The 115,343-nt window shown below is 41.8% G+C and carries 105 protein-coding genes, 10 tRNA genes and 1 pseudogene; 23 read left to right on the forward strand and 93 right to left on the reverse strand.

Annotation, left to right across the window (positions count from 1 at the left end; translation table 11 throughout):
* Nucleotides 1-132: 132 nt before the first annotated feature.
* From A7968_RS12285 to A7968_RS12315, 7 genes are all read right to left on the reverse strand, one after another.
* On the reverse strand, nt 133-528 hold the full coding sequence (locus tag A7968_RS12285; RefSeq protein ID WP_064666880.1) for a hypothetical protein: 396 nt from the start codon (nt 526-528) through the stop codon (nt 133-135).
* Nucleotides 529-660: 132 nt separating this feature from the next.
* The gene (locus A7968_RS12290) at nt 661-1,590 is read right to left on the reverse strand and encodes an abortive infection family protein (RefSeq protein WP_064666881.1); all 930 of its coding nucleotides are present in this window, start codon (nt 1,588-1,590) and stop codon (nt 661-663) included.
* A 62-nt stretch (nt 1,591-1,652) separates the two neighbouring features.
* A complete protein-coding gene (locus A7968_RS12295; RefSeq protein WP_064667130.1) occupies nt 1,653-1,988 on the reverse strand; it encodes a DUF2489 domain-containing protein in 336 nt (111 codons plus the stop codon).
* 152 nt (nt 1,989-2,140) lie between these two features.
* Entirely contained in the window at nt 2,141-2,512 is a 372-nt protein-coding gene (locus tag A7968_RS12300; protein WP_064666882.1) for a hypothetical protein, read from the reverse strand.
* A gap of 353 nt (nt 2,513-2,865) precedes the next feature.
* Nucleotides 2,866-4,263 carry a M28 family peptidase gene (locus tag A7968_RS12305; RefSeq protein WP_084448205.1) on the reverse strand — a complete coding sequence of 466 codons (1,398 nt, stop codon included), beginning with the start codon at nt 4,261-4,263 and terminating at the stop codon, nt 2,866-2,868.
* A gap of 207 nt (nt 4,264-4,470) precedes the next feature.
* Nucleotides 4,471-5,823, reverse strand: coding sequence for an NADP-specific glutamate dehydrogenase (gene gdhA / locus A7968_RS12310; protein ID WP_064666883.1), 1,353 nt, complete (start codon nt 5,821-5,823; stop codon nt 4,471-4,473).
* A gap of 349 nt (nt 5,824-6,172) precedes the next feature.
* Entirely contained in the window at nt 6,173-6,646 is a 474-nt protein-coding gene (locus tag A7968_RS12315; protein ID WP_064666884.1) for a YehS family protein, read from the reverse strand.
* A 147-nt stretch (nt 6,647-6,793) separates the two neighbouring features.
* On the opposite strand from A7968_RS12315, the gene A7968_RS12320 reads away from it, so the two are divergent.
* Nucleotides 6,794-7,546 (forward strand): spermidine synthase, encoded by a 753-nt coding sequence (locus A7968_RS12320; protein ID WP_064666885.1) that lies wholly within the window; start codon nt 6,794-6,796, stop codon nt 7,544-7,546.
* Between the two features lie 92 nt (nt 7,547-7,638).
* Here A7968_RS12320 and A7968_RS12325 read toward each other — a convergent pair whose 3' ends face one another.
* From A7968_RS12325 to A7968_RS12340, 4 genes are all read right to left on the reverse strand, one after another.
* Nucleotides 7,639-8,883 (reverse strand): lipoprotein-releasing ABC transporter permease subunit, encoded by a 1,245-nt coding sequence (locus tag A7968_RS12325; RefSeq protein WP_064666886.1) that lies wholly within the window; start codon nt 8,881-8,883, stop codon nt 7,639-7,641.
* On the reverse strand, nt 8,873-9,571 hold the full coding sequence (gene lolD / locus A7968_RS12330; RefSeq protein WP_064666887.1) for a lipoprotein-releasing ABC transporter ATP-binding protein LolD: 699 nt from the start codon (nt 9,569-9,571) through the stop codon (nt 8,873-8,875). The genes A7968_RS12325 and lolD overlap by 11 nt, the downstream gene beginning before the upstream one ends.
* A complete protein-coding gene (locus A7968_RS12335; protein ID WP_064666888.1) occupies nt 9,564-10,781 on the reverse strand; it encodes a lipoprotein-releasing ABC transporter permease subunit in 1,218 nt (405 codons plus the stop codon). The genes lolD and A7968_RS12335 overlap by 8 nt, the downstream gene beginning before the upstream one ends.
* A 140-nt stretch (nt 10,782-10,921) precedes the next feature.
* Complete coding sequence (locus A7968_RS12340) at nt 10,922-11,791, reverse strand: LysR family transcriptional regulator (RefSeq protein WP_064666889.1); 870 nt, start codon at nt 11,789-11,791, stop codon at nt 10,922-10,924.
* A 115-nt stretch (nt 11,792-11,906) separates the two neighbouring features.
* Here A7968_RS12340 and A7968_RS12345 point away from each other — a divergent pair, with 115 nt between their 5' ends.
* Nucleotides 11,907-13,028: an S-(hydroxymethyl)glutathione dehydrogenase/class III alcohol dehydrogenase gene (locus A7968_RS12345; RefSeq protein WP_064666890.1), complete on the forward strand. Its 1,122-nt coding sequence runs from the start codon at nt 11,907-11,909 to the stop codon at nt 13,026-13,028.
* Nucleotides 13,029-13,072: 44 nt separating this feature from the next.
* On the forward strand, nt 13,073-13,918 hold the full coding sequence (fghA, locus tag A7968_RS12350) for an S-formylglutathione hydrolase (protein ID WP_084448179.1): 846 nt from the start codon (nt 13,073-13,075) through the stop codon (nt 13,916-13,918).
* Here fghA and A7968_RS12355 read toward each other — a convergent pair.
* The 9 genes from A7968_RS12355 to A7968_RS12395 form a co-directional block, all read right to left on the reverse strand.
* On the reverse strand, nt 13,869-14,252 hold the full coding sequence (locus tag A7968_RS12355; protein WP_064666891.1) for a hypothetical protein: 384 nt from the start codon (nt 14,250-14,252) through the stop codon (nt 13,869-13,871). The genes fghA and A7968_RS12355 overlap by 50 nt on opposite strands.
* A 140-nt stretch (nt 14,253-14,392) precedes the next feature.
* Nucleotides 14,393-15,904 (reverse strand): BCCT family transporter, encoded by a 1,512-nt coding sequence (locus A7968_RS12360; RefSeq protein ID WP_227008917.1) that lies wholly within the window; start codon nt 15,902-15,904, stop codon nt 14,393-14,395.
* Nucleotides 15,905-16,094: 190 nt separating this feature from the next.
* Nucleotides 16,095-17,708 (reverse strand): ABC-F family ATPase, encoded by a 1,614-nt coding sequence (locus A7968_RS12365; protein WP_084448181.1) that lies wholly within the window; start codon nt 17,706-17,708, stop codon nt 16,095-16,097.
* Nucleotides 17,709-17,860: 152 nt separating this feature from the next.
* The gene (locus tag A7968_RS12370; protein ID WP_064666893.1) at nt 17,861-18,478 is read right to left on the reverse strand and encodes an NUDIX hydrolase; all 618 of its coding nucleotides are present in this window, start codon (nt 18,476-18,478) and stop codon (nt 17,861-17,863) included.
* Between the two features lie 105 nt (nt 18,479-18,583).
* Complete coding sequence (locus A7968_RS12375) at nt 18,584-20,140, reverse strand: SulP family inorganic anion transporter (RefSeq protein WP_064666894.1); 1,557 nt, start codon at nt 20,138-20,140, stop codon at nt 18,584-18,586.
* Between the two features lie 125 nt (nt 20,141-20,265).
* Entirely contained in the window at nt 20,266-20,724 is a 459-nt protein-coding gene (locus A7968_RS12380; protein ID WP_064666895.1) for an Lrp/AsnC family transcriptional regulator, read from the reverse strand.
* Nucleotides 20,725-20,813: 89 nt separating this feature from the next.
* Complete coding sequence (locus A7968_RS12385; RefSeq protein WP_064666896.1) at nt 20,814-21,455, reverse strand: MBL fold metallo-hydrolase; 642 nt, start codon at nt 21,453-21,455, stop codon at nt 20,814-20,816.
* A 3-nt stretch (nt 21,456-21,458) separates the two neighbouring features.
* Complete coding sequence (locus A7968_RS12390) at nt 21,459-23,261, reverse strand: M14 family metallopeptidase (protein ID WP_064666897.1); 1,803 nt, start codon at nt 23,259-23,261, stop codon at nt 21,459-21,461.
* A gap of 185 nt (nt 23,262-23,446) precedes the next feature.
* On the reverse strand, nt 23,447-25,345 hold the full coding sequence (locus A7968_RS12395; RefSeq protein ID WP_064666898.1) for a beta-ketoacyl synthase: 1,899 nt from the start codon (nt 25,343-25,345) through the stop codon (nt 23,447-23,449).
* Between the two features lie 126 nt (nt 25,346-25,471).
* Between A7968_RS12395 and A7968_RS12400 the strand changes: the two genes are divergently transcribed.
* Nucleotides 25,472-26,497, forward strand: coding sequence for a GlxA family transcriptional regulator (locus A7968_RS12400; protein ID WP_064666899.1), 1,026 nt, complete (start codon nt 25,472-25,474; stop codon nt 26,495-26,497).
* 18 nt (nt 26,498-26,515) lie between these two features.
* On the opposite strand, the gene A7968_RS12405 is transcribed toward A7968_RS12400, so the two are convergent.
* The 6 genes from A7968_RS12405 to A7968_RS12430 form a co-directional block, all read right to left on the reverse strand.
* Complete coding sequence (locus tag A7968_RS12405; protein ID WP_064666900.1) at nt 26,516-27,031, reverse strand: MgtC/SapB family protein; 516 nt, start codon at nt 27,029-27,031, stop codon at nt 26,516-26,518.
* A gap of 19 nt (nt 27,032-27,050) precedes the next feature.
* Nucleotides 27,051-28,154: a GNAT family N-acetyltransferase/peptidase C39 family protein gene (locus tag A7968_RS12410; RefSeq protein ID WP_064666901.1), complete on the reverse strand. Its 1,104-nt coding sequence runs from the start codon at nt 28,152-28,154 to the stop codon at nt 27,051-27,053.
* Entirely contained in the window at nt 28,154-29,548 is a 1,395-nt protein-coding gene (locus A7968_RS12415; RefSeq protein WP_064666902.1) for a RimK family ATP-grasp domain-containing protein, read from the reverse strand. The genes A7968_RS12410 and A7968_RS12415 overlap by 1 nt, the downstream gene beginning before the upstream one ends.
* Nucleotides 29,549-29,876: 328 nt before the next feature.
* On the reverse strand, nt 29,877-30,353 hold the full coding sequence (locus tag A7968_RS12420; RefSeq protein ID WP_064667134.1) for a hypothetical protein: 477 nt from the start codon (nt 30,351-30,353) through the stop codon (nt 29,877-29,879).
* 57 nt (nt 30,354-30,410) lie between these two features.
* Nucleotides 30,411-31,079, reverse strand: a complete 669-nt coding sequence (locus A7968_RS12425; protein ID WP_084448182.1) for a DUF2987 domain-containing protein — start codon at nt 31,077-31,079, stop codon at nt 30,411-30,413.
* Nucleotides 31,072-31,878 carry a glucosaminidase domain-containing protein gene (locus A7968_RS12430; protein ID WP_064666903.1) on the reverse strand — a complete coding sequence of 269 codons (807 nt, stop codon included), beginning with the start codon at nt 31,876-31,878 and terminating at the stop codon, nt 31,072-31,074. The genes A7968_RS12425 and A7968_RS12430 overlap by 8 nt, the downstream gene beginning before the upstream one ends.
* A gap of 176 nt (nt 31,879-32,054) precedes the next feature.
* Here A7968_RS12430 and A7968_RS12435 point away from each other — a divergent pair, with 176 nt between their 5' ends.
* The 4 genes from A7968_RS12435 to glsA all read left to right on the forward strand — a co-directional run bounded on the left by A7968_RS12435 (nt 32,055) and on the right by glsA (nt 36,948).
* On the forward strand, nt 32,055-33,344 hold the full coding sequence (locus tag A7968_RS12435; protein ID WP_064666904.1) for an anti-phage deoxyguanosine triphosphatase: 1,290 nt from the start codon (nt 32,055-32,057) through the stop codon (nt 33,342-33,344).
* Nucleotides 33,345-33,434: 90 nt separating this feature from the next.
* Nucleotides 33,435-34,529 (forward strand): DUF481 domain-containing protein, encoded by a 1,095-nt coding sequence (locus A7968_RS12440; protein ID WP_064666905.1) that lies wholly within the window; start codon nt 33,435-33,437, stop codon nt 34,527-34,529.
* 10 nt (nt 34,530-34,539) lie between these two features.
* A complete protein-coding gene (locus A7968_RS12445) occupies nt 34,540-35,937 on the forward strand; it encodes a DcaP family trimeric outer membrane transporter (protein ID WP_064666906.1) in 1,398 nt (465 codons plus the stop codon).
* Between the two features lie 12 nt (nt 35,938-35,949).
* A complete protein-coding gene (gene glsA / locus A7968_RS12450; protein ID WP_064666907.1) occupies nt 35,950-36,948 on the forward strand; it encodes a glutaminase A in 999 nt (332 codons plus the stop codon).
* A gap of 58 nt (nt 36,949-37,006) precedes the next feature.
* Here the strand turns inward: glsA and A7968_RS12455 are convergent, their stop codons facing one another.
* Nucleotides 37,007-39,169 carry a prolyl oligopeptidase family serine peptidase gene (locus tag A7968_RS12455; protein ID WP_064666908.1) on the reverse strand — a complete coding sequence of 721 codons (2,163 nt, stop codon included), beginning with the start codon at nt 39,167-39,169 and terminating at the stop codon, nt 37,007-37,009.
* 150 nt (nt 39,170-39,319) lie between these two features.
* Between A7968_RS12455 and A7968_RS12460 the strand changes: the two genes are divergently transcribed.
* The 7 genes from A7968_RS12460 (at nt 39,320) to A7968_RS12490 (ending at nt 46,809) form a co-directional block, all read left to right on the forward strand.
* Nucleotides 39,320-39,631, forward strand: a complete 312-nt coding sequence (locus tag A7968_RS12460) for an Mpo1-like protein (protein WP_064666909.1) — start codon at nt 39,320-39,322, stop codon at nt 39,629-39,631.
* 127 nt (nt 39,632-39,758) lie between these two features.
* Nucleotides 39,759-41,606 (forward strand): ABC transporter ATP-binding protein, encoded by a 1,848-nt coding sequence (locus A7968_RS12465; protein WP_064666910.1) that lies wholly within the window; start codon nt 39,759-39,761, stop codon nt 41,604-41,606.
* 406 nt (nt 41,607-42,012) lie between these two features.
* Entirely contained in the window at nt 42,013-43,113 is a 1,101-nt protein-coding gene (gene mnmA / locus A7968_RS12470; protein ID WP_064666911.1) for a tRNA 2-thiouridine(34) synthase MnmA, read from the forward strand.
* Entirely contained in the window at nt 43,113-43,715 is a 603-nt protein-coding gene (gene hflD, locus A7968_RS12475; protein WP_064666912.1) for a high frequency lysogenization protein HflD, read from the forward strand. The genes mnmA and hflD overlap by 1 nt, the downstream gene beginning before the upstream one ends.
* Before the next feature lie 32 nt (nt 43,716-43,747).
* Nucleotides 43,748-45,118: an adenylosuccinate lyase gene (gene purB / locus A7968_RS12480; protein ID WP_064666913.1), complete on the forward strand. Its 1,371-nt coding sequence runs from the start codon at nt 43,748-43,750 to the stop codon at nt 45,116-45,118.
* 74 nt (nt 45,119-45,192) lie between these two features.
* The gene (locus A7968_RS12485) at nt 45,193-46,338 is read left to right on the forward strand and encodes a ribosomal protein uL16 3-hydroxylase (RefSeq protein WP_064666914.1); all 1,146 of its coding nucleotides are present in this window, start codon (nt 45,193-45,195) and stop codon (nt 46,336-46,338) included.
* A gap of 12 nt (nt 46,339-46,350) precedes the next feature.
* The gene (locus A7968_RS12490; protein WP_064666915.1) at nt 46,351-46,809 is read left to right on the forward strand and encodes a GNAT family N-acetyltransferase; all 459 of its coding nucleotides are present in this window, start codon (nt 46,351-46,353) and stop codon (nt 46,807-46,809) included.
* Between the two features lie 85 nt (nt 46,810-46,894).
* On the opposite strand, the gene A7968_RS12495 is transcribed toward A7968_RS12490, so the two are convergent.
* The 5 genes from A7968_RS12495 to A7968_RS12515 form a co-directional block, all read right to left on the reverse strand.
* A complete protein-coding gene (locus A7968_RS12495; RefSeq protein ID WP_371850149.1) occupies nt 46,895-47,359 on the reverse strand; it encodes a DUF4826 family protein in 465 nt (154 codons plus the stop codon).
* A 141-nt stretch (nt 47,360-47,500) separates the two neighbouring features.
* Nucleotides 47,501-48,292, reverse strand: coding sequence for an SDR family oxidoreductase (locus A7968_RS12500; RefSeq protein WP_064666916.1), 792 nt, complete (start codon nt 48,290-48,292; stop codon nt 47,501-47,503).
* 26 nt (nt 48,293-48,318) lie between these two features.
* Nucleotides 48,319-48,822, reverse strand: coding sequence for an Mpo1 family 2-hydroxy fatty acid dioxygenase (locus A7968_RS12505; RefSeq protein WP_064666917.1), 504 nt, complete (start codon nt 48,820-48,822; stop codon nt 48,319-48,321).
* A gap of 83 nt (nt 48,823-48,905) precedes the next feature.
* Nucleotides 48,906-49,325, reverse strand: coding sequence for a hypothetical protein (locus A7968_RS12510; RefSeq protein ID WP_064666918.1), 420 nt, complete (start codon nt 49,323-49,325; stop codon nt 48,906-48,908).
* An 81-nt stretch (nt 49,326-49,406) separates the two neighbouring features.
* Entirely contained in the window at nt 49,407-50,081 is a 675-nt protein-coding gene (locus tag A7968_RS12515) for a Crp/Fnr family transcriptional regulator (protein ID WP_064666919.1), read from the reverse strand.
* Between the two features lie 51 nt (nt 50,082-50,132).
* Between A7968_RS12515 and A7968_RS12520 the strand changes: the two genes are divergently transcribed.
* The gene (locus A7968_RS12520; protein WP_064666920.1) at nt 50,133-51,458 is read left to right on the forward strand and encodes an amidohydrolase; all 1,326 of its coding nucleotides are present in this window, start codon (nt 50,133-50,135) and stop codon (nt 51,456-51,458) included.
* Nucleotides 51,459-51,520: 62 nt separating this feature from the next.
* On the opposite strand, the gene A7968_RS12525 is transcribed toward A7968_RS12520, so the two are convergent.
* On the reverse strand, nt 51,521-53,407 hold the full coding sequence (locus A7968_RS12525) for a M61 family metallopeptidase (RefSeq protein ID WP_208855840.1): 1,887 nt from the start codon (nt 53,405-53,407) through the stop codon (nt 51,521-51,523).
* Between the two features lie 290 nt (nt 53,408-53,697).
* Between A7968_RS12525 and A7968_RS12530 the strand changes: the two genes are divergently transcribed.
* Nucleotides 53,698-54,324, forward strand: a complete 627-nt coding sequence (locus tag A7968_RS12530; protein ID WP_064667138.1) for a trimeric intracellular cation channel family protein — start codon at nt 53,698-53,700, stop codon at nt 54,322-54,324.
* A gap of 69 nt (nt 54,325-54,393) precedes the next feature.
* Here the strand turns inward: A7968_RS12530 and A7968_RS23580 are convergent, their stop codons facing one another.
* From A7968_RS23580 to A7968_RS23585, 5 genes and pseudogenes are all read right to left on the reverse strand, one after another.
* Entirely contained in the window at nt 54,394-59,043 is a 4,650-nt protein-coding gene (locus A7968_RS23580) for a di-heme oxidoredictase family protein (protein WP_064666921.1), read from the reverse strand.
* 461 nt (nt 59,044-59,504) lie between these two features.
* Nucleotides 59,505-59,909, reverse strand: a complete 405-nt coding sequence (locus A7968_RS12540) for a GNAT family N-acetyltransferase (protein WP_064666922.1) — start codon at nt 59,907-59,909, stop codon at nt 59,505-59,507.
* A gap of 186 nt (nt 59,910-60,095) precedes the next feature.
* Nucleotides 60,096-60,497, reverse strand: coding sequence for an MAPEG family protein (locus A7968_RS12545; RefSeq protein ID WP_064666923.1), 402 nt, complete (start codon nt 60,495-60,497; stop codon nt 60,096-60,098).
* A gap of 89 nt (nt 60,498-60,586) precedes the next feature.
* Nucleotides 60,587-61,450, reverse strand: coding sequence for a PhzF family phenazine biosynthesis protein (locus tag A7968_RS12550; protein WP_064666924.1), 864 nt, complete (start codon nt 61,448-61,450; stop codon nt 60,587-60,589).
* Nucleotides 61,451-61,583: 133 nt separating this feature from the next.
* A pseudogene (locus A7968_RS23585) lies at nt 61,584-61,814 on the reverse strand (hypothetical protein); the annotation flags it as partial.
* 79 nt (nt 61,815-61,893) lie between these two features.
* Between A7968_RS23585 and A7968_RS12555 the strand changes: the two are divergent.
* Together A7968_RS12555 and A7968_RS12560 are read left to right on the forward strand one after the other, a co-directional pair.
* A complete protein-coding gene (locus A7968_RS12555) occupies nt 61,894-62,166 on the forward strand; it encodes a type II toxin-antitoxin system TacA family antitoxin (RefSeq protein WP_064666925.1) in 273 nt (90 codons plus the stop codon).
* On the forward strand, nt 62,163-62,672 hold the full coding sequence (locus A7968_RS12560; protein ID WP_157586735.1) for a GNAT family N-acetyltransferase: 510 nt from the start codon (nt 62,163-62,165) through the stop codon (nt 62,670-62,672). Before A7968_RS12555 ends, A7968_RS12560 begins: the two co-directional genes overlap by 4 nt.
* A gap of 580 nt (nt 62,673-63,252) precedes the next feature.
* On the opposite strand, the gene recD is transcribed toward A7968_RS12560, so the two are convergent.
* From recD to A7968_RS12605, 9 genes are all read right to left on the reverse strand, one after another.
* Nucleotides 63,253-65,193 (reverse strand): exodeoxyribonuclease V subunit alpha, encoded by a 1,941-nt coding sequence (gene recD, locus A7968_RS12565; RefSeq protein ID WP_064666927.1) that lies wholly within the window; start codon nt 65,191-65,193, stop codon nt 63,253-63,255.
* Entirely contained in the window at nt 65,190-68,765 is a 3,576-nt protein-coding gene (gene recB / locus A7968_RS12570) for an exodeoxyribonuclease V subunit beta (protein ID WP_064666928.1), read from the reverse strand. The genes recD and recB overlap by 4 nt, the downstream gene beginning before the upstream one ends.
* On the reverse strand, nt 68,752-72,036 hold the full coding sequence (recC, locus tag A7968_RS12575) for an exodeoxyribonuclease V subunit gamma (protein WP_064666929.1): 3,285 nt from the start codon (nt 72,034-72,036) through the stop codon (nt 68,752-68,754). Before recC ends, recB begins: the two co-directional genes overlap by 14 nt.
* A gap of 160 nt (nt 72,037-72,196) precedes the next feature.
* Nucleotides 72,197-73,228 (reverse strand): alkaline phosphatase D family protein, encoded by a 1,032-nt coding sequence (locus A7968_RS12580; protein WP_227008926.1) that lies wholly within the window; start codon nt 73,226-73,228, stop codon nt 72,197-72,199.
* A gap of 41 nt (nt 73,229-73,269) precedes the next feature.
* Entirely contained in the window at nt 73,270-74,397 is a 1,128-nt protein-coding gene (locus A7968_RS12585; protein WP_064666930.1) for an alkaline phosphatase family protein, read from the reverse strand.
* Nucleotides 74,398-74,458: 61 nt separating this feature from the next.
* A complete protein-coding gene (locus A7968_RS12590; protein WP_064666931.1) occupies nt 74,459-76,810 on the reverse strand; it encodes a TonB-dependent receptor domain-containing protein in 2,352 nt (783 codons plus the stop codon).
* A 120-nt stretch (nt 76,811-76,930) separates the two neighbouring features.
* Nucleotides 76,931-78,058 carry an EAL domain-containing protein gene (locus tag A7968_RS12595; RefSeq protein ID WP_227008919.1) on the reverse strand — a complete coding sequence of 376 codons (1,128 nt, stop codon included), beginning with the start codon at nt 78,056-78,058 and terminating at the stop codon, nt 76,931-76,933.
* A complete protein-coding gene (locus tag A7968_RS23590) occupies nt 78,043-78,480 on the reverse strand; it encodes a PTS transporter subunit EIIC (protein ID WP_064666933.1) in 438 nt (145 codons plus the stop codon). Before A7968_RS23590 ends, A7968_RS12595 begins: the two co-directional genes overlap by 16 nt.
* 147 nt (nt 78,481-78,627) lie before the next feature.
* Nucleotides 78,628-79,671, reverse strand: coding sequence for an alkene reductase (locus tag A7968_RS12605; RefSeq protein WP_064666934.1), 1,044 nt, complete (start codon nt 79,669-79,671; stop codon nt 78,628-78,630).
* Nucleotides 79,672-79,795: 124 nt separating this feature from the next.
* Here A7968_RS12605 and A7968_RS12610 point away from each other — a divergent pair, with 124 nt between their 5' ends.
* Both A7968_RS12610 and A7968_RS12615 read left to right on the forward strand, forming a co-directional pair.
* Complete coding sequence (locus A7968_RS12610) at nt 79,796-80,377, forward strand: TetR/AcrR family transcriptional regulator (RefSeq protein ID WP_064666935.1); 582 nt, start codon at nt 79,796-79,798, stop codon at nt 80,375-80,377.
* A gap of 72 nt (nt 80,378-80,449) precedes the next feature.
* Nucleotides 80,450-80,845: a DUF2750 domain-containing protein gene (locus A7968_RS12615; protein WP_064666936.1), complete on the forward strand. Its 396-nt coding sequence runs from the start codon at nt 80,450-80,452 to the stop codon at nt 80,843-80,845.
* 58 nt (nt 80,846-80,903) lie between these two features.
* Here the strand turns inward: A7968_RS12615 and A7968_RS12620 are convergent.
* The 21 genes from A7968_RS12620 to A7968_RS12725 form a co-directional block, all read right to left on the reverse strand.
* Nucleotides 80,904-80,993 (reverse strand) — tRNA-Ser (locus A7968_RS12620).
* 148 nt (nt 80,994-81,141) lie between these two features.
* Complete coding sequence (gene nadA / locus A7968_RS12625) at nt 81,142-82,182, reverse strand: quinolinate synthase NadA (protein WP_064666937.1); 1,041 nt, start codon at nt 82,180-82,182, stop codon at nt 81,142-81,144.
* Nucleotides 82,183-82,479: 297 nt separating this feature from the next.
* A tRNA-Lys gene (locus A7968_RS12630) sits at nt 82,480-82,555 on the reverse strand.
* A gap of 67 nt (nt 82,556-82,622) precedes the next feature.
* Nucleotides 82,623-82,698, reverse strand: a tRNA-Lys gene (locus tag A7968_RS12635).
* A 67-nt stretch (nt 82,699-82,765) separates the two neighbouring features.
* A tRNA-Lys gene (locus tag A7968_RS12640) sits at nt 82,766-82,841 on the reverse strand.
* A gap of 66 nt (nt 82,842-82,907) precedes the next feature.
* Nucleotides 82,908-82,983 (reverse strand) — tRNA-Lys (locus A7968_RS12645).
* 66 nt (nt 82,984-83,049) lie between these two features.
* Nucleotides 83,050-83,125, reverse strand: a tRNA-Lys gene (locus A7968_RS12650).
* Nucleotides 83,126-83,191: 66 nt separating this feature from the next.
* Nucleotides 83,192-83,267 (reverse strand) — tRNA-Lys (locus A7968_RS12655).
* A 66-nt stretch (nt 83,268-83,333) separates the two neighbouring features.
* Nucleotides 83,334-83,409: transfer RNA gene (locus A7968_RS12660), tRNA-Lys, on the reverse strand.
* Between the two features lie 78 nt (nt 83,410-83,487).
* A tRNA-Lys gene (locus A7968_RS12665) sits at nt 83,488-83,563 on the reverse strand.
* 168 nt (nt 83,564-83,731) lie between these two features.
* A complete protein-coding gene (ybgF, locus tag A7968_RS12670) occupies nt 83,732-84,484 on the reverse strand; it encodes a tol-pal system protein YbgF (RefSeq protein WP_064666938.1) in 753 nt (250 codons plus the stop codon).
* A 13-nt stretch (nt 84,485-84,497) separates the two neighbouring features.
* Nucleotides 84,498-85,040, reverse strand: coding sequence for a peptidoglycan-associated lipoprotein Pal (gene pal / locus A7968_RS12675; RefSeq protein ID WP_064666939.1), 543 nt, complete (start codon nt 85,038-85,040; stop codon nt 84,498-84,500).
* A 35-nt stretch (nt 85,041-85,075) separates the two neighbouring features.
* Nucleotides 85,076-86,434 carry a Tol-Pal system beta propeller repeat protein TolB gene (tolB, locus tag A7968_RS12680; protein WP_064666940.1) on the reverse strand — a complete coding sequence of 453 codons (1,359 nt, stop codon included), beginning with the start codon at nt 86,432-86,434 and terminating at the stop codon, nt 85,076-85,078.
* Between the two features lie 9 nt (nt 86,435-86,443).
* Nucleotides 86,444-87,370, reverse strand: a complete 927-nt coding sequence (tolA, locus tag A7968_RS12685; protein WP_064666941.1) for a cell envelope integrity protein TolA — start codon at nt 87,368-87,370, stop codon at nt 86,444-86,446.
* Nucleotide 87,371: 1 nt separating this feature from the next.
* Nucleotides 87,372-87,806, reverse strand: a complete 435-nt coding sequence (gene tolR / locus A7968_RS12690) for a protein TolR (protein ID WP_064666942.1) — start codon at nt 87,804-87,806, stop codon at nt 87,372-87,374.
* The gene (gene tolQ / locus A7968_RS12695) at nt 87,793-88,497 is read right to left on the reverse strand and encodes a protein TolQ (protein WP_064666943.1); all 705 of its coding nucleotides are present in this window, start codon (nt 88,495-88,497) and stop codon (nt 87,793-87,795) included. Before tolQ ends, tolR begins: the two co-directional genes overlap by 14 nt.
* 899 nt (nt 88,498-89,396) lie before the next feature.
* Nucleotides 89,397-90,404, reverse strand: a complete 1,008-nt coding sequence (ruvB, locus tag A7968_RS12705; RefSeq protein WP_064666945.1) for a Holliday junction branch migration DNA helicase RuvB — start codon at nt 90,402-90,404, stop codon at nt 89,397-89,399.
* Between the two features lie 7 nt (nt 90,405-90,411).
* Complete coding sequence (gene ruvA, locus A7968_RS12710; RefSeq protein WP_064666946.1) at nt 90,412-91,029, reverse strand: Holliday junction branch migration protein RuvA; 618 nt, start codon at nt 91,027-91,029, stop codon at nt 90,412-90,414.
* A 1-nt stretch (nt 91,030) separates the two neighbouring features.
* The gene (gene ruvC, locus A7968_RS12715) at nt 91,031-91,555 is read right to left on the reverse strand and encodes a crossover junction endodeoxyribonuclease RuvC (protein WP_064666947.1); all 525 of its coding nucleotides are present in this window, start codon (nt 91,553-91,555) and stop codon (nt 91,031-91,033) included.
* 121 nt (nt 91,556-91,676) lie between these two features.
* On the reverse strand, nt 91,677-94,178 hold the full coding sequence (locus tag A7968_RS12720) for an ABC transporter permease (RefSeq protein ID WP_064666948.1): 2,502 nt from the start codon (nt 94,176-94,178) through the stop codon (nt 91,677-91,679).
* Nucleotides 94,168-94,881, reverse strand: a complete 714-nt coding sequence (locus A7968_RS12725; RefSeq protein ID WP_064666949.1) for an ABC transporter ATP-binding protein — start codon at nt 94,879-94,881, stop codon at nt 94,168-94,170. The genes A7968_RS12720 and A7968_RS12725 overlap by 11 nt, the downstream gene beginning before the upstream one ends.
* On the opposite strand from A7968_RS12725, the gene A7968_RS12730 reads away from it, so the two are divergent.
* Both A7968_RS12730 and A7968_RS12735 read left to right on the forward strand, forming a co-directional pair.
* The gene (locus A7968_RS12730; RefSeq protein ID WP_064666950.1) at nt 94,882-95,502 is read left to right on the forward strand and encodes an arylesterase; all 621 of its coding nucleotides are present in this window, start codon (nt 94,882-94,884) and stop codon (nt 95,500-95,502) included.
* Between the two features lie 106 nt (nt 95,503-95,608).
* A tRNA-Pro gene (locus tag A7968_RS12735) sits at nt 95,609-95,685 on the forward strand.
* Between the two features lie 174 nt (nt 95,686-95,859).
* On the opposite strand, the gene A7968_RS12740 is transcribed toward A7968_RS12735, so the two are convergent.
* The 25 genes from A7968_RS12740 to A7968_RS12855 all read right to left on the reverse strand — a co-directional run bounded on the left by A7968_RS12740 (nt 95,860) and on the right by A7968_RS12855 (nt 115,199).
* Nucleotides 95,860-98,355, reverse strand: a complete 2,496-nt coding sequence (locus A7968_RS12740) for a host specificity factor TipJ family phage tail protein (RefSeq protein ID WP_064666951.1) — start codon at nt 98,353-98,355, stop codon at nt 95,860-95,862.
* On the reverse strand, nt 98,339-98,680 hold the full coding sequence (locus A7968_RS12745; RefSeq protein WP_227008920.1) for a hypothetical protein: 342 nt from the start codon (nt 98,678-98,680) through the stop codon (nt 98,339-98,341). Before A7968_RS12745 ends, A7968_RS12740 begins: the two co-directional genes overlap by 17 nt.
* A 56-nt stretch (nt 98,681-98,736) precedes the next feature.
* The gene (locus tag A7968_RS12750) at nt 98,737-99,228 is read right to left on the reverse strand and encodes a DUF1833 family protein (protein WP_064666953.1); all 492 of its coding nucleotides are present in this window, start codon (nt 99,226-99,228) and stop codon (nt 98,737-98,739) included.
* A gap of 11 nt (nt 99,229-99,239) precedes the next feature.
* Nucleotides 99,240-100,022, reverse strand: coding sequence for a hypothetical protein (locus A7968_RS12755; RefSeq protein ID WP_064666954.1), 783 nt, complete (start codon nt 100,020-100,022; stop codon nt 99,240-99,242).
* A gap of 10 nt (nt 100,023-100,032) precedes the next feature.
* Nucleotides 100,033-102,120: a sialate O-acetylesterase gene (locus tag A7968_RS12760; protein ID WP_064666955.1), complete on the reverse strand. Its 2,088-nt coding sequence runs from the start codon at nt 102,118-102,120 to the stop codon at nt 100,033-100,035.
* Nucleotides 102,113-102,589, reverse strand: a complete 477-nt coding sequence (locus A7968_RS12765) for a hypothetical protein (RefSeq protein WP_064666956.1) — start codon at nt 102,587-102,589, stop codon at nt 102,113-102,115. Before A7968_RS12765 ends, A7968_RS12760 begins: the two co-directional genes overlap by 8 nt.
* Before the next feature lie 2 nt (nt 102,590-102,591).
* The gene (locus A7968_RS12770) at nt 102,592-104,715 is read right to left on the reverse strand and encodes a phage tail tape measure protein (RefSeq protein WP_064666957.1); all 2,124 of its coding nucleotides are present in this window, start codon (nt 104,713-104,715) and stop codon (nt 102,592-102,594) included.
* A 1-nt stretch (nt 104,716) separates the two neighbouring features.
* Nucleotides 104,717-104,911 carry a hypothetical protein gene (locus A7968_RS12775; RefSeq protein WP_016899812.1) on the reverse strand — a complete coding sequence of 65 codons (195 nt, stop codon included), beginning with the start codon at nt 104,909-104,911 and terminating at the stop codon, nt 104,717-104,719.
* A gap of 44 nt (nt 104,912-104,955) precedes the next feature.
* Entirely contained in the window at nt 104,956-105,291 is a 336-nt protein-coding gene (locus A7968_RS12780; RefSeq protein WP_064666958.1) for a hypothetical protein, read from the reverse strand.
* A gap of 8 nt (nt 105,292-105,299) precedes the next feature.
* Complete coding sequence (locus tag A7968_RS12785; RefSeq protein ID WP_064666959.1) at nt 105,300-105,758, reverse strand: hypothetical protein; 459 nt, start codon at nt 105,756-105,758, stop codon at nt 105,300-105,302.
* A gap of 1 nt (nt 105,759) precedes the next feature.
* Complete coding sequence (locus A7968_RS12790; protein WP_064666960.1) at nt 105,760-106,158, reverse strand: hypothetical protein; 399 nt, start codon at nt 106,156-106,158, stop codon at nt 105,760-105,762.
* Nucleotides 106,155-106,661: an HK97-gp10 family putative phage morphogenesis protein gene (locus A7968_RS12795; RefSeq protein WP_064666961.1), complete on the reverse strand. Its 507-nt coding sequence runs from the start codon at nt 106,659-106,661 to the stop codon at nt 106,155-106,157. Before A7968_RS12795 ends, A7968_RS12790 begins: the two co-directional genes overlap by 4 nt.
* A complete protein-coding gene (locus A7968_RS12800; protein ID WP_064666962.1) occupies nt 106,654-106,983 on the reverse strand; it encodes a phage head closure protein in 330 nt (109 codons plus the stop codon). Before A7968_RS12800 ends, A7968_RS12795 begins: the two co-directional genes overlap by 8 nt.
* Nucleotides 106,980-107,594, reverse strand: a complete 615-nt coding sequence (locus A7968_RS12805) for a head-tail connector protein (protein WP_064666963.1) — start codon at nt 107,592-107,594, stop codon at nt 106,980-106,982. The genes A7968_RS12800 and A7968_RS12805 overlap by 4 nt, the downstream gene beginning before the upstream one ends.
* A gap of 5 nt (nt 107,595-107,599) precedes the next feature.
* The gene (locus A7968_RS12810) at nt 107,600-107,854 is read right to left on the reverse strand and encodes a hypothetical protein (protein WP_064666964.1); all 255 of its coding nucleotides are present in this window, start codon (nt 107,852-107,854) and stop codon (nt 107,600-107,602) included.
* A 56-nt stretch (nt 107,855-107,910) separates the two neighbouring features.
* Nucleotides 107,911-109,155, reverse strand: coding sequence for a phage major capsid protein (locus tag A7968_RS12815; RefSeq protein WP_064666965.1), 1,245 nt, complete (start codon nt 109,153-109,155; stop codon nt 107,911-107,913).
* A gap of 69 nt (nt 109,156-109,224) precedes the next feature.
* A complete protein-coding gene (locus A7968_RS12820) occupies nt 109,225-109,968 on the reverse strand; it encodes a head maturation protease, ClpP-related (protein WP_064666966.1) in 744 nt (247 codons plus the stop codon).
* Entirely contained in the window at nt 109,965-111,203 is a 1,239-nt protein-coding gene (locus A7968_RS12825; RefSeq protein ID WP_064666967.1) for a phage portal protein, read from the reverse strand. Before A7968_RS12825 ends, A7968_RS12820 begins: the two co-directional genes overlap by 4 nt.
* Nucleotides 111,203-112,918 carry a terminase large subunit gene (locus A7968_RS12830; RefSeq protein ID WP_064666968.1) on the reverse strand — a complete coding sequence of 572 codons (1,716 nt, stop codon included), beginning with the start codon at nt 112,916-112,918 and terminating at the stop codon, nt 111,203-111,205. Before A7968_RS12830 ends, A7968_RS12825 begins: the two co-directional genes overlap by 1 nt.
* 10 nt (nt 112,919-112,928) lie before the next feature.
* The gene (locus tag A7968_RS12835) at nt 112,929-113,390 is read right to left on the reverse strand and encodes a P27 family phage terminase small subunit (protein WP_064666969.1); all 462 of its coding nucleotides are present in this window, start codon (nt 113,388-113,390) and stop codon (nt 112,929-112,931) included.
* A 92-nt stretch (nt 113,391-113,482) separates the two neighbouring features.
* Entirely contained in the window at nt 113,483-113,860 is a 378-nt protein-coding gene (locus A7968_RS12840; RefSeq protein ID WP_084448186.1) for an HNH endonuclease, read from the reverse strand.
* Nucleotides 113,850-114,146 (reverse strand): phage holin family protein, encoded by a 297-nt coding sequence (locus A7968_RS12845; protein ID WP_064666970.1) that lies wholly within the window; start codon nt 114,144-114,146, stop codon nt 113,850-113,852. Before A7968_RS12845 ends, A7968_RS12840 begins: the two co-directional genes overlap by 11 nt.
* Nucleotides 114,130-114,411 carry an Rz1-like lysis system protein LysC gene (lysC, locus tag A7968_RS23900; RefSeq protein WP_443094088.1) on the reverse strand — a complete coding sequence of 94 codons (282 nt, stop codon included), beginning with the start codon at nt 114,409-114,411 and terminating at the stop codon, nt 114,130-114,132. Before lysC ends, A7968_RS12845 begins: the two co-directional genes overlap by 17 nt.
* A complete protein-coding gene (locus A7968_RS12850; protein WP_064666971.1) occupies nt 114,305-114,733 on the reverse strand; it encodes a hypothetical protein in 429 nt (142 codons plus the stop codon). Before A7968_RS12850 ends, lysC begins: the two co-directional genes overlap by 107 nt.
* Entirely contained in the window at nt 114,726-115,199 is a 474-nt protein-coding gene (locus tag A7968_RS12855) for a lysozyme (RefSeq protein ID WP_064666972.1), read from the reverse strand. The genes A7968_RS12850 and A7968_RS12855 overlap by 8 nt, the downstream gene beginning before the upstream one ends.
* Between the last annotated feature and the right edge of the window lie 144 nt (nt 115,200-115,343).

Below are 115,343 nucleotides of genomic sequence, written 5' to 3' on the forward strand. Positions count from 1 at the left end.
CACAAGGTTTAGTGTCATTGAGAGATATTTGGATCAACATTCATTACGGGAGATGAACCGCCCATTGCGGACCCGCATGATGGGTGGTGTGGGGGCTGGAGGTTAGAGACCTCCGGCTACCCGATTAGTGGCTTACGCAACTTGAACCTCTTTAAAATTGGGATTTTTCTCAAACAGCTCTTTGAAGAACAAAAAGCAGCCATCAGATGCACTCATTTTGTTTTTGCCAAATAGCTTTTCTTTGAAACTTCGGTGTTTATCAACTTGAAATACCCACTCCAGATCTTGATTCGGATCATCACCTTCTTCAAAATAGGCGCATGAACCAATTAGGTAGTTATTACCGTCATACGATAGTTCGCAATACCAACCCCAATCTTCTGCATCTGGCTCGGTAATCTCAAGATTCCCCTTGAGTTCTTTTCGTAACCATTCCAATAACGATAGGCCATATATTGGATTGATAGGATTCTCTCTTTCCTTAGAAACATCAAACATTGACGTTTTGAAATGTATTGCCTGATTCATATCTATCCTAAGCCACTAACGCCCGCTTAAGTGGTGAGCAACGCAACACAGAGTTTCCGCGTGCCACCTTACTCACTAAAATCAACGCATAGCGAAAATGCCACGCGTTGCGGATCCGTCTTAAAGCGTTTGTTAGCTGTATTTTTCTTCACAGTTACCTAAAAATAGAAGGTTAGTCGCTGTGAGATGTAAGGTATAGCTGGCTAAGTGCTCTGGAACAGATGTAACTTCTGCACCTTGACCATGCCCACCCTCCTTATTTCTAACAGTAGGAATACCACTTTCGAGTAAAATTCGTACAGATGAAAATTGATTCTGTAGATATTCTGGCACCAGTCCGTTAGCAAGACAGCTATTAATCAGTTTCTTTGCAGTATCATTTTGATTGTAAGGCCATGAGTGCTTTTCATGTATTGCTTTCATCAAACTCTCGAAGGACTTAAGGCAATCATTAAGGCACTCTTTATAGCGCTTATGACGATAGTGCTCATGGGCTGATAAAAACTCGTCGTTTGCTCCTGCATACTTTTTGTCCTTGCCAAGAAGATGAAGAACTGGTTTTACTACTTCAGAATGAACATATTGAGAATCGACCCTAATTAGTTCTCCTGATTCAAACTGATAGCCAACTCCCGCTTCTTTAAACCTAAAATTTAATTCGCTAATAGCATCATCAGGTTTTTGAGAAACACCAATTGCATTACGAAAATCCCACTCGTGCTCTCTAACATAAGTGTCAATTATTCTAAAAGTCAATTCTATTATATCTAGGCACTTTTCGTGGCTTCTCTGACTTAAGAAGTAATCGAAGACTGCTGAAAAATTCGAGTTTGCGTATTCTTTTAAAGTAAAAACACCATACTCTTTGCAAAGCACCTTGTGAATATGTTTGTATATGCTATTGGAGCTTTCATTGTAATCCTGCTCGACACCTATAGTATCCCGTACTATATGAACTACTTGTACGCGGAAATTTTGCTCAATATTTTCATATTGATATACATCAGGGACTTCTCCCCTAAGCTTTTTCTGTCTTTTTGAAAATAGTTCAAATATTGCCATATCTACCTCTGCACTCCCTGACAGCTAACGCCCAGCGCTGGCTGTCGCTCTGCCGCTGCTTGTTAAGCATTGAACCTTGCTACGATAGATTTGCACTCTGACAAAGATACTTCCTTTGCCCATTTGGTACTTTGCTGTATTTCTGGTTCATGCCGTTCGAGAGCTGCTTTTGACCAGTACTGCCTCGCCGCGCCGATTGGCAGGTGGTCAACCTCTGAAGATACACCAGCAAAAGCGAGGAAGTCTTTGTCATCCTCGGGCAGTCCAACTTCAAACCTTAGAGAAGACAATTCAATAGCGCCCTCTAGATAGTCAATAGAACCATCTAGCATTCCGGTTGCAACCTCTACAGCACGCTTTCGTTGCTTTTCGATGTATTCCTCGTGGCTCATTTTCATATGATGCTTAACGCCCGCAACAGGGGCGACCAATGCTATGTATATTTTGTGCGAAACTGGGAGCGCAGCGACCCGCACAAAATGTGCATAGCGTTGGGCGTCCCGCGGAGGCCCGCAGGGCCGGAGCATCCTGCTTGCGTTTGTTAAGTGAATCAGTACGGGGCATTGAAGCGAACCCCACGAACTTGATTATTTTGCGGCTGGTAAACCCCTAGAATATAGCAAGTTCCACCACCTTCTATGGCTGCGCCATTCTGAAACTCTTGTGATTTGCATGCAGCACGCAGTGCAATTACCTTCTCTGAATTAATTAAAATTGCTTTTGAGTAAAATCTATACTCACTGCGAGGCAATATAGGACTTCCTGATTTGCTCGCTTTACGCTCGGCTGCGGTATAAAATTCATCCTCAACTTTATCCCACTCTATACCCATTGGAGTCCATTCATTTTCTTTTGAATGTTGCCAATCATCGGCTAATGCAATGTTACTGATGAGTAAAAGGCTAAAAACTAGGCGATGCATTATTTTCACTTAACAGCTTATTCAAAGGATCTAAACCTGCGAGTTGCAGACAGAAGATCCTTTGAATTTTTCAATTTTTTCAGTCTACCTCTGTATCTAAATGTAAATCAAGGGATTTGTATTTGTCATTTTTTTGTTATTGCAAAATACAAGAAATAACCCCGCGAGTTGTTGAAAAAACTCAAACACAATACTGTTTATCTATGGCTATGTCGTAGTTAAGTGTGGGTAGGCGAGAATTCATTTTATAACGCTTTTTTATCCATGTTTGATCTGAGCATTCCTTGTTATCTTCCATTTTTGCTATAACAGCCTATTTGTAGCGCAAGGCTGGCTTGCGCTACAAATGGATATTACTTTACCGAGTGTTCGAATGCGCCCACATCACCTGGGAATACAACAGGTGAATCAATGCCGTCTTTATTGACTGCGGCGACACCAAAGTAATAGTTGTCGATCACTACATTTGTGAGCGTTGCTTCGTTTACATCACCCACATAACGGCTAAACTGCCATTGTGGCTCGCTGGTATAACGCCAGTAAATTCTGTAACCCACCGTTGTTTTGTCGCTGTTCTTTTGCCATTTTAAGGTGGTGCTCGGTTGCACTGCACCTGATATTTCAACCGCTGTTGGTGGCGCGGGCGCCCACGCCATAGAGGCAAGGCTTACTGCATTAAGTGACGTTAGTTTTGCTGTGTAATCAAAATCAACACCTTCGATGGTGTCACCATAAACAATACCGTCTTCGGTGCGTAAATCTTGGTGTTGATGATTGTAGTTTTCGTTAGTTTCCATCACTCGTACTGCGGCATAGCCCATGTCGTTAAATGGACGGTGATGTCCGCCTCGTCCAAAACGATCGAGCCTGTAAACCAACATAGTATCTAAGTTAGGAATATAACGATCAGCTATGGTATCAATGTATCGGGCTAAGTTACGACTTGCAGAGTCTACCTCACCACCGGTAAAACGTCGTTTATGGGCTTGCTCTTTGGTTTCAATAACCCGTGTGCCTTCAGAAAATATACGCGCTGTAGTATTATCGGTTACACCATTAATGCCAGTGATATTGCCAATCATGTCATTATTGAGCACACCATGAACTTGCCAGCCTTGCTGCTTTGCATAATCCGCTAAAATCTTACCACCAAACAGGCCTTGCTCTTCACCTGAAAGCGCCGCATAGACAATCGAGCCGTTAAACTGATACTTTGACAAGACGCGGGCTGATTCAATAACGCCTGCCACTCCCGAAGCATTATCATTCGCGCCAGGTGAGTCACTGGTAAAATCCATCACATCACTGACCCGAGAATCAATATCGCCCGACATCATTACCATACGATTAGGTTCATCAGTCCCACGTTGAATGGCAATAATATTGACCACTTCAACAGGGTTCGGAATGCGTTTTTCACCTGATATGGTGTCTTTTACTTCTAAAACCTCTAAACAGCCGCCACACTCGGCAGATATTTTTTCAAACTCAGCCTTTATCCAACGCCTTGCAGCACCAATTCCTCGGGTATTTGATTTAGTCTCGGACAAGGTGTGACGGGTACCAAAATCAACTAAAGTTTGAATGTCATTTTCAATTCGCTTAGCCGATACCGACGCGGCAATATCATGAAGTTTGGCTTGATCTTGATAATTTAGTTCTACAGCCAATGTGTTGGTTGCAATAAACAGTGTACTGATAAGTATCGCAGGTTTGCAGGATGTAAAAAGGTGGCTTTTTTGCTCAAACATGGTTGATGCTCTTTTATTGTTGATGAATACCCAAACCACAATACGTGAGTGAATAAATGCTGCAAATAATTTTGAGACTAACAACTGATTAACTCGTTTAATCACTAATTAGTGAGATAAACTGTACAATCATTTAAGCCCACTATGATAGTGGGCTAAGTGAACTGTGTTTAGTTAAATGACAGTTATAGGTAAAGCAGTGGTTAATTACACAACGCCCTGCTCTATCATCGCATCTGCAACTCGGCGAAACGCCGCAATATTAGCGCCTAACACTAAATTGCCTGGCTCACCAAACTCAGCAGCGGTATTGCTTGCGGTATCAAAAATATTTTTCATGATCTGTTGCAGCTTAGTATCCACTTCTGCAAACGTCCACGTTTGCATACTGGCATTTTGCGCCATTTCTAATTGGCTGGTTGCAACACCACCGGCATTGGCGGCTTTACCTGGCCCGTAAGCAATATTAGCATCGAGAAACACATCGATGGCCGCTTTCGTGCTTGGCATATTTGCACCTTCACTCACCAAAATACAGCCATTATTAATTAGCGCCTGTGCATCGGACTCGGTCAACTCGTTTTGTGTCGCACAGGGAAAAGCCGCATCAGCGACAAAACGCCACACCGCATGGCCATCATCGGGATAATCTGCAGCAGGAATATATTGCGCATCGCTGTGTTTATCTACATAACGGGCTAAACTTGCCCGCTCACCTTCTTTGAGCTGTTTAACATGTGCCAGCTCAATACCCGCTTCATGATAAAGCGTGCCCGTTGAATCACTACAAGTGATCGGGGTTGCCCCTAACTGATAGAGTTTTTCCATCGCATAAATTGCGACATTGCCAGCGCCAGACACTAAGCAGCGCTTACCTTGCAAGCTGTCATCGCGTGCTTGCAGCATATAATTTGCAAAATATACCGCACCATAGCCAGTGGCTTCTTTGCGTACTAATGAGCCACCCCACAATAAACTTTTCCCCGTAAATGCACCATCATAACGACCGGTTAAACGTTTATACTGACCAAACATATAGCCTATTTCACGCGCCCCCACGCCAATATCCCCTGCGGGTACATCAGTTGTTGGGCCAATATGGCGATATAATTCGTTCATAAATGATTGGCAAAAACGCATTATTTCAGCATCCGAGCGGCCTTTAGGGTCAAAATTAGCGCCGCCTTTGCCACCACCAATAGGTAACCCGGTTAATGCGTTTTTAAAAATTTGCTCAAACCCCAAAAATTTTATGATGCTGGCATTAACACTCGGGTGAAAACGTAAACCGCCTTTGTATGGCCCTAAGCTTGAGTTAAATTCAATCCGATAACCTTTATTAACCTGAATGTTGCCGTTATCGTCAAGCCAAGGCACTCTAAACATAATTTGTCGTTCAGGCTCGACTAAGCGTTGAATAATGGCGTTTTTTTGGTATTTACTCACGTTTTCGAGTATAGGTTCGAGAGACTCAAGCACTTCTTCAACGGCTTGATAAAATTCGCATTGTGCGGGGCTGGTGTGTTTTAACTGTGCAATAGTATTGTGGATATAATTCATAATTATGCTTCCGTGTTAATTGTTATTGTTTTATCAAATATTGAAATAGACATGATCAAGTTTATGTTTCATACAGTAAGAACCTTAAAGTAATGGCAATTTTCACCACTGTAGCATGCTATTGCAGTCTATTTAACGCCCAACAACGTGAATTATTTTTGAGTTAGCATAAAGCCCACTAAATTATTACCCACTGTAAGTGAATATAAATCTATAAAAAGTAATTAAATTTAGTATTGTGGAGAAAAGTAGCACAGCGCAAAATGAGTCTTGGCGTATTTTAAAAGAGGTTTTATTAAAGGGGATTGATCATATCCGCGCTAAACTCCTGCGAATATGATCTGCTAGATTATTCGCCGCTAATTGTTGGGCGGTTTTGCAACTGAATACCGGTTAAAAAGTTACGTAAGATTTGATCATTACAGACACGATAATGTTTATTCTCCGCTTTACGTGAGAAAGCACTTAGCTCATGTTTGCTTAAATTAAAATCGGTCAAGGCAAGCACCTCAATCACATCTTCTGTTTTCATATTTAGTGCGATACGCAATTTCATTAAAATAATATTATTATTTAGTTTGCTCTCTGGAACAGGTTGATCGCCATCACGCTTGCCGCGTTTTGTATTAATAAAGCCATTTAGAAAAGTCGCAAACTCAGTATCGCTTGGCTCTACATGCCCGGCTTCACTTTCTTTCGTCAGCCAACCTGTCACTTGCAGTGGTGTGACGACATGATCCGCCGCTGCAAAAATTTCAATCATGTTAGTATCAGTTAAATTAAAGGTATAACGCAGACGACGTAAAATATCATTATTAGTCAAAGTAAATTCCAGAGTAAGATAAGACAACCAAGCAAGTATTGCTGGCTTATTTAGAAGCCGTACAGTTTAACAGAGTTAATGAGGCACCCCTATTGATATTTTACGCAACCCCCACGCCACTGTGCCCATATCGACATTACACCACTGATGCTTGATTTAACACAGCCTAGCCATGACAGCACATTAGCAAGTATACGTAGTCAGTACGGGCTTTTACGCATCGTGGAAAACAGCCAGCATCGCTGGTTTACCTTAGGTGATAATCACGTTATACAAGGCGTTATGGATAAATTACAGCCAAATTTACTCTGTGCGCCGGTTAATCAAGCCATGTTTTTGAGTCTATTGCCGCTATCAGCAAATGATCGCGTACTCAATTTAGGTGCTGGCAGTGGTTGTTTTGAACGTGTCTTAAAAAATCAAGCAATTCAACTTACGTCTGTCGAAATCAACGCCGATATTATTGCAGCTGCGCATCACTATTTTTTACTTGACGAGACAACCCCAATTATTAATGATTGCGCCGAAAATTTTATTACTCGGTGTCAGCAGAGTTTTGATGTGATTTTAATTGATATTTTTAGTGCGCAGTCACACCAAGCTCTATTACAAAAACACGGATTTTGGCATGCTTGTTTTAAACGGCTTACTTGTTTGGGAAAGATAGCTATCAACCTCGCTCCTCACAACGAGCAACAAGTGATCAACTTGCTGTTATTACTGCGTCCATTGTTTCGTGAGTTTATTGTCATTGAGTTTAAGCAGTACAAAAATATTGTACTTATCGCCAGTAATGACTGTTTAGCAAACATTACAATAGAAAATATAAAACAGCAGGATGATCCAAATACAGTGGATCTGGCTGAACATATCAACCAGTTACTGTATACGCAAAATTAAAAACGCGAGCCAAACTGGCTTAAAAAACACCCGGTGCTGGTGTTGTGGCTCGGCCTAAAATCTCATTCTGATGAAGGTAATAGACAAATAGATCAGTTACCAAGCACCTTGGCAGGATCAACACGGGTTGCTTGCCATGCGGGGTAAATGGTTGCCAGTACCGCGAGAATAAATGTGACTATCACAGTAACCACTATATCTTGCCAAACCAGTTTGCTGGGTAAAAACTCAATAAAATAAACCCCTTCCAGCGGGTTAGCCCCAAGTAACTGACTTATCAAAGTAAATAACTCACTGATATTCAGCGCTAGCATTACCCCAATAAAACTGCCTAGCACTACACCGATAAATGCTTGGCTAAGTCCTTGTAAAATGAAGGTTGCTAAAATCGTGCTGTCTTTTGCGCCCATGGTTTTTAAAATTGCAATGTTGGCCTGTTTTTCTCGTACTTCCATCACCAGCGACGAAACAATGTTAAAGCTCGCCACAGCAATAATTAAAAAGACCACGATATAAACAATGGTTCTGACCATTTGTATATCTTGATACAAGCTGCCTTGGGTTCTAAACCAGCTAGAGATATACACATAATCTTCGATTGTTTGACCAACGCGCAGCGCAATTTGATGCGCTTGGAATACATCAGTTACCGCCAAGCGTAACCCGGTTACTTGCTGCTGTTCGTAACCAAGCACAGATTGCGCTTTTCTTAAATGAATAAATGCCGCGCTACTATCAATTGGCCCACCCATTTCGATAATACCGGCTAAGGTTAAGCTTACCCTTTTGGGTGCTAATATTTCAGTACTGGTTTGATTGACTTGGGGGATCAATAAAGTCACTAACTCCCCTTGTTTTACACCTAACTGTTTTACAATTTGCTGGCCTAATATTATTTCGTCTTCGCTAATTTGACTTACCAACTTACCATGCGTGAATTGGTTAACCGCAGAGACTTCGCTTTCAAAAGCAGGATCTACACCGCGTACTTCAACTGCTTTAAGTTCACTTTTATACTGCGCCATACCATTTACACTGATAAACGGGGCTGCACCGGTTACACCGGGTTGTTGTTTGAGTTTTGCCACTTTTTCAGGCCAGTTATCAATTGCACGATTTGGTGCAACATACTCAACTTGTGGTACAACACTTAATAAACGATGTACTAGTTGCTGCTCAAATCCATTGATCACTGATAAAGCAACGATGAGCACAGCAACACCGAGTAAAATGCCAATAGTTGATGCCTTTGCTATAAAGCTAACAAAACCATTTTTTTCTTCGCTACTGCCTGAACTTGCTCTGAAACGTTTACTTAAATAAGCACTAAGCAACATAGCTGGCCTCTTTGACTGCCAACTTGCCATCATCAAGGTAAGCGATTTTGCCTAGCTTGTCGGCTAATTCCAGATCATGGGTAACCACCACAAAACTGGTGTTTAAACTACTATTAAGATCTTTGATCAAATCGTAAATTTTAATCGCATTTTGTTTATCTAAATTGCCTGTTGGTTCATCTGCCAATACCAGATCAGGCTCTGTCACTAATGCACGAGCAATCGCCACGCGTTGGCGCTCACCACCCGATAACATTGATGGTTTATGAGTACTACGATGAGATAAGCCTACTTTTTCTAGCATTGCGAGGGCTTTAACATTGGCCTCTTTAGCGCTGAGGCCTTTTATTAATAAAGGCATCGCAACATTTTCAACTGCATTAAACTCCATCAACAAGTGATGAAATTGGTAAATAAACCCTAAATGATCGTTACGAAACTTAGCTTGCTCTGCACGAGATAATTTAGCAACTTGCTGGCCTTTGATTTTAGCCACACCGGCAGTTTGTGAATCTAAGGTGCCTAAAATATGCAACAAGGTGCTTTTACCGGAACCAGAACTACCAACAATTGCCAACATTTCGCCTTGTTGTAAGGTTAAATCTATGCCTTTTAATACCTCAACTTGGCTGGCACCATCTTGATAAACTTTGCTTAACTGTTGACACTGGATAACTAAATCATTCATAACGCAATACCTCTGCGGGGCTAACATTGGCAGCTTTACGCGCCGGATATAAAGTGGCTAAAAAGCTCATGGTAATACTGCCAACGGCAATCAGTGATAAACTCATTACGTCAAACTTAACCGGTAAAGCAATCCCGGTTAATAGGTTTAAACCAATGCCTGCTAACACTTCGTTAATATATGCACTGAGTAATAGGCCAAGCCCTGCGCCAATACTGGTGCCAATCAAACCATTATATAAACCTTGGATCATAAATACTTGCTGCACTTGCGCGGGGGTTAAACCAAGCGTTTGTAAAATAGCGACTTCACTTTGTTTCTCGCTCACCATCATGGTCAACGCTGAAACAATATTAAATACCGCCACTAATACAATAAGTGCGAGCAACATTGACATAATTCGCTTCTCCATCGCCACTGCAGCAAATAAAGTACCTTGCGATTGACGCCAATCGGTCACCGAATACTGACTTAAAATATTACTCGCTGATGCGCTAAAGGTATCTAATTCAAAAGGATCGTTAAGAGATATGCTTAAATTAGGTGCGCTACTTGCTGGTAGCTTTAACATGCGTTGCAACGATTCGCCATTAGTAAATGCCAAACTCATATCAATCTCAGAGCCGGTTTCATAAATGGCAGCAACCGTGAATAAACGTTGGCTCGGTACACGGCCTAAAGGCGTATAGGTTGACGCATTAGGCATAATCACTCGCACTTTATCACCTAAACCAATACCAAGTTTTCGGGTTAAGTAACGGCTAACTGCAATGTTATAGCGCGATGCCATAACCGCTTGCCAATTACCTTGAACAACCTTATCACTAATTTTATACAACGATGCGTTATCATCGTATAAGCCTTGTAATAACACGCCATGCAGATCACGGTTGGTTTGCAAAATTGCTTCGCCGTGGCGATATAAACTGGCATGTTTGACAAATTTTGATGCCAAAATATCATTTTGCAGCTGCGTCATTTGTGCTTGTGTTTTTCCCTCAGCTGCAATTTCAACATGAGGGATAAGGCCAAGCATGTTAGTTTTAAGGTTATTTTCAAATCCATTCATCACAGAGCTTACTGTAAATAATGCCATTAAACCTATAGCGATACCGGCAATGGAGAAAAACGAAATAAACGAGATAAATGCGTTCCCTTTCGAGGAGCGACTGTATCTCAGCCCGATAAACAGGCTAACAGGTTGAAACATAATTATTTATGGTTACATTTTAAGGCCAATTCTGGGCTCATACTAGCATAGATAAAGTGTGATTGGGTATGCGCAAAAATGTAAAAGTTAATGACAAATCAATTGCTGACGCCAATTTACTCGCATACTTTCAATAATCGTTAATTCAATGAAGCAATAAGATGGTCAAGTAATGCACGCACATTGGTTGCCACAAACTGCCGCGGTGGATACACCCCCCAAACGCCCTCAGGTTTTGGCTGATTATTGGTTAAAATAGGCACTAGATCACCCGCCGCTAAGTCTCTTTCAATGTAATAATTGGGCAATTGAATAATACCCAAGCCTTTTTTAGCCGCGTCTGCTAACGCCCAGCCACTGTTACACTGCAAACGCCCTGCTATTTTAATGTGTTTATCACGCCCTTGTTCACAGACACGCCAGTAACTACTGTTACCGACTAAACATTGATGATATTGCAATTCAGCTAAGGTATGAGGCTCACCAAAACGCGCTAAATAGGCTGCTGAGCAGCAAATCACAAAATGACGTTCACTCAAACGGCGTGCTTTTAAGCTAGAATCTTTTAAATGACCCAGACGAATAGCCAGATCAAAGCCCCCTTCAAGCAAGTTTTCTTGCTCATTACTCAATGCCATCTCCACTTCGACGTCGCTGTGCTGTTGCATAAAGGTGTGTACAGCAGGCATTACAAAACTTTCACCATACATTACCGGTGCCGTAAGTTTGATTTTACCTTTTGGTGTACTTTGTTGTTGTGCAAGTACCCCAGTGGCATCGTCTAGTGCATGCTGTAAGTGCTTGGTCTGATGTAAAAACACTTCCCCTTCTTTGGTTAGCACTACTTTTCGGGTTGTGCGGGTCAACAGTTGCGTGTTTAAACGCTGTTCAAGCTGGGTAACATGGCGACTTATATGCGCCACGGATACTCCCAAAACGGTGGCAGCGCGGGTAAAACTGCCTTCTTCTCCCACTGCGATAAACTCATCTATACCTGACCAGCGACTCATTATTACCATACTGTAAAAGTGTTTTATAGAAATGAAGATTATCATTGTTTGAGAAACAAATAAAATAGCGCTATTGTTTTAAACCATCCATGTAATTAATAAAAAGAGAGAGCCCATGTCAGAGTTCATTAAATCAAAAGCGGCAATAGCTTGGGGACCGAATCAACCATTATCTGTTGAAGAAGTGGATGTGATGATGCCTAAAAAAGGCGAAGTCATGGTCAAAATCACTGCAACAGGTGTTTGTCATACCGATGCTTTTACACTTTCTGGTGCAGATCCTGAAGGGATCTTCCCTGCTATTTTAGGCCATGAAGGTGCAGGTGTTGTCTTTGCTGTTGGTGAAGGTGTAACTAGTGTTGAAGTAGGTGATCATGTGATCCCGCTATACACCGCTGAGTGTGGTGTATGTAAAATGTGTACCTCAGGTAAAACAAACCTGTGTTCAGCAGTACGCGAAACCCAAGGTAAAGGGTTAATGCCAGATGGCACCACCCGCTTTTTCAAAGATGGTCAACCAATTTATCACTACATGGGCACGTCAACGTTTTCTGAGTACACAGTGCTGCCAGAAATTTCATTAGCCAAAGTAAATAAAGCAGCCTCTTTAGAAGAAATTTGCTTACTAGGCTGCGGCGTAACAACGGGTATGGGTGCAGTGACCAATACGGCAAAAGTGCAAGCTGGTGATACGGTAGCTATTTTTGGTTTAGGTGGCATCGGGTTATCAGCCATTATTGGCGCAAAAATGGCCGGAGCGTCACGTATTATCGGCATAGATATTAATACCTCTAAGTTCGACCTTGCGACTAAATTAGGCGCTACAGATTTGATCAATCCAAAAGACTTCGACAAGCCAATCCAAGAAGTCATTGTTGAAATGACCGATGGCGGCGTTGATTTCTCATTTGAATGCATCGGTAATGTTGATGTTATGCGTTCAGCCCTTGAGTGCTGCCACAAAGGTTGGGGTGAGTCGGTGATCATTGGTGTTGCCGGAGCAGGCCAAGAAATTTCGACACGCCCGTTTCAACTAGTTACAGGACGCGTTTGGCGCGGCAGTGCTTTTGGTGGCGTGAAAGGCCGTTCACAACTACCAGAAATTGTTGAACGTTACATGGCCGGTGAATTTGCATTAAATGACTTTATCACTCATACCATGGGCCTTGAAGATATTAACGACGCATTTGATCTGATGCATGAAGGTAAAAGTATTCGTACTGTTATCCATTACTGATCAAAGTAGCCACACTTAAGGTGTGGCTTTTTAGCGAGGATATTATGTTAGATAATTTAAGTTCTGCAAAAGTCAGCGGTGGTTGGCATAAACAATATAGTCACATTGCAAGCAGTACTCATTGTACAATGCGTTTTGCGATATTTTTACCGCCAGGTGCAAGCCAAACCAATAAAGTGCCCGTGTTGTATTGGCTATCAGGGTTAACTTGTACCGATGAAAACTTTATGCAAAAAGCAGGTGCCTTCAAAAAAGCTGCTGAGTTAGGCATAGCTATTGTTGCACCAGATACGAGTCCCCGTGGTGACAATGTGCCAGACGAGGACAGTTATGACTTTGGCCAAGGTGCAGGTTTTTATGTTAATGCCACACAAGCGCCCTACAACACTCACTACAATATGTATGAGTATGTAGTAAATGAGCTACCGGCTTTAATTGAGCAACACTTCCCAGTGACCGATAAAAAAGCTATTAGTGGTCATTCTATGGGTGGCCATGGCGCGTTGATGATTGCCCTACGCAATCCACAAAATTACACCAGTGCCTCGGCGTTTAGTCCCATTGTGAACCCAATAAACTGTCCGTGGGGGCAAAAAGCGTTTAGCCACTATTTAGGCGACGATAAATCGACGTGGGCACACTATGATACCTGTGAGTTAATGAGTCAGGCCAATGAAACTGATTACCTACCAATGCGTATTGATCAAGGTGAAGCTGATAACTTTTTAGTTGAACAACTAAAAACTGAACACTTATTTAAGCAAGTAAATGACAAAGGCTACCCTGCAGAAATTAATATGCATGCAGGTTATGACCATAGTTACTTTTTCATCAGTAGCTTTATTGACGAACACCTATTATTTCATCAATCGTATTTGCAGGCTCAGTAGTCTGCTTCTGTGTGAGGTTGTCAGGCGTTACTACCTCACACTCTTTTAGTGTTTTAGTCACTCTTTTACAGATCACTTGCGGCTCTGCTTGCTGTTGTACTAAGCCAACCAAAAACCTATCTACCTCAATACCCAGATCAGTAAATGATAAAGTCTGTTGTTCAGCAACTGGCACAGCCTTTTGCGGCGTAACATGCGCAGGGGAAAGCGCTAAATCTGCATCAGCATTTTCATCTGCTTTTGTATAAATAGTGCTATCAACAAGCACCCCCGCAACCGTGCATGCTGTGAGTAACTGGCTTGCTAATAACGTTAAAACTACCTGCTTATACATAATCTAAAATTCCTTGTCGGTTGTTGCTGTATCCCTGATAGTTACTATAACTAAGAAAATAAAAAACTCTGTAAAAAACTGTAATACCATGGCAACTAATTGAACAAGCAAAACTATCGCAACAATAAATAACGCCGAGCTTACTCTTGCAGCTCACTGATAAATTCTTTCACAAAACCAATTAGCTGCAAAATAAAAATAAACAAAAATGGCACTGCACCAATGACCGCCAAACTGCGGTTTAGCAGTTCATTATTTTGTAGTAACAATACCCAGCCACTCAAAGCGAGTACAAAAGACCAAGTATATAAGCTTAGCCTATGACTACTTTTTGCTCCCGCTAAGTTGCGGATCACTAATATGGCAGAGTCAACTGAGGTGGCGACAAAAATCAGCAATAACAGCAAGCTTGCCCAAATAAGTACGCCACCTTGCCACCCGAGCTGTTTGAAAAATACAAATAAACCTTGGGTATAGTCAATTTTAATGGCGGCCATAATGCCGCTACTATGACCACTGTCCCAGCTAATTGCAGATCCAGAAAAAACACTGAACCATAAGATAGTCACACAGGTTGGCACAACGACCACGCCGACTATGTATTGCCATACCGGTCGTCCTTGGCTTATTTTAGCTAAAAATACGCCAACAAATGGTCCCCACGCTAACCACCAAAAATAATAATTATAGGTCCAGCTATTCGCCCAAGCAGGCTCGTTTAATTGACTAGAAAACTGCCAAGTTCCAGTTACTAATAACTGGATATAATACGTGCTGCCACTTATAGCAACATCGATAATTGGTTGCAGTGGCACCATCATCAGCAGCCAAACAAGGACAAAAAATGCTAAAAACACATTGAATTGGCTCAGTGTCTGCACGCCTTTTTTTAACCCTAAACGCGCAGACAAACTATATAGCAGCGCCAGTAACACGATAATAATTAAACTAATCAACCACGGCGAATGAACATTCAGCTTTAGTTCAATTCCTTTGCGTAGCAATAAGGTAGAATTTGCAATCGTGCCAACCACACCAAAAAAAATAGCTAAAATGGCTAATAATTGGATCACAAATTTGAGCTTTAATTGAGCTATTCTGCTTAAAAATACCCGTGTTAAGCTCAGTACTGGTGCGCTGATATCCCCAGCTTTACCGCTATTGTGACTTAAACCACCGAGCACTAAACCAAACACCGCATACAAGGCCCATGCATGTGCCCCCCAATTCACTAATGTGATAGCCAAGGCTGCAGCTTGGCGATCAGGATATAAACTTTGCTTTAATGGCGGTTGTAATACATGCATCGCAGGCTCTGCCACGCCCCAAAACACTAAACCCGATCCCATTCCTGCGGCAAACAACATCGATAACCAACCAAAGGTTGAAAATTCAACCGTTGCTTGCTCACCGCCTATTTTTCGTTGCCCAAGCGGGCTCATTGCCAACACAATGACACTGATCAATAAAAAATTGACTAATAAAAAAAACGGCCCACCCAATACCGCTAACACATTAATGATCAGTGGCTGGATATTTGCTGTAAGCATGTCAGGGAATAAAAATGCCCACCCTACTGATATAAGGCACAGTATAAGTGCAAATTTTTCAAGATTAGCGGTGAGTTTAAAAAAATGAGGTCGAATTGCCACACTGATACCTTAAAAATTATCAATGCTAAGAGTACGGCGCTTTTAGATTGATATCAAATTAGCATTTATGAAATACCAATTTTATGAAAAACAAGCTGATTTTAACAAGCTAAACAAGCAACTTATTTAATCCACTGAGTACAGTAGACACAAAAAAACCGACCTAAGTCGGTTTTCTCAGCGTGCTAAGTTACTTGGCAGCCAACAGCTTTGCTTGCTCTTGTTGGCTTGCCATAAACTCATTAAAGGTGCCATGGAAGTTAACTACTTCTTTGTCACGAATATCAATAATACGAGTTGCTAGTGATGACACGAATTCACGGTCATGGCTGACAAAAATCAATGTCCCTTCAAAGCCTTTTAAAGCATTGTTTAGCGCTTCAATGGCTTCCATATCCATGTGGTTTGTCGGCTCATCCATAACTAACACATTGACATCTTGCATCATCAACTTGCCAAACAATAGGCGGTTTTTCTCACCACCTGAGCAATTACGGGCTTTTTTATTCGCATCATCGGCAGTAAACAATAAACGCCCTAACATGCCACGCACCATTAAATCGTTATGTTTAGCTGTGCGCCACTGTGACATCCAATCAAATAAAGTTAAATCGTTATCAAAATCTTTGCTGCTATCTTGTGGGCAATAACCAATAGAGGCATTCTCTGACCACTTCACAACACCGTGATTCGCTTCAAGTTCACCCACTAAACAACGAATAAAGGTTGATTTACCAACCCCATTTTCACCAATAATCGCTAGTTTTGAACCGGCTTCTAAAATCAGCTCGCCGCCTTCAAACAATACTTCGCCATCAAAACCATGGCCGAAATCTTCTAAAATCAATGCTTGGCGGTGCATCTTTTTACCTTCATCAAAATACAATGACGGCGCCATACGGCTAGATGATTTCACTTCATCTAAGCTGATTTTATCCATGCGTTTAGCACGTGAACTTGCTTGCTTGGCTTTTGATGCGTTAGCACCAAAGCGATTTACGAAATCTTGTAACTCTTCGATTTCCGACTGCTTCTTGGCATTGCCTGCAAGCAACTGTTCACGTATAAGCGTTGATGCTTCGATGAACTTTTCATAGTTACCTGGGTAAATACGCAGCTCGCCGTAGTCAATATCAGCCATGTGTGTACACACAGCATTTAGGAAATAACGGTCATGAGAAATAATGATCATAGTACATTTACGTTGGTTGAGTTCATGCTCTAACCAGCTAATAGTATGAATATCCAAGTTATTTGTAGGCTCATCCAGTAATAAAATATCTGGATTTGCAAACAAGGCTTGGGCAAGTAGCACGCGCAGTTTCCAACCAGGTGCCACTTGCGACATCAAACCAAAATGGAACTCTTCTTCAATACCCGCTTTTAACAAGATATCGCCAGCACGACTTTCTGCACTGTAGCCGTCCATTTCAGCGAAAATGCTTTCCAGCTCAGCCACTTTCATACCATCTTCTTCACTCATTTCAGGGAGTGAATAAATGCGCTCACGTTCTTGCTTTATTTTCCATAATTCAACATCGCCCATGATCACCGTATCAACTACCGTGTATTGCTCAAAGGCAAATTGATCTTGGCTTAGGTTACCTACTTTTAAGCCAGGCCCGATTGACACATTGCCTGACGTTGGCGCAAGCGAGCCATTGAGGATTTTCATAAAGGTTGACTTACCGCATCCATTTGCGCCAATTAAGCCATAACGGTTACCGTTACTGAATTTAGCTGAGATATTTTCGAACAAAGGTTCGGCACCAAACTGCATGGTGATATTAGCGGTAGAGATCAAGATGAATTTCCTAAGCAATTACTGGCAAGTTAACGATTCATAAGTAAGTAAAAGTTAATACAGACAATAAGACGGTATAAAGAGGACGCGAATTATACAGGCAGCTTGGCGACTAGTCGAGCTTAGTCTCACTTATTGATCAGCAATAACAGTTAATCTATAAATAATGCTTTATCTGGTTGCTTGTAATGTGCAAAGAGCATCTGTATGTCTTCAACAAGCACTCTGCCCGTGGAAAGCTGGGGTAAATTATCTAAAGCAAAAAAACCAATTTCAGACACTTCTAAGTTAAGCGTAGGTGCGCCACCAATCAATTCACATAAGAAGAATAGTTTATAAATATGCTGTGCAGATACAGGTAAATAAGCATGAAGTGCGCGATCTTTTAAAGCAATTAACTTAGGGTTAGTGACCTGATAACCTGACTCCTCTAACACTTCACGTATGATCCCTTCGCGAGGAGCTTCATTAACATCAGCCCAGCCTCCTGGTAACGACCATTTATCGTCAGTTCGTTCTCGCACTAGCAAGATTTTATTATCAACAATTACGCCTGCGCGCAAATCAACTTTAGGGGTTGGATAACCTTGTTCATCAATAAATAGGTTTTCAACCCTACTGACAGGTTGCTCAGCAAGCGAGGCTAACATTTGGTGACTAATATCAGCTAATTGCTCATAACGCTCCAAGTCATAACCATCTTTTGTATAGGTTTTACCTGTTTGACTAATGGCCTGTATTTGTTTCGCCCATGCTAACCACTGCGACATATAACTTTAATCTCGATTTAATCTAGCTACTTTTGATTCTACACAACAAAGCCGTGAATACAAAAAAGCGAAGGCACTGCCTTCGCTTTTACTCAAATAAACCGCTTATGCGAGCTTGTCTGAGGCGACTTTATAAGTTGGATCTTCTATTACATTCACTTCAACTAAATCACGTGCTTTATGCAGTAACAGAGCGCAATCTTTACTTAAGTGGCGAAGGTGCAACTGCTTGCCTGCTTTGGTGTATTTATCAGCTAACGCGTCAATGGCTTCAATAGCACTATGATCGGCGACTCGGCTGTATTTGAATTCGATGATAACGTCTTTCGGATCGTTTTTAACATCAAATAACTCTGCAAATTTTTTCACTGAACCAAAAAATAATGGCCCATGTAGCTCATAAACTTTAGAGCCTTGTTCATCAATGTAATTGGTTGTGAAAATATGTTTTGCATGTTGCCATGCAAAAACTAAGGCTGAAACAATTACACCCACACATACCGCAATAGCTAAATCAGTAATAACAGTCACGCCTGACACTAACACAATAACAAACGCATCTGACTTTGGTACACGCTTCATCATTTTGAAACTCGCCCACTCAAATGTGCCTAATACCACCATAAACATCACGCCAACCAGTGCTGCAAGTGGGATCATTTCAATTAAGCCTGCAGCAAACAAAATAAACGCAAGCAACATCACTGCTGCAGTTATCCCTGATAAACGCGAGCGGCCACCTGAGTTAATATTGATCATCGATTGACCAATCATTGCACAGCCACCCATTGCACCAAAGAAACCACAGGTTACATTTGCAGCACCTTGACCAATGCACTCTTTATTACTTTGACCACGGGTTTCTGTTATTTCGTCAATTAAACTCAATGTTAATAAAGATTCAATTAAACCAATCGCGGCTAAAATAAGCGCATAAGGGAAAATAATTTTAAATGTTTCTAAAGTAAACGGCACCATTGGGATATGGAATTCAGGCAAACCACCAGCAATCGTCGCGGCACTGTCACCTGTCATGTCTTTTAAGAAATCAAGTACTGTACGTGCTTCTAGATCAAAGCCCATCACAATGGCAGTGACTGTTACAATAGCCACTAAGGTGGATGGCACCGCAGTCGTTAACTTTGGTAAAAAATGAATTATAGCCATAGTTAATGCCACAAGTGCCAGCATTATCATCATCGGCGTGCCGGTCATCCATTGCACGCCACCTGAGCCATCAGACACTTTAAACTGGCCAAGTTGGGCGAGGAAAATAACGATCGCGAGCCCGTTTACAAAGCCCAGCATGACAGGATGCGGAACCATACGTATAAACTTACCGAGCTTAAACACCCCGGCTAGTATTTGTAGGATCCCCATCAATAACACGGTCGCAAATAGGTATTCAACACCATGATCCAGCACTAAACTTACCATCACAACTGCAAGTGCACCGGTAGCACCTGAGATCATACCAGGGCGACCACCAAAGATAGCTGTGATCAAACCAACAATAAATGCTGCATATAAACCAACTAAAGGCTCTACATTTGCAACAAACGCAAATGCAACAGCTTCAGGTACGAGCGCAAGCGCAACCGTAATACCTGATAAGATATCGTTTTTAGCAGAGCTTGGCGCCTTGCTTAGTAAGTTAAACATTGAATTCCTCTTGCGGGTATGGGATCAAAAAAGCGCTGAATTCTAACAAATTAAGTTAAGGTTAACAATTGCGGGAAGGGGAACAGGCTAAAGTATACAATTATTCTAGCCTGTTTAAAGCGATATTAAAGTGGTAATGCTGTACTGCGTTTTACACACGTCATGGTTACATTTGAATGTACTTCTTGAACAAACTCAAGGTTTAATAAATTATCTCGCACAAACTGTTCATAGCCTTCTATGCCCTTAGAAATAATTCGCAGCATAAAATCCATAGTGCCTGCCATGCTGTAACATTCCGTTACTTCATCATAACTTAAGATCAGGCGTTCAAACTCAGCTAGATTAGTGCGACCATGATTCGATAAACGAACGTGCGCATAGACTAACATGTCAAAACCGAGTTTCTTTTCATCTAATAAAGCAACTTTGCCTTTGATGTAGCCATCTTGCTCAAGTTTTGCAATACGACGCCAACACGGTGACTGAGATAGGCCTACTTTATCGGCTATGTCTGCGGTCGAAAGACTAGCATCTTGCTGTAACAGTGCCAAAATTTGGCGATCTACGTGATTTAGAGACATTTTATTTCTTTTTTATTTTACTAAATTGATTAAATTATACATGGCTTTAGCAATCGAGTCTTGTGTTTTTATGCATTTTTTATGCTTAACTAACCATATTTACCACTAATAAATGGATTCGATATGCGCTCTGTAACTACTTTAGTGTCAGGTCCATGCCCTGAGAGGATCTTGGTTTCATCTGGCAAAGTAAGAATTTGCTGTTTAATTGAAGCGAGTAGCTGTTGCGCATCACCTTTAGGAAAATCAGTACGCCCTACTGAGCCTTTGAAAATCACATCACCCACAATCACTACCTGGTGCTTAGCTTCATAGAAGACAATATGCCCTGGGGTGTGACCTGGACAATGACGGATCTCAAAGCGCAGCTCACCTAATGGGAAAATATCACCATCACTTAGCCAATGTTGTGGATAAAAAGGCGTGACTGGTGCAAAGCCAAACATTTGCGCTTGCATTGGTAATGCATCAAACCAAAATAACTCGTCTTGTTGTGGACCAACAATATCAACTGCAAAGTGCTCAGCAAGTATTTTTGCCGCGCCAACATGATCAAGATGACCATGAGTGAGTAAAATACATTGCAGATTAAGACTGTGCTTGGCCAATTCGGCAATAATTTTTTCAGCATCACCACCGGGGTCAACGACGGCGGCTTGACGTGTTTGTTTACAGATCACAATCCGACAATTTTGTGCAAAAGCAGTGACCGGTAGAGTAATAATTTCCATATATTAATTCTTTATTTTAGTGTTAGCTGCAAATGTCATTAGCACTGGGTATTTTAAATAAGCTTGATCATAAAATGGTGTATGTTCATAAAGCCAATTTAAACGTGCTTGGGGATCTTTTGCAAACGCGGCATCTTCACGAATTTTTTTATCAAATTCTAATGCTAACGCTGGTTTATCTTTTAACATTTGGCGGGCATACGGCGCTAACGCATAGTTTTCCATATACTCAGTGCGTTGAAAAATAGTATTAAACTCACCCCATGCAAAAAACGAATCAGGTGCCTTTGGATGTAAAAGATGGGTGGCTAATTCACCTAACGGTTGTGCAGTATCTATTTTAGACCAACCAGTCAAATTCTTTTCAGCTACATCAACAAAGTCAAAATCAGCACTGACTCTAAAGCGACCTTCAAACGGTGCTTTATCAAACTCATGGTTTGTCACTACGGCCACTTTTAAATTTGCAGGTAACGCATCTGTCGTAACAATTTGCACCGCAATGCCATGTAACTTAAGTTTTTCGATGATCTGTGGATACGCAGGCGGAATATAAAACGCGCTAGGCACAGTAATGGTTGTTTTGACGTCTTTTTGCCAATAGATTGGCAACGCATCATAATGTTGCTTTTCACCTAAGTATTTCACTTCCATCTGACCACTTAAGGCACTTTGGCTGCGCGTATATTTAATGCCTTCAAATGCCACGGTATCGGGCTGTTTAGCGTAGCTACGCTCTACAATCAGTTTACTTGGGACAAATGCCTGCTCTTTTTTAACTGCATCTGCTAACTGCTGGTGATGCTGTGCTAATGCTGATATAGCCCCATCTAAAAATACATAGGTGCCAAGCACGCGTTGCTTATAGGGTTTAAGCGAATGGTTTTCAACAAGAATAGTAGGTAAAGAACGTAAATCGCCCCAACCGTTGGAATAGCGAGGCGTGGCAACCCACCCTGCTAAGCCCTTTTTAAACTCACGCTTATCCATGACAAATACTAACGGCCCGGGAAGGTGGCCTTGCGCTTGTAATTTTTCGTCAATTACCGGTTTAAAATATTGATTGAGCGCATCTGAAACACTCGGTGACTCACTGGCAAACACTGGATTGTAGCCATAAGTGACGTCGTACTGATAATCTGCGCCGTCGGTGACGTGCACATCAATATATAAATCCGGGTTAAACTGTTTGATAACACTTAATACACCGCGCACTTCTGGGGTATCTAGCTTAGTGTAATCACGGTTTAAATTAAGATTGTTAGCATTGGAGCGAAAACCCATTTCTACTGGGCCACGTTGGTTTATGCGGTTAAACTGGCTACTACGCTCATGGCCATCCACATTCAAAATGGGAATAAATAAGATATTTACTTGGCTTAAAATATCACGGCGCTTACCAGTTGCAATATCACGCAGTAACATGAACATGGCGTCTTTGCCGTCAATTTCACCCGCGTGGATCCCGGCTTGAATAAAAATCGTCGGCTTTGTATTTTGCATTAACTGAGTAGGCGTAAACGCGCCTTCTTCACTGGCAACAACCATTTTAATCGCACGGCCGCTGGCACTATGGGCAATAGTTTGTACTTGAAATTGAGTCGGATTTGCCGCGACAAGGCGGTCAACAAACGCCATTGTTTGCTGATAGTTAGGCGATTTTAGTCCTTCGCTAAGTTCGAAGTCAGTGGTTAATGGGCCTTTTTGTTGTATCAGTGTCAAACTTTGCCCTTGCCATGGTAGTAATGGCGGTAAATGGCTATCTAATGTGGCAGTAGCACTTAACAATAATAAACTGGCGATCATAGGACTCTCAAACGTTGGCCTTTTTAATAGTTTGAAATTATAACAAGGAAAAATGACAGATCGCGTAAACTGCGGTGATTCAACAAAAAAATGCAGCCAATGACAATTCGTAAAGTTTAAAGCAGTAGTATGCGAGCATTAAAAAAGGCGCTATAGAAGCGCCTTGCCAAACAAGAATTATGTGCTTAAAACATATCTTGATAAGGATTCGTTTTAGTAAATGCAATTGCTTTGTCAAAACCTGGGATCTGCATATCGGTTTGTGAAATAACAATGTCATTTTCATCAATCATGCCATCACCAAAGCGATAAATTAGCTCATACTGGCCTAAATCGGCTTGCTGTTGGTAACTGGTTTGTGCAGCCGTGACGGTTTGATTTGTCACTGCGTATGCTTTCATCACATCACTGCCATGGCGTTTTGCTAACATTTCCATGGTTACCTTTGGAGATAACACAGTAGCTGTAGCATTATTACCACCAAAGCCTTTTGAATTGATAAAGGCGATATCCATATCAGCACATTGATAATGCTCAGTACGAATATCTAAATGTTGGTTATACACATCATCAGCCACTTTATCTATAGTGGTAATACCCGGCATAATGTTGTGACTAAATACTCCCAGTGCCATAGCTAGTTGATCGCCACTTGCAGGTGCAATGGTATGCCCTACATACGCTTTAGGCGCGGCAACTTTCCAGTTATCGATTGCAAAGGTTTGCGCTACACGATGATAAATTAGGGATTCAGTTACACGGTTTTGCGGTGTACTTGAGCCATGCGCTAAAATAAAGCTGCGTTGCTGAACAGCTTCCGCACCTAAGATATTAGCCGCTAATGCTACAGATTTTGCCATGGTGATGTAGTTACCAGGCCCAGGTGCTGTGATCGATTTTTTTACGCCATCAGCATTTACAAACACATCAGCTACTGAGCCCATGATATCGGCACCTAGCGATAATGCGAGCGCATCATCCATTAAAATCGCGACTTGCGCGCCTTCACCGATGGTAAAGCCACAGTTTTCACCAAATGGACGACTGGTACGACGATGATCTACCGTCTCAGTGTTATCTAAACGCTTTAGACCTTCTTCGTTAGCCAATGCGCCCATATTACCAAAACCTTCAATGATCTCAGGGGTAATAGCACATTCTGAAGACGCGACAACAGCGACACGAGTTCGCCCAGCTTGAATATCATTCACAGCTGCGCGTAGATTATATAAAAACGTGGCACAAGCCCCTGATGTGGTGAACGTAGTACCCACATTACCGGTAACATAAGCATTGATAAAATCAGTAGACATGGTATTTAAACCAAGTGCTAACTGTTTAGTGCTAACACGCTCGCCTTGCTGGCGCGAACGAATTAAACCACCAAGCCCTTCATCATTCACCTGCCCTACAACAGACGCAGAATAAGTACCAATTTGATCTGGTTCAACACTGTTCATGATCTGTTGCCAATCAAGGCCAGTTGAGCGAATTGCATCCGTTGCCGCAAAAATGGTGGCTTGTAAACCACGCGGTTGGTAACGACTGTTATACATACTGGCAGGATCAAAGCCTGTCGGTAATTGCCCAGCTGCTTTTATTGGGTTGTCACGGGTGCTGTCGTGCTTTATATCAAGCTCAGCACTAATGGTAACTTTTACTTTTTTATCGGCTAAATCTTCAATTAACCAGCTTGACGGAATTGGCTGCGGTAAGTCACGACGTCGTGCTTCAAATACGATAGCTTGCTCATCGCTAAGCGTTAACGTCATTTTTTGCTGCCATGGCGTTGCATCAACATCAAAATGGTTTTCTTCAATTTTACGGATCAACGTACCAGCAATAATTTGTTCGCCAAATTGTGCTTCAATATCGCTTTGCTTTACTAAATTACCTTGTTGGTCTCTTAATTCGCCCTCTTGTAATGATACAAGATTCATTAAAGTCGCTAAACCTAGGAAAGTTTCTTGACGTGCGTCGGCAGTCAAATTATCTAACACGATACGACGATAACCTTGATGAAATGAGGTACGGCCCGCGGCGTTAATTCCGCCCATGCCGACAATAACGGGTAATGCTGTCATAATTTACCTTGAGAAAACGTGTTATAGGAGAAGTAGCTAGTTTAGATGGATTTTACCGCCAACATTGTGCTTAAATAGCCAAATAACAAGCCTAACAGGCCAAAGGTAACTGGTCGGAGCAATTTAATGGACAAAAATCTCAAACATAGCCCGTTACAGATCAGTATTTTGGTCTATCAGCATTTATTGATCACTAGTTTAACGCTACCTATTGAGATGCTCAGAGCGGGAGAAGCCTACGCAAAAGGTCATGCAAAAGGCGATGGAATAATAATGCAGTTTAGGCCACTGCTGATCAATTTGATTGCAGAAGATAACAAGCCGATTCAAAATCGCAGTGGCTTGGCAATTTTACCTGAGTACACCTATGCCGACGCTCCGTATAGTGACTTGATCATTGTTCCTGGTATTTGGCGCAACCCTCGCCCTGTTGTTAGGACAAATCAAGGCTTAGTAAAGTGGCTTACGAGCAGTTGGCAGCAAGGTAGTTCAATTATTGGTGTGGGTACTGGTAACTGTTTAGTCGCTGAGGCCAACCTATTAAATGGTCACCCAGCGACAACCCACTGGCATTACGCAGAGCAATTTAAGCGTGATTATCCACAGGTATTACTCAAACCTGACTTTTTCATCACCCAATCAGAACGTTTATACAGCGTGGCAAGTTTGAATGCGTTAGCGGATGTGATCGTGCATATTATTAGTCAATATTATGGACAAGCAGCTGCTCAGCATGTTGAGCGTAACTTTTCACACGAAATACGCAAACCTTATGAAGATCAGCGCTATCTTGAGGGAGCTGTAGATAGACACCCTGACGAACTGATTGCGCAAATTCAATTTTGGCTAAAAAACAATTTAGCCGCAGAGCAAAGCCTAACCGAGGTGGCGCAATTATTTGGCTTAAGTTATCGTTCGTTTACACGCCGGTTTAGAGTTGCGACCAATCAAAGTCCCATTGAATACTGGCAACAACTTCGGGTGCAAACGGCAAAGGAGTTATTAGCATCATCAAACTTATCAATTCAAGAAGTGGCACTAGAGGTGGGCTATAACGACCAAGGGCATTTAACCCGCGTGTTCAAAAAATTACTCTCGCAAACCCCCAGTGATTACCGTAACGTGGTGAGAAGAAAGTTATTTGGCAATTAATTAAACAAAAAACGCCACTTAATCGTGGCGTTCTTGCTCTTTTTTATTGCCTCTGTAATACCGTTTAGAGTAAATTTTCACATGCCGATGGACACCTTTACTCAAACTTTTAAACTTAGCTTCAAGCACATCCACCCCATATAAAATCCCAACGACCAATATCGACAGTTTAATTGCTGCTAATAAGTTATTAGTCGCGATCACCACCCCTATGGCTGCTAATACCCAGATTGTGGCAGCCGATGTAACTCCTACCACAGCACCATCTTTAGCGAGCATCACTCCAGCACCTAAAAAGCCGATGCCAGTAATAATTTGACCAACCACGCGCGAGTGGTCAATCACATCACCATGCAGCATAAAAGCGGTGGCTAAAAACAAATAAGTGCCCAGAATGATCAGCACAGAAGTACGGATCCCCACAGGTTTACCGCGTAATTGTCGCTCCATGCCTATTAAAGCACCACAAAATGCAGCACTGCCAATAGCTGACCAAGAATAAGGGGCAATATCTAAAAGTTCATATACTGTCACTGTATTTCCTACTACAACATCATATCGCTAGCGCCAAAGCGGTGCTCAAGCGAGAACTGCCAAAACTAGCCATTTTCATAAAATCACTTCTTGCGATTGGTACGTGTTGGCAATCAATCGCTAGTTGTTTGTCGCTTTCACAAAACGGATCGTGAACATATAAACAATGCGCATCCAAGTGAGTCACACACACCCAATGCGGCGATTTTTTACCATCAAAACGATAGGTGCTGATCAACAACACCACGGCCATTTTTTCGCCAAGCCATCGCTCAATCTGTTCAAGCGTTAATTCTTGGTATTTAACATCCAGTTTGTGGTTAATTGCTTCGACTACAAATTGATTGTGGACCGTATGTAAAATCGCCTTTTTGTTGTCGTTTCTTACTCCATCAACAAACAATGTATCGCGGTTATTAATAATAACTTGCGCTTTAAAACCACGTTTATTTGCCGCAAGTGCCAGTCCTAATGGATGACAACCACCGTGACCTGAGGTCATGAATATGGTGGTTGCTTCTCGCCAAATATCAAGTTCACTGACTTGCGTGATAGTGGTTCTTTTTATTGATGACATTGCCATCAATAAAGCCGCAGGGCCACAGGTAAACTCGGTTGTTTGCTGATACCACGGTGTGTCTCGGGTAAACTCAAGCTCATTGGTATTACGAATGTTTTTTTGCATTCGTAACGCATCACTGTGATCGTCGTAATAATCGCTATATTGACCAAATACCCGATAGCCAAGTTTTTTATACAAGGCAATGGCGGCTAAATTATTGACTGCCACTTCAAGGCGCATAAACACCCGCCCACGCTCAGCCGTGGCACGCTCAAGCGCGTTTAGTAATTGCTGAGCAATGCCTTTACCCTGTGCTTGTGGTGTTACTGCTAACGAATATAAACGGGCTAAACGTGTGCCTTTATGACACCACACCAACCCGTACCCAAGTAATTGATTAGCCGATTCAGCGACTAACAAGATACCGTGTTTCGCTATGATCCAACGCTTTAAACTACGTGCGCTTAATCTATCTTGGCTAAAACTTTGTTGCTCTATTGCAAGTAGTGCCTGTAAATCAGCCTCTGTGGCAGCGCGTACTGCCACATTATGATCAGACATTAACCTCGACCTCGGGCTTCAAGCCGCTGTTTAAATTCATCCATGATGATCATATACAGCTCATCGCCCAGGTAGCCATCTTCAACTTTATGATCAATGCTTGGGTTATCGTTTACTTCAAGCACATAAGCACGGCCTTGATGCTCTTTTACATCAACGCCATACAAGCCTTTACCAACCGTTTTACAGGCTTTTAATGCCGCATCGAGCACCGCTTTTGGTAGCTCAAAGGTTGGCAGCGTTTCAAAACCACCAGAGAAAAACCGTTTCGCATCATGGTTGTATATTTGCCAATGATTTCGCGCCATTAAATAACGACATGCATAAATAGCACGACCATTTAGCACCCCTACTCGCCAATCATACTCGGTATACATATACTCTTGAGCTAGCACTAAAGCGCTAAATTCAAACAACTCATTGAGTTTAGCAACCAACTCGGTGCGATCCGCAACTTTATACACCCCCTTAGAAAACGATCCTTCCGGCATTTTTAGCACTAACGGATAGGTGAAGCTATCTTCAAGTTGAGTGATGGTTTCATCACTTTGATCTGCCACCACCAAGGTTTTTAAACTCGGCACTTTTTGGTAATTAAACGCATCGTGTAAATACACTTTATTACAACAACGTAAAATAGACTCTGCGTCATCAATTACTACTAATCCTAAGCTCTGTGCTTTGCTTGCTAAACGATACGTTGGATGATCAATTGCTGTGGTTTGACGAATAAACAACGCATCAAACTGAGCGATATTATCTATCTCATCAAAACTCAGTGCCTGCGCATGAATACCATGTTTACCGGCAGCTTTAATAAAGCGTGCAATCGCATCTTTATCACTTGGTGGTACTTTTTCATTGTGATCGACCAAAATTGCCATATCCCAACGAAAACGTTTTTGGGTGCTACTAATGCGCCACTGCGTTTGCGTAAACTCAGTTAGTTTAGCTACAAAGTCCTGGTGCTGTTGGTCATTCAATGACGCCAATGAACCTTGTTTTAATAGCCCTTGTTGATCAACAAATAAAATGGGTGCTGGGTACTGTTTAAATACGGCTTTGGCTGCTTTACTTTGTAATTCATTAACTGCATGACCAAAGTATAAAGCATCAGTAAGCACGCCAATGTTGAGCATCAAAGTTTGCCCGCTGCGCAACGCATTTATGGTTTTAACACTCGGTAAAACTTGGTGTTTACGTGCTTCTGCAAGTAATGAGCAATAATAGCCTTTACTCAAGTATTGGCTTGAGTCGCATAAATTAATAATGCGCGTTTTTGGCTCATTATGCTTTGGATAATCTCGTAAGTAGGTATTGAAGGTAATTACGTTTTCGAATGAGTGAGCAAGTGACTGCTCGTTGTTATCAACCACAATCAAGGTTTTAAACACGACTTTTCCTAAAATAAGTCAAAATAAAAATATATAAAAATCAATTTAAATAGAAACACCCATACTGCTAAGTAATAGTTGTGCATAACACATGTACTTAACAGGATGGGTGCTTTAGATTTAGCTACTGCTTAATCTACAGGTGATTTATAAAGGGTTTTTATTCGTCTTACCAACGAGTAATTTTTAGCGTTAGGATAAGTAAATTTAATCAATGACGTTACAATTAGAATATCTAAAAAAAACGCCTTTTAGAAAGTATCGAACCTCCATCTAAACCATTGAATATAATTGAATTTAAAAATGTATTGTAGCCGTAACTGATGGATTAAAGTAGGTTAATAATAGTCAATTGTTGGCTTTTCCCGGCAATACTCAATGTCACCTTTTCATCGCATCGCTTATTTAATAGTGCTTTACCTAATGGCGCATGGGGAGTCAGTACTTGAACCTGATATTGCTTATGTTCGACAATTAATCCTCCAGCATTTGGCCCCATATAAAACCATGCCTGCGTCCCTGACTCATACTCAACACAGAGCAAAGCACCAACAGTCACTTGGTCGCTGATAACTTCTTTAAAACTTTGTTCAAATTGTTGAATACTCAGATAACAATCGTTCACCCGTTGCGCCTGGCCTTGTGCTAAATAGGCTGCCTCCAAGCCAAGAGTGTCATATTTGTTTTCTGCGATATTCTCTTCATGAGTTGCTGTATCATGCGCTGTTTTGGCCGCCATTTTGGCCGTTTCTAACTGAGCGCCTAAAGCAAAACGTAAATGCTCTATAAAGTGGGTTTTATTGATCATGTTATCTATTTCATCAGTAATAAAGGCAAAGGAATTAGTTGACGCTATTAGCGCTTATTTAGCAATCCATGGCGTCACTTTTAGCAATGGTGTAGAGATAGCAAATGCGGTTTTATCATCTTGCCATTGCTCATCGACACTGACATGACAAACCGATTCTTGACAGTCAAAAGCTGGATCAGCGATAGTCACAGGTGAAGTAAATGTCAGTACCACTCCTTTTTGCTCAGGTAATAAAAAGCTCATTAATTTACTAACAAAAAATCCAGATAAGTTGGAGAGTAACTCATCAAACTCTTGGTCAAGCTGGTATAACTGATGCTTATTTAGATTACTGTTAGTGAACTCGCGAGCTTCTATTTGCAGTTTTAACTGACAATCATGGTTTTCATTAAGTGGCTCAATCACAACCACAGCTTTGTTTGTATCAAGCTGTTTGTCGTACGGTAATAATAACTGAGCTTGCTCTGTGTAATTGAGTGGAAATTCTTCTCGCTCAGTAATAATGCGGCCATTTTTAATTAAACATTCCTCATTAGTGGCTATATCAGTGATATAAAAATTAACTTGGGCAAATTGAAAATCACCTTTATTAACCACTTTTAATCGGTCGTAAAAACCATCATAAGAAACCACAAATTCTTTTGCTTGAACACTAAAACTTGCCATAAATACAATGGCAACAGCCATCATATTGCTAACACAACGCACTGGATTATTCATCAAAGTAAGCTCTATTTTGGTTGATCATCTGATTTAGTTCTTCAATATACTCTTCACCGCGCTCAGAATATGAAGTCAATCCGTAGCTCAATTGAGTAGCTGTGATCGGTTTCTGTTGCTGACGTAAATCGGCGCGAATATTGCGTAACTGTTTATAAGCTGCATGGGTATTAATGTTTTTGAAATATGAATTAACCGCTGCACGCACAGATTTAAACGCTGCAACTTCATGTTCTGCACCGCTGTTACGCCGATTCGGCACCATACCGCAGCCTTTGCTATAACACCATTGACCAAAAAAGTTTAAACCAATGCGAGCAAAACGTGAGGTTCCCCATGCAGATTCGTTGGCAGCTTGCATCAATGCCAATTCTTTGGGAATGATGTCAACCCGACGCAGCGCTTGCTTTAACGCTAAACTGTCTATGGTCGCTGGTAATTTATAACTATTTAAAATCGTTTTAACTTGTTTAGTTTGCGTACTACTTAGTGGCTCGTCATATTGCACCATCATCAACGCAATTTCTAACGTAGCTCGCTGTTGTAAAATCTTCTTATTTTCAGCTTCAATATGTGGACGAATAAAGTCGAAAAACGCATGTTTTTTTTCTTTTACATCAGTAAAACTATTAAAATCAGGTAGTTTGACATTGTGTAAGGGTTTTTCTGGTTTTTTAATTGCGGGTTTGGTTGCAATTGTTTCATTATCAATTAATGAAGTCGATTTTTCTATGAATGGGTAACTCAACGCCCAGATAAAAAATAGGCTAACAATTAAACGAAAAAGGAACTTTAGCATGTATTCTCTCAAAAAAACTAACATATATGCATGGTCTATCCACATGCATGTGACTGGCCATTATACCTAACCACTCAAATAAAGGCGAATATCCACACCTGAATGATTTATAATCTAAAAAAATCGGCTACAATTAAGCTCATATAAACCTTGAAGAAGTTTTGGATATTCATTTCATGGAATTAGATTGGCAAAGTCGTATTATTGATCAAAAGAAACACCGCCCTAATGATAACCGCTCACCTTGGCAGGTGGATCGCTCCCGTATAATCCATGCAGCCGCATTTCGTCGTTTACAGGCAAAAACTCAAATAATGGGCATTGGCTTAAATGATTTTCATCGCACACGGTTAACCCATTCGTTAGAAGTGTCACAAATTGGCAGTGGCTTACTTCGCCATCTAGAAAAACAACACCCTAATTTTAACCATTTTCCCGATCCCAGTTTACTTGAAACACTGTGCTTAGCTCATGATATAGGTCACCCTCCTTATGGCCATGGTGGCGAAATTGCGCTTAATTATATGATGCGAGATCATGGTGGCTTTGAAGGCAACGCGCAAACACTCCGAATTGTATCAAATCTTGAGCCATACAGTGATGGCCACGGTATGAACTTAACGCGGCGTACTTTGCTTGGGTTTATCAAATACCCTGCTTTTATCGATGATTTATGGCACACCATACCCAATCACGAACCACAACGCGCTTATATCAAAGCGGATGACTGGCGACCAGCGAAAGGCCTTTATAGTGATGATAAAGCGACGTTCGACTGGATCATAGCCCCACTCACTCCCGCTGATAAACAGCGCTTAGGCCACTTTAAAGCAATTGATGAGTTTCGCTCTAAAACCAGCTTTAAATCCCTCGATGCTGCCATTATGGAACTTGCCGATGATATTGCTTATGCAGTGCATGATCTTGAAGATGCCATTGCAACGGAGCAAATCACCCTTAAAGAATGGCAAAATCACGCTTTGCCTGCACTTGCCCACGTTGAGTGTGAATGGTTAATACACAGCAAAATAACCGAGCGGCTATTTTTAGGCAGCGAAGCACAACGAAAAGATGTGATTGGTGAATTAGTAAACTTGTTTATTACTCAATCATCTATTACACATACTGAGTGTGTATTTGATAGTCCAATTTTAAATTTCACTGTGGTATTGCCTGAAAGTTACCAGCAGCTACTCGATGCACTAAAGTCATTCATTTATCAACGACTGATACGCGCATCACATATGCAGCAAATTGAATTTAAAGGGCAAAAATTAATCATTGAATTATTTGAAGCATTTGCCTGTGAGCCCTTACGGCTATTGCCCGAAACAACGGCGAACATATTTCGTCAAGTACAACAACAAAACGGCAATACGCAACGTGTTATTTGTGATTACCTAAGTGGTATGACAGACGAATATGCGTTTAAAACGCATCAACGTCTGTTTTCAAGTAATAATTAAAAACTCACCGTACCTAAAGCTATACATTGTTTTTAGCTTGGTCTAGCATTAGGTCGATATTTAGAAACTGCAATAATCAAGGATTGTATAATGAAACTATTGCCTATAGCGCTAGCTATCGCATCAATAAGCACTTTTACTTGTTTTGCGAAAGAACAAACACCAGACGTTTTTTTGGATGAACAACACGCTGTAGTAAAAGATACCGAAAAATACGACTGGGTAAGATTAACATCTGGAGAGTGGCTAAAAGGCGAGATCACTGCCTATTACGATAAGCAGCTTGAGTTTGAAAGTGATGTACTCGATACCTTAATGATTGATCGTGATGATATCTACATGGTTATTTCTGGTCGTAACCATGCCGTTAGATTCAATGACGGTACCGTACTCGAAGGCCCACTTAATATCTCTGGTGGCTATGTGATGGTCGGCATGGGCCGCCCAGATCAATACAAATACAGTGATTTAGTCTCGGTTGCACCCACTGCTGATTCGGCTTTAAGTGCGTGGAGTATAAAGGTGGGTATAGGTGCAAATATAAGTAAAGGTAACACTGAACAAACCGAATACTCCGCGTCGGTGGATATTAAGCGTAGAACTGCCACAAATCGACTATTAATAAACGCCTTGGCAGATAGAACCACTAACGACAGTGAAATTACCGAAAACAATATGAGAGCCAGCGGCACATTTGACTGGTTTTATACTCAATCACTTTACTTTAGACCGATATCTTTTGACTACTTCCGTGACCCGTTTCAAAATATTGCACACAAATATACAATTGGTGCCGGTATCGGTTATTACATAATTGATACAGATAAAACCGAGTGGGATATTGGTATGGGTCCTTCTTATCAGCACACCGAGTTTGATGCTGTTCAAGAAGGCTCTGATACAGAAAACTCCTCGAATTCATTTTATTTAGAATCGCATTATGAATACGAACTAACCTCAGACATAGACCTTTCGTTTGACTATAAATTTACTTTTGCTGAAACAGCTGCTGGGGGAAATGCTCAGGCAGCTAAAGCCGGTGCTTCATTTGATATAACCGACGACATCGATTTTGACGTTTCATTTGTTTGGGATCATTTAAAATCGCCCATCGCTAATTCGGATGGCACTATCCCAGAAAATGATGACTACAAAATGGTCGTTCAGTTAGGTATAGAACTTTAAGGATATGCCGATGAGAATATTTCGTCGTTCAGTTTGTAGTAGTGCAATCGTAGCCATTTTATACTTACAACCTGCATTGGCCAATGAGACAGATAAACGCCTCGATAGACTAGAAAAACGTTTAGCTGAACTTGAACAGCAAGTCGCGCAAAAAGACCGTAAAATTGAGCAGTTAGAGCGAGAAACCATGGTCTCTGCACGCATTGCAGATAAAGCGGCAGAAGTGGCGATTTCATCGGCATTATCCGCACGCATTTTAGAAAGGCCTAGCTACCAATTTGACGCACCAGATAAAAGTATTCAATTAACTAACTCTGACACAACTTTGCAAATTAGCGGGCAAATTTGGTTAGATGCAATCTACAACAGTGGTGAAATGACCAATAGAGCGGGTTTTCAACCCTCCTCTATTGCCTATGACAAAGGCACAACACAGGATAAAACAACGCTTAGCGCAGGCCAATCCAATTTATCTATTAACAGTTCCACCCCCACTCAATATGGTGCAATGACCACCCGCTTAGGTGTTGACCTGTTTGACTCACAAGGTAATGCTAAATTTAACCTTACCCATTTATGGGGGGAGCTCGGAAATTGGGGAGCTGGACAAACGTTTTCTGGTTTTATGGATATAGATGCGTTCCCAAATATCATGGATTATTGGGGACCAAATTCAGTGGTATTTGCTCGCCAGCCGCAGCTGCGCTATAACCTGTATACCAACGCTGATGATAAGTTCATGTTCACCATTGAAAAGTCAGATGCTGATTTAGCCTTGCCTAATTTTGTAACTGGTAATGACTTTTTATACATAGAACAAAATGACTTACCTGATATTACCGCCAGTTACATCAATGGCTTTGCAAAAGGCTACATAAAATCATCAATTATTTTACGTCAACTTGGCTATGAAACCAGTAGCAGCGATGACAAAGTGGTTGGCTGGGGTATTAACGTCTCGGGTAAATACGCCATAGACCGCAAAAACACACTAAAATATCAGCTTACTCATGGCGAAGGGATCGGCCGCTACGTCAACGATGCGTGCTGCAGTTATTATGCAGATGGCACGGCTGATGGTGTTGCAACAGGTGGCAGTGATGCAGGTATCGATATTAATGGCAAGCTGCAGGCAATCCCAATCACCGTTGGCTACGCCTATTTAGATCACCAATGGAGTGACAAATACACCAGCTCTATCGGCTTTGGCTACGTTGATATTGATAATATTACATCGCAACGCAGCCGTGCACTTAGTAATTCACTCTATTCAAACGTAAATGTTGTTTGGAACCCCACTGTAATGTCGCGAGTCGGTGTTGAGTTACAATACGGTAAAGTTACAAGTTTTGGTAATGAAGATGCTGATAACGTCAGGCTACAAACATCTATTGGTTTTAAATATTAATAAGGAACTACCATGACAAAAACATTGCAAGCCTGTTTGATAGCCCTGTCAGTAGTTTTAGTAACACCTAGTTATGCTAAAACCCCTCCTTCAGAGTCGCAATTTGAACAGGTTCTCAGTACAGCACATGCTTTATATAAAGATGTACAAGAAGGCGCAAATGCAGATTACATTCCTGCTCTAGCTAAGGTCGATTCCAACCTGTTTGGTATTGCCTTAGTAACGGCAAAAGGCAAAGTGTATAGCAAAGGTGATGTTGATACGGAGTTTTCAATTCAGTCAATTTCCAAAGTATTTACGCTCTCATTAGCAATGGAGCAGCAAGGCGCGGATGCTATCCAAGAAAAAATTGGCGTAAATGCAACAGGCCTGCCATTTAATTCAGTGACGGCGATCGAACTTAATCAAGCACGCGCAGTAAACCCTTTAGTTAACGCAGGTGCTATGGCGACTGTCAGCTTACTCGATGGCGATACAGATAAACAAAAATGGGAGTCAATTTCGCATTGGTATAATGATTTTGCAAATCGAAAGTTGACAGTGCTCGATGATATTTATCAGTCAGAATCAGCAAGCAACGGCCACAATCGTGCTATTGCTGAATTATTAAAATCATACGATCGTTTTTATGCTGACGTTGATTTAGCGCTTGATGTATACACTCGCCAGTGCTCTGTGGGAGTCACCACAAAAGATTTAGCAATGATGGCCTCGGTGCTGGCAAATGCAGGCGTACACCCTATCACGGGTAAAAAACTGATGGAGCCAGAGAATGTATCCCGTGTATTAGCGGTAATGACCACCGCGGGACTATATGAAACCAGCGGTGATTGGGCATATCAAGTGGGTCTGCCAGCAAAAAGTGGCGTTGGTGGTGGGATCATCGCAGTCGTACCAGGTAAATTCGCCATTGCGGTATTTTCACCAAAATTAGATAAAGCAGGTAACAGTGTGCGAGCACAACTTGCTATAGATTATATTGCTGAAAAAGCAGACGTAACAATCTTTTAAGCGATACAAACAACAATGCCGCAGTAATTATTGCTGCGGCATTTTTATTTATACTTATTTACAACGATTTAATACCCATGTTGTAAAGGGTAAAACCATAAATATCAGCATATTGATCAATGATTTTACTGGTTGGAGTACCCGCACCGTGACCTGCGTTTGTTTCTACGCGGATAAGGTACGGATTATTGCCTGCCCCTTTAGTTTGCAGTTCTGCAGCAAATTTATATGAGTGTGCTGGCACTACACGGTCATCATGATCACCCGTGGTGATCAAGGTCGCAGGGTATTTAACCCCAGCTTTCACATTATGAACTGGCGAATACCCTTTCAAGTACGCAAACATTTCTTTACTTTGCTCACTCGTACCGTAGTCATAAGCCCAGCCGGCTCCAGCTGTAAATGTATGATAACGCAGCATATCAAGCACACCAACAGCAGGGAGTGCGACTTTAAATAGTTCTGGGCGTTGAGTCATTACAGCACCCACTAATAAGCCACCATTTGAACCCCCTCGCACCGCTAAGTAATCACTTGACGTGTATTTTTCGGCATTTAAGTATTCAGCTGCGGCAATAAAATCATCAAATACATTTTGTTTTTTAAGCTGTGTACCTGCATCGTGCCACTTTTTACCATACTCGCCGCCACCACGAATATTAGCAACCGCATAAACGCCGCCTTGCTCCAACCACGCTGCAATTGTTGAGCTAAAGCTTGGTGTCATGCTGGCATTAAAGCCACCATAACCATATAAGATTGTTGGGTTTTTGCCATCTCGTTTTAAGTCTTTTTTATAAGAGATGATCATCGGCACCTTGGTACCATCTTTAGAGCTATAAAATACTTGCTCAGACGTGTACGCCTCTGAATCAAACTGCGCACCAGATTTACGATACACTTCAGAGTTCCCCGTGTTTACATCAAACGAATAGGTGTTACCCGGTGTGGTGTAATTGGCAAATGAATAATACAAAGTGGTACTTTCTTTTTTACCACTAAAGCCACGCGCAGTGCCCACATCTGGTAGGCTAATTTCACGCACTAACTTACCTGTTTTATCGTATTGTTGCACTTTAGAAATAGCATCGACCATGTACTTAGCAAAAAAGAAATCGCCACCTTTAGACATGCTTAATACATTGTCTGTTTCTGGGATCAAATCCTGCCACTGCGCAGCTGTTGGGTTTGCCGCATCTACCGTCACCACTTTTTTATTCGGTGCATTTAAGTTAGTAACTAAAAATAACGTGCTGCCATCGTTATCTAATAGATATGTGTCTGAGTTGGTATCACCAACAATCGTCACTAACTCACTATCAGGCTTGGTTAGGTCTTTAATAAACAGTTTATTACCTGAGGTAGACACGCTGGCTGATATTAATAAATAACGGTTATCACGGGTTACTGAGGCACCAATGTAACGGTGTTTTTGTTCATCCGTACCGCCAAAGATCAGCGCATCGGTAGATTGTGCTGTGCCTAACTTATGGTAAAACAGTTTATGTTGATCAGTCTTTGCAGAGAGTTCACTGCCTTTAGGCTTATCATAGCTTGAATAGTAAAAGCCATCGTTACCGACCCAAGACAAACCACTGAATTTTACATCAATTAATGCTGATTCAAGTTGCTCTTTAGTCTCGGTATTAATAATGATCACTTTACGCCAATCGCTGCCACCTTCAGAAATCTGATAAGCAGCCAATGAGCCATCTTCAGAGAACGTAAGACCCGACATTGAAGTCGTACCATCTGCACTGAATTTATTTGGGTCGAGGAATACCTCAGCTTCGCCTTCACCTTTTGTACGATAAAGTACATATTGATTTTGTAAGCCATCATTTTTATAGAAGTACGTGTAATCACCTTCAGTAAATGGCGCTGTTACTTTTTCATAGTTCATCAGCTTTTCAAGGCTGGCTTTTAATTTATCGCGATAAGGAATATTCTCAAGGTACGAGAAAGTCAGGTTATTTTGTGTTTTAACCCACTGTGCAGTATCGCTGCTCATGTCATCTTCTAACCAGCGATAAGGATCTGCAACCTGTTCATCAAAATATTGATCAACAACAGTCCCTTGTTTTGTTTCAGGATAAGTAATAGATTGAGTAACAGTCATGGTTGGTTTGGCATCTTTTTCCGCGGGCATTGATACTGATGGTGATTCAGTACAACCCCAAAGCGCAACTAAAACGGCGCAGCTAATGGCTTTTTTTAACATTGTTATGATCTTTGGTTTATTTGTTAGAACTCGCACGGTATAAATTTAACCTAAGCTTGTCTAGTAGTATGAGATCAAAGCGCCTATTATCTGTAAAGAATTGTAAAACCGTGTATTGTTCACCGTAGATGTCATCAAAAGGTAAGTAACATGAAGAGTACGCCTGAATTTACCAGTTTTAAACGCTTTTACCCTTACTACTTAAAAGAGCATAGAAATGTAACCTGTCGTCGCCTGCATTTTGTTGGCAGCTCCTTAGTACTGATAATCATTTTATACGCACTGTTTAACCAACAATTTATGTTATTGTGGTTGCTTCCCATTGTTGGCTATGGCTTTGCCTGGGTTGGCCATTACTTCTTCGAAAAGAACCGCCCCGCGACCTTTAAATACCCGTTTTATAGCTTGTGGGGTGACTGGGTGATGTTTAAAGACATGTTAGTCGGAAAGATTAAGTGGTAGTAAATCTGCTACCCTTTTTACAGCATTGCTTTGAAGTAATTATCGAGCAATAAGTCGATATCTAGTCCTGTTTTTGTCGCGCTTCAGTGATATAGTTAACACCATTTTCGCTATTCAAGATATTAAAATGTATCGATTATTTGAACGGATGATTAAGCCGTTTCCACAGCAACAACCTACTCAGCCTCCAGCAACGTTATTTGCGTTTTGCCGTCATTACACCAAGGGCATGGAAGTCTCGCTGTTCTTTATGTCGCTTAGCGCAGCATTACTAGCAATTTTAGAGGTGTCTTTATTTAGTTATATGGGTCAGCTTGTTGATTGGCTCAGTGCTTATACACCCGAAACATTATTTGTTGAGCAAAAATCTGAACTCATAAAAATGGCGCTTGTGCTGCTTGTTGTATTGCCGACGGTGGTATTTTTTCATTCAGCAGTACTACATCAAGCTTTATTGGGGAATTACCCAATGTCAATTCGCTGGCTTGCACACCGTTACCTGCTACGTCAAAGTGTCAGCTTTTACCAAAACGAATTTGCCGGACGGATTGCTACCAAAGTAATGCAAACCTCCCTTGCTGTTCGCGAAACGGTGATGAAATTACTCGATGTACTTATGTATATTGTGGTGTATTTTGGCGCGATGGTGTTTTTAGTTGCAGAAGCTGACTGGCGGTTAATGATCCCATTACTGGTGTGGTTAGCTTTGTATATTTTGATTCAAATGTACTACGTGCCTAAGCTCAAAAAAGTAGCCAGTTCACAGGCTGATGCCCGCTCTGAAATGACAGGTCGCATAGTTGACAGCTACACTAACATTTCCACTATTAAATTATTTTCTTACACACAACGTGAAGAGCAATACGCAAAAGACAGTATGGATGTGTTTTTACAACCTGTTTATAAGCAAATGCGCTTAGTGACTAGCTTGAATTTTGCTATTCAAACCCTTAACTACTTCTTGGTATTTAGCGTTGCAGCACTGTCATTGTATTTATGGACCCTCAGTGCTATTAGTGCTGGCGCAATCGCGATTGCCGTCAGCTTAGCGCTGCGCTTAAATGGCATGGCACAGTGGATCATGTGGGAAATTAGTGGCCTATTTGAAAACATTGGCACTGTTGCCGATGGTATGAAAACTCTATCAAACCCGATAGAAGTTGATGATCAACCCAATGCCGACACCTTGCAAGTCAGCGCAGGTGCTATTGAGTTTAAACAAGTACACTTCAATTATGGCAAAGCCGCCAATGAAACTCAGCGTGGCGCGGTGATCAATAGCTTAAACTTAAACATTAAAGCCGGTGAAAAAATAGGTTTAGTGGGTCGCTCTGGAGCTGGTAAATCAACGCTGGTTAATTTATTACTGCGTTTTTACGATGTAGATAGCGGCAGTATTAATATTGACGGTCAAGACATCTCAAAAGTGAGCCAAGAAAGCTTACGTAAGTACATTGCGATGGTCACCCAAGATACCTCTTTATTACACCGCTCGGTAAAAGAAAATATCTTATATGGCCGACCCGACGCCAGTGATGAAGAAATGTTGTGCGCGGCCAGACAAGCCAAAGCACTTGAATTTATCGCCGATCTTGAAGACAGTAAAGGTAATAAAGGCTTTGCCGCGCAAGTTGGCGAACGAGGTGTAAAACTCTCCGGCGGACAGCGCCAACGTATCGCCATTGCCCGCGTGCTGCTTAAAAATGCCCCAATCCTGATTTTAGATGAAGCAACCAGCGCGCTTGACTCTGAAGTCGAAGCAGCTATTCAAGCCAGCCTTGATGATTTAATGACAGGAAAAACTGTGATAGCGATTGCCCATCGACTCTCCACTATTGCGCAAATGGATAGGCTTATCGTGCTTGATGACGGTGGTATTGTAGAGCAAGGTAGCCATGACGAACTGCTGGCGAAAAATGGCATTTATGCCGCTTTATGGGCGCATCAAACCGGTGGTTTCATCGGTGTAGAATAACTTTTACCTAACCACAACACCTCGCTAAGTTGCAAAATCGAAACCCAGTATTTTGCAACTTAACCAGCTAAATTTTTCTGCACACTAAAAGCCAGCCAAGCTTCAAGCAGCATTGCAATTAAAATCGATTTAAACCTCTTTAAAACCAAACTGTTGTGCGTTTCTATGGCAATTACTCTCATTGTTGTTGCTTGTTAAAATGGGTTGCTATTGTTGCAAAGTAACGCCTTGATATTAAACCCGTGTTAAACGCTGGGTTCTGCACCTTGAGGTGGTTTGGGTATACTGCTATAATCGCGGCCTTTCATAGCCAGCGTAATTTTTCAGAGTGTTTTTTCTTTAGCTCTGTAATACGCGTAAACGCTAGTAGTTTAAATTACAGCAACCTGTATAAGCGAAATTATCCATGAGCGAAAATAGTCACATTAAAGTCATCGTTGGCATGTCCGGCGGTGTTGATTCTTCTGTATCAGCTTATTTATTAAAACAACAAGGCTATCAAGTTGAAGGCTTGTTTATGAAGAACTGGGAAGAAGACGATAATGATGAATATTGCGCCGCAGCTGATGATTTAAAAGATGCTCAAGCGGTCTGTGACAAGCTTGGTATTGAGCTGCACACAGTAAACTTTGCCGCAGAATATTGGGATAACGTGTTTGAGTATTTCCTTGCTGAGTACAAAGCAGGCCGTACACCGAATCCTGACATCATGTGTAATAAAGAAATTAAATTCAAAGCCTTTTTGGAATTTGCAGCCACCGCCCTTGATGCTGACTTTATTGCCACAGGGCATTATGTGCGTCGTGAATTACGCGATGACAAATATGTCATGTGCCGCGGCCTTGATGATAATAAAGATCAAAGCTACTTCTTGTACACATTAAGCCATGAACATATTGCACAAACACTTTTCCCGGTTGGTGATATAGCCAAACCAGAAGTGCGCCGCATTGCTGAAGAACAAGATTTAATTACTCACGATAAAAAAGACAGCACCGGTATTTGTTTTATCGGCGAGCGTAAATTTAAAGACTTTTTACAAAAATTCTTACCTGCACAACCGGGTGTTATTGAAGACACCGATGGCAATAATGTTGGTGAGCATGAAGGCTTGATGTATCACACATTAGGACAACGTAAAGGTTTACTCATTGGTGGCATGAAAGAAGGCTCTGGCGAACCGTGGTACGTGGTTGATAAAGATCTAGATCGCAACGTATTGGTTGTTGGTCAAGGTAAAGATCACGCCCGCCTATACAGCAATGGCTTAAATGCTAACCAATTACACTGGGTTGACCGTGCTGGGCCAAAAGGCACCACGCGCTGTACAGTAAAAACCCGTTATCGCCAAGAAGACATCAACTGTACCCTACTCGTTGGTGATGATGGTTTCGCAAGAGTGTTATTTGATGAGCCGCAAAAAGCCGTAACGCCTGGTCAATCGGCAGTATTTTATGCCAATGAAGTGTGTTTAGGTGGTGGTATTATTGACTCGGTGATCAAATAATGAATGAAAACCAAGTCATGGCACTTGCAGCCATGTGCCAAGTTGCCAAACAAGTACAAAAAATAGCGCAGTATGGCAGTAGTAATGACTACGAGTTAGAAAAACTGTTAAATAGCATTGTAGAAACATCGCCAGAAACACCAAGTGATGTTTATCAAGGCACTGAAAATCTTAGAGATGGCTACAAAAGTCTGCTTAATCAACTCAGTGCTGGTGAAAAGAAAGATGTTGAAATCGTCAAATACGTTGGCGGTTTAATGCAACTTGAACGCGCTTTAAGCGCCAAAGCAAGTAGCTTAGCAGAGCTTGGTAAAGGCATTGAGGATGTTAAACGACGTCTTGATCACTTTGCCATTACCGATGACACAGTGATAGCTGCCCTTGCCGATATTTATTCAAAGGTGCTTAGCCCCCTTGGGCACCGAATTCAGGTTTATGGCAAACCCGATTTATTAAAACAGCAATTAGTACAACACAAAATACGTGCATTATTATTAGCAGGTATTCGCAGTGCAGTATTATGGCGACAAATGGGCGGTAAACGCCGCCACTTTTTCTTTGCGAAAAGAAAAATCATCGCCATTGCTAAAAACCATATTTAATTATCGTTCAAAACTAAAATTTAGGAGTTATTATGGAGCTTTCAGCGTTAACAGCTATCTCTCCGGTGGATGGTCGCTACGGCAGCAAAACCACTGAACTACGCAGTATTTTCAGCGAATTTGGCTTGATCAAATACCGTGTAACAGTCGAAGTTCGTTGGTTACAAGCCCTTGCTGCAGCGGATGCGATCCAAGAAGTACCGGCATTTAGCGATGAAGCCAATGCTTTACTTAACGCGATTGTTGATAACTTCAGCGAAGCCGATGCGCAACGTGTAAAAGATATCGAACGTACTACTAACCACGACGTAAAAGCGGTTGAATACTTATTAAAAGAAAAAGTAGCAGATAACGCTGAGCTACATGCTATCAATGAGTTTATCCACTTCGCTTGTACATCAGAAGACATCAATAACCTATCTCATGGTTTAATGCTCACTGAAGCGCGCAATGAAGTGTTATTGCCTTACTGTGACCAATTACTTAGTGCAATTAAAGAAAAAGCCATTGAGTACAAAGCAGTACCAATGATGACGCGTACTCACGGTCAACCAGCAACACCATCAACTATGGGTAAAGAATTTGCCAACGTATATATGCGCTTAAAGCGTCAACGTGATCAAATCGCCCAAGTTGAAATGCTAGGTAAAATCAATGGCGCAGTTGGTAACTACAACGCTCACTTAAGCGCATACCCGGATTACGATTGGCATAACCATGCAGAACAATTTGTAACGAGCCTAGGGTTAACATTCAACCCATTCACGACACAAATTGAACCGCATGACTATATTGCAGAGCTATTTGATGCAATTGCACGTTTTAACACGATTTTATTAGATTTCGATCGTGATGCATGGGGCTACATTGCACTAAACCACTTTAAGCAAAAAACCATTGCTGGTGAAATTGGCTCATCAACTATGCCACATAAAGTTAACCCAATTGATTTTGAAAACTCAGAAGGTAACTTAGGCCTAGCGAATGCCATCTTTGGTCATTTAGCACAAAAACTACCTGTTTCTCGCTGGCAGCGCGACCTTACAGATTCAACAGTACTTCGTAACCTAGGTGTAGGCATGGGCTATGCGTTAATTGCATACCAATCAACACTTAAAGGTGTGAGCAAGTTAGAAGTAAATGAGCAACGTTTACTTGAAGAGCTTGATCAAAACTGGGAATTGCTCGCAGAGCCAATCCAAACCGTAATGCGTAAATACGGCATTGAAAAACCATACGAAAAGCTAAAAGATTTAACTCGTGGTAAACGTGTAAATCAAGAGATCATGGCTGACTTTATCGATGGTTTAGATTTACCAGAAGAAGCAAAAGTTGAAATGAAAAAACTAACACCGGCTAACTACATTGGTCGTGCAGTCGAGTTTATCGACAACCTAGTTTAAGCTTTTAGCTAAAATGTTTACAAAGCGAAAGGTAGCCCTTTCGCTTTTTTTATTCCTATCGAGTGGTGATCATCATGTATCAATTAACGATTAACAACCTTACAGAACAAGAATTTCTATCTGAATATTGGCAAAAAAAACCGCTATTGATCAAACAAGGTTTTGTAGATTTTGTCGACCCACTTGATGCAAATGAACTTGCAGGCCTTGCCATGGAAGAGAGTATTGAGTCGCGTATCATTACCAATCAGGATAATGATTGGCAAGCCTACCACGGACCATTTGAAGATTTTGACTTACTCAAAGAGCAGCACTCAACTCTATTAGTACAAGCTGTGGATCATTGGCATCCAGCTGCTGCCCAGCTACTTGAACCATTTCGCTTTATTCCTAACTGGCGAATTGATGATTTAATGATTAGTTTTTCAACTCCCGCAGGTGGTGTCGGCCCACATTTAGACCAATACGATGTGTTTATTATTCAAGGTGAAGGCAAGCGCCATTGGCGTGTCGGTATGCCGGATAGCAATTTAAAACAATTTGCACAAAATAAAAGTCTCTTACAAGTTGAGCAATTCCCTGCTGTTATTGATTGTATCCTTGAACCAGGTGACATTTTATATATCCCGCCAGGCTGTCCACACGAAGGTTACGCAGTAGAAAATGCGCTTAATTATTCAATTGGTTTTCGCGCGCCTAATCAGCGTGATTTACTTTCAAACTTCGCTGATCACATTATCGATAAAGAAGCTGGTAATAGTCGCTATCAAGATCCTGACATTATGCTACGTGAGTCTAAAGGTGAGATCCAAACTAGTGAAGCCGAAAATATTAAGCAATTAATGCAAGCAATGCTAAATGATGATGCTTTATTTAAAACATGGTTAGGTACAACACTCAGTCAGCCAAAACATGAAATGGATTTAATGCCACCTGAAGATTTATTTGATAGTGAACAAGTAGCTGAGCTATTAATGGATGATGAGATTATTTTTGAGCGTTTAGGTGGCACTCGTGCGTTATATCAAGTTTTTGAAAACGAAATACTTTTAAGCGTCAATGGCGAGAACTATCACCTTCTTGTTAGCGATCTTGCAGCGGTTAAATTACTCACCGATCACACCGAAGTGACAGCAGAGCAATTAAATAGTTCAAAAAATAGCTTAGTTTTTGTACAAACCTTTACTACACTTCTTAATGAGGGGATTTGGTTTTGCTAGGAGTGTGTTTTTATGGGCTATCATATCAACAAGGTCGAGTGGGAGTTAGGGAAGGAGTTATTACAACAGATCAGAGAGCGGGTCTTTGTATGTGAACTACATATTCCCAAACATATCGAATTTGATAATCTTGATCAGTGTGCTCATCATATTCTCGTAACTGACGATAGCCAAGTGGCTATCGCTACTGGCAGGCTATGCAGCGACGGCTTAATTGGCCGCATTGCTGTGCTGCCAGAACATCGTAATCGCTCTGTATATCGCTCACTTCTGACATATATTGTTAATCTGGCACAGCAGCAAGGCTGTGAATGTGTCAGCATTAATTGTATTTTAAATGAGGTAGAACGATTTAAACGCAATGGCTTTGAACAACAAGGCCATGTGTTTATGGAAGCAGGTATTCCGCGACTGCGTATGCAATGCCCAATAAATCGATTTAATACTAAACCATTTACGCTGGTGCATTAATTTGATCCATAAAGCGAACTAATTAAGCTGCAAAGTCAGCTAGTTAGTTCGCTTTAGTAAAACTAATTATTTCGAGCTAATAACGTTATTTAGCTTCGTTTTTCCACAACTCTTCTCTTTCGTACATCTCATAAAGACCATGTGCACGATTAATTAAAAGATTAGCAAAATCAACTTGCGTTTTATCACGCGCGCCGCCGCTGTGAATGATTTGATCAGCTTTTAACTGCCATTGCAGAGAAAAATAACGCAATGCATCACGGGCATTTTCAGCAACCGATGCTAGCGCATGATCCGTTGGTAGGCGACCGGTGATCACCCAATAGTTTTTTCCGTCTTGAGCTTTAAACTTCCACAAAGCACATAATGGGGCAATAAATCGGCTTTCTTTTTCTATTAAGCTTTTTGGCATCACGCCTTTTTCAGCTAAGTGCTTTTGCGCGTTTTGAAAACACTCACGCTGCCACATCACACTTTGCTGCTCAGCTTGAGCTTGCTCTTCTGGTGTTAGCGGTTTAGCTTGTTTTGATTCCACTTGTTCTTGTTCCATTACAATAGTTACTCTTTTACAACATTTTTTACACTTTAAGGGCATATAATTTATGGTGCAAGTAATAAAGGACGAAACTTCCTCGTTGGCCGTGTGTTTGTTTGCAATTCAGCCAATACCGACACAATAACCACAATAATTTTACCGATAGTTAGTTCTTGCCGTTAAACGGTTGAATAAACCTGGGAAAAAACGCTTTATCGTGGGTGCCCAGCCACTTAGCCCCTCACCGATTACAACTTCATCTTTTCCTTTGCCAATCGCACTAATCATTTGCTTAACGGCAAGCGTGACATCCATGCCATTTTCAATAGAGTGCTCAGCTTGATTTTGCGCCACACCATGGTCATTTAACGAGTTATGGGCTATGGCTGTTTTAATAGAACCAGGGCATACTGTTAAACAATGAATGTTTTTATCTGCCACTTCTGCGCGCAGGCAATCCATAAAGCCAACGACGGCGTATTTAGAACCTGAATAACCCGTTCTAAACTTAGAACCAACCTTCCCCGCTACACTGCTGATTGACACCACAGAGCCACTGCCTTGTGCAACCATGCTTGGTAATACCGCTTTTGTAAGTGCTATTAAACCAAAGTAATTGACTTCCATTAACTGGCGATACACTGCAAAATCATTTTCCAAAAACAAGCTGCGCTGTGATACACCGCTGTTATTGATTAAAATATCGACTTTACCAATGTCGTTGATGTGCTGAGTGACGTATTCAAGTACCTGCTCTGGTTGTGCTAAATCAAGAGGGATCACTTTATGTTGGCTACCGTTTAGTTCACTACACAACTGCTCAAGCTTAGCAACATTACGGGCTGATAAAATAACCCGCGCGCCCAACTGCGCAAACTGAATTGCTAACTCTTTGCCAATACCTGAGGATGCACCGGTGATCCACACTGTTTTATTATTAAAATTCATTAGTTACCTTTATTGATATTGGTTGTTTAAGGTTTAGTTGGCCCGGCAATTTCAGTCACTTCATGTTCGAGTGTTTTATAGAAGCCCAACATAAAAAGTAGCTCAACAAGCACAAACAAAGGTCCAATCACAAGGCCAACTATATCGTCAACAAACGCCGGTTTTTTGCCTTCATAATAATGGCCGATAAACTGTAATACCCAACCTAATACAAAAAGTCCCACACTTATCAGCAACCAATGACTAAAAGTGAGTTGCGCTATTGGTACTGCGGCAATAGAGAATAACACTAACAGCACGGCCATAATTAATCCCAATGACACACTGAGCATTAAGTAATAAACCACTGACGCGAATACCGCAATCTGCGCGCCATTAAGCGCAAACGCTCCGATTGGTATATAAATACGTGCAAGTAAACAAATAACTGCAAATACAATCAAGGGGATACCAAAAAAATGCGTTAGAACATTACGTTTTGAGCGGTGATATAAACCATAATTACCAAGTTGTTGTTGTAAGGTTTTCATCTTGTATTCTCGTTTTATTGGCTAATAAAACTACTGTAGCAAATAACAATAAAGTAACAATGTCTGATATCCGACATTTAAAGCTAAACTAATGCACTTATAATTTTTCCTTTGTCATGCTCGGGCGCTTTAGCTTGCAGCTCTCGGCCCTTTTGATACTCGTGCTCAAGCATCTTTTGCAAATTTTCCATTTGTTCAGACAGCGCGCTTGTATCACCGTCTTGATCGTGTATTTTCTTTGCTAACTCCTCTATAGCCGCCTTAAGTTCAGCTATTTTTTCTTTATCAACGCCTAATCGTTGATAAATAAGTGCTTCATTTGCCTGTTCGAGGAAATTTTTTTCATAGCTTGGGTTTTTAAGCGCAGTTACTGTATCAACTTGGCTAGTATTTGCCATATCCGGCAATTCAGTTGCCGCTTTTGGTGGCATCACTGTTTGTGTTTGATCAGGCGCACGATATGGCTGCGTACGGTACTGGTTATGAAAAGTAAGTAAGCTCATTGCCTCAATTCCATTGAAAAGATGGGTCACCTCCCATGCTTAGCAATTATGAAGCCAGTTAGGGACAAACGGATAAGAAATTTACTGCGTTAATGCCGCCAGCTTTGCTTTATCAATAATTTCGATGCGTTGATAATGCAAAGATACAATGCTTTTTTCGCTTAGCACTTGTAGAATTTGATTGATTGTTTGCCGAGTTAAGTAGGTCATATCTGCAAGTTGCTGCTGCGATAGCATCACAGTTTCGCGATCACCCGACCGCGAAGTAACAGCCATCACAAGCAGCCGTTTACAGACTTTTTGCTGTGCAGTTAATAGCGCATGATCTTCCAGTGATGTAAATAATAAACGCATTTTATGCGATAGCAGTACACCAAAGTCATGCCAATACACAGGTTTAAGGGTCAGTAATTGCAACAGTGAACGATGTGGTACATGCAGTAATCGGCTCGGTATTTGTGCATGTACATCATGAGTGCGCAGGCCACCATCAAATAAAGCCACTTCGCCAAACCAAATAGCAGAGTCAATAAAACTCAAAACTGCCTCTTTGCCATCGCTATTTGCGCCACTGACTCGCATTACCCCATTAAGTACAACGTATAAACCTGAGTTTTTATCACCACGTAAAAATAACGCTTCACCAGCATCAAGTTGTATAACCTTTGCATGTTGCAATAACGACTGCTGAAATTCATCACAGCGACTACTAAACCAATTTCCTTGGTTAATTATCGCACGGTCCTGTTCATTCATATCGGTTTACTCTACATTGTACTTAGTACTCAAATAATAAAAGGGATTGCTATGTTAAACAAAATTATTTACCGCAGTTTATTACTAAACAGCATCTTGCTAGGCACCTTACCTTCACCAAGTTTTGCAGCAGCTTCTAATGAGCAGCTAAACGTAAATCTTAAAAAAGCTAACCATAGCGTCAGTGAAAAAGTAATTACTTGGCGACGCCATCTGCACCAATACCCAGAGCTTAGTAATCGCGAATTTGAAACCGCTAAATACATTACTAAACATTTAAAAGCACTGGGCCTCGAAGTCCAAACTGGGGTTGCTCATACTGGTGTGGTCGCTAAACTTAAAGGCGGCAAAAAAGGCCCCTTAGTTGCGCTGCGGGCAGATATGGACGCCCTCCCTGTAACCGAACAAGTTGATTTACCGTTTGCTTCTACGCAGACCTCTACCTATCGTGGCAATGAAGTAGGTGTGATGCACGCCTGTGGTCATGATAATCATGTCGCCATTTTGATGGCTGTGGCTGAGTCTTTGGCTAAAGTTCAAGATGACTTAGCGGGTGACGTATTATTTGTCTTTCAACCAGCAGAAGAAGGTGCCCCGGAAGGTGAAGAAGGCGGTGCTGAACTGATGCTCAAAGAAGGTTTATTTAAAGAAAAACCCGTAGCCGTGTTCGGTTTACATGTAACTAGTTCATTAAACACTGGCCAAATTGGTTTTCGTGAAGGGCCGTTGATGGCCAGCTCAGACTCGTTTTCAATCAATGTTCAAGGTCGCCAAACCCATGGTTCAAGGCCTTGGAATGGGGTTGATCCAATCGTTACAGCTTCGCAAATTATAATGGCAACACAAACCATTTCATCACGTCAAGTTGATGTCACTAAAGCCCCTTCTGTTATCTCCTTTGGGGCTATTAATGGCGGTGTACGTTCCAATATCATTCCTGATAGTGTTGAGTTAATTGGTACTATTCGCACCTTTGATCAAACAATGCGTGCAGATATAAAAGAACGCTTGGCGAAAACAGCTGAGTTAGTCGCAGAGTCTGCCGGAGCAAAAGCCGATGTGCATATCGATCATGGCTACCCAGTCACTGTGAATGATGTAAAACTCACCCAAAAAATGACGCCAACACTCGCTAAAGTGGCTGGGACTGAGAATATCATTACCACTGATTTGATCACCGGCGCTGAAGACTTCAGCTATTACGCATTAGAAACTCCGGGTTTGTTTTTCTTCTTAGGTGTTACACCCCGAGGTCAAGATGCAAAAACTGCAGCAAGTAATCACTCGCCACAATTTTTCGCCGACGAGAAAGCATTGCAGCTGGGGGTTGATTCAATGACTCAATTGATTGTGGATTTCTTTGCTAAGGAAAAATAATTTTTAATAAAAATATACCCACATAATGTGGGTATATTCAATTACGGTTAGATTGCTAATATTTATCGCTTAGCAAGTAACTGCGATAAGTAATCTGGCTTGCCTTCAATACGCTCAAGATGAGGGTACTTAAGGCCCTCATGGTAATCAATTTGAATTTCACTGTACTGATCAAAGTTTTTCACCAGTAGCTTAATTGGCGCTGTTGTATCTTTAGCATAAGTGACGGCATCTTTAAGTGCATCACCACTGAACTGCGTATTATTAACCGCAATAATTTGCATACTTGGCGCAAGACCCGCATTAAATGCAGGGCTATCCCATAATACATCGCGCATTTTGCCCTCTTTATTTACTGAAAAGCCCAGAGAATAAAGTAGATCCGTCGCTTTATAGCGGCTTTCAATTGCTTTAATGCCACCAGAGGCTTTGTTGTTATAAATCAATTGCCAACCTTGATCTGCAAGTGAGTTAGACAAGTTAACATGGCCTTTTAAACGCGCATTAATAAACTCATCCCATTGGTACTTTTCAATCCCATTGAGGGTATTGATCACATCGTCAAATTTATAGGTCAGTACATTCCAATCACCGGGATTAACACCAAAAAAGTTGTGGGCAAAATCATCTAATGAATGACCGTTGTTACTCAATTCACGTAATTTCGCATCAACAGCAAACCAAATTAACTCTCCCCCTGAGTAATAATCTTCACTCATTTGATAGCTGCGATAAGGCAACGATGAGCGCTGAGCGATGGTGGGATCGTTAGTAGTATCTAAAATATTACGCCATGCCATACCAGGGCGACCTTGGTCATAGGTTGCGCCTAAACGGGCTAACATATCCATCGCATTTTCTTGGCTCCAAAGTCCAGAGCGAGCTGCAACCACTTGCCCCCAAAACTGGGTTTGCCCTTCATAAACCCAAAGGCCATTTGCCTCTTTTACTTGATTGTAGGTCGGTGTCCATAAGGCTTCAGGACGGCGATATTTACCATTCCAGGAATGGTTAAATTCGTGCGCTAATAAATCGCGACCTACCCATGACTTATCCCAATCAGTAAAATAATTTTCTTTCGCGCTATTTTCACTTGAACGATGATGCTCCATACCTATACCGCCTAACTTATCTGTAAGGGCAAGTAAAAAATCATAATGGTCAAAGTGGTGTGCACCATAAAGCGCATACATTTGTTGGATCAGTTCGCGGTGTGCTGTTAATCCTTCGTCACTGATCTGAAGATCTTTTTCTTTATCTGCAAAGATATTTAAGAACACCGGAGTGTCTGCATTAGGGTTTAAATCAACACGTTTATAGTGGCTACCAGCAAACATAGGCGAGTCGACTAGGTTTTCAAAATCAATTCCCTCAAAGGTAACGGTATTACCTTTTTGCGAAGACTTTTCAAGTGCAGTAGCAAATTGCCAGCCTTTCGGCAACGTTACACTTGGTTGAAATTTAATTTTACGACTGTAATGCCCTGCGGGGTAAAGTGCCACTGTATCCCACTGTAAATTAAGCATTTCAGGCGTCATCATAACGCGTCCTTGCTCTGAACTTTGTGGTGACAAAAATTGATATTCAACATGCAGCTCACGCACCCCCTTAGGAACCTTAAAGTTAAAAGCGTATACGTTAGCAGGATCGCGTTGCCATGCGATCGCTTTACCTTTTGCTGAAATTTTCAACCCCGCCAACTGACTTATTGGTCCAACCGGTGAGTGGTGCCCTGGTATCCACTGCGGATAGAGTAATGTCATATCACCAGACTTCACAGGAATGGTTTCGTTTATCTGAAAAATACGATGGGCAAGATCGGTAGCATCAACATTAATTTTAATTGTTCCGGGAAATATTTTATCAACCGGTTTTTGAACGCCAGCCAGAGCTGGTAGAGCAAGGCCCATAAAAGAACTGAGGGCAGCAGCGATAACATAATTTTTCACTTACTTCTCCAATAAAGAAGCGCAAAGCACGCGCATTTAGTTTTGTCCTGATAATGTGAGTAAAAACACTCGGCAACCTCCATTTTGTTTCAGTAATTACTGAAATAACCATAACTTTATAACGCCATGCAACCCTAATAGCAATAACTTATGGGACCAATGACTATTAAAAGCGTTAAAACAATCACTATCTATCATGACAATTAATCACATTCCGCGATATTCAGGCGCTATAAACTCAAAACAAGTTACACTTATTTACAGTTATTTTTAACGGAATGAATATCAAAGTGACAGCTGACTATTTTCACTTTTTAAACATTATTGGTGTTGCTTTTTTCGCAATCTCAGGAACATTGCTTGGCCATGATAAAGACATTGGAGGGTTCGGTGTTGTTGTCGTTGGCACGGTTACAGCCTTAGGCGGCGGTACATTACGCGATGTATTACTCAATCAGCCAGTGTTCTGGATTGCCCAACCTGATTACTTATACGCAACCTACGCTGCAATTTTCGTTGCAGTCATCTTTATTCGCTATATGCCTGATGTATCAAACTATTATATGCTACTTGTTGATGCTATCGGCATGGCTACTTTTAATGTAGTTGGTATTGAAAAAGCGTTAATCGAAGGCACTACCATGATGGTTGCTATTACTATGGGCATGACCACGGGTATATTCGGTGGTTTAATGCGCGACGTAATTTGCCGTGAAGTCCCGCTGGTAATGCGTGATGAACTCTACTCGACCGCCTGTTTTTGCGGTGGCCTAGCCTACGCTGCACTTTTTTTATTAGGCGTTCCCTACCTATGGTGTATATTTGGCTCATTATTTATTACCGTATTTTTACGACTTGGTGCCCTTCATTGGGGCTGGCAACCAAATATATTTAGGAAAAGAACCGTCAGAAAATAGAGCTTAAAAAGTAAGAGCAGCTAATAAATTATTAGCTGCTCTTGACTGAGGGGGAAATTCAAAATGAATTTACAGTGAGTTTAAAAATGCCAGAACTGCTGATCTATCATTTGCCGATAAACTTTCATAAGCAATTCGTGACGTTTGTGCTTCTCCATCATGCCACAAAATTGCTTCGTCTATCGTTCTAGCACGGCCATCATGAAGATAACTTGGCTCTGCGGTACAAAACTCATTACCTTGCCCGCCGAGGATATTATCTACCCCACCAGTCACACAGGCAGATAAACCAATGCCCCAAAGCGGCGCTGTTCTCCATTCAGCACCTGTAGCCAAGCCTTCGCCTAAGTTATCGGCTAATCCTGGCCCCATATCATGCAGTAATAGATCGGTATATGGGTGAATAGTCTGCGCTCTTAGCTCTGCAAACGGGTGGTGTTCGCTGGTTTCAAATGTACCAGTATGGCAGCCTGCACAACCTATTGATGAAAACAGTGTTTTACCTAATTGCACTTGCGGATCGTCAAGGCTACGTTGTGCTCTCACTCCCAGTAATGATATATATTTACTTAGCTCATCTAAGTGTGCATCTGAAACTTCACTCCCCGCATTACCGCATACAGCTTGTGAGCTGCCACAATCCGGATCAGGAAACACTGAGTTGGTAACACCCATATCGGTATTAAACGCTCCAGCTACTTGGTGTTTAATTGATGCTGCAGCCGCTTTATAACCAAAGCGCCCTAAACGTGTTTGACCCGTGCTAGGATCGATAATACGCTGTGCCTTACCTGAAATCCCATCGCCGTTATTGTCATTTTCATCCGCTAAAGCTAATATCGCACTCTCTGGGATCGCCTCAAGTAAGCCTAAACCGACAAGCTGTGGTGCAATTCGCGCTGAATAACGTGCTGGTGTGGTTTTACTAAATTGGTAATTAGGTGAACGTAAACCGTTATTTTCTGTCCACGACGCAATCGTTACATCCCCTTCGCCTTGTGTTGCATCGTTAATCCCTACGTTTTTAGGTTGTAATACATTACCTAATAATGGATGTGTGTTGCCATTAATATCGGCCACTTTAAACACCCACTTAGCTAAGGAGCCACCAACTTCAGGCGGTGCTGCGCGACCATTACGTACGTGACAGCCAGCACAGCTATCATTAATATAATGCGGTCCAGACTTACCTACTACGTCATTGAATACCCCATTTTCACCATTTCGTTCATCATGCTCACCATTGACAAAACTACTGTGATGCACACGTCGTCCCTGCACAAATGCTTGGCCATTTAAGCTCGATAAATTAGTCGCCATTTGCATAAAATGATTGTCTGGTTCATTGGTATAATTATATGGCAGTGTGGTTTTACCGCCTAACCAACCTTGCTCGGCAATGGGGTATGAATCTTCTCGTTGTGATGAAGGATCGTTAAAGTCCCCCACAGTTTTCCAAGGCACTAATCCTTCACCGACAATGTATAAGTAAGTAGTGCCATAATAGTTTTCACGACCTTCAGGGGGGGCATCAAGAAATTGGCTAACCTCAAACTCCATGCGTTGACCAACTTCAAGTGGTAAAGACCCACCAGCTGGATCCCAGTTCAACGGTCGATAATCATCAATAATCACGCGATAACGGTATTGATCACCTGAATCACTGATCTTATTAAAGTTTGTATCGTAACTACCATTATCCAGCTCAACCACCGCACCACCGCCAAAGTAATTTCCATGGTACTCAGCAACAGTCCCTAAACCACGATACCAAGCTCTAAATTCACGCGCTCCTAGTTTCCACTCGGTAATAAAGGTCACTTCAATACGAGAACCACCTTTAGCAACAAAGTCGACAATTTCAAATTGTGCCGTACGATGATCCCAGTAATGAGATAAGTAATGATCATAAATTTGAAATTGATCTTCTTTGGCATGACGGTCACGGCCACGGTCGGCAAATCGCGTGATTAACGCATCGCCTCTATCAAAACTTATTTCTTGCTCTAACTGTGTAGCTGTATTGTATAAAGGAATAATATTTCCTAAGTTGATTTCACAACCTTGGCTATTTACTTGGCTACCTGCAGGTGTGTTTGGACATTGGTCTTGGCTGTCACTCACACCATCATTATCGCTGTCGCTTTCTGTTTGATTTGCAAGGTTAAACTCTAACCAATTGATATTAAATTCACCGCCGTTCATTTCAATACGAACAGTATGAACTCCTTGATCTAAAGTGACTGACGCGATTGTTTGACTAATAAATGTTTGCCAACCACCGGTTGTAGGCACAGCATCAGTGGCAACAGTGTTACCATCAATTAATACTGTGTAAGTGCCGTTACCAATTTCAGAGGCTACACGGGTAATTAAGTTATACGTTCCTGCACCTAGGTTCGCTTGATATTCAAGCCATTCACCCGCTGAGGTCCACCCGACATTATAACCGCCGCCAGTATCGTTGGTGGTTTCAATATCAACATCATCGTTGCGATATTCGCCGCCAGTATTGCCTGCGTCATTATCAAAATAGTTACTGTAATCTTCAGCTTCGAGACGAAGTTGCTCGGTAACTAACACGCTACAGCCTCCAGCATCAACAACGTCACCCATCGGTGTATTTAAACATTGATCAATGTTGTCATTCACACCATCGCCATCATTATCTGTAACGGGAATTAGCTTGTAATAACATGACTTTACAACTCCAGAAAGAGGGTCACCAAACGTTGCTGTATTACAGTTTACTGGTGAGCTTGCAGTGAGATAATTGAAACTACCATTCGCACCAAACGCAATCGAAGCCGTGCCGTTGAATTCACAACTGCCATTTTCAGTAGCGCATAATGTGTAATCACTCGGTCCTTGATTAGTATTCCCTGAAGATGAATCTGAAAATGTATGCGTTTGTTCTGCAGTGTCTGTAACAACACCGTTATTTTGTAAATAAGTAAACCAGAAACTTACTACATCACCATCAGCTAACCCTGAAAGAGTGAGTTCATTACGGCCATTGATAACTTGCATGCGCACATTTTGTTGACCACCGCCGTTTACCGTATAATGCACATCAGCCCACCCTGTGGTATCAACGTAAAAAACAAGGCTATCCGTTGATGGCTGCTCTAATCCTTCAGGCAAAATAATCACAGGGCAGCCAGTAGCATCAACCTCAATACCTGCTTGAGTGCTAGGGCATTGATCGAGACTGTCATTTACACCATCTTGATCGCTATCGTTTGGCGCACTGCCACCACCGGTCCAGGTAATATCATCAATGGCCATTTGGAAGCTGTAACTTGGCTCCTCGGTTGCTACCGATGTAATATTAAAATGATTTTTTATCGATTGTAATGCCACTAAACTCCCAGCTAAATCAGTAATAGGAATACTCACTTCACTCCACTGACCGTCTCGTACAAGCCCATATTGGTTAGTATTGGCCGGGAAGGTGATCCAATTCTCATTAGTGTAGGTATCTGCTATGCCTATTCTAAAACTAACATCAGCAGGAATTTTAATATTAAAGTTAAGATGGCCATCTCTAAAATTACTCATATCACGTGCTTGACGACTTTGAATACCTGCGCCAAACCATTGATTTGGCGTATATTGCCAGGCAATAACGTCGCTCCCTTCATAAGCCTCGGTTGTGCCTTGACTGAGTGAATTTTGATTCCAGATATAAATATCAGCATTGCTGCCAGGCACTAACGCATTATCGCTTGGGCCTTCACTAAATACATTAAATGTGCCCACTTCTGGTTGTGTTAAATTGCCATTAAATACTTGCCCTTGGCCATCAAGCTCATAAATTCGCACATAATCCACAACCATTTTTCCAGGTAGTGGCGCGCTCACCTGTTCATTGCTCAACGCATCGGTAAATAAACCACCTACTGCAAGGTTCATTAACAAATAAAATGGTGCATTAAACTCACTGGATTCAGCGGATATTGGAAATGGGTTATCGTACATATCGTATTCAACCCCATTGTCTTCAACCGTGAAACGAATTTCATCCTCAGTCCAATAGGTACGGTAGGTAACAAATCGATTTGTCAGTGGGGTTGCTGATACGTGAGCGTTATCAGTTTGATACGCCACACTTGCAGCACATGTTGGGTTACCAGTGCTACAGGCTGCATCCGCATAGAAAATTAAATTTGATCCAGTATAATTATTACTCGGCGCATCAGGGAAACCAGCGTCACTTCGCCCTGCTTGAGATTGACCCATTTCCATGATGTCAATCTCGCCTTTAGCAGGCCATTCAGCAGTACTGGTACCAAGCATCCAAAGCGCAGGCCATAAGCCAGTATCCACATCAGACACTTTCATTCTAATTTCTATCATGCCGTATTGCACAGCTAATTTATTTTTACTTTGTAACTTACCAGAGGTAAATGCTTTACCACCTAGAGCTTCGTTTTTAGCTTCAAACACAAGGCCCTTGTTACCAGCTTCACCAACGATATCGCTAATGTAGACATTATTTTCGCTGTACCATTGTAGCTCTTGATTACCCCAGCCACATAAGCCTTGATCACAACCATCACCAACATCGATATTCCAAACATCAGTATTTAAATTATTAAAATTATCTTCCCAAAGTAAATTGCCCACGGCGGCATTACTTTGCGAGGACGCGCAAATGATCAGGCTAGCAAACCCAATATTTGCAAGCCTCGTAGTTAACTTGCTATTCGTTTTCACTGTGTGTGTCTCCAAATGTCATTTAAAAACTTCTTTCGTGGTTAGCCACTAAAGAACGAGTCCTTTTTATTCATCTCACAAACAACAGAAATGAAAGCGCTTACATTAAGATCCATAGCAATTCCGAACAATTGAAATGTAGCGCTTGTCAAACACACGCATTGTGGTAAACCATCCTTTTAAATAGTTTTAGCGTGTGCAGAGTAATAAATTTAGCATGTAAGCGCTTACATTAACAAGTTAATAACAACAATTAAAACAAATTAACTTTAACTATTTTGGTCAGGCTATAAATTATGGACCGTTGTACGATTGGAATGTAGTCTTAGAGGCTTGTAATAATGCAAATAGTGCGATTTTAGGTACTAGATACCTATATAATACGCGCTAGATTATAGAGTTTATCTTAAGCATTAATGAAGCAACTTATCAGCAACCAGAGAAAAGGTTGGGTACTTGTATCACCAGCTGACAGACATTTTATAATACTGCACACCTGCTTTATCAAACGCAGGGCCTTCAACGTCCATCCCAAACTGTTCATAAAAACTACTCGCAGTTGTACGTGCATCACACCAAAAATAGTTAATGTTCAATTGTTTTAAATGTGTAATAACATGAGTGATGACTGCAGAGCCAACGCCCCTACCCTGAAAGTTAGCTAAGGTAGCAAACTTTCTTAAACGAGCGACATTTCCTTGGCTATAAACTGACGCGACACAAACCAATTCATCATTTAAAAAGCCACCAAAGTGAGTGGCCGTTTCATCTCCCACTACTTTGCAAAATTGCAGCGGCTTCTGCGGCCACAAAACACAGTGCCTGATCGGTAACGCCTGCTGCCATGTGATTTGTTTTATCTGCATAATCCCTCAAAATAAGTGGTTTAAATACCACTTAGCAACATACTCGTTTTTAATTTAAAGCAAAGCATGCCGATTTAACCACTCATAGTATGCTTGCTAATGAACTGCATGTTACTGCGCATGGTAAAATTATTTGATGCTTCATATTGTTAATCCACATAGTGCTATCTGCAAGTGCTCGATACACTAAAACATTTTTTCAATGCAATACATCAGCCACATTGCGATTACTGCGATGAAGTTAATTGTAAAAACAATACCTCGCAGTCTTATATTTGCAGTGAACACTTGAACACCACTGTGCATTACTCGTCCAGCGATAAATACCCAAGCCAGTAAACAATAAACTGAACTAATCTGCGAGCCAGAAGATATTAGCAACACACAAATTAGATGAAAAAACATCGGCCACTCAAACTGGTTACTCAAATTAGCACTGAGTTTTGACTGTATAGATTGATAGGGATTAGAGCCATCAGCTCGTTGCCCTAGCCCCCAGATACTCGGCGCCCTAGCGATTGTAAGTAAGCCATATAGCACTGCACATAAAATTACGTGAGCAAACATGGGTAGGAATATGGTATTCATTTTACACTGAATCCTTTAAGATCAATCTCATCTTGGCTAAAACAAGCCTCGAATAAAACTATCAATTACTAGGCTTAAGAGAGTAGCTGTTATACGGCGATTAACACTGTACCAATACTATTGGCAAAACCACCCACTTTTACGCTGCGTATTATTGAATTATCAGACTCAACCGATGCCGTAATTACAGAAATGCAATTCATAGCTCTACCTTGTTCAAAAACATATTCACTCCCTAACTCAGTAAGATGCTCACTAAGGTAACAGGCTAAAGCCCCACAAGAACTCCCTGTTGCTGATTCTTCAGAAATACCAAACAAAGGAGCAAAATTACGACAGCTTGCTGTATGTTTACTTTGCAATTCACAAAGCTCAAAAACATGAAAACCAACAAGGTTATGCTGTTTGCAAAAATCAGCGATACGTTCATCGTCTGGCACTAGTGTATCTAAATAGCCACGAGGAACAGCAATAATCACATCTGCGAGCCCTGTGGAAATAGCTTCAATCGGTAAGTGTGTGCTTTCAAGTATATTACTTTCTAAGCCAATAACATGGGCAATTTGTTGAGATGAAAAGCTCGCTATTTTTTCAGGTAATTGCTGCTCCATGACGACCTTACCATTTGACTCAATAGCCACTGACAGCATGCCAGCTTTTGTGCGCTGAACATAAGAACCCGCAGTAAGCATACCTTTTTGGTACATTGTAGAAAAAGTAGCTAACGTAGCATGGCCACAAAAATCCACTTCTGCTGTTGTTGTAAAAAAAGACACCGCAAAATCAGCTTCATTATCACTAGCAACAAAAGCTGTTTCTGAATACCCAACAGCTTGGGCAATTTTTAGTTTTTCAGCATCTGAGAGGTTGTCAGCATTAAACACAACACCAGCAAGGTTGCCACCTTTGCCATTTACTGTAAACGCGCTTACCAAAGCAACTTCAATATCCACCTATACAAACTCCCTCTATAACGAGCCTTATGAATAACTCGTTTTATTTATTTTTTAATTCATCAACAATAGCCGAGTTACTATTCTGATTCAATGGTTTAGCTGTTATGGCAGGAGCATCAGGCTTTATTCTTTATCCATGAAAGACCTCAACCTTAGCTTTGTCAATAAAAAGCTGCGATGTATAAACTCTAAACATGGCGTTCCCTAGTTTAGCGATCGCCTCATTGCGTTTATTCATTGATACCTCAGTTTGCGCTATGTATATACTAATTATGATCGCTGATTTATGTTCACTCCACACTATAGCTGTAATGCTTCAAGCACCAAAGCCACCTGCCCCTGAACGATCGGCTATGTGCCATAATGACACATGACTTGCCAGTGCATAAAAATCATACTACAATTCGCTTGTGCCACTTTGACACTGAATGGAGATTATTATGACCACTGCATTACCTCGAATTACTGCGCGTGTAGATATGGATACACAAGAACTGCTATCACAAGCCGCAGCTATTGCGGGGATGTCTAGTATTAATTCATTTGTGCTTAGTGCAGCTGTTGAAAAAGCAAAAACGATTATGGAACGTGAGCGTGCCCTACAATTGAGTCAGCAAGATACCATGACTTTAATGGCCGCGTTAGACCAACCGGCCAAACCAAATAGTAAATTACAAAGTGCAGCTACTCGTTATAAAAATAAAACTCAATAATGAATACTGTCCAATTAGATAAAGCTAAACATGACCGAAACCGTTTTGACAGCGGTATTGTCGCACTCAATAATTACTTCAAGGTTATGGCAAGCCAACAAGCTAAGAAAGACAATACGCGTACATTTGTGCTTGAGGATAAGCAATGCCCTGAACACATCATTGGTTTTTATACATTAACAATGACAGCAATTAATCTTCTAGATTTGCCCGTTAAATTACAAAAAAAGCATCACAATGTAACTTCTGGTGGTTTAATTGCACGCTTAGCGGTTGATCATAGATATAAAGGCCAAGGTTTTGGTGAATGGCTGTTAGTTGATGCACTAAAAAAACTATTAATGGCAAGTGATACAATCGCCTTTCCTATCGTCATTGTTGACGCAAAAGACGGTGCTGAGAATTTCTATGAAAAATACGGCTTCACTTCATTTAAAGACGCAGATAACAAATTATTTATCACCATTGCAGATGTTAGAGCGAGTATTGATGAGTTAATTTATTGATTTATAAATGGCCGACATTGTAGAGGGACGGTCAAAAAACACACTGCCGGCAAAGATAATTAAGGCTCTGATGTGTTCTTATACTTTCTTTACAGTAATTAAAACACCTTCGCTAATACTAAAACCATAGCCCCACCCATAGCTTGACCTATCTGAATTAGAGTAATCAGATTTATAACTGCCTGAATTTATATTGCTAATAGAAACAAATTCGAAGCCATCAGCTTCAAGTTTACATATTGACTTAGAAATATCGTCAGCAAGCCTTTATAAATACAACTTTACTTTTGTATTTATGACTACCTTTAGCTTAATCTTCCCCATTATGGTAGTTTATAACACCACAAAACTGCGGTTAATAGTGCTATACAATAAAGCGAATTGGTGATGTATAAAACCTATGCACAAAACATCGCAATCTTATACGCTAAAGCACGTCCTACATATAAATAGATCAATCACGGCTGAAGCCTGTTCCTACAAGGTAAATTAAGCACTGCGCTAATCTCTGCCTCGCAAACTTTACACTTGCTAACTCGCAAACTGAGACTTTCCACTTCACCCTCGCTTACTAGCTTGCTCAGCCCAACGTTAACCTCTCATACAACCCTGATGCTCTGCTTACTGATTTATTCATGGCCATTAATAACACTTTTTTGTCGGCGACAAGTTCGAAGGTGTTTTTGGCGCGGGTGATGCCGGTGTAAACTAACTGGCGATTGATGCCTGCGGTTGCTTGGTTTGCCGGTGGCAACACCATGGCAGTGTAGTTAAATTCAGAGCCTTGTGATTTATGAATCGTCATTACATACACTTTGTCGTGGGCGGGCAATCGCGCTGGCGAAAATGCCCGTTCACTGCCCTGCTCGTCGATAAATACTGCTTTTAATTGGCCGTTTTCATCAAGCATTAAAATACCGATATCACCGTTGAATAATTTTAGCTGATAGTCGTTTTGCGCAATCATTATTGGCATGCCCACATAATGGCGCTGATCAGAATTTAAGGTTATTAAGCCTAGTTGTGCAAGTTGCTTTTCAATGCGATGATTTAAATTATTTACGCCATAATCACCTTCGCGCACAGCGGCTAACAGCTGGTAGCTGGAAAACGCTTTATGTACTGCGGCACTACTTGCTTGCTGGGCAATTAATTGCAGATACTCGGCGTATTTACTAGCAGCACTTTGCACCAATTTATCAAGTGGTTGGCTGACTAAATCATAATCAAAAATCACATCCTTAAATGCGCCGCTGTTTACCTCTTGCTCTACGTAATTGAGCTTGCCACTGTTATTGGTATTCACCGCTTGTGCTAATTGGCCAATACCGCTTTTTGCATCAAAGCGATAACTGTGTTGTAAAAATGCAATACAATCAGCAAGTTTAAAATCACTTGGATTACTTTGCAGTTTATCTGCGCCGTTAAAGCATAACTGATTCAGCTCTGCGCAGCGCTCAACAGAATAACTTGGTGTTTGGTCAAGCACTAAGCCTTGGCATAGGTCGCTCATTACACTGCCAGTATCTACCGAGGCAAGTTGGTCTTTATCACCCAATAAAATGAGCCGCGCGTGAGCTGGTAATGCTTCAATGAGCTTTGCCATCAATGATAAATCAACCATTGAAGCTTCATCGATGATCAACAAATCAACGTGTAATGGGTTGGCCGCTGAATGCCTAAATTTATTTGTAAAGGGTTTAACCCCGAGTAAACGGTGAATCGTCTGGGCACTTTGTGGTATTAAGGTTTTTATATGCTCGGGAATACTGGTGAGTTTATCTTTTGCGCCTAGTATTGATTCACTCAAGCGTGCTGCCGCTTTACCCGTCGGTGCCACCAGCTTAATACTCAAAGGAGCATGTTGATAAAGTGACTGTAATATTGCTAATAATTTTGTCACTGTAGTGGTTTTACCTGTACCAGGGCCACCTGTGATCACACTAAACCCTTTAGTCGCCGCCATTGCACACGCTACTTTTTGCCAGTCTATTTTTTGCGGATCAGTGCTATCGGTTTGCTCCGTTGGAAAGTAGTGTTCAAGCAACTGCGCGAGTGCATGGTTATCAACCGTCACTGTTTGTTGGCTCATCTGTAATAAACGTTGTGCAAGGGTATGCTCGTACCCTGCGAGGCGGGCAAAGTACAGTCGGTTATCAAATAACAACAAGGGTTTTTCAGGGCCAACACTGGCATGATGTTGTAAGCAAATAAGTGCCTGTTCGGTGCTAAAGCCATCATTAAATGGGCTTAAGCTATCTGGCACGCTTAGTACCAGCTGGCTAAACTCTGCTTGGCGTAAATTAAACGGATTTTGCCAATCAAGGTCGTGCAACGTTAAGCAGCTATGTTGGCTTTGTTGTGCATTACTGAGCAATAAAATCAGGTAAAAAACATCATCATGTTGATGTTCACAAAGTAATTCCGCTAGTTTTATATCAACCATGCGCACACGATTTTCACTGAGCAAATAATCCAGTAATGGCACTATTACAGGGCTAGTTTGTTGTTCGGTGTTCATAACATGGTTCCTTCACTAAACAAGCCATCTAAAATCAGCACTTGCGCTGTGGTTAGCTTTTTAAAATACACGCCTTTACCCTCGCTCATGCCACGTAAAAAGGTGTAATACACGCCGCCTAAATGTTGCTCTATGCGGTAATTAGGTAGCCGTTGTTTTAATAACCGATGCAAAGCCACGGTATAAATTAAATACTGTAAATGATACTGATGGCTGCTCATTGCTTGCTCTAGGGCATCTTGCTCGTAATCACTTGCTTGGCTACCTAAGTAATTTGATTTGTAATCTAAAATATAATACTGATCGTCATAGCAAAATATTAAATCAACAAAGCCTTTAAGCAGGCCTTTGACATCATAAAAATCCAACCGGCTTTGATTAAAAGCAAACTCTTTAATTAATACCGCATTTAATTGCTTGGCTGATAAGTGACTCAGTGGCAAGTTAAATTCCATCTCCACTAAACATTGCTGCGGGGTTAACACAGCAAGGCTCAAGCCTTGTTCGTTCAATGGGCAATGTAGCGCATCGAGTATCCATTGCTCAGTGGTTGCTTGCCACTGCTCGCTAATGTGGTATTTTTTTAAACTGCGCTCAACCACAGCTGCTAGGTTTTGCTCTGCGTTAGTCGGGTGAACTGCTGGCTGGGTAAAATCGAGTTGCTCAAAAATTTCATGCAAACAACTGCCTGGTTTTGCGCCTTTAGGGAAGCTATATGGCGAGAGTATTGCATCTTGCTGGGCGGCAAACTCGTCTTTTTCGTGATCTTCATCACTGCGCCCGGGCTCTATATGATCGGTGTACTTTTTAAAACTCAAGGCACTAAAACTGGTGGCGCGCCAATTACGTTCAATACGGGCATTAACCTGATTAACAGTGAGTGTTTCACTGGCAGCTTGGCTGCTGGTAAACGTTAATACGCCCTGCTCGGCAAGTTGCTCTGAGTTAAATTGCTGATAGCCCATTGCGTGATTTTCAGCACAAAACGCTTGCAAATGCTCACGCCACACTTGGCTGCTGGTAATGTCTAAGCCTGCAAATAATACATGCCCTAACGAGCTACTTTGTATTGCTAAGCGGCTGCTTTGTCCTTGGCCAAGGTTATACAAGCCAATGGCACAAAAATGCACAGCACGAGTTAGTGCTACGTATAACAAGCGCAAGTCTTCGGCTAAGCGCTCTTGTTGGGCTTTTTGTAGTGCGTCTTCAGTTTTACTTAAATCGTAAATCAGCTTACCATCTTGATGATAAAGCGCGTCTTTGGTTTCCCGAAAGCCACTGGCAAACGGCATAAACACCAACGGATATTCAAGCCCTTTTGATGCGTGCATGGTCACTATTTTCACTAAGTTAGCGTCACTTTCTAAGCGCACTTGCACCGCTTCGCCGTCTTGCTGGCTAACCTTTTGCGCAAACCAACGCAGTAAACGCAGCGTGCCTTCCAGCTCAATTTGCTTTTGCTGCAGTATTTCAGCCAAATGCCTAAAGTCAGTTAACCAACGTTCAACGTTATAGCCTAAGCCCTGCCATTTAGCGCTCAGCTGATTATGGCTAAGTAACTGTTCCATCATCGCCATGGCACCTTGTTTGTGCCAAATTTCGCTCAGGGAGGCAAAAAAGCTTAAATACTGTTGCCACTGGGTTTCGTCTTCATGCAACGCATATATGGCATTATAACTGAGGCAAAATAACGGCCCTGCTAATACCCCGCGCAGTAACGACTCATCATATTGGCCATGTAAGGCTGTTAAAAAATTCAGTAAATGGTGGCTTAACTCTTGATTAAACACGCTATCACGCGACAAATACACGCTGGCAATATGTGCCTCGCTAAGGGCTTTTTTCATTATTTGCGCTTCAACACGGTCGCGCACCAAAATACAAATATCGGCAGCTGTAATAGGTGTTGTACCTATACAAGCTCGCCCTTGGGCAGCTTGCTCCAGCAAAGTGACTATTTTATTGGCAAAATACTGCGCTAATTGTTGCTGACCAAAGCCTTTGCTGGTTGGTTTGTTTTTTTCATCTGCGGCGGAGTCTGCAAACACACAAAACTCAAAGGCAGTGGCAGGCTTGCCATCGAGTAAAAATGACTTATCGGCTTGTTTACCTTTTGCTGCGACTGGGTTAAATGGAATGGCGTCATTATAAATAAAGCTATTAGCGTGTTTACCAAATAGCTGGTTTACGCTTTGTACTACATCGCTACTGGAGCGAAAGTTAGTGCCTAAGGTAAATTGCTGCTCGTTTACAACCGCCTGCTTTGCACCAATGTAAGTAAAAATATCCGCGCCCCTAAAACCATAAATAGCCTGTTTTGGGTCGCCAATCATGGCGAGGGTGGTATTTTCTTGGCCATAAATTTTACTAAAAATGCCGTACTGAATGGGATCCGTATCTTGAAACTCATCAATCATTGCCACCGGAAATAGCTGCGCTATTTTTTGCGCCAATGTATCGCCTTGCTCACTTTGTAGCGCACTGTGTAAGTTGCTAAGTAAATCATCAGGGGTGATCACACTTTGCTCTTGCTTGCGTTTTACTATAGCGGTTTTTACCCAGCTTGCAGCATGTTGCGCAATAGCAATCGCTAAGCCTTGATTTACTGTGGCAGTCAGTGCTGCGAGCTCATCAAATTCTGCGACCAACGGATGAGTAAATAACGGCTGATTTTTTTTATAATTACTGGCATCGATGAGGCTATCGCTGCCCCACACCGCAAACGAATATTTGCTGGTGCCAAACTCAAAAAATACCTCGTCGCCTAAACAAAATTCTTCCAGCGCTTGTAAGCTGCCTTTACGCGCCGGTGTTTTTGAACCACTCAGCCCTGAACCTTTAATTGCAGCAATAAACTCGCTCTCTAAACAGGCTTTTTTAAAGCTAGGTACTTTTGCTAAATATTGCTCGCGGGCTTGCCACACATCCTCTAACTTTATTTGTGGTGTGATCTGCGCATTGCCTTTATTTAAAATACTCGACACCTGTGAGAACAACTGCTCTGGCGCGGCGAACACTTTTAATATGGCATCGGTTTTTTCTTTATCTAGCGGGTATACAAAGGCACGCCAAAAATCTTTAATGGTCTCAAGCAGAATATCGCGCTCATCGAGGATAAATTCTAAATTAAACGCCACGCCAGATTCAAACGCATGCTGTTTAAGCATCCGTTGGCAAAAACCATGTATGGTAAAAATTGCCGCTTCGTCCATTGATTTAGCCGCCGCATCGAGTAAGTCAAAGGCACGGTGTTTATCGTCAATTGCAGCAATTACGCCGCTTATCAGCTCATCATCAGGGTCTTGACCAAGCAAGGCATCGCGGGCGGCAATAATACGGCTACGCACCCTGTCTTTAATTTCTTGGGTGGCGGCATCGGTAAACGTCACCACCAATATTTGCTCAACACTGAGCGGCACATTAACGGCGGCAGTGCGTTCATCAGCGTTTTGCATACCGAGCAAATAACGTAAATATAAACCCGTTATGGTATAGGTTTTACCGGTACCGGCACTGGCTTCAATCAGGCTCTGCCCTGTTAGCGGCATAGTGAGTGGGTTAAGCGCTTGCATAGTCACTCTCCTTGGCGTGAGCAAATAATGGTGCCAGCAGTTGCTCGCTCCAGTTTATAAATTCGTCTTGGCAATCGGCTAACGACTGCACAGTTAAGCGAATATAAGGGTCTTCCCCCTCGCCACGGCCAATGTATTGCGGGCTAAATTTACTCATTGCTTTGTTTATATCACCGCCGCTTTTAATGTATTCATAACCACTAACCGGAAAAAACGCCACCGGAGCTTGTCGTAACGCTTTATACAAAGCAAACCAATCGGCTAACAGCGCATCGGCAGCTGCTTTGCTAAGTGGCGCAAAACTAATTTGTTTATCAAGGCCCAGCAGTAAAGTTTCAACGTTTTGCTGCATGCTTTGTGCTGCTAAATGATAAATAAAGCCTTTGATCAGATCTTTGGCTTTAATGCTGGCACTGCGGTAAAACACCTGCTTTTGCAAATACACTTGGTTTAACCAGCCTTCTACTTGGGTGCTTTCAAGAATTAACTTAACCTCAATCGGCTCACTTTTGCCGCCCTTTATTTGCTCTTTCACTTGCCCTGCGAGTGCATCAACGCGGTGCTGCATACTGTCGTAAATAATGTCGCCCACATTAGCTTGCGGTAAATCTCCGCGCTGTAGTATTTGTGCAGTGCTGAGCGGTTGCTCGTTAATATTTGCTTGCAGTATTTCATCAAGATAAAAGTAACGCTTTAGTGCATCTAAACTAAATGGCTCTTCGTCTTTAGCCACTTCATTAAATTGCGGTAAGCGCAAACCTAAACTTTGTTGATAAAAGCTCTCTTGAGCATGGCAGACACTGCGAATAAACACATCAAGATCAAGCTGCTCAGGCGCACTAACATTAAGGGCTGTTGCAGGCTCTGGCATTATTGGCGCAGTAGGTAGCCAAATTGGATTATAGCTGTGATCACTTTGCAGCGTGTGGTTTAAACTTGGTTGATAATACTGGCTATTAAAGGGCTGCAAATGCTGCTGGGTAATTAAGCTCTCTGGTAATTTTTTATCGACTTGTTCAGCGTATACAAAGCTGCGACCAATGTATTCTAATAACTCGCTAACCAAGGTTGATGGCATGCGCGGTTGGTTATCAAAACACGAGCGACCAATGTAGCTCATATACAAATTATCGCGGGCACTGAGCAGTGCTTCTAAAAACAAATAGCGATCATCCAATTTACGTGATCGGTCACCTTTTTGTTTTTTAGAATACGGCACTAAATCAAAACCAATTGGTTGCACAGTGCGCGGATAGTCAGCATCATTTAGACCAAGCATACACACCACTTTAAATGGCACTGCGCGCATTGGCATTAGTGTACAAAAGTTTACTTGGCCAACTAAGAATCGCTGCCCTACGCCTTTTTCTTGAATACCTTGTTTGATTAAATCACTCACAATACGCTGCGACACGGCTTGGCTGTAATCGCCATTGTCGTGGTGCTTTTTCAGCTCGTCGAGCACGTTTTGCAGCACTAATAAATCCCAGCTATCGTCACTGTCGCTTTCATAAATTTCGGTTAATAGATTTGCCAAAATAGCGGCTTTGTTGGTCAACGTATCATCTGGGCTTAGTTGCTCTTTATAGTGTTGTAATACATCAATAAAATGTACTAATTTATTGAGTGTATCAAGCGCCATGCCTTCCACTTCATCGGCGCTGTAAATCCCTCTGTAAGGGCATTGCTCGTCGCGCTGCGCAATCCCCAGCAATAATCGGTTTAAACCATGTTGCCAGGTATTGAGCTCTATAGCGGGCAAATCAAAGCTGTGTTTATGCTCAGCGTTGATGCCCCATTTAACGCCAACGCGTTCCAGCCAATACTGAATTTGCTCGTACTCATGAGCTTCAACACTGAACTTTTCGGCTATTTGGCTCACTTGTAATAAGTCGAGAATATCTGACACCCCAAAGCGCGAAAACGGTAAATTAGCTAGGCTTGCAAACGAACTAAGCACCGGCTTTTCTTGCTCAATGGCTAAATCGGCCAACGCATAAGGGATAAAGCGCTCGTGTTGCGCACCACCAAACACCGCTTCAATATAAGGGCTATAAGTGCCTACATCGGGCATCATGACGATGATGTCTTTCGGTGTTAGGTGTTTATTCTGGTTAAACAGATTGAGTAAATAGTCGTGTAAACGCTCTACTTCTCGAAGCGGTGTATGGCAGTCGCTGAGGGTAATGCTGGTGTCGTTACAGCTTATTGGCAATTTGCCTTCATCATTAATAAACCAAGCCTTGTCTTCGCTTAGTGATTCGCCTTTAAACGCCAGCTGATAAATTTCACTTTGAATTTGGCCAAGTAAGCTGTCATCAAATACATCAATAAAACCATCAAGCCAATTGGCGTCTAACTGTACTAGTTGCTCAAAGTAATCACGGCCGAGTTTCCCCCACGACGATAGCAGCGGGTTACCAATAAAATAGTAATCTTGATCGGGTTTAGATTGCGCGTCTAACAGAGGTTTGATGGCATATTTAGCGGTGATTTTTGCGGCGGTTTTTTCATCAACGACATCACCCCAATAGTGCGCACTGGGGTTAAAAAAGAATAAGTTAACTTCTGTTTTTTGACTTAAAGCTGTAAACACCTCAAGTTGTGAGCTGGCAATCGCAGATATACCAAATAAATTAATGCGTTTAGGTAATAAACTAGCGTCCATCAATTCAAGCGCGTTGAGCAGCTTACCTTGCATATTAGCGCGATGGAATTGGCTTTGGCCAAGTTCTTTACTGTGCTCAACAATGCGTCGCCACAGATCAGGCTGCCATGGCGCTATGCTTATGTCTACATCGTCTAGTTTATCAACGCCGCTGTCCCAGGTTGCGATCCAGTGCGGCCGATACATTAAATATTGGTCGTACACGTCGGCAATTTTTTCACACAGTGCAAAGGTTTTTTGCCCGTCGCTGTCGCCCGCTAAATAGGTTTTCAGCGGTAAATACAGCGGTTCATCAATGCAACTTGGTAATATGGCAAACAGTTTCCAAGCAAGGTTAGACTTATTAAACGCCGATTCTTTGGGCACATTAGGCAATAACTGCTGGTATAACTGCCAAATAAAGCTTGATGGCAATGGGAACTCCACCTGCGCAGCAATACCGAGCTGCTCACTCAAACCAATTTTAAGCCACTGCGACATCCCTGGTGATTGTACCAGCACCACTTCTTTGTCAAACACACTAGGTAAGGGATTTAACTTTAACAGTTGATGAAACTGCGCTTGCAGGGCTTCCATCCGGTTTGATTGAATAATATTAAGCATGGCGACACTGTTGTTGCTTGAGATAAAACCAGTGTAAGATATTTTCAATTACAGGGGTAGCCAAAGTCGTTAATTGGCTTTAATAAATCAGATGCTTAGCTTGATATTTAAACGCAGTAAACTCACAGCTGCAATCCATAATGCTGTGAGCCTAGCATTGTTATTTATACGGGCTAATACTCGACAAACTAAATTGGCTTTGCATAATAGTTTTGCCATCAATGCCTTTAAGCTGTAATGAAATAGCTGGATCTTCTTGTTGCCAATCAATGCTTAAATCACCGTAGTTTACTTCATGGGTAAATTGCCCAACGCGGTGCTTATTGGGGCTGACGTCTTTCCATTTTTCAGTCAACCCTGAGCTGGTCATTTCAGTTAATGGGTAATCGAGGTTGGCACTGTATTTTGAAATTTCTCCCCAGTGTGTATCACCACTGATAATAATCACCCCATTTACGCGGTGTTTTTTAATAAGTGTGAATAAACGCGCGCGGTCCTCAGGAAAATTAGCCCATGATTCCCAGCCTGTAAAGTCAGGCAACAACTGCAAACTTGAGCTAATCAGTTTTATTGCTGCGGGCTTTTTCAGTTCTTGCTCAAGCCATTGCCACTGCGCCTCACCCAGCATCGACGCGCCTTTTACCTCAGTTGGGCTGTATGGGCCTTGATTGTTTGCTTTACGTTTAGTGTGATATTCGGCTTCGCTAACAGGATTAAGTGCATCACGATTCCAACGTAGATCAGGCATGATCACCTGCACTGTTTGCTCGCCTTGTCCATACCTGTACGAAGTATAAATACCATCAGCACGAGTACGCCTAATGGATGCTTTTGGCTCTTGGAAGAAATCGAGCATAATTTGCCGAGATTGCTGTTTATGTGGGTATTCTTTGCCCGCATCGTTTTGGCCAAAATCGTGATCATCCCACATGGCGATAATCGGCGTTTGCGCTCTGAGTGTTTTAAAGCCCGGTTTTGCCCCTAGCTTTTGATACTTATCAGCCAATACTTGCATATGGTTAGTGTCACCATAAATGTTATCCCCTAAAAAGATAAACAAATCGGCATTCTCTTTATTGATCGCATCAAAAATGGGAATCGCTTTATCTTGATGACCGCAGGATCCAAACAGAATTTTTTGTGGCGTAGTTATTTGCTCTGATGAACTAAACGCGGTAAAACTCATTAACATGCTTGCCAGCAGCGTTGTTGTGATCATAGTGCTTACAGACTTCATTTTAATACCTCAGCGATCGCCGGTGCCATGTTAGGATTTATCTGTTGTGGGCTTTCGCCCAGTGCTGTTAATACGGTAGCAGCAACTTGCGCTTGTTTAAGCTCGGTTTTGGTTGTAACTAAACCGGTGGCTTTAATAGCAGGACCCATTGCTGCAAACCAAATATGTTCAGAGCCAATTATGCCCTCAGGAAACGCTTTACGCCCTTGCTCTGAGTTTGCTAACGCTTGTTTTGAGCTATGGTGTTGCCAATCATTAGCGTGACTGCCACGGCCATGATCTGTGGTGATGATCAAGGTGGTGTTGTTTTTATAGCCCGGCGTTGTTTGAATGGTTTGCCATAAGTCTTGAATAAATGCATCACTTTGCTTAGCTGACTTTAAATAATGATCGTAAGCGCCATCATGGGCAAAATCATCGGTTTCACCTAAGCTTATCACCAATAATTTAGGCTTATTAGCCAACATATACGCTTTAGCAAACCGGTAGGTAAAACTATCAAACCGGACATTGTGCCAAGGGCTTGGGATCTCATTTTGCAGCGCATTTAACAGCGCCGCATCTTTTGATAAACCCTCGGCAATTGGCATAAAGCCGGCATTGACATACACGCCACTGCGCTGATCATTCACAATAAACGGGAATACATCCCAACTGCCAAATAATGCCGTTTTGTGTTTATATTCAGGCTGTTGCTCAAGCAGTTCAAGCATGGTTTGATTTGGGTTTAAGATTTTATCATTACTGTTAATGCCCTCATCAACAAACCCCGTTAAAATTTCGTTGTAGCCTGGGTATGAGAAATACCACGGATTACTGACCGACATCTTGGAGTTATTATTTCTGTCGCCAATAATCGCTCCTTGTTTAGCCACCGTTTGCGCTATAAAAGGCATTAACAATTGTTGACGTTGTTTACTGTCTTCATGCCAGAATTCAGCCTTAAGTTGTTCGCTGTGTTTAACAAACTCAGGGTTGTTGAGTAAATTAGCATCCGCGCCGTTAAACACCTCTTGCCAGCGCACGCCATCAAGCGTGACTAACACTACATTTTGCGTGGCAACTGCCAATTGGCTGGTTAACAGCACTATGCCTAGTAAATTTAGTTTGATTAATTTTTTCATTTTTCACCTATAAAAATAGCAAAAAGCCCATCAATGATGGGCTTTGTGTTTACACTATAGCTTAGAAATTAGCAGTAAATGTCAGTGCCGCTGTGCGCGGTGCACCAATAAAATAAGTAGAGCCATTGCCTGTGCCACCAGCAAGGTATTGTTTATCTGTTACATTAGTCACTGCAAAGGCAATATCGATTGATTTAAATGCCCCTGCATTTACTTCTGCGTAGTAGCCTGCGTTAAAATCAATCACGGTATAACCATCAATTTCGTTACGAGCACGGGTTTGTTCATCGGTCCATGCACCTAAACGCTCACCCGTATATTTAGCTGAAACACCAAAGCGGAAATCACCACTGTAGTAATCAGTAGAGAGCACGAACATATCACTTGGAGCATCAATAACATCATCACCCGCTCTAAAGCTTGGTCCTGCACCATCAATTAGCTCACCGTTTGCATATGAACTTGGGTCGTCAGAGGCATATTCAGAGCTATTGTTAGTGTAAGATGTGTAGATATTCCACTCATTGGTTAACATATAACTTGCTGATAACTCAAAACCTTGTGATTCAATACCGCCCACATTAATGTACGAACCATTAGTGCCTATAGTGTAATCAATACCGCTGGTATCACTACCCGGGGCAATAAAAGTAATACGGTTTTCAAACTCAATTGAATAAGCGGTTGCTGTAAGGCTTAAACGGTCAGCGTTATAACGTACACCAAAGTCAATATTCTCAGCGGTTTCTGGCTCAATATCGGTAAGCGTTGAGCTGTCGCGCTCAAGTACGCCATCTTTAATTGCTGCAAAGTTTTCGCTGTAACTGGTAAATAACTCGGTGCTGCTATTAAGCTGATAAAGCACACCGGCACTAAAGAGTACGTCTGAATCACTGTTTACTTTATCTGAGCTGATATCATTAAAGTGGTCGTATTTTTGTAACTCAACGAGGTATTGCTTAGCACCAATATTTAAGGTGAAATCACCCAGCGCCATTGAGTCTTGCACGTACCATTTGAAGGTGTCGGTATCAAAGGTGTTTTTGTACTGAGTCCAATAGGGTGTGCTGTCAAAGTGATGATAGACACGAGCATCAATTACTTTATGCCAATCACGCGATTCATCGCGCTCTGATTGTTCATACCAAATACCTGCTTCAATATCGTGCATACCAAGCGTTAGTTGGTAATTAGCGGTTAAACCTAAACGGTTTTTATCATAATGAGTATGACGATACGACATCACCGGTGTGGCTTCTGCTGAGTAACATGCTGGGTTTAAGCCAGGGCCCGACTCCCACGGCCAACTTAAGCTTTGCGTGCAACCTTCGTTTGGCGTAAGCGGCTTGCCATCACTATCAACAAACCCATACGAGCCGGCATTACTGCCGCCTTCAGTGGTTGGGTTACCATTTTCATCAACAGGTGAGGTTAAATACGGTGGGATCCAGTCGCCTCGCCCTGAGTTTTTATGATAATACGGGCTGACTGTCAGTAATGATGACGGTGAAATAGCGTATTCAAACTTTAAATAACCTAGGGTGTTTTCGCGTAACGTGCCCCAACCTTCTGCAAACATTTGGTCAAAGTGAGGAGTGCCTGTCCAATTCCACGTTAGTTGATCCCAATCTGGCGTTTGTGCAAATTGTTCAAGGCTTACGCTGTTGTAGTTTGTTTCGCTAACATCGTCATACGACAAGCGCCCTGTCAGGGTTAACGCGTCAAAGTTTGATACAAATTTAAGCTCAGCATGTTGGTTATCTTTACCACCATTGCTGCCATCGCCTATCCAGCGGCTGGTATCAGTTTGCGAGTAACTCACATAGGCTTGAGTGTTGTTAAAAATGCTGCCTGTTTCATGTTTAAAGTAATAACGTGAGGCATTATGATCGCCATTGGTATAAGCAAAAGTGGTGCTTTTTTCAAGGCTTGGGTCTTTACTGACAAAGTTAAACGTACCACCTAAAGCCTCAAGTGAAGCTGATGCGATATCTGAGGTACCTTGGCCTACTTCTACCGTGGCTAAATTTTCGCTGTCTAAATAACGGTTCGCTTTTGCCCCGCCACCATAATTAGAGCCACCATTTGGAATGCCATCAACAGTCATACCTAATTGCTGTTGGTTGCCGTCAATGCTAAAGCCACGCATGGTGATCGTGGTTGACCAATCATCACCACCAAATGCATCACCTTCGTTAATACTGATACCAGGCAAGTTATCAATCACCGCCAATACACTTGATACTGAACTTTGTTGCTCGATCATTGATTGTTCAATCACACTATTGGCGTAACTGGTTGGTTTAGCCACTACAGTGACTTCTTCTATTTCATTATTATTGGCAAAGCTATTTGTTGAAAAAGCCAAAGCGATAGCAAGGCTCAGAGTTGATTGTTTTGTCAAAGTACGCATTGTTGTCCCATTTGCAATTGTTGTTTTGAATGCGGGCACAGTATGGCGGGAATTTGTGACAAAACAGGTACATATTCTTGACACAATGATTAAACAAATATAGAACTTTTATGGCAACTCTTAGACTTCGTTAGCATTATTGCGGGTTTGGGTAAAACTTATCACTTCATTACGTAACATTGCGGGAGCGTACAACCAGCCTTGTGCTGTCGTGATCCCTAAACTCCTCACCCACTGCTCTTCCTCAGGTGTTTCTATGCCTTCGGCTACAACAGCAAAGCCAAGCTTGGCAAATAACTCGGTAACTTGTTGATAAAGAATTCGCCCTGCATCTTGCTGACATTGCAATAAAAACTGGCGGTCTAATTTAACATGCTTGACCGGAAAATGAGTCAGCATAGATAAACTTGAGTAGCCTGTGCCAAAATCATCCAGCACGGTTTCGATATTATGCTCGCGCAGCTTATTTATATTCTGCGTCACGATGATTTGTTGCTCTAGATAGCTTGATTCGACAATTTCGATTTTCACTTGATCAGCAAATTCAACAAACAGCTGGCAAATTTTCTCAACCATAGCGGTGTTGGTCAGTACATCAGGATTAACATTGATACTGATGTTGGGCTTAAAACCCACCTTGCGCCACTGAGTTAAATCACGGGCTGCTTGCTTAATTACCCAGTCATCGATGATATTGGTTTGCTTGTGTATGATCAGGGTATCTAAAAAATAAGGCCCCGAGACACTGCCATCGTTATTGTGTAAGCGTAGTAATGCTTCAAAACCAATTACATGCCCAGAGTTTAAATCGATTTGTGGCTGGTAATACAAGGCAAGCCTTGCGTTTGAAATAGTATTTAGCACAGTGGTCAGTTGTGCGCTGGAAAGGTTCTGCGCTTGTTGTTGCTTGATAAAACGCTGCTCAGAGTCCGCGACAAACCGCTCACTGACATTTAATTGGCTACTGAGTTTATTGAACGCCATTTGGTAATTATTTTTTTCACTGCTTAAGCGTAAAAATGGATAATAAATACAGGCATTACAAATAATCAAAAACACTTGGTATAAAGGCGCGATTGCATCTGTGCCAACCATAGCACCATTGATGATGGTGGGCGTCATCCAACTAATGGTCACTTCTTGGTAATCTATTACGCCACTGGAGAGTAAAAAATAACTGATCAAAAAGTTAAAGCACGGCACTAAAATAAAAGGCACTAATAACATAGGATTTAGAAATACCGGCAATGCAAATAACTGGTTAAAGTTGGTACTAATACAGCGTAAGCCGATGCACCTTCACCGTTGACTGCCAATTCACCATTTGTAAATGTTAAAAAGTCACTGTGCGCACAAAAGCTCACTAACGCTAACATACTGCCAACTACTGCGCTGTTACCAAGGTTCTTAGATAAGTGAAAACCTACCGACAGTGCAACCATCAATGGCAGTAATGTAAAGATGATATTTGAGCTGTGCTCAATAACGCTGTACAGGAAATCGCTGGGGGATAAAATGGCAAAATTAACGGCAAGGTTTAATACTAGAATGGCCAGTGCTGAACTTACAAAATAAGGGATCAATGCAATAAATGCTTCGCGTAATGAAATTATATAGCGCGATTGAGCAAACACAGAAAACAGCGTATTAAGTTGCTTTTTAACCAACAAAGTAGTTCCCAAAGTTAATTTATCTAATGGAGTATAATTTATTTATCCTGTTATAGTTAATTATTTAAAACATCATCTTACACAGTGTTTCATGCAAAAAAATACCACCGATAATGGTGGTATATAACTTATGCTGAATAACTTAGCTTAAATAAGTTCAGCCAACATACTTTCATCGTATGCAACTAACTGTTCATTATTAGCAATTTTGCTCACATAATCTGGGTTTGCGATAAAAGGACGACCAATCGCAATTAAATCAAATCTATTGTCATTTATCGCAGCTTTAGCACTGTCATAATCATAACTGCCTACGCCAACCAAGGTGCCTGTAAAATGCTCGCGTAAATATTCAGAGGTAGTTTTATTGCCAAGGCTTGCAAAACGCATGCTGTCATCAAAAATACCACCGTGTAAGTAAGCCAGTTTGCGCGTGTTTAGCTGAGCAAGTAAGTAATCAAATACACCTTGATCACGTTCATCTTCACTCATATTAAAATAAGCACCAGGCGATAAACGCAGTGCTGTTTTATCTGCACCAATTGCGGCAATAACACCATCAACTACTTCTAACGCAAAGCGTGCCATATTTTCAGGTGTTTGCCCGTATTGATCAGTGCGCTCATTGGCTGCGAAATGTAAAAACTGATCAATCAAATAACCATTGGCACCGTGGATTTCAACACCGTCAAACCCTGCTTCTACTGCATTTTCAGCCGCTTTTGCGTAATCAGCAACTAAACCTTTAATATCTTCAAGGGTGGCCGCTTTTGGTGTTTGGTAAGTTAACTCACGCATCCGTGGTACTGAGCCTTGTACACCAATGGCTGATGGTGCTAAGACTTCGCCGTCAAAGAAGTGTGGATGTGCTACACGGCCTACATGCCATAGTTGAGCAAATATTTTACCGCCGTTAGCGTGTACTGCGTCGGTTACTTTTCTCCAGCCTTGAATTTGCTCGCTGGTAAATAAACCTGGTGTATTCGGGTAACCTTGTGCATCAGGGCGAATAATCGTGGCTTCGCTGATAATTAAGCCCGCATCTGCACGGCGCGCATAATAGTCAACCATGGCTTGCGTTGGTACTAAGTTATCGTCTGCCATACAACGCGTTAATGGCGCCATCAGTATGCGGTTTTGTAATGCTATGCTGTTATTCAGTTTAAATGGTTGCAGTAGTTCTGTGGTCATTTTTTTAATCCTTATCTTGAATATATATTCAAGATAAGGGCGTGCCCTAAAATATTCAAGTCTATTTTTGAATATTTGTTCAAGATTAAGTAAACTGCCTTCACCAACACAATAAGAGAGCACTATGAGAGTAGCCGAATTTGACCGCGAGTATGTACTGCGCCAAGCGATGCTGGCTTTTATGCAACACGGTTATGCTAAAACGAGTATGCAAAAATTAACGCAAGTTACTGCACTGCATCCAGGCTCTTTATATGCTGCGTTTGGTAATAAAAAAGGTATTTTTTTAGCGGCTATTGAGCAATATCAAACTGATCGTAACCAACAATTCACAGCGCTATTTTGTGAGCATAAACCAGTATTACCTAGCCTGCGCCTTTATTTGGATGCAATTATCAAAGAGTGCGTTTGTGGTGATGCGATGAAAGTATGCTTGCTTACAAAAAGTATTAGTGAAGTTGAAGGGCAAGATTTACAAATAAGCCAAGTACTAATGGCTAATTTAAACGCCTACGAAAACGCCCTTGCCGAACAATTTGAGCGCGCGATAAAAGAAGGTGAAATCCCAAATACACGCACAGCTGAGCATCTAGCTCGTTTTTTAGCGATGGGTCTTTACGGCTTGCGAACCTATGCACTGACTAACCGTAACGAACACGATCTAAGCCAGCTCGCCGACGATTTATACCAAGCAATGTGTAATTAATTTTTAACTAATCGACATTTTGTCATAATAGTCAATATACTATACCTAAGCCATTCTAGAGAGAGTCTATTAATGAGTAATGCAACAGCAACCGCATCTGAAAAATTTGAGACTATTCTAAATTTAGGAGCCAAAAAGAGACTGGCTTTTATGTTTGAGACAGTCCACGAATTCAAGCAAGTTTGGATATTAAATGACGACGATGGCTGTGTAATGCTTGCCAACGAAGATGATGATTGTGTACCGGTATGGCCAGAACGCATTTACGCCGAAGCATGGGCCACCGGTGAATGGGAAAACTGCACAGCAAAAGCGATCCCATTAAAAGATTGGCATTCACGCTGGACCCCCGGCCTTGAACAAGACGATCTACTTGTTGCCGTATTCCCAACAGAGGAAGACGACGGCACTATTTTATTTCCAGATGAATTTGATAGCCAACTTAAACCAGCTAAAAAGCGCTATTAATCGCAATATGAAATGATACAAAGCAAAAAAGCGACCTAGGGTCGCTTTTTTTAAATAATGGCGGTGAGGGAGGGATTCGAACCCTCGTTAGGGATTAACCTAAACACACTTTCCAGGCGTGCGCCTTCAGCCACTCAGCCACCTCACCGCAGGCGTTAATGTATAACGCGGCGTAATAGTATGAAATCACGCCCTGTGGTGCAAGGTGTTTTTCCCTTTTGCCTGTTAACTGCCTAGTAAACAAACAAAAAAGGCCGCTGATAGCAGTATCAGCGGCCTTATCTTTATAACTTAGTTTAGCGTTGTAGTGACGCTGAGAAATCGAGCATACGATTAAGCGACTTGAGTGCGCCTTCACGAAGGTCCATATCTACAAACACTTCCTTGCCAGTTGCATCTAATAACGCTTCCTCAATCGCTTTGAGGCCGTTCATTGCCATCCACGGGCAGTGCGCGCAACTCTTACACGTTGCGCCTTCACCTGCAGTTGGTGCGGCAACAAATTCTTTATCAGGACAAAGCTGCTGCATTTTATAAAAAATGCCGCGATCGGTGGCAACAATAAACTTTTGATTAGCCATTGTTTGTGCCGCTTTGATCAATTGACTGGTTGAGCCTACCGCATCCGCTAACGCTACAATCTCTGCTGGTGATTCTGGGTGTACTAAAACGCCCGCATCAGGATACAGCGCTTTCATGTCTTTTAACGCTTTGGTTTTAAACTCGTCATGCACGATACATGCGCCATTCCACATGATCATGTCGGCGCCGGTATTCTTTTGAATATAGGCACCTAAGTGTTTGTCTGGGCCCCAAATGATTTTTTCGCCCATTTCATCAAGGTGCTCAACAATCTCAAGCGCACACGATGAGGTAACAATCCAATCTGCGCGTGCTTTAACAGCAGTCGAGGTATTGGCATACACAACCACTTTGCGATCAGGGTGCTGATCACAAAATGCTGAGAACTCTTCAATTGGGCAACCAATATCAAGCGAACAGGTTGCTTCAAGCGTTGGCATAACCACGGTTTTGTTCGGGGTTAATATTTTCGCTGTTTCACCCATAAAACGTACGCCCGCGACAATGATCATGTCAGCATCGTGCTTTGCGCCAAAGCGTGCCATTTCTAACGAGTCGGCAACGCAGCCGCCTGTTTCTTCAGCAAGCGCTTGAATTTCAGGATCAGTGTAATAATGAGCAACTAATACGGCATTTTTATCAATCAATAATTGTTTGATACGTGCTTTGTATTGCGCTTGCTCATCATTATTCAATGGAGCTGGTTTAGGAGGAAAGATATAACCTTCAGGCATAATAGTTTGAGCTAAACTCATTTCTCGACCACTTAATCTACAGTGCAATTATGGGGCGAATTATACGAGAATATAAAACTAAATAACAGTAGTGTGCATAAATACCAATCGACTTAAATATTAAACCATCCTAGCGGGCTAAATAAAGCGTTAGCTGCGTTAGTAACTTAACACGATTGGTACATTACCAATTTGATTAACGTATTTATATTTTAGCTATTAGCTAATTGACTATGAAGAGTGAGAATTTCGAATATCAGGAGAGTAAGGTTTAACAAAACAAACGGTTAGATTTAATCTAATGCAAAGATACCAAAATGGTGGGTCATGATGGACTTGAACCATCGACCAATGGATTAAAAGTCCACTGCTCTACCAACTGAGCTAATGACCCGCTCTGGTGCTTATGAAAGCTGCGTAAATCCGCCGATTAAACCATCCATTATTACTTGAATAAAGAATGGTGGGTCATGATGGACTTGAACCATCGACCAATGGATTAAAAGTCCACTGCTCTACCAACTGAGCTAATGACCCGCTCTGATGCTTATGAAAGCTGCGTAAATCCGCCGATTAAACCATTCGTTATTACTTGAATAAAGAATGGTGGGTCATGATGGACTTGAACCATCGACCAATGGATTAAAAGTCCACTGCTCTACCAACTGAGCTAATGACCCGCTCTGGTGCTTATAAAAGCGTGCGTAAATCCGCCGATTGAAACCATTCATTACTTGAATAAAGAATGGTGGGTCATGATGGACTTGAACCATCGACCAATGGATTAAAAGTCCACTGCTCTACCAACTGAGCTAATGACCCGCTCTGGTGCTTATAAAAGCGTTGCGTAAATCCGCCGATTAAAACCATTCATTAGTGTATAAAGAATGGTGGGTCATGATGGACTTGAACCATCGACCAATGGATTAAAAGTCCACTGCTCTACCAACTGAGCTAATGACCCGCTCTGGTGCTTATAAAAGCGTGCGTAAATCCGCCGATTGAAACCATTCATTACTTGAATAAAGAATGGTGGGTCATGATGGACTTGAACCATCGACCAATGGATTAAAAGTCCACTGCTCTACCAACTGAGCTAATGACCCGCTCTGGTGCTTATAAAAGCGTTGCGTAAATCCGCCGATTGAAACCATTCATTAGTGTATCAAGAATGGTGGGTCATGATGGACTTGAACCATCGACCAATGGATTAAAAGTCCACTGCTCTACCAACTGAGCTAATGACCCGCTCTGGTGTACCTAAGTACTTACGTAAATCCGTCGATAAAAGACCATTCAATTGTTAACATAAAGCCAAATAAAGAATGGTGGGTCATGATGGACTTGAACCATCGACCAATGGATTAAAAGTCCACTGCTCTACCAACTGAGCTAATGACCCGCTCTTTTTGCCGCAATTTGAGTGGTTGAACCATTCGTTTGCTGCGGGCGCTTATAATACTTATTTAAAAAATGAGTGCAACAGAAAATGTCTCTTTTTTTAAGTTTTTATGTCTAGTTGACCAATTTTAGACCGCTTATGACAAAAAGCAGTCTAATCAAGCTGATTCTACATTTTTGCAATGCGATCAGTGGCCAATTTTGCAGCAGTTGTACTTGGGTATTGATTGATCAAATCATTAAAGGTTTTTAACGCTTGTTCAGCTAAACCTTGTTCTTGTAACAAGGTACCCAGTTTTAACATTGCATCAGGGCGCTTATTTGAATTTGGAAATTCATTTACCACAACTTTAAAGTGATCCGACGCTTTCACGGGGTCATTTTTAATCGTTAGCAATTGCCCCAACCAATAATGAGCGTTCGATGCATACACAGAGTTTGGATACGTGGTTAAGAACGTTTGAAACTCTGGAATGGCCTGATCATAGCGCTTGTCTTTCATTATTAATGCCACTGCACGCTCGTAAGCTTCATTCTCAGACAAGTCTGAACTAATAGCTTGTTGTGCAACAGGCTCAGCATACTGAGCAGCGCTTGATGCACTAGGCTGCGAATAAGCTTGGCTAACGCGATTTTCAATTTCTTGATAAAGCTCGCGCTGACGTTGTAGCACTTTTTCGAGTTTGTAGGTTTGTTCTTCGGTGATCCCGCGAACTTGACTCACTTCATCTTGCAGCCTATTTAACTGTTGCTGTAACTCAACTTGCAGTAAGTTGCGCGACTGCATCATGCTCTCAAGGGCAGCAAGGCGTTTTTCGATACTTGATTGTGAACTCGCAGCTTCTGAAACAGGAGCGGGAGCAGCCCAAATTTGGGTGCTCCCGCTCAATATCATGGCTGCCAAAATAATTTTCGGCTTCATAATGTCTCTAATCTTAGTAAACTAGTACCGCACGGCGGTTTTTAGCGAAAGCAGATTCAGTGCGTGATTTAACCATTGGCTTCTCTTCACCATAGCTCACTACTGACATTTGGCTTGCTGAAACACCTAAGCTTTGTAGGTATTTTTCAACTGCTTGGCCACGGTGCTCACCCAGTGCAATATTGTACTCAGGTGTGCCACGCTCATCGGCATGACCTTCAATTAATACTTTAACTGATGGGTTTTTAACTAAAAACTCAGCGTGTGCACGAAGTAATTCACCGTACTGACCTTGAATAGCCGCAGTGTCAAAACCAAAGTAAATAACTTGCTCTTGACGCAATTCGTCATACTTCTGACGAAGCTCTTCTTGTGCTTGTTGCTCTGGTGTTAATGTTGCAACTTCAACTGCATCATTATCTGTTGTTTGCTCAACAGTTGCTTGATTTGATTGATTTGCTGCACCTTCATCGATATCCGAAGATGAGCTACAAGCTGCTAGTGTCATAACTGGCACAGCAATTAGCAGGCCTTTAAGTATTTTATTAAGTTGCATTTAGTAGATTCCTATATTGAGTAAACCAGCAAATATTACTGTAAATAAGGCGACCACGCGGGTGCCTTTACTTGTCCATTTAGCACAGGTAACCGTGCTTTAAAGCGACCGTCCATTGATACTAGCGCTAGTACCTGCTTATTATTATGAAGCGTGCTATAAATGATCATCGAGCCGTTTGGCGCTATGCTCGGTGATTCATCTAGGCGCGTTCGTGTTAATACTTGGAATGCGCCTGTAGCCAGCTCTTTCTTAGCGAGATGGTACTGCCCGTTGGTACGGTTAACCATCACTAATTCTTTGCCGTCAGGGGTAATTGAACCTGCAAGATTCATATCACCATCAAAGGTCATGCGTTGTGACCTACCTGTTTGTAAATTTAACTTATAAATCTGAGCATTACCACCCCTTTCAGAGGTAAACACGATATCCTGACCATTCGGATGCCATGACGGCTCAGTATCTATACTACGGTGGTTAGTTAAACGAGTTTCCTTACGTGTTGCTAAGTCTAGCATATACACTTCTGTTGCACCGTTTCTGTCTTTTGACAATACTAACAATAATTTTTTACCGTCTGGCGAAAATTGTGGCGCGCCATTAATACCCTGATGGCTAGTGATAAGCTCACGCTTACCAGTATATAAGTCTTGGATATAAATTTGGCTTTGACGATTTTCAAAGGTCACATACGCAAGCTTAGTTCCATCTGGTGACCATGCTGGTGACATAAGTGGTTCTTGTGAACGCAATAAAACCTGTTCATTAAACCCATCGTAATCAGCGACTACTAGCTGATAAGGCTTTGGTTCATCATCACGCACTATTACATAAGCAATTTTAGTTAAAAATGCGCCACGTTCTCCGGTGAGTTTTTCATAAATAACATCACTGATGCGATGTGCATATCGTCTAAAACCAGTATCACTGATCACACTTTCGCGCGCTTCTTGGATATGATCTTGGTTTTTAATTAGTTTACCGTTGCTCATCATTTGCGTTTCACCACCAGTGATTTGACCGCGAATAACATCAACCAACTCATAACGAACTAAGTAACGGCCATCAGTTTGCTGCTCAACTTCACCCACTAATATAGCTTCCACGCCTTTATTTACCCATGCCGCATAGTCTACGTCAGCATCTTTGCTAGGTAACTGCGGCATTGCATTTACGTCAATGGGTTTGAATTTACCGCTGCGCATTAAATCTGCAGCAATCACATCACTGAGCTTTTGTGGAATTGGCCCCACCCCTTTGTATTTAAATGGCACGATCGCAATAGGTCGCGCGCCATCAATACCTTCTGTTATGACTATTTCAAGTGCTGCATTGGCAACACTGGTAAAGCCTAAAACGAAAATTAAACAAACTGTTTTCAACTTGTTGAACATACCATTCCTTTAAAATTGTGGCTTAATTGTTAAGTTAATATTTTTTAATTGCTCAAACACATCTTTATCTTTAGAAACCGGCAGTGTATCAGCCATACGAACCGCTCTAAGTGCCGCTTCACATACTAACTTATCTCCGCCTAAAGATTGCACCTGCGTTACCAAGCCATTAAAGCCTAGACGTATATTGACACGACATTGCTGATTTTTCATTTTTTCATCAATTAATAAATTTTGCTGAATACGCGCCATTATTAATGCTTTATATTTATCAACTTCAGTGCCAACTTGCTGTTGGCGAAGTTTGTTGCGCGCAGCTTGCTCTGACGCTAACTGCTCTTGCAACATCTGCTCTTGCAATGCTTTTTGACGTGCTTCCTCAGCAGCTTCGGCACGTTTTTTAGCGGCTAATTCTTCACGTTTACGGTCGTCTTCAGCTTTCTTTAATGCCTCTTCTTCCGCTTTACGCTTTTCAGCAGCAGCTTTAGCAGCAAGTTCTGCTTGCTCTTTTTGCTTTTCAGCTTGCTGTGCTTTCTCACGTTCTTTTTGTTCAATTTCACGCGCTTTTTTAGCCTGTGCTTGGGCTTGCGCGGTTTCTTTCTCTTTCGCGCGACGCTCTTGCTCTAGTTTTTTAATGCGACGATCTTCTGCTTCACGTTGTTTACGTGCATCAGAGGCGCGACGCTCTAAATCCCGAATACGTTTATCTTCAGCACGTTTTTTGTCATCTTCTTTACGTTTTAACTCAGCAATTTTTTGTTCAACCATTTTTTGGTCAACAGTCACCGCTGAAACCGCATTTTCTGCCTCTGGCATGGCAGTATTTAACGTCACTTCCATCACTGTTGGCGAAGATGTGTGAAAATTTGCTGTACCAACCAACACGCCAATAATCGCAAGGTGCAACAACACTGATTTTATTATTGAAGCACGCATATTAACCTTTACTTCCTTCAAATGATTCAGTCATTAATCCCACCGAAGGCACACCCGCATTTTTCAAAAAGTCCATCAGTAACAATACTTCTTGGTACGATACTTTGCCTGAACCTTTGATCATCACTGGGGTTTCTGGGTTTTTCATCAGTTGTAGCTTGATAACAGCGGCAACATCTAATGCTTCCATCGGCTCTTCAGGATCAGTACCAATACTGACATAGTACTTACCTTGTGCGTCGATAGAAGCAATAATTGGCGGCGTATCTTTTGTATCAACTAAATCTGATTCTTCCATTTTTGGTAAATCAACTTTAACACCATGTGTGATCAACGGCGCTGTCGCCATAAAGATGATCAACAATACCAACATTACATCTATATAAGGAACTACGTTAATCTCTGCAACAGGACGACGTTTCTTACGCTGATACATTCGCTTTTGCCTCTATTTGTGTAGCTGCTTGACGGTGTAAAATATTTGCAAACTCTTCCATAAAGTTAATGTAGTGTGATTCCAGCTTTTCAACTTTATTAGCAAAACGGTTATAGGCGATTACCGCTGGAATTGCTGCAAATAGACCCATTGCTGTTGCAATCAAGGCTTCTGCGATACCAGGTGCAACCATCTGTAATGTAGCTTGTTTTACTTCACCAAGCGCTATAAAGGCGTTCATGATCCCCCAAACAGTACCAAATAAGCCGATATAAGGACTAATAGAGCCAACGGTTGCTAAAAACGATAAACTCGATTCTAGTTTTTCAATTTCACGAGATAAAGCCACACGCATTGAACGATGTGTACCTTCCATAACAATACTCGCACTTTGAAACGACGTTTTTTTATGACGGGCAAATTCTTTAAAGCCAGCAATAAATAATGCTTCTATACCGCTTGAGTTACCACTGCGTGATGAAATTTCGTTGTAAAGTTTACTTAAATCAATACCAGACCAAAATTTTTGTTCAAAGCGCTTGGCATTTGTTAACGCCTCAGAAATCGCTTTCTTACGTTGAAAAATAATTGCCCATGACATAACTGACATAGCTACCAGCGCCAGCATTACCAACTGCACAAGAAAACTTGCTTCTAGAATTAAATCTAAAAAATTAAGCCCTGAACCCACATTAAACTCCTAATAAGATTTCTTGTAAAAATACCATTTCTTTTTACGCTAGGTATCTGACCAAAGGGTTGGCCAAAAGTTGCAACTAGTGTATCGATTCAGATCCTTACTGACAACGCTATTGCTGTGAATTAGCAACAAAAAACGTTGAAAAGCAGGTCTGCTGCTTTTTTGTTAAGCTAAAAACCAAGACACTTAAATCTCTATTTATAGCGGCTTATGTCAATATTATCGCCCAGTGCGTATTTATAAACAAAAACCATGTAAAACACCTTGTTTATTCACAATCAATGCATAACCAAGCAAAAGCAACATTTTAAACTACAGACAGGACAGTTTAACTAATCTGTTTAAAAACCAACCACACAAATAAAATTTCATAAATTCAACAAACTAATAACTTGTTGTGAATTTTATGAACAAAAAAAATGCAATCATAAAAGCCTAGCTATTAGTTTTTTTAATCTGAAAATTAAATTTTTCTAGTTTGAACAAAAAACAACAATTGCGTATTATTCCCCCATACCGAGCTAGCGCAGTAATGAATACTTCATTAAGCCCAGTTCTTTGCAATATGATTCTGATTTTTCGTATTGCTAAGCTTAAAGTCCTCTTGATAAAACTCGAAGAATTTAAGCTGTGTTCCCTGGATTACTTCCTTCAACTTGTTGTTTGCCCGCATTCTTATGCGGGCTTTTTTTTGCCTAAAAATAAAGTAAAGCACCGTGATATGGGGCATACAATATCGTTTACAAACTTAACAGCATGTGAATTATAGCCGTCGAAATAGCTAAACGCTTAGGTAGATAGGCGCTAAGTGGTTAAAAAAGAACTGTTGAGTTATTTGCAGAGGATAATTTGCAGCCATATTTGAGTATATAGCTGCAAAAAAATATACTTTATTGTTGTTTGGGTAACAAACCAAAGTGATGGTAGGCGTTATCAGAGACAATACGCCCGCGAGGAGTACGCTGGATAAAGCCTTGTTGAATTAAATACGGCTCAATCACATCTTCGATCGTTTCTTTTTCTTCACCAATGGCGGCAGCAAGATTATCTAAACCAACGGGGCCACCCATAAATTTTTCGATGATGGCGAGCAAGTATTTACGGTCCATGTAATCAAAACCGCTTTTGTCTACATCAATCATGTTCAGTGCCAGCTCTGCCACTTCTGCATTGACTGTACCGTCTGATTTAACTTGCGTGTAATCACGTACTCGGCGCAATAATCGATTGGCGATACGTGGCGTACCACGAGAACGTTTAGCAATTTCTGCCGCGCCATCATCACACATTTGTAAATTTAAATAATGCGCAGAGCGCGCTACTATGGTTGAGAGATCGGCAACTGAATAAAACTCTAAACGCTGCACAATACCAAAACGGTCTCTTAGCGGTGAGGTTAACGAACCCGCGCGAGTGGTTGCACCAATCAGTGTAAAAGCCGGTAAATCAAGTTTGATAGAGCGCGCTGCTGGGCCTTCACCAATCATTAAATCAAGTTGGTAGTCTTCCATGGCGGGATAGAGTATTTCTTCAACTTGCGGGCTTAGCCTATGTATTTCGTCAATAAACAGTACATCCCCTTCTTCAAGGTTAGTAAGCAGCGCGGCTAAGTCCCCTGCTTTTTCAAGCACTGGACCTGATGTGGTCTTGATACTTACATTTAGCTCGTTCGCGACAATATTGGCTAATGTGGTTTTACCCAAACCCGGCGGGCCAAATATTAATAGATGATCAAGTGCTTCACCGCGGGTGCGCGCCGCTTCTATAAATATTTCCATCTGTTGTTTAACATGGGGCTGACCGGTGTAATCGGCTAATAGTTTTGGTCTAATCGCACGATCAACAACATCTTCATTACTTTGCTCCGTCGCATCAATTAAACGATCCGCTTCAATCATGGTTTACTCACAACATTGATTTTAAAGATTCTTTTATAAGAACCTCTGTAGACATATCAGGCTTGGCCACTGATTTTACTGTTTTTTGTGCTTGCGCCAATTTATAACCTAACGACACCAACGCAGAGACAGCATCGTCCGCAGCATTATTTGCGATCAATGCGTCTGAGGCAGGCTCAATAACCGCATTATCACTAAATGGTGTGAATAAGTCATTACCCCAATCTTTTAATCGGTCTTTCATTTCTAGCACTAAACGCTCAGCGGTTTTTTTACCCACTCCCGGTAGTTTAACTAAACTGGTGGCATCTTCATTATTAACGCAGCTAACAAATTGCTTAGCCGACATCCCAGATAAGATAGCTAATCCGAGTTTAGGCCCTACACCATTGGCTTTGAGTAATTCTCTAAATAATGCCCGTTCAGTTTTATTATTAAAACCAAACAATAACTGTGCGTCTTCTCTTACCACAAAGTGCGTATATACAATGGCCTGTTCACCAATATTTGGCAAATCATAAAAGCAGGTCATTGGCATATTTACTTCATAGCCAACCCCACTTACTTCAAGCAAGATTTCAGGCGGTTGTTTTTCGACTAAAATGCCATTTAAGCGACCTATCATGTTATTTCCTTAATCGTCCTCTAACGGTTTTACTGGCACTGCCCGCTAGTTTTATTAAATTTTGATCTGAATGCGCATGGCATATTGCAATTGCGAGTGCATCGGCAGCATCCGCCTGTGGTGTGCCCGGTAATTTTAAAATATTTTTAACCATGTGCTGTACTTGTGTTTTATCTGCGCCACCGTTGCCAACTACAGCTTGTTTTATTTGCCGGGCGGAATATTCAAAAACAGGAATATCTGCCATTGCCGCACCAACAATTGCCGCGCCACGGGCTTGGCCTAGTTTTAATGCTGAATCGGGATTATGCGCCATAAACACTTTTTCAATGGCAAAATGATCGGGAGAGAATTGTTCGATTAGTTGACTGATCCCTTGGTAAATCATTTTTAATCGAATAGGAAACTCGTGATCGGCTAATTTAATACAGCCACTGCCTAAATAAGTAAATTTAGCCCCTTGATGGGTAATCACCCCATAACCCGTTAATCGTGAGCCAGGATCAATCCCTAAAATAATAGCCAATACTTGCCCAATCAGTGTAAATAGTTAATTGCAGTAATAATGCCAGAGCACTGTATAAATTACCAGTGCATTATTAGCATAAAAAAGCCCGTAACAACGGGCTTAGTTAATTATTAGAATTTTACGCTAAAGAGCGCAGCAATCCTTGGGTATTTTTGCGCATGGTTCTGGCTATCATAAAGTAACCGAGTGATGCCACAAACACACCACCCACTAATGGTCCAATCAGCCAAATATGCGGGTGCAGCTTACCTGCCAAGTCAAACATCTCACGTTGCACTATTAATAACGCCACATCGCTGACCAATGCAGCGACAAAACCGGCTGCGCCACCAAGTAATAAAAACTCGTATAAGGTCGCATTTTTTATTAAGCGCCCTTTGGCACCTAAAGTACGCAATATCACAATTTCTTGCATCCGCTCGCCCAAGCTTGCTTGCACTTGGGAAATCAATACTAAGCCACCACACATCACCACTATCGCTAGTACAAAGCCAATAGCTAATGACACTTGCGAAATAGTCGAGCGAATTTGTTTTACAAAGCTCTCAACATCAATGGCATTAATAGTTGGGTAACTGCGTAATAACTGGCTAAAGTCGCGTTTTTGCTCATCATTAATTCGTACCGATGAAATATAAGTCGCCGGAAAATCAGCTAAAACATCAGGGCTTAAAATAATAAAGAAGTTAGGTTTTAAAGTTGCCCAATTCACTTTACGAACACTGGTAATTTTGGCATCAAACGATTGCGCACCAATTAAAAAGGTCAAGGTATCGCCCAGTTTTACATCTAAGCGTTCGAGCATTGACTCTTCCACTGACGCTTCAGCGGTCGCATTATCGCCAAACCACTCGCCAGCAATGATCTCATTTTGTGCAGGCGCTTGCTCAAGCCAGGTAAGGTTAAGCTCGCGACCGATGCCAGAGCGGGCTTCTTCGTCTTTCTTTTCATTATCTTGCAACGACACTTCACGGGCAACTAGCTCACCGTTAACCGCGTTGACACGACCACGAACTGTCGGATAAAAATCAGACACTTGAATATTCTTTTGTTCTAAAAACGCATTAACATCGGGTAATTCAGTTTCTGTAATATTCACCAAAAAGGCATTTGGCGCATCACTTGGTAATTGCGATTGCCAATCAGCGATCATATCGTTTTTAAGTACCACTAAAAATAACAACAGTTTTATAGCAAGTGAAAAGCTGATCAACTGCACCGCATTAGCATTAGCCCGTTTTTGAATAGAGGCAATCGCAAGCGACCAACTACTACCAGGGCGCAGCCCTAACTTACGCCCGCCACCAAAGATGATTCGTGATAGCAAAAATAGTATGGCAATTAAAACCAGCGTTGAAACAAATAAAATAGCGGTGATTTTTAAGTTATTACTAAATAACCACATGAGTAAAAATACCGTCACAGCCGACATGCCTAAATGCACTTTACTCACCAACAGCTTATCGCCCAAATTACGGCGTAATACTCTAAGTGGCGGAATATCAAATAAATCTAATAACGGCTTGATTGAAAACATCACCGCACAAATCACACCGGTGCAGATCGCTACAAACCACGATTTTAAACCCGCAGCAGGCAAAGTGTTATTCATTGATTTTGCCAAATAGCCGGTGGCAATTTCTTGTAAACCGTAACCAATGGCTAAGCCTAGGATCACCGATAAACCACATACCAATGATAAATGCAGTAAGTAAATTTTACGGATCATTGCGCGGCTGCCACCTAACGTTTTCATCATCGCAACGGGATCATACTGGCGTTCACAATAGCGTTTAGCAGAGACAGCAATTGCCACGGCAGCTAAAATAATCCCCAATAAACCAGCCAGCAATAAAAAGCTTTCGGCACGGTTTAAACTATTAGCTATCGGCGATTGTCGGTCTTTTACCCCATACCATTGCTGATTTTCTTTCATTTGCGGTTTTAGCCACGCATAAAAATCGCTGATCTCACTCTCATCACCGGCATACAATTGACGGTAAAAAACACGGCTGCCAGGTTGAATAACTTCGGTTTTTGCTACATCTTGGTTATTTAAAAGTACACGGCGACTACTCGAAAAAATATTAAATGGTGCATCTGGCTCTTCAACCAGTACTTTTTCGATATGAAATTGCGCAGCACCGAGTTCAACCGTATCACCCACTTTGACATTTAATGCATAAAATACCGATTCACTAAACCACACATTACCAACCGATGGCCCCTGCGTGGCAACTTCAACCTCACCGGTTAAGCTACTTTTAACTTTTAATTCGCCCTTAAGTGGGTAATGATCCGATACCGCTTTAACTGAACTCAATTGCATTTCGTCATTAGCAAATAACATAGTATCAAAGTAAGTGAGCTGTGCGGTTTCTAAGTTGTATTCGCTTGCTTTTGTTAAATACTCATCTGGTAATTCATGGTTACTTGCCAGCACGCGATCCGCGGCAATAAAGGCACTGCTTTTTTGCGCGATGCTTTGCCCTATACGATCCGTTACCATAGAAAGTGTTAAAACCGTCAATACCGCAAGCGATATTGCCGCACAGATCACCGTAAGCTCACCACGGCGAAACTCACGGCTAAATAATTTTAGTGCTAATTTAACCCACATTCGCCACTGCCTCATTGGTATTTTTAACTAATTGTCCCGCTTCAATTTGCAAAACGTGCTGACATTTCGCAGCCAGTGCTTCATCGTGCGTCACTAGTACTAATGTAGTGCCGTGCAGCTTATTAAGGTCAAATAACAGTGATTCTATTAACTTACCGTTTTTGCTATCAAGGTTAGCAGATGGCTCATCCGCGAATAATATTTTGGGCGTGCCAATAAATGCGCGGGCAATGGCAACACGTTGTTGCTCACCGCCAGAGAGCTGCGATGGGTAATGTTCAACGCGATGACTCAATCCCACCTTTTCAAGCAGCTCAAGTGCTTGCTGTTTGGCGTTAGACTCACCAGCAAGCTCAGCTGGTAGCATCACATTTTCAAGTGCGGTTAAACTTTGTACCAACATAAAGGATTGAAATACAAAACCGACTTTGGCGGCTCTGAGTGCTGCTCGGTCTTCTTCATCAAGTTCATGCAGTGGCTCACCATCTAAATAAATTGAGCCTTGAGTCGATTGGTCCAACCCTGCTAGTAAACTTAGTAAAGTTGACTTACCAGAACCAGACGTGCCAACCACAGCCACTGAGTCCCCAGACTTGACATTAAAGGTGATGTCGCTGAGGATGGGCAAATCCCCTTCAAGGGTAGTAACCGTTTTTGAAAGACCTTTAACCTGAATGATATTTAATTGAGATAGCGCTGACATATGATGAATTCAATCCTACGTTTTATATTCGTTTTACTATTAGTAATCAAACCACTTAGTGCGGCAGCTGACAACACAATTTTAATTTTAGGAGACAGTTTAAGTGCCGCCTACGGTTTAAAACAAGAACAAGGCTGGGTTAAATTGTTACAAGATAAATACGATACTGAGCAAGCACCAGTACAACTGATCAACGCCAGTATCAGTGGTGAAACCACCGGTGGTGCACTGCGCCGGTTAGATAGCCTGCTCAATGAATTTCAACCTAGCCATGTACTTATTGAGCTTGGTGGTAACGACGGCCTACGTGGCTTCCCTATTAAACGACTGAAAGAAAATCTAGCCAGTTTAGTAAGCAAGAGCAAACAAGCTGATGCCAAAGTGGCGATTATGGAAATACACATTCCGCCTAACTACGGGCCACGTTATACCGGGCAATTTACCGCAAGTTTCGCCACCATTGCTGATGAAACCGACAGCCATTTAATGCCGTTTTTTGTGCTTGATATCGCATCTGATAAAAGCCTAATGCAAAACGACAACATACACCCTAACAAAACTGCGCAACCTATACTACGAGATACCATGTATAAATCGATCAGTGAGTGGGTAAAATACTAAATATTCACAGAAAATGATTTATTTCACTCAGTACGAGCAATAAATGTGCAAACAAACAAAAGCTTATTGATTTTTGAAAAAATATACGTACTATTGCTTGCATCGTCGGTATGTAGCGCAGCTTGGTAGCGCACTGTCATGGGGTGGCAGGGGTCGAGAGTTCGAATCTCTCCATACCGACCAATTAATTTCCTCTAATATCCTGCACTTACATAAAACCCAAAGCTAACTTCTAAAAATCCATTTGTATTAGATTTGTATTATATTTGTATTATTAATTTTAAACGACTCTAAAAACTTTAATTCTTACCATTAGATAAACTAATTAGTGATTAATTCTGTAGTACGTCGTTTTCTCTAAACTGCGGGTGCTAGGCTGTCGTCGTCTAAGTAAACCCTTTCATCATCTAACTCTGCAACAACAGCAACTTGTTCTGTTGATGATGGTTTTATATCGCGGATCAATACGCCATTGCACCAACGTTCATTAATACCAAACATGTACAGTGGTGGTTCTATTGAACCGTCCAGTACTGGGGTAAAATCTAAGTCTGTATCAATTATTACCTCATTATCGGCATTTCCTGGTGTCGCGTTATATGGCCCGGATAAAGTGCCATCTGGTTTTCTAAGTGCTAGGATATGTGATTGCCCTGATTGCCACTCTAAACCTATATGATCAACATAAATTGAACGGCCATCATAACCCATCACAGTACCGCTTTGTTCATAGCCTGGTATATCGTCTGCCAGTGCACAGTAATCTAGGTACCTTGAGTTAAGTGCATCCATTTCTGTTTTAAAGTCGAAACGCGTGCGGCGGTACCTGCGGGTTCTACGTTTACGCATGCCAAATTGATACGCCTTGTCTCGGTTTGTGACACCAAACGCCCTGACCTTTTCAGGGTTTAAGCCTAAATCACTAGGCAATAAACACAGTATTGTTTCTGACTTCCATGTTACAGGGTCGAAGTATTCAACTTCAACGCCGTCAGGTTCGTCATCATCAATTAATTTTATAGAGCGCTTGAGCATTCCAATATAATTATCTGGTTGATACATGTGCCGATAGACTGTTCGCTTTTGGTCGCGCACAGGGGTTATTTGTCCATAATCTATTGTTGGCTCAGCAAACCCTACAGCAAGCACACGCTTTAATACTTCAAACATGGTGCTTTCACTATCAAACACAGCATTAAACTCATCACCACGGTTGTGCCACACTGGGTGTAATGCTTCAAGTGCTGATAAACCAATTTTACTATCAGCATGCCCTACACTTTTTATTACATGCGCAAAAAATGGGGCTATGTCAGTCGTGGGCCTTGGGGTGCTCCATGTGCCGTTCTCATAAACAGGTAAAATACGCGTGCCAATTACTTTGAATTTGTTTTCTGCAGAGCCGGCTAATGCATTGGTACCCCTAATTTTTACTGCAATAGTCGTTAGGCCTTCGTAACTTATAGCACTTTGCAACTCTGCTTTTAATGCGGTCCAAAAAATGTCATCGTAAATACGTGTGTCTTCGCTTGCTGCTGTTACGCGCTTAACCCGTATTTCAGGGCGTATTTTAGTTGGCAATGAAATAGGTATTGTTTGCCCTAACTGGTCGTTGGTTGAATTGCTGAACACTTGATCTGGTAACGAGGTCCAATCTGCTGCACCTTCATCGCGATATTCTATACGAATGCTAACACTGCGGCTTAAAAAGTTACCATCGTCATCGAGCTCACCGAGTCCTTTAGGCAAATAAAAATCTAACCACAATTGATCGGTTTTTTCACCATCAGGGCATGCGAAAAAGGGACCGTTGAATTGGCCATCTCCACCACGTTCCTCAGCATCGACAGTCGCGCTTGAGTCATACTCAGTCACAAACTCAGTCCATGTGGGATCGTCTTGAAATTGCCCATCAACCTTGTTTACTTGGCTTCCATTTGAGTTTTTGGTTAATAACTCATAGTAGCCATCGTTTTGACCTTCTACTGAACCGGTGATTGTAAGTATTTCACCCACATCAAATGGTGGTGCTGTTTTGTAACGAATAGGTCCTATTTCAGGCTCATATTCTGCAATATAAACAACTAAGGTGTCATTTATAAACGTATAAAAATACGTGCTATTATTACCGCCCGAGCTTGTTACTGCGCCTTTAAGCTCTATACCATTCGTACCAGATGTTGAGCCAACTTCACTGGATGTAAATATATTACGGTGAGCTTCGTGGCTTGTTACATTTTCACCAGGGCCAAATATTTGGTAATCAACATCACCGGTATATCTGCTTACCGGTGTATCAGCAATAAATATTTCTTCGGGCAATATTTCATAATCGCCAACACCAACACATAGCATTAAATAAAGCCATTGTTCGTTGTCGATGTACTCGCGGCGCGGCATGGTTAAATAATCAGGGTAAATTAAATGCCGACCTGCTCCTTCGGGAATAACCCCCATTAGTTTAGGCTTATTACCCTGTGCATTTACATTATAAATACTACTACCATCAGGTGTTGTTGAGTTGTAGTTATCAGGAATTTGGTTGGCTGTATACACAGCATAACCAACTGCAATGACAGCGATAATTGCATACGCGATTGCTGCTTCAGCTTTAGCTTCAACAATTAACTTTACATCGTCTATCTGATTTAATTTGTAGTTATGCCATTGTAATGGCTCAAGATACACGTCATTAATAATAGCGCTAAATAATGGCTGATCTGACTCATAATATGCAGGCACAGCAGCAACAAGCCATTCGTGTAATGTGAGTTCTGGCTCTGCATAGCAAGTTTCGAATAACTCTAAATCAAGCTTGTTTGGATAAACTTTTATTTCAACCTGCGTATTCATAAAATTTCACTTCATAAAATAGTCTATTAAATGCGGCAAGGCTCAAAAACGAGCCACCATGTTTTCTGCTGGAATGAAATATAATTAGTTCATTATCGATATCCATGCACACTCCCATATGCACCATGTTCCCTGCGGTAAACCCACATGCCACTGAACCGTGTTTTGGTCTGCATTCATTAAACTGATCAGCAAGTACGCAATACGCGTAATTAAATTCAGATTTATGTTTAGACCGAACATGACCAAATGACGTAAACAAAGGAAGTTTAAAAATATAGTGCAGCACAAATCGTGTTGCGCCCCAGCAATCTAAGCCAGACATATCCCTACCCCCTTCAAGGTAGGGCACACCAATGTAATCGTTAATGTGATGCATAATTAACTGAAGTATTTAAGCCCAGGTGCGATGGAAGGGGTATAGCGCTTTTTTGGCCACGCTTTATTTACCAGATCATTAAATGAGGCAACCACATTTAAGCTAAGCCCTGTGGCCTGTACATCAACCGCTTTCATTTCAATCGCCGGCTCTGAAGGTGCTGTTAAATCACTTGTTGTATAAACGCGGTATATAACGTCAATTTTAATACCCGCGTTATTTGCTTGTTCAACTAATGACACTGCTTTTCCAGTCACATTATCAATTTGAAATTGTAAGTCTTGGCGCCCTTTCACCCCACGGGCTGGGAGTGAAATCCCCATCCCGCTGGCTTCAAAAAGCACAACTTCGCCCCCTTCAATACCAGCCATTACATTATCAAAACCATCACAGATTCTAAGTTCCCACAATGAACCGGCCTTTAGCTCTAATGTATGAATGGGAGTGTCGTTAACGGGAGCGCTGGCGTAAATGCGTTGGAGTACTTGGCTCATTTATATTCAACTTATTTCACGTTAAACAATTTAATACCACGCTTAAGCATCCGCTGTTTAGAATGCTCAAAAAGCGTTTGGCCATATTCTAAAGTCAATTCTTGACCTTGAATAATGCCAAACTCTGCAATCTGAGTATCTGTAGCGGACGGATGATTTTCATAGTATGCATTTCCCACACCTAAAAACCGTGTTGAAAAGTTTCGGCCACTTGAGCTGATATCTAACACACCGTAAGAGTCAGGCCCCATAAAAATAGCTAAACTGCTAGTTGAATTTAAGTCTCCAATGTAACCTGCTACAAAATACCATTCATTTTCGGCAACCTGAGCGTATCTTGTTGAAGATACTGAAGGTGTAGTGCCATCGTTCAACCTACAACGCATTGACACGGTCGTACTACCAGTCGAGTTAAGCAATACTCCTCCGCCATTTTCAACTTCATGATTTGCATTACCTGCTATTAACAGGGTATTGGGCGCATCAGGTAGCTTCTTAACAACGGCAAAAATAATGTCTTTCCCGGTACATTGAATATCACTAAGTAAAGCTTTACCCACTTCTTTCGGCAAAATTAAAGAGTTGAACCGCTCTCTGGTTTCTGGGTCTTGACGTGTTATCTCTACGTTATTAACAAGATCTTTAAAACTTTCTGAATTACCTTGGTCAAATACCCAATGCCTAATTGCCAATGGTTCTGCATCAAGTTTGCTACTGAATGCACCTTCCAGCTTTGGCTCACTAACCAAGTCTTGTAAATTGTTATTTTGATAATTTAACTTAAATAAGCTCATGGTGTGTACCTTATAAATTATTGAACGTTGTTGCAGCCCACTCGCCAAACTCTACACTGCCTGGTGCATCGAAATGTAAGTCATCTGAAAACATTGAAATGTTCTCATTGTCTCGACAGTATGCGTTTGGATCATTTGCTGCAAAATCTAAATGAGCTTGGCGGATTGTTGCGTCATACCATAAACTTGATGATGGCACGGTGCCATATATAACGGGTAGCTCTGGGTCCTCTGCTACGCCTCTTAAAATATTAATAACATCTGACCACCTGGCTCCATACAAAGCCGGATCATCGTAACGTCTTTGTGAGTCGCTTTCGCCTTGGTGAGCGATAATTGCTTTAAAGTTAATCACAATATTATTGCGAGCACAGAACGCCATTAAATTGCCAATTCTGGTTACTAAGTCTTCTAATAAGCGCGGGGTGCCATCAGGTATTTCATTGTAATTGGGGCACCAAGAACCTCTTGCATAAGCCGCTGGCGATAATGCTGTTCCACCAGATGTTACTTGGCAAACAACAACATTATCCATTGTTTCAGCAATGTTTTTCAGGGCAACATGGGCAAATGAAAATTTATTAGTTGTTTGACTTGTTACCCAGCTTGAACCATTACCTTCTTTACCTGTGTTGTTTAAAGCGTAATTAGTTATATCTTGGCCATTCCAAACTTTAACATTGTCCACTTTAGAATCTTGTAACAAAGCGGGGCCATCAGCAATATTAACTCGCCCATCAGTGTTTGACTGACCAAAAACTATAAATAGGTTTATCTCACTTGGTAATAAATTTTTAGTAAGATAACTGTCTACTCTATTATGAAAATCCGTGGGTAACTTATTAATTCGCACTACAGCACCAAAGAAATTACCAGTGATAGAATTCGCTGCAACCCCATTGCCTATGTATGCAACTTCCGGAACTGATTCAGCGCTATACCCTTCACTTAAGAAGCTTTGTGCTGTTACTGTTTCATTGTTGTAACGAACCAGCGCTTTAGCATTTAAGTAATCTATATTAAATGAAGTGTTGAACGCAGTGCCTGTTTTTATATCATTTGCTATGGCAATGTTTTGAGTAACATCTGTAGTCAACCTTCGGCCATATAAACGCAAATCAGACGCTGCTGAATACGTTCCTACACCAACCCCTGTTTGCGCTGCCGCAGAACGTGAAACATAAAGTAACCACTTCACAGTCGCCGAGCTTAAAACTTCAAAACTAATAGAGCCTGTTATTGATGCGATGTTTGAGAATATTTCAGGATTAGCTATTTCCCCATAACCCAACACCATACTTATACTATGAACTGAACCATCAATTAATAGGGTTGAGTTGTGTAGTGTTAAATGATTTCCGTTGCCACTTTTATCCAGCATAATAGCAACAGGGTCGCCGTTACTTTTTGCGGGGATAGTCATCTCTAAATCTTGAAATAACGTGTTAGTGTCATTTGGGTCATACCAAAAACCCTGCGCACCATTTTCAAAAACTGGAAGGTTATTTATATCCCAATCTGATTGAGTCGCTGAGACGTACTGCTCTAAATCAAAAAAGCTTTTTACACCCTCAAATTCAAAATGACCCGAGCGTTTATCAAAATGAGCCAAGGATTTCGTATTGGTTTTATCCGAATACAAATCAATCTTTTCATCGTTTTCAGGCTTTTGATACGCGCTTGAATTAAGCGCTTGCTCTGAAATGTTGTATGTCGCATCGGTATTAAGAATATCCGTTAAAATAGCTGATATAGCCACTGAGCTTGGATAGCGCTTTTCAAAAACAGCGGTTCCATTATCATTAAGGTATAAATCTAGATACGCCTCGTCATCATCGCTAACAACACTAAAGAATTGACCATCAATTGTGCCTGCAATACCCGCTACTGTGGTTTCGTACTTTACAGCATCAATATCTGCAGCTGCATCTGTAACTAACTGAACAAAGGAGTTTAGAGTATCAATAATTAATTTTGAAATACTTGGTTTTTCAACCCCATTAATTGTTACTGTGGCATTCTCATCGCCTTGCAGTACTTGGTTTAGTTGATTAATAGATTCTTTTAAATCACCGGTTAACTCTAAAAATTCACTCATCGTTATTTTCCAAATAGTTGTTTACAGAATCAGTTACTGATTGCACATACTCATCGTAAGTTGAGGGTTCAAGCAGTAAATTAACCATTCCTTCCTCACTCACCACTTGTCGTTTTTTAATCTCGATATTGGCGCTGTAGTTCCAAAATCCGCCGTTAAAGCTGACGGATTCAAGCGGGCTTTGTTTAAACCGTACTTCATGTTCGATTAAGCCCTCAGGAGTTCGAACTGGCATTAAAAACCAATTCACAGCATCGTTAACGCCGTGTGTTACAAACCCTTCAAGTATCTGTGCTTGGTATTTATTTAACTTCCACGTTGCCGACATGGTTGTTGGGACCGACTGAAAACGCTTTCGCTGGCGAGCACGGCCGCTTGCCATATTTGTGCGCAATAAGTTGGAGTTTTGGGATAGTTGATGGCTTGAAACAAGAGGAAGTTTTAAATCTTTTGGGTAACGAACTAACATACTTAAAACCCCTGCCTTTGTAAGCCATAGGTATTTTCAAGTACAGAAGATACCTCGCCGCCTTGTCTGATATTGCTTACAAATATATTTATAACCTCTTCACTAGAACCACTGTTTCGGCTTGTGCTACCAGCACGGCTGGCATCTTCAATTACATTAACAGTGACATTCGAGCCCAGGCTTTGCCCTTTAGTGTGATCAACAACGGTTTCTTGTGGGTGCAGCATGGCCAATTGACCGCCTTTACCATCAAGTCCACCTGAGCGTGGACCATCCCATGTATAGCCGCCGCCATCGAAAGAGCCAATACCGCTTGCCTTTGCTGCATATATTCCGCCAGCGGCAATAACAACACCAGCTGCTGCGGCACCTAACACAGGCCCCACATATGGAATGCCAGCAAGGGCGTTATATGCTTTCATCGCGGTATCGTAAGTATTGGTCCAAATACTTTGAATTGAATTTCGTTTTTCTTCATCAAGCATGGTTTCGCCAATGGCCATGGCTGATTTGGCATAGCTGGCATTCTTGCCTTCCATACCATCAAAGTAGCCACCCATTACATTGAGTAAGCCGTTATAACCTTCTTGCATCATTTGATTACGCTGCGCTTCACCTTCGGCTAGCTTTTCTTGGTGGTCACGTTCTTTTTCCTCACGAACGGCAAGCTGTTCTTTTTTTATCTCACTAATATTTTGCTCATGCTGAGCTAAGGCTTGCTCTTTAGCAGCGTTGTATTCTGCTTCTATTTCAGCAGTAATAAGATTTTTATCGCGCAATAACTGAAATTCACGTTCCATTTCTTGCTGCTTACGTTCAAAACGGCGGTTCTCTAACTCAACTTCTTTGCCATCTTGCTCTAATTGCGCATCAAATATTTGTTGGTATTGATTGCGTGCAGATTCAATTAACTTTTGCGCTTTTTCATCAGCAACTTTAGGATCTGTATTTAGCAATAAATCGCTAAGGTCTTTCTTTTTAGGGTTGTTTACTTGCTCTTGTGCAGCAGCTTCAAACTTGTCTTGAACATCAGCAATCCATGTTTTTACTTTTTCAGATGGCATCGGTGCCATTGATAAATCACTGACTTCTTTGGCTAATCTGTCAGTGGTTTGTGATACTGATTCTGCAAAAAAGTTAATTTCGTCTAACGTGTCGGTATCAAACCCTAAAGCGTCCCCTATTTTGCCACCAATCTTTGAACCAACAGTGCCTATTTGAACTATACCATTGACTAGTTCAGCCATCGCTTGACGAACAAGTAAAAAGGTAACTTGCAAGCCTCGCCCCATGTCCGCTAAAAAGCCAATGCCAGTGGCTACTTTAGTAACCACCTGCTGAGCGATTGAACCAAAACCACCGGCTTCTTTTGCTGATTCTGTCCACATATCTGAAATAGCACCAATGATAGGTGCTGTTTCAATTGCTAAGGTTTGGCCAAAACTGTGTGTGGTTTTTTGTGCCTTATCAAATGCATCGTTTGCCATTTCGACTTTGGCGGCATCAATACGATCGAACGTCATCCCTAGGGCGTCGGCTTCTTCCATCATAGCGGTTATGCCATCAGCGCCGGCGTCCATCACGTTGATCATCTTAGCGCCTGATTTACCCATTAAGCTTTGTGCTAAGTAAACCTTTTGGCTTTGGTCTTCAACGTCTTTTAGCTTGTCGGCAATAACTTTAAATTGCTCTTCTGGGGCTAAGCCTTGTAACTCTTGAACTGATAAACCTAGGCCATCAAGCGCATACTTGGCTTCACCGGTGCCTGTTTGCCCTACTTGTCCTAAGTTCTTCTGCATTGTTTGCAGTGACTTATTTAACTCTTCGTTGGAAGCACCATATAAATTAGCAGCATGCTGCAAACCACCCAGCGCTTGGGTGGTTATACCTAACCTGTCTGCTGTTTTTGCTTGTTGATCAATAAACTCGGCGTTTTTTGCATAAATAGAGGCGTAGGCTGCGACTCCTGTCGCGCCGAACCCTGCCATAACTTTAGCGCTACTGCCTACCATTTTGCGGGTTTTATCTGCCCACGATGAGGTTTTTTTATTGGCTTTATTGAGCTCAGCAGTTAACTTGCCACTTTTACCGATTAAATCGATAGTGAGCGTTGCAATTGATGCCATGTTAATTTCTCTTTTGTTTACGCCAAGGACAAGTATTTAAAAACGCTTCGGCTTCGCGGCGTTTTTGCTCGTATTCAATTTTTCGTTGTTCGCTTCTGTCGAATGTCAGGCCCATTTTTAGCCCTTGGTGGACTAAGCGCAGTTCCAGTTCGTCAGCTGATAAGCGTTTATGAAGGTCATAGAGTGAGCAACCCAAGTTATCTGCAAGGTTACAGAGCGCTTGTAACTCAGGCTGCTTTTTTAGTTTTTTTCAATCTCCTCAAGGTTCTCTTGAGCAAGGTTAGTGAAAAACAACCCCGTGGTGTGGATCATGCCTAACTGTTGGGTGTCTAGAAGATTTGTTAATTTTGCTGCTTCTTTGTCGTCAAACTTGCCGTGGAGCATGTAATAGGTATTACGAATGGCCATTTTCTCAAGTTTTTTAGGATCCGCTTCTTTATCGCTGAATAGTTCCCGGGCCTTTACTTCATCAATCGCCGGCAATCGGTGCAATACTATTTTGCCTACACCATCAATATCAAATTCGCGGGAGGAAGTGGGTAACTTCCCCGCCATTATTTGCGCTGCTGTAATCATTTAACCCCCTAAGCTGCTGGTAGCGTTGAAAAGTTAACTTCTTGAAGTTTGCCAATGCAGGCAAACATTTGTTTGCCAGAATCTTTACCTGACTCACCACTAAAGTAGTCGTGTGGTAAAAACTCAACATTTTGCACTTCGCCACTGGCGCGGGTTACTTTAATGCTGATTGGTGTGCCGGCCTTTACCATGTCGCAAAAGGCTTTTTGGTCTACATTGGCTGGTTTATGACGAAACGTAAGTTCCCAATCTTGATCTTCAGGTAAGCATTTTTCACTGTAAGAGCGTCTATCCGCGGCAATATCAGTATCGTCTTCATAAACTTTACCTGAATTAATTTGTGGGATGATATCGAGTCCGGGCAATATAGCGTCAACTTCGCCCACACCAGTGGTGCAAAATTGCAATGTAGACTTATGTGAATCGACTGTATCAGCAGCTGGGCTTGTTACTGGAGTAGTTGGCATTTTAAACCTCGTTATTTATGGTGTGGTACTTAAAAATGTATTCGTAAGACTCGCGGTATAAATGCGAGCCGGTTTCAAAGTCGGGTATACGGCCTTGTTTAAGTGCAAGCTGCACGTTTACTTCATCATCAACAAAGCCTTGTTTGTTGAATATATTTTGTAGTTCTTTGGCTATGGCTTTCGCATTTGCAGGCGTTTTGCTGTAACAATCAAACTGAATAAGTGCTTCGCTTTGGTTGTCTTCCATGTGAATTTCAATCGGTGTGTCGTCAGTGATCACACTGAGCAAAATATAGTTATCGTCTGAGTTATGGTTAGTCGTTAAATGCAGTGCATCACCAATTAAGGCGCTCAGCGCTGCTGATGCGAGTGCTTTTGTGCGTATGCTGTTTTCTATCATGCTGGTTTATTCTTTTTAGCAATACGACGCTGGGCTAAATTAATGCGTTTAGCTAAACCACGATTAATAACAACAACCACCTGATTGGTGCGCTTTTTAAATGCTTGGCGAATAAATGGGTCTGCTTTTTGATTGTTCGTGCCATATTCTACTTGCACTATGTAAGGCACTTTAAACACACCCACACGTACAAGCGATACAACGCCTTTACCAAAACGACGTGTTTCTCTTCCTTGGCTGTTAGTGCTGGCTTTAACTTTAATGCGGGATTTTAAAAAGCCTGGTCGAATTTCTACTTTTTGCCCTTGTTTAGTTTTAACCATGCGTACTATGTCTGACTCTGGAGCATTACGCTGCATACCTTGCTGATATTTAATCGCACCGTCTCTTATGGCGCTGGTCATCATGCCGCTGGCTTTTTTAGCGCCGATTTCTTTACCTAGCTCAAGCAGCGCTTTTTCCATTTCTTTAAGGCCAGATATATCAATACCCGTATCAAGCATGGGTTAGCTCCTTAACGGCAATAATGGTTAAGACATTGGCAAAATCTTGATTTACAGGCGTACCAATGATTTCAAAGACTCGCTGTTTATAACTAATTTGATGTGCTGGGGTTATTTTGCTGCTGTAACGGCACGTTACTGTATGGGTAATTTCGCCCATTAATTGGCCGCTTTGTTCTAGCTCTTTTGCAGCACCGGTTTGAATATTTACCCATTTGTAAAATTCATGTTCAAATGAATCGGTGTTATAGCCGTCATTTGACTTTACACCTTTACCAAAGCTGGCTTTGCAATTGTATTTAGCAGCAGCAAGCGATTTCATATCAGCTCCACGGCCAGTTCATCAGCAATAGCTTTAAAGGCATTGGGCATGTCGTAAAGTTTCACCGGTGCGGTGTCTTCACGGTTACGAAACCAATCACCAATAAGCACTAATATGGCTTGTTTTGCGAGGTCGTACTTACCCTGGTCTATGATATTGCTCTCATCAATACTGGTACCGTCATCGATGTCACTAGCATGGCCAAATACACATTCAATTTGTACAGCGTCGGCTACTTTAAAGCCAACTGCTGGCCAGTGACCGCCTAATTTAGGGGTGATTATTGCTGTTAATCCATGCTCAATTACACGATATTCACTTGGGTCAATGGTAACGAGTTGCCCCAAATTACTAATATATTTAATTGAAGTAATGCTCCGAAGCGGCGCATAAGGCAGGTGAATTTCTTTGCAAAACTTTGGCATGGCAAACTGCCATGTTTGTTCTACTAATAACCTGCCACTACGTTGTTCAAAACGTTTGCGCGCTCTAGGTACCAAACTTTGCAAATAATCATAGTGATCATCATCAGCATGGGTATGTGCTGCCAGTTCTTCTACAGTGAATGGCTCTATACTAGGTGCCTGAATTAACTTTCGGAGCATTGTCATTGTGTTTACTCTTTGCCGTCAGTATTTTCGTCAGTGTCACTCTCTGCGTCTTCATCAGTCGCATTAAGATCAACAACTTCAACTTTTAGCTCTTTGCTGCAGTAATCAACCGCTGCTTTGTCACTTGATAACTCACCTACTTTAATAAGTGGCTCAAGTAACTCGGCATCACCTTTTACAAGTGCGTTTGGCTCAAAGGGTTGATCTGCAATTACACATGCAACCAGTACACGTGCTGTAATTAGTTTTTTAGCTGCCATGGTTAAATCCTTCGTTAAATAAAAAAGCCCCTAGTTAGGGGCTTAAGGAGCATCAATTAAGCGGCTGCATTTTGGTAGTACTTAACAGCACCACCTACATCAATGCAGCGACCACCTGTACGCATAAACGCTAAGAAACCAACTTGGCCCTTGCGGCTATATGCGCTGTCAGTGAAGCGGAAGAACAACATTTGCGACACATCGCGCACAATGTATTTAGAGAAGTCACCAAATAAAACCGACTTGGCATTAGCCGCCATGGTTGGAATGTGTTGGTTAGTTGCATACGGTTTACCTAAAATGGTATTAGGCTCTGAGGCTTCCATACCAGGTAACCAAAGTGGACGGCCTTGTAGATCTTTCAGCTTTTTGACTACTTTGATTGTGCCGTCATTCATCATGTAACCGCATTGCATACTACGGCGATACGCAGGGTCTACGCTGTGTTGTAAATCAACCAAGTCATCATACGTAACGGTAGCAATTTGGCCTGAAGCGCCTACTTTACCCGCCGTGGTATCAGCTAAAATACCGTGTGGTTTGCCTGTGCCATCACCATTAATAAAGCTATCTTCCGAGGTGCGGCCAATGCGCATACCAATTTGCGCATTAATGTAACCCTCAAGGTCAAACTGAGTGTCTTGCAATAATTGGAACGGCACCGCAATCACTTTAGAGCTGATCATGTGAGTTTCGATGTTACGCACTCCAAATGAAGTATCTTCATCATCTGCTGTGTCATTTTCAGCTAACCATTCACCTTGCTCAGCGGTTGCGTTAGCGGTAGGCCATGGAATTGTAGAACCGGTTGCCGTTGGTACCACAGTTGCAAGCTCTCGCATTCCACCATAGGCTTTTAGTGCTTGCGAAATGCCTGGGGCAATTTCGTCAGCCGTTAAATAGCCGCCTTCAGAGCCTGTGCCTGTGCTCATGGTGTTTTTTGGGCTGTCGATGCGTGCCTGTACAGCTGCTCGTTGATCTTCATTAAGCGCCGACATACCCCCGCGCAACCATGATGCATACGCTGCTTTTTCTTGATGTAACTGGTGCTCTGCCTCATCAGTAGAAATACCGTTATTATCGGCGCGGTCTTGAATGGTTTGCTTTGACTTAGCTTGTAAGTCGAGCACTTTTTGTTGGCGGTCTAAATCACCATCTAGTGCATCAATTTTATTTACTAGGTCGTCGTATTTCTTTTGTTTGTCATCACCCCACGCTTCATCTTTAGGGTGATCCGTTACCAATTGGTTTAGGGTTACAGCTAATTCTTTTCGCTGCTCACGCTTTTGTTGGATAGACATAATTCAATTTCCTCAATTTTAAGTACAAAAAAAGCACCCTTAGGTGCTTTAGTAGTGGTGCCAGCGGAGCTAGCCAGTTTTTAACAGCATGTTGGCAAATCGCTCTAGCCGATCACGCTGCACAAATTTATCTTGTGGTTGCTGGGGTTTAGGTGCATTTTGATATGGTGTTAAATCCCACGCTTTATTGGTGGTTTTATCGTTTGTACCATCTTGCATGATGCTGTCTACAAAGCCATGTTCTAATGCTTCTTGTGCGGTAAACCATGTTTCGTTTTTCATCCAGGTGCGTACTTGTTCTTCGCCTGCTTCAGTACGCTTTTCGTAGTCGTTTACTATGGTGTTGTCGACCTTATCAAGCATATCGGCTGTGTCGCGTATTTCATCGGCGTTACCAAGTGCAAGTGTCCAGGCGTAGTGGATCATGTAAAAACCTGAATCAGCTATTTCAATAGTGTCACCTGCTAATGCAATACGTGTTGCTGCACTGGCTGCTATACCGTCTATATGTACATGAATTTTTGCAGAGTGCGCTTTTAAACTAGAGTAAATGGCTGTTGCTTCAAATACGTCACCGCCTGGGCTGTTAATATAAACATCGATGTCGGTTGCATCAGTAATACTAAGCAGGTCGCGCTTTATCATTTCGGCTGATACACCCCACCATGGATCAATTACATCGTAAATTAAAAATGCTGGGCGGCTTTCGCCTGCGTTGGCCAGTGGTGATTGTTGCTTTACTTGATAACCAACTTGGTCACGGTTTTGGCAGTTATTTTTAACTAACTGCATTAGTTTGCGGCTGTTATTCATGATTCGTTTTCCATTGGTTGATTATTTGCAATTGGGTCGTATGGTAAAGCGTATTTACCGCCAAATTCGGGGAGGTTTTCGAGCTTGCGAACTTCGTCTATGCTCATCCAGCCAGGTCCTTGTGAACCACCAATGGCTTGGCGGTATGCTTCGTTTCTGTCTTTAAGCGTTAAGCGCATTAAATTAGCGGCTATAAACTCGGCAAACATGGTTTTTTTTAAAAACAGTTTGCGGTTTATCTCTTGTTCGAAGCGGTTTAAGTGTGGCCCAAGTGTAAAACGTAAGAACGAAAGGCCAATTTCACCTATACCTGAGCCCCACGATGTTGATTTTTGCTCTTGGTTTACCATAAAGCTCGGTAAACCAAACGCACGCGCTATGTCGGTAATTTGAAATTCGCGTGACTCAAGCAGCTGTGAGTCTTTAGCTGATAAGCTCAATGCTTTAATATCCGTGCTTTCATCAAGCACAAGTGGAAATTTTGAGTTTTCTACACCGCCATAAGCCTTAACCCATGCGGTACGGAACTTTTCTTTTTGTTCTTCGTCCCACTTACCCTTTTTAACAACAGCTACACGTTGCGTTGAGCCCGATTTAAAGAACTCACCACTGTGTTGTTCCATGGCAAGCTCAAGCCCAATACTATTAAATGCGCCCCACTGAATAACCGACATTGATTTAAGGCCGTTAAAACCGAAGCCAGGAAAGTGCAATATGTCGTCTTGGTCAAAACCGCGGGCGGTGCCATCTAGTGTAAAAAAGTAATTTAGCCGGCCATTGTTGTTAACAACGTTCATACCTACAGGGCTGATTGGTAAAATCTCTTCAATATCGCCATTGCGATCACGTAATAACACCGCGTAACCATCACCGTGTAATAGAACGCTTGCTACTATGAACTCCCAAAACGTTGCTGCACTCCAAACCGCGGTTGGTTGTAGGTTAAAAAGATTAGCTAATGTGTGGTTTGCAAGGCGTGTTTTATCACCGTTATCACCACGTTCAAATATATGTACGGGCATCTGTGCTATTGCGCCAGAAATTAATCGCACACAGGCAAACACTATTGATACTTTCATTGATGTTTTAGGCGTTACAGCAGGACCTGCAAGTGATGGCATAACGCCAAACAGATCAGATAAACTATTTATATCCTGCACTGTAATATCTTTTTGATCAGCAGTATTGCTCACTGTTTTTGTAGTGTTGCGACTTAAAAATGGGATTTTAAACATTAGAATTCCAAAAACTCTTGGTTAGAACCATCATCTTCTTCCGGTTGCCATGAACCGATGAAGGCCAGTAACTTAGCGACTGCGGTATCAATTTTGTTATCTTTATGCTCTTTCACTGGGCGGATATATTTGCCGTCCATGGTTTCTTTGGCTATTACGTTGCCAAGGCACCAAGTAAGAACTGGATCACCGTTATGGTGTATACGGCCTTGCCTGAGTAAGTTTTCAAACTCACGCATTGCCGGCGAAAAGTTAGTGTAATTTTGTGACACCTTAATTGGCTCTATGCCTGTACTGTTTTGTACACGCTGGGCGATAGGCGCGGCACCTGCAGGGTCGTAAAATAAGCCTGTAACTTGGTAGTTCTCGTTATCAGTTTCGATAGCGCGCTCTACTTCGTCGTAATCTATGCTGGTACCTTCACATTCTATTAAATGGCCTTGGTCTACCCAATCACGATATATGTCTATTTCGTTTGCTTTTGACTCTGTTACGTAGGTTTTAGCAAAGAAGTAGTAATGTAATTTGCCGTTTATCTCGCGGGTAAAACAAGTTACATCGGCTGTTAAGTCGTCTGACTCTGAAAGGTCGACGCCTTTTGTGCATTCTTCGCCAGTAAATTGCTCCATTGTAAGGGTGCTATCAGCAGCTGATAACCAATCTTCAAGGTTAAGCCAAGACTCGCGAGCACCTACCCATAAATTAAGATGCTTAGTTTTAAATGCGTTTTGCTTACGCGCCGATTGCCTTGCTTTTGAAAGCTGGTTTAAAAGAAACTCAACTTCTACAGATATACCAAAGTTAGGATTAGCCTTGCGCAGTGCTTCTTCGCTTTGCCAATCATCATCTTTATCTATGGTGTAAATCATTGCGAAAACAGTTTCGTCGGTGCGGGTTCCTTCAAGAACCTCTTGGCACTCTTTTTGGAATTGGCCACATGGCCCAAACCAATTAGAACCAGCTGTTGATATGATCCATTCAAGTGGCTGCTCTCTGGCACCCATGCCGGTGATCATCGTATCGCGTTGGTCGTCATCATCATGTTCGTGGTACTCATCACATAAATAACAACTTGGTGAACCACCATCGCCAGGATTACCAATTAAGCGTTCAAACTTGCCGCCATCCGTTGTTTTTTCTATTTGCTGAGCAAACAATTCAATATTAAATCGGCGTCTAAATATAGGCTGTTTTAACGCCATCTTTTTAGCTGGGTTAAACACTTCGTTGGCTTGTTTTTGCGTAGTAGCACCGCAGTAAACTTCAGCGCCGGGTTCGTCATCATTCGCTAGCATGTATAAACCAATGGGAGCAACCCAAGTAGATTTACCATTCTTGCGCGGTACTAAGGTAAACGCAGTACGAAAGCGCCGGCGATGAGTTTCAATATGTTTCCAGCCATATACTTGGGCTGTTATCCACTTTTGCCAACCGCTTAGTTTAAGTAAACCTTCATGCCCTTTTGCTCTGGCCCATTTGCCTTTTACATGGCTGAAGGTTTCTAAAAACCAAATGACTTTAAGTGCGGCTTCAGGGTCAAAGTAATAAGGGAAGTCCTCACTGCCTGCTCTTGCTAGGTCATGACTTTCACGTTCTACAGCTAACATCTCATATTTGTTAGATGGACGCTTACCGCTTAATACATCAGATGCATACTTTTCAATATCAGCTAAGTGATCACGTTGAAACGTTGGGTAATTACTACGGTTTTGCATTTAAATGAACTCAGTACAGATCATCAAATAAACCAGGTTGCAGATTATTAAATCGTTGGTCTGTCGCAGGACTGCCACCAATCTGATTTATCAAACTGTTGAGTTTGCGCCAGTCGTCATTGTACTGGCTGGCCTCTGGCCTTGTTTTATGCTGAATACCGTTACGACCTTCGGTTGTATACTTCCAATCATTCTCTTCTAAATATGCAAGAGCCGCTTCCATGCGAGCAATTACAATGCAGTACTCTTTAAAAAATCGAATATAGTGAGGCTTAAACCTGTTAATCTTTACATACTCAGGTATATCACTATTCCATACCTGCTGTTCTGGTTTTGACATACCACGCGGACGCGATTGGGTCGCGATCTTTTTCGCGTCCTTATCACTAATTTCCTTGTTTTCAGCAGAATTAGGGAACTGAACAACCTTGTTAGTTCTGTCCTCTGCTACTGCTGGGTATCTACCTGCCATAATTACCAAATAATCTCTTCAAGTGGGTTTTTCAATTTCAATTCTGCCCCGCATAAAAATCTAATTGAGGGGGCGGTGTACGTGAGGTAGCGCTAAACTTTGCCTACCCCCGGGTTAAGACTTTGACGTGACTCAAGTGCTGTTTTTTCTTTATCGCAAGACTGGCAAATCGTTTGAAGATTATCTAACTTGTCATCACCACCTTGGCTGATGGGAACAATGTGATCACATATACCATGGTAAGCACCATGTAACTCAACAGAGGTTAAGATGCCTTTCGCTTTACACCTCTGACATAAGAAGTTATCACGATGAAATATAAACTCTCTTGTTCGTTGCCACACACGGCCACCTCTACCTGATTGTTTATTACCATCGCGCTTACGGCCAAAGGGAACACGCTTAGGGCATGGTTCATCACGATGCACAGCTCTGCACTTAGTACACCAAGAGCCTGGCTTAGTTGCCATTCAACTTATCCTGACATAGCAGTTGTGCTTGGTCGCTTTGTTGTAGCGCCTCCATACGAGCGCGATGAAATTCTCTATCATCCTCATACTTACGTGCTTCACGTTCGTTACGCTTATGCTGAAACCGCCAGTTAACCAAGAACGTTAACGCAGCAAACACAATGCCCAGTAATATAGCCCACTCATTCAAGCTTAAAATTCCTCCCGCTGCTGCGCCTAAGCTTGCACTGTAAGTCGTTGCACTTACCGCTTTTTGCATAGCTATATCACTAGTCTCTATTCGCATTGTTCCAATCTCTTGCCTTTCTCAGCTGCTTATTACAGATATCAATAACAGACTCCAAATACACCGTATATTGACTATGTGACGCATTATCACCAACAACATGAGCGCTTACGTTGCATGGCTGTATAAACTCATTAGGCATCAGCACAAACTCATATTTAGTTTGTACTACCGTCCTTACTACAGGTTCCAACTCTTGCGTACTTGAACACGCTGATAACAGCGCTAGGCACGCAATCATTAGCCCAGTTCTTAGTTGTTTCATTAGTTGAAAGCCTTAACGCATCAAGCTGCGCAGTAGAGGATTGGAGTTGAGTTTTAATCGAAGTAAGCTGCTGTTGGTGATCAGCTCTTAACTTAGCCAATAAGTCACGTTCTTTAAGCAGCTGCTTATTCTGCTGATCAGCAACCGCCAAACTATTAGTTAAATATTCAGCGTGGTTCTTATAGCTTTGTACTGACGCTTTAAGCTGCTTATTATCATCAAGCGCCTTAGTTAAGTCAGACTCAAGCCCCACATACCTAACAACAGCAATGCCCAACATCGTAGCTAAGCCTGCAAAAACAACCTTATTTAAACTAAGCATTGTTTAACTCACTCAAACATAGCTGGCGTTCCAGCTCTCGGCGCTTAACTAAACCGGCTAGCTTACGGCCATCGGCGTAAACCCAACGTGGTAATTCATTACACGCCTTAACACGTTCATCGTTATTTAAGTATTTAAGCAATGTGCTACTACGGAAGTTCCCAGCGCCCACGTTATAGTGAAAAGACAAGTAAGCAGCATGCTCACTTGTTGAAAGCGGTTGCTTAACCGCTCTCAATAACTGCTCATTATGATCACCTAAGTCCATAGCAAACAGATTTAAACATTCGTTCTCAGTGTAAGCCTTACCAAGTTCGGCCGTTTGGGTATGCCCAAAGCAAGCCGTAACCACCCCAACAGGATCCACATAGCCCGTTCTTACCTCACCCTCAAATTCAGCAACCATCACACCAGCTAAAGCAAGAACGCCCGTAACACCAGCGGCTAATAGTTTGTTAACTTTCATTTAAGGCCTCAAACGTAAAAAACCCGCTAAGGTAAAACCAAAGCGGGTTAAACAACAGGAATGTAAGGGTCAAAACACAGATACAAAAAAGCCCAAGGTGTTAACCTCGGGCTTTATGATGCAGCTTTGCTAAGCTTACCTGAA

The sequence above is a fragment of the Pseudoalteromonas prydzensis genome, assembly GCF_001661495.1.
GTDB lineage: Bacteria > Pseudomonadota > Gammaproteobacteria > Enterobacterales > Alteromonadaceae > Pseudoalteromonas > Pseudoalteromonas prydzensis.

What these genes read in the sequence shown, in the direction of transcription:
- A7968_RS12285 (WP_064666880.1), bottom strand. Translation starts at nt 528, where the DNA reads ATGAATCAGGCAATACATTTCAAAACGTCAATGTTTGATGTTTCTAAG.
- A7968_RS12290 (WP_064666881.1), bottom strand. Translation starts at nt 1,590, where the DNA reads ATGGCAATATTTGAACTATTTTCAAAAAGACAGAAAAAGCTTAGGGGA.
- A7968_RS12295 (WP_064667130.1), bottom strand. Translation starts at nt 1,988, where the DNA reads ATGAAAATGAGCCACGAGGAATACATCGAAAAGCAACGAAAGCGTGCT.
- A7968_RS12300 (WP_064666882.1), bottom strand. Translation starts at nt 2,512, where the DNA reads ATGCATCGCCTAGTTTTTAGCCTTTTACTCATCAGTAACATTGCATTA.
- A7968_RS12305 (WP_084448205.1), bottom strand. Translation starts at nt 4,263, where the DNA reads ATGTTTGAGCAAAAAAGCCACCTTTTTACATCCTGCAAACCTGCGATA.
- gdhA (WP_064666883.1), bottom strand. Translation starts at nt 5,823, where the DNA reads ATGAATTATATCCACAATACTATTGCACAGTTAAAACACACCAGCCCC.
- A7968_RS12320 (WP_064666885.1), top strand. Translation starts at nt 6,794, where the DNA reads ATGCTTGATTTAACACAGCCTAGCCATGACAGCACATTAGCAAGTATA.
- A7968_RS12325 (WP_064666886.1), bottom strand. Translation starts at nt 8,883, where the DNA reads ATGTTGCTTAGTGCTTATTTAAGTAAACGTTTCAGAGCAAGTTCAGGC.
- lolD (WP_064666887.1), bottom strand. Translation starts at nt 9,571, where the DNA reads ATGAATGATTTAGTTATCCAGTGTCAACAGTTAAGCAAAGTTTATCAA.
- A7968_RS12335 (WP_064666888.1), bottom strand. Translation starts at nt 10,781, where the DNA reads ATGTTTCAACCTGTTAGCCTGTTTATCGGGCTGAGATACAGTCGCTCC.
- A7968_RS12340 (WP_064666889.1), bottom strand. Translation starts at nt 11,791, where the DNA reads ATGAGTCGCTGGTCAGGTATAGATGAGTTTATCGCAGTGGGAGAAGAA.
- A7968_RS12345 (WP_064666890.1), top strand. Translation starts at nt 11,907, where the DNA reads ATGTCAGAGTTCATTAAATCAAAAGCGGCAATAGCTTGGGGACCGAAT.
- fghA (WP_084448179.1), top strand. Translation starts at nt 13,073, where the DNA reads ATGTTAGATAATTTAAGTTCTGCAAAAGTCAGCGGTGGTTGGCATAAA.
- A7968_RS12355 (WP_064666891.1), bottom strand. Translation starts at nt 14,252, where the DNA reads ATGTATAAGCAGGTAGTTTTAACGTTATTAGCAAGCCAGTTACTCACA.
- A7968_RS12370 (WP_064666893.1), bottom strand. Translation starts at nt 18,478, where the DNA reads ATGTCGCAGTGGTTAGCATGGGCGAAACAAATACAGGCCATTAGTCAA.
- A7968_RS12375 (WP_064666894.1), bottom strand. Translation starts at nt 20,140, where the DNA reads ATGTTTAACTTACTAAGCAAGGCGCCAAGCTCTGCTAAAAACGATATC.
- A7968_RS12380 (WP_064666895.1), bottom strand. Translation starts at nt 20,724, where the DNA reads ATGTCTCTAAATCACGTAGATCGCCAAATTTTGGCACTGTTACAGCAA.
- A7968_RS12385 (WP_064666896.1), bottom strand. Translation starts at nt 21,455, where the DNA reads ATGGAAATTATTACTCTACCGGTCACTGCTTTTGCACAAAATTGTCGG.
- A7968_RS12390 (WP_064666897.1), bottom strand. Translation starts at nt 23,261, where the DNA reads ATGATCGCCAGTTTATTATTGTTAAGTGCTACTGCCACATTAGATAGC.
- A7968_RS12395 (WP_064666898.1), bottom strand. Translation starts at nt 25,345, where the DNA reads ATGACAGCATTACCCGTTATTGTCGGCATGGGCGGAATTAACGCCGCG.
- A7968_RS12400 (WP_064666899.1), top strand. Translation starts at nt 25,472, where the DNA reads ATGGACAAAAATCTCAAACATAGCCCGTTACAGATCAGTATTTTGGTC.
- A7968_RS12410 (WP_064666901.1), bottom strand. Translation starts at nt 28,154, where the DNA reads ATGTCTGATCATAATGTGGCAGTACGCGCTGCCACAGAGGCTGATTTA.
- A7968_RS12425 (WP_084448182.1), bottom strand. Translation starts at nt 31,079, where the DNA reads ATGAATAATCCAGTGCGTTGTGTTAGCAATATGATGGCTGTTGCCATT.
- A7968_RS12430 (WP_064666903.1), bottom strand. Translation starts at nt 31,878, where the DNA reads ATGCTAAAGTTCCTTTTTCGTTTAATTGTTAGCCTATTTTTTATCTGG.
- A7968_RS12435 (WP_064666904.1), top strand. Translation starts at nt 32,055, where the DNA reads ATGGAATTAGATTGGCAAAGTCGTATTATTGATCAAAAGAAACACCGC.
- A7968_RS12440 (WP_064666905.1), top strand. Translation starts at nt 33,435, where the DNA reads ATGAAACTATTGCCTATAGCGCTAGCTATCGCATCAATAAGCACTTTT.
- A7968_RS12445 (WP_064666906.1), top strand. Translation starts at nt 34,540, where the DNA reads ATGAGAATATTTCGTCGTTCAGTTTGTAGTAGTGCAATCGTAGCCATT.
- glsA (WP_064666907.1), top strand. Translation starts at nt 35,950, where the DNA reads ATGACAAAAACATTGCAAGCCTGTTTGATAGCCCTGTCAGTAGTTTTA.
- A7968_RS12455 (WP_064666908.1), bottom strand. Translation starts at nt 39,169, where the DNA reads ATGTTAAAAAAAGCCATTAGCTGCGCCGTTTTAGTTGCGCTTTGGGGT.
- A7968_RS12460 (WP_064666909.1), top strand. Translation starts at nt 39,320, where the DNA reads ATGAAGAGTACGCCTGAATTTACCAGTTTTAAACGCTTTTACCCTTAC.
- A7968_RS12465 (WP_064666910.1), top strand. Translation starts at nt 39,759, where the DNA reads ATGTATCGATTATTTGAACGGATGATTAAGCCGTTTCCACAGCAACAA.
- mnmA (WP_064666911.1), top strand. Translation starts at nt 42,013, where the DNA reads ATGAGCGAAAATAGTCACATTAAAGTCATCGTTGGCATGTCCGGCGGT.
- hflD (WP_064666912.1), top strand. Translation starts at nt 43,113, where the DNA reads ATGAATGAAAACCAAGTCATGGCACTTGCAGCCATGTGCCAAGTTGCC.
- purB (WP_064666913.1), top strand. Translation starts at nt 43,748, where the DNA reads ATGGAGCTTTCAGCGTTAACAGCTATCTCTCCGGTGGATGGTCGCTAC.
- A7968_RS12485 (WP_064666914.1), top strand. Translation starts at nt 45,193, where the DNA reads ATGTATCAATTAACGATTAACAACCTTACAGAACAAGAATTTCTATCT.
- A7968_RS12490 (WP_064666915.1), top strand. Translation starts at nt 46,351, where the DNA reads ATGGGCTATCATATCAACAAGGTCGAGTGGGAGTTAGGGAAGGAGTTA.
- A7968_RS12495 (WP_371850149.1), bottom strand. Translation starts at nt 47,359, where the DNA reads ATGGAACAAGAACAAGTGGAATCAAAACAAGCTAAACCGCTAACACCA.
- A7968_RS12500 (WP_064666916.1), bottom strand. Translation starts at nt 48,292, where the DNA reads ATGAATTTTAATAATAAAACAGTGTGGATCACCGGTGCATCCTCAGGT.
- A7968_RS12505 (WP_064666917.1), bottom strand. Translation starts at nt 48,822, where the DNA reads ATGAAAACCTTACAACAACAACTTGGTAATTATGGTTTATATCACCGC.
- A7968_RS12510 (WP_064666918.1), bottom strand. Translation starts at nt 49,325, where the DNA reads ATGAGCTTACTTACTTTTCATAACCAGTACCGTACGCAGCCATATCGT.
- A7968_RS12515 (WP_064666919.1), bottom strand. Translation starts at nt 50,081, where the DNA reads ATGAATGAACAGGACCGTGCGATAATTAACCAAGGAAATTGGTTTAGT.
- A7968_RS12520 (WP_064666920.1), top strand. Translation starts at nt 50,133, where the DNA reads ATGTTAAACAAAATTATTTACCGCAGTTTATTACTAAACAGCATCTTG.
- A7968_RS12540 (WP_064666922.1), bottom strand. Translation starts at nt 59,909, where the DNA reads ATGCAGATAAAACAAATCACATGGCAGCAGGCGTTACCGATCAGGCAC.
- A7968_RS12545 (WP_064666923.1), bottom strand. Translation starts at nt 60,497, where the DNA reads ATGAATACCATATTCCTACCCATGTTTGCTCACGTAATTTTATGTGCA.
- A7968_RS12555 (WP_064666925.1), top strand. Translation starts at nt 61,894, where the DNA reads ATGACCACTGCATTACCTCGAATTACTGCGCGTGTAGATATGGATACA.
- recD (WP_064666927.1), bottom strand. Translation starts at nt 65,193, where the DNA reads ATGAACACCGAACAACAAACTAGCCCTGTAATAGTGCCATTACTGGAT.
- recB (WP_064666928.1), bottom strand. Translation starts at nt 68,765, where the DNA reads ATGCAAGCGCTTAACCCACTCACTATGCCGCTAACAGGGCAGAGCCTG.
- recC (WP_064666929.1), bottom strand. Translation starts at nt 72,036, where the DNA reads ATGCTTAATATTATTCAATCAAACCGGATGGAAGCCCTGCAAGCGCAG.
- A7968_RS12580 (WP_227008926.1), bottom strand. Translation starts at nt 73,228, where the DNA reads ATGTTAATGAGTTTTACCGCGTTTAGTTCATCAGAGCAAATAACTACG.
- A7968_RS12585 (WP_064666930.1), bottom strand. Translation starts at nt 74,397, where the DNA reads ATGAAAAAATTAATCAAACTAAATTTACTAGGCATAGTGCTGTTAACC.
- A7968_RS12590 (WP_064666931.1), bottom strand. Translation starts at nt 76,810, where the DNA reads ATGCGTACTTTGACAAAACAATCAACTCTGAGCCTTGCTATCGCTTTG.
- A7968_RS12605 (WP_064666934.1), bottom strand. Translation starts at nt 79,671, where the DNA reads ATGACCACAGAACTACTGCAACCATTTAAACTGAATAACAGCATAGCA.
- A7968_RS12610 (WP_064666935.1), top strand. Translation starts at nt 79,796, where the DNA reads ATGAGAGTAGCCGAATTTGACCGCGAGTATGTACTGCGCCAAGCGATG.
- A7968_RS12615 (WP_064666936.1), top strand. Translation starts at nt 80,450, where the DNA reads ATGAGTAATGCAACAGCAACCGCATCTGAAAAATTTGAGACTATTCTA.
- nadA (WP_064666937.1), bottom strand. Translation starts at nt 82,182, where the DNA reads ATGAGTTTAGCTCAAACTATTATGCCTGAAGGTTATATCTTTCCTCCT.
- ybgF (WP_064666938.1), bottom strand. Translation starts at nt 84,484, where the DNA reads ATGAAGCCGAAAATTATTTTGGCAGCCATGATATTGAGCGGGAGCACC.
- pal (WP_064666939.1), bottom strand. Translation starts at nt 85,040, where the DNA reads ATGCAACTTAATAAAATACTTAAAGGCCTGCTAATTGCTGTGCCAGTT.
- tolB (WP_064666940.1), bottom strand. Translation starts at nt 86,434, where the DNA reads ATGTTCAACAAGTTGAAAACAGTTTGTTTAATTTTCGTTTTAGGCTTT.
- tolA (WP_064666941.1), bottom strand. Translation starts at nt 87,370, where the DNA reads ATGCGTGCTTCAATAATAAAATCAGTGTTGTTGCACCTTGCGATTATT.
- tolR (WP_064666942.1), bottom strand. Translation starts at nt 87,806, where the DNA reads ATGTATCAGCGTAAGAAACGTCGTCCTGTTGCAGAGATTAACGTAGTT.
- ruvB (WP_064666945.1), bottom strand. Translation starts at nt 90,404, where the DNA reads ATGATTGAAGCGGATCGTTTAATTGATGCGACGGAGCAAAGTAATGAA.
- ruvA (WP_064666946.1), bottom strand. Translation starts at nt 91,029, where the DNA reads ATGATAGGTCGCTTAAATGGCATTTTAGTCGAAAAACAACCGCCTGAA.
- A7968_RS12720 (WP_064666948.1), bottom strand. Translation starts at nt 94,178, where the DNA reads ATGTGGGTTAAATTAGCACTAAAATTATTTAGCCGTGAGTTTCGCCGT.
- A7968_RS12725 (WP_064666949.1), bottom strand. Translation starts at nt 94,881, where the DNA reads ATGTCAGCGCTATCTCAATTAAATATCATTCAGGTTAAAGGTCTTTCA.
- A7968_RS12730 (WP_064666950.1), top strand. Translation starts at nt 94,882, where the DNA reads ATGATGAATTCAATCCTACGTTTTATATTCGTTTTACTATTAGTAATC.
- A7968_RS12740 (WP_064666951.1), bottom strand. Translation starts at nt 98,355, where the DNA reads ATGAATACGCAGGTTGAAATAAAAGTTTATCCAAACAAGCTTGATTTA.
- A7968_RS12745 (WP_227008920.1), bottom strand. Translation starts at nt 98,680, where the DNA reads ATGTCTGGCTTAGATTGCTGGGGCGCAACACGATTTGTGCTGCACTAT.
- A7968_RS12750 (WP_064666953.1), bottom strand. Translation starts at nt 99,228, where the DNA reads ATGAGCCAAGTACTCCAACGCATTTACGCCAGCGCTCCCGTTAACGAC.
- A7968_RS12755 (WP_064666954.1), bottom strand. Translation starts at nt 100,022, where the DNA reads ATGAGCTTATTTAAGTTAAATTATCAAAATAACAATTTACAAGACTTG.
- A7968_RS12760 (WP_064666955.1), bottom strand. Translation starts at nt 102,120, where the DNA reads ATGAGTGAATTTTTAGAGTTAACCGGTGATTTAAAAGAATCTATTAAT.
- A7968_RS12765 (WP_064666956.1), bottom strand. Translation starts at nt 102,589, where the DNA reads ATGTTAGTTCGTTACCCAAAAGATTTAAAACTTCCTCTTGTTTCAAGC.
- A7968_RS12770 (WP_064666957.1), bottom strand. Translation starts at nt 104,715, where the DNA reads ATGGCATCAATTGCAACGCTCACTATCGATTTAATCGGTAAAAGTGGC.
- A7968_RS12780 (WP_064666958.1), bottom strand. Translation starts at nt 105,291, where the DNA reads ATGATTACAGCAGCGCAAATAATGGCGGGGAAGTTACCCACTTCCTCC.
- A7968_RS12785 (WP_064666959.1), bottom strand. Translation starts at nt 105,758, where the DNA reads ATGCCAACTACTCCAGTAACAAGCCCAGCTGCTGATACAGTCGATTCA.
- A7968_RS12790 (WP_064666960.1), bottom strand. Translation starts at nt 106,158, where the DNA reads ATGATAGAAAACAGCATACGCACAAAAGCACTCGCATCAGCAGCGCTG.
- A7968_RS12795 (WP_064666961.1), bottom strand. Translation starts at nt 106,661, where the DNA reads ATGCTTGATACGGGTATTGATATATCTGGCCTTAAAGAAATGGAAAAA.
- A7968_RS12800 (WP_064666962.1), bottom strand. Translation starts at nt 106,983, where the DNA reads ATGAAATCGCTTGCTGCTGCTAAATACAATTGCAAAGCCAGCTTTGGT.
- A7968_RS12805 (WP_064666963.1), bottom strand. Translation starts at nt 107,594, where the DNA reads ATGACAATGCTCCGAAAGTTAATTCAGGCACCTAGTATAGAGCCATTC.
- A7968_RS12810 (WP_064666964.1), bottom strand. Translation starts at nt 107,854, where the DNA reads ATGGCAGCTAAAAAACTAATTACAGCACGTGTACTGGTTGCATGTGTA.
- A7968_RS12815 (WP_064666965.1), bottom strand. Translation starts at nt 109,155, where the DNA reads ATGTCTATCCAACAAAAGCGTGAGCAGCGAAAAGAATTAGCTGTAACC.
- A7968_RS12820 (WP_064666966.1), bottom strand. Translation starts at nt 109,968, where the DNA reads ATGAATAACAGCCGCAAACTAATGCAGTTAGTTAAAAATAACTGCCAA.
- A7968_RS12825 (WP_064666967.1), bottom strand. Translation starts at nt 111,203, where the DNA reads ATGTTTAAAATCCCATTTTTAAGTCGCAACACTACAAAAACAGTGAGC.
- A7968_RS12830 (WP_064666968.1), bottom strand. Translation starts at nt 112,918, where the DNA reads ATGCAAAACCGTAGTAATTACCCAACGTTTCAACGTGATCACTTAGCT.
- A7968_RS12835 (WP_064666969.1), bottom strand. Translation starts at nt 113,390, where the DNA reads ATGGCAGGTAGATACCCAGCAGTAGCAGAGGACAGAACTAACAAGGTT.
- A7968_RS12840 (WP_084448186.1), bottom strand. Translation starts at nt 113,860, where the DNA reads ATGGCAACTAAGCCAGGCTCTTGGTGTACTAAGTGCAGAGCTGTGCAT.
- A7968_RS12845 (WP_064666970.1), bottom strand. Translation starts at nt 114,146, where the DNA reads ATGCGAATAGAGACTAGTGATATAGCTATGCAAAAAGCGGTAAGTGCA.
- lysC (WP_443094088.1), bottom strand. Translation starts at nt 114,411, where the DNA reads ATGAAACAACTAAGAACTGGGCTAATGATTGCGTGCCTAGCGCTGTTA.
- A7968_RS12850 (WP_064666971.1), bottom strand. Translation starts at nt 114,733, where the DNA reads ATGCTTAGTTTAAATAAGGTTGTTTTTGCAGGCTTAGCTACGATGTTG.
- A7968_RS12855 (WP_064666972.1), bottom strand. Translation starts at nt 115,199, where the DNA reads ATGAAAGTTAACAAACTATTAGCCGCTGGTGTTACGGGCGTTCTTGCT.